Source organism: Nocardioides zeae, assembly GCF_030818655.1.
GTDB classification, from domain to species: domain Bacteria; phylum Actinomycetota; class Actinomycetes; order Propionibacteriales; family Nocardioidaceae; genus Nocardioides; species Nocardioides zeae_A.
In genome coordinates this window covers 2000706-2113247 of sequence record NZ_JAUTAN010000001.1, presented here as the reverse complement: position 1 = coordinate 2113247, position 112542 = coordinate 2000706, and the positions used below count along the sequence as shown (strand labels likewise).

The following is a 112542-nucleotide window of genomic DNA, read 5'->3' as shown; positions in this document are numbered from 1 at the left end:
CCGCGGCGGCAGCCTCGCGCTCGTGGGCCCCAACGGTGCGGGCAAGTCGACGCTGCTGCGCGTGCTCGCCGGGCTGGACGTGCCGCACGCGGGGGTCGTCGAGCTCGACGGGCGACCGCTGCGCGCCGTACCCGCCCGGGAGCGTGCCCGGCGGCTGGCCGTCGTCGCCCAGCACGAGCTGCCCCCGGCGGACCTGCAGGTGCGCGAGCTCGTCGCGCTCCGCCGGTTGCCGCACCGCTCGCCGTGGCGCTCCGACGACGGGGACGGGCACGCGGACGCGGCGCTCGAGCGCCTCGGGCTCGGTCACCTCGCCGGGCGGGCCGTCGACCACCTGTCGGGTGGCGAGCTGCGCCGGGTGCTCGTCGCGCGCGCCCTGGCCCAGGAGGCGGACGTGCTCCTCCTCGACGAGCCGACCAACCACCTCGACCTGCGCCACCAGCACGAGCTGCTCGCCGCGGTGCGCGACCTGGGGGTCACGGTGGTGGCCGCGATCCACGACCTCGACCTCGCCGGTCGCTACTTCGACGACGTGGCCGTCGTGGACGCCGGCACCGTGTCGGCGCCGGCTCCGGCCGCGGACGTCCTCACTCCCGCCCTGCTCGCCGACGTCTTCGGCGTGGCCGCCGTGCGGCTCCAGCACCCGGTCACGGGACGCTGGCACCTCGTCGTCGACCCCCAGGAGAGCCCACGATGACCGCACCTCAGGCCGGACCGACGACCGACCCGGTCCTGCTCGTCGGCATGTCGGCCCGCGAGGCCGCCGCACCGGACCGGATGGGGGCGATCGCCGCCGCGCTGGGAGCGGAGGTGGCGCACCTCCAGGTGGGCGACCCGTCGCTGTCGGCCGCGCTGACCCGGCTGGCGGACGCCGGCGCCACCCGGGTCGTGCTGCTCGGTGCGAGCCTCGGCACGCTGGCGCCGGCGAACTCCTGGCTGCGCCGCGTCGCCGCCCACTGGTGGCGCGAGCGGGGCGAGGCCGGCGAGCACCGCCCGGAGGTGGCGGTCGCGACGACGCTGGTGCGGGACGAGTCCGACCTCGAGCGCGGTCCGCTCGACGTCACCCGCCCGATCCACGGCAACGAGGCGGGCCTGACCTCCGACGCCTGGGAGGACGTGCCCACCCACCGCCACCACGTGCTCGTCTGCCGGGGACCGCGCTGCAGCGCGCGCGGCGCCGACCGGCTCGCCGAGGTGCTGTCGGGCCACCTCAAGCGCGAGGGCATCGGGGACGACACGGTCCTCGTCACGGGCACGGCGTGCCAGTTCCCCTGCAACCAGGCGCCGCTGGTGACGGTCCAGCCCGACGACGTCTGGTACGGCGCGGTCCAGCCCGACGACGTACCGGAGCTGGTCGCGGAGCACCTGCTCGCCGACCGTCCGGTGGACCGCCTGCGGCTGCCGCGGGTCAGGTCATCGACAGCGGCTGGGCCGTCGACTCCAGCACGCTGAGCCACAGGTCGCCGTCGGGGGAGACGTTGTGGGCGCGCTTCGTGACGGCCGGGATCGGCACGTTCACGAAGCGGTGGCGGCGGCGTCCGACGACCATGTCGGTGCGTCCCGACATGGCGGCGTGCACGGCGGTCTGGGCCAGCCGCGCGCAGTAGACGGCGTCGGCGGGGTCGGCCGGCACGGAGCGGATCGTGTAGCCGGGGTCGAAGTAGCGCAGGGTGACCACCTCGTCGCGCTCCGCGTAGTCGGCGCGGATGCGCTCGAGCACGTAGCGCGCCGGGTCGACGAGCACGGCGTTGCCCGAGGCGTCGGTCGCGCCGCCGGCCGCCTCGGCCAGCAGCTCCTGGGCGGCGCCCTCCGCGACCACGATGACGGCGTACCCGCGGTCCGCCACGCGGCGCCGCAGGTGCGCGAGCAGGCCGTTGGGGCCGTCCATCGCGAACGGCACCTCGGGGATGAGCACGAAGCTGGCCGTCTGGGCGGCGAGAGCCGAGTAGCAGGCGATGAAGCCGGCGTGGCGCCCCATCGTCTTGACGATGCTGACGCCGTTGACCGCCGCCTGCGCCTCGACCTTCGCGGCGGTGATCGACTCGGCCGCCTTGGCGAACGCGGTCTGGAAGCCGAAGCTCTGGCCGATGTGCGGGATGTCGTTGTCGATGGTCTTCGGCACGCCCACCACCGCGATCTCGAGCCCGCGGCGCTCGATCTCCTCGTGGATGACGTGGGCGCCGCGCATGGAGCCGTCGCCGCCGACCACGAAGAGGATGTCGATGTCGTGGCGCACGAGGGTGTCCACCATGACACCGGGGTCGCGGGCGCCGCGCGAGGAGCCGAGGACGGTGCCGCCGCGCTCGTGGATGTCGGCGACGGACTCGCGGGTGAACACGACCGGCTCGAGGCCGGACTCGGGGTCGAGGCCCGCGTAGCCGTTGCGGAAGCCGAGCACCTCGGGCACGCCGTAGTGGTCGTCGAGCGCCCGCACGACCGCCCGGATGACGTTGTTGAGCCCGGGGCAGAGACCGCCGCAGGTGACGATCGCGGCACGGGTCGTGCGCGGCGGGAAGAACAGCCGGGCGCGGGGACCGCCGGCCTCGAAGGTCGCGATCTCCTCCCACGGCACGTCGCGGCCCTGCACGAGCTCGACCGTGTCGTCCATGAGGATCCGGTCGCTCTCGGCCACGTAGTACTGGTTCGTCGCCCGGCCCTCGACGTACGAGGCGAGCGGGGAGTCGAACCTCGGCGCACCGAGGGTCTTGACCTGCAGGTCGGCGAGGGTCACCACGGGTCGTGACCCTATCGGGCGGCGAGCCTTCCGGCACGGTGGCCTAGGCTGCCCCCGACCTTCCGCCGACGGACCCAGGAACCCGGTGCGACTCCGGGGCGGTTCCGCCACTGTGAACGACGTCGCGACGTGCGGCGTCCAGCCAGACACTGACCGACGGCGGTCCGATCCGACGGGGCGAGAACCCCGAGGAGGAGCTCCGCCGTGCCGCGTATCGCGCTCGTCTCCACGTCCGACACCGACCTGCTCTCGGCCCGCGCCAGCGGCGTCGACTTCGTCGTCGCCAACCCCTCGCGCCCCGCCCACGAGGGCATGGGCGCCGAGCTGGCCGCCGCCGACCTCGTCGTGGCCCGCATCCTCGGCGGGCCCGACGACCTCTGCAGCGGCTTCCGCCGCGTCGTCGGCACCGGGGTGCCGACCGTCGTGCTGGGCGGCGAGCAGGTGCCCAACGCCGCGCTGATGGAGCGCTCGACGGTGCCCGTGGGCGTGGCGGCCGAGGCCCACCGCTACCTCGCCGAGGGCGGCCCCGAGAACCTCGCGCAGCTCCACGCGTTCCTCTCCGACACCGTGCTCCTCACGGGTGAGGGCTTCGAGCCGCCGGTCGTGCTGCCCGCCTGGGGCTGGGCGGAGCGCCCGCACGCGACCCCCACGCCGGACGGTCCGCGGGTCGGGATCCTCTACTACCGCGCCCACCACGCCTCGGGGAACACCGCCTTCGTGCACGACCTCGCCGACGCGGTCGACGCGGCGGGCGGGGTCGGCCTGCCGGTCTTCTCCTCGTCGCTGCGCACGGCCCCCGACGCGCTCTACGACGCGCTCGGCTCCCTCGACGCCCTCATCGTCACCGTCCTCGCGGCGGGCGGCTCCACGCCGGCCGGCGCGAGCGCGGGCGGGGCCGACGAGTCGTGGGACGTCGAGCGGATCGCCGCGCTCGACATCCCGGTGCTCCAGGCGCTCGCGCTCACGAGCAGCCGCGCCGAGTGGGAGGCGTCCGACGACGGCGTGACCCCGCTCGACTCCGCCACGCAGATCGCGATCCCGGAGTTCGACGGCCGCATCATCACGGCGCCGTTCTCGTTCAAGGAGGTCGACGAGGACGGGCTGCCGCGGTACGTCGCGGACGCCGAGCGCTGCCGCCGTGTCGCCGGCATCGCGACCGCCCACGCGCGTCTCGGCCGCACCGAGGCCGCCGAGAAGCGGTTGGTGCTCATGCTCTCGGCGTACCCGACCAAGCACTCCCGCATCGGCAACGCCGTCGGCCTCGACACCCCGGTGTCGGCCATCCGGCTGCTGCGCGCGCTCCGCGCCGAGGGCTACGACCTGGGTCCCGCGGACGGCGAGATCACCCGCCTGCTCGACCTGCCCGACGAGACGGCGGCGGGCGACGCGCTCATCCACGCCCTCATCGCGGCCGGCGGCCAGGACGAGGAGTGGCTGACCAACGCGGACCTGACGGACGCGCACGTGCGGATCACGCCGGAGCAGTACGCCGCGTGGACCGCCGACCTGACCCCGACGCTCCGCGAGGAGATCGAGCAGGCGTGGGGCCCGGCGCCCGGCAAGCTCTTCGTGAACGACGACGGCCACGTCGTGCTCGCCACCCTGCGCGCCGGCAACGTCGTGCTGATGATCCAGCCGCCCCGCGGGTTCGGGGAGAACCCGGTGGCGATCTACCACGACCCGGAGATGGCGCCGAGCCACCACTACCTGGCGGCGTACCGCTGGATCGCGGCCCCCCAGGCCGACGGCGGCTTCGGGGCGCACGCGGTCGTCCACCTCGGCAAGCACGGCTCGATGGAGTGGCTGCCCGGCAAGAACGCCGCGCTGTCCGCCGACTGCGCGACCGACGCGGTGGCGGGCGACCTGCCGCTGATCTACCCGTTCCTCGTCAACGACCCGGGCGAGGGCGCGCAGGCGAAGCGCCGTGCCCACGCGACGATCGTCGACCACCTCGTGCCGCCGATGGCCCGGGCCGAGGCGTACGGCGACATCGCGCGGCTCGAGCAGCTGCTTGACGAGTACGGCAACATCGCCGCGATGGACCCGGGCAAGCTGCCCGCGATCCGGGGCGAGATCTGGACCCTCATGCAAGCCGCCCAGATGCACCGCGACCTCGGGCTCGACGAGCGTCCCGAGGACGACGACTTCGACGACTTCCTGCTCCACGTCGACGGCTGGCTCTGCGAGGTCAAGGACGCCCAGATCCGCGACGGCCTCCACGTGCTCGGTGGTGCCCCCGAGGGCGAGGCGCGGGTGAACCTCGTGCTGGCGATCCTGCGGGCCACCCAGGTGTGGGGCGGCCAGGCGGGCGCCGTACCGGGTCTGCGGGCGGCCCTCGGCCTCCCGACGGGTGCCGGCAAGGAGCCGAGCACCGCGGAGGTGGACGCCGTCGAGACGCGCGCCCGGGCCCTCGTGCTCGGCCTGGAGGAGCGGGACTGGGACCCGGCCGCCGTGCCGGAGGTCGTCGGTGCGCTCGAGGGCGACGCCGACCCCGCGGTCGCCCAGGTGCTGACGTTCGCCGCGACCGAGGTCGTGCCGCGCCTGGCGCGCACGACGGACGAGCTGACGGCCGTGCTGCACGCCCTCGGCGGCGGCTACGTGCACGCGGGCCCGTCGGGCTCGCCGCTGCGCGGCCTCGTCAACGTGCTGCCGACCGGCCGCAACTTCTACACGGTCGACCCCCGCGCCGTACCGTCCCGGCTGGCCTACCAGACCGGCGCCGCGATGGCGGAGTCGCTGCTGGCCCGCCACCGCGAGGACACGGGGGAGTGGCCGGCCTCCGTCGGCCTCTCCGCGTGGGGCACCTCGGCGATGCGCACGAGCGGCGACGACGTGGCCGAGGTGCTCGCCCTCCTCGGCGTGCGCCCGACGTGGGACGAGATGTCGCGTCGCGTGAACGGCCTCGAGCCCGTGCCGCTCGACGAGCTGGGCCGGCCGCGCATCGACGTCACGCTGCGCATCTCCGGCTTCTTCCGCGACGCGTTCCCGCACGTCGTGGAGATGCTCGACGACGCGGTGCGCATGGTCGCCGAGCTCGACGAGCCCGCCGAGCTCAACTTCGTGCGGGCCCACGCCCAGGCCGACCTCGCGCGCCACGGCGACGAGCGGCGGGCCACGACCCGCATCTTCGGCTCGGCGCCCGGGGCGTACGGCGCCGGGGTGCTGCAGGCCATCGAGTCGGGCAACTGGCGCACCGACGACGACCTGGCGGAGGTCTACACGGCGTGGGGCGGCTTCGCCTACGGCCGCGACCTCGGCGGCGTCGCGGCGACCGAGGACATGCAGGAGAACTACAAGCGCATCGCGGTCGCGGCGAAGAACCTCGACACCCGCGAGCACGACATCGCGGACTCGGGCGACTACTTCGAGTACCACGGCGGCATGGTCGCCACCGTCCGTGCGCTGACCGGCACGGCACCGCGGGCCTACGTCGGCGACTCGACCTCGCCCGACGCCGTCCGCACCCGCTCGCTCGCGGAGGAGACGGCCCGCGTCTTCCGGGCCCGCGTCGTCAACCCGCGCTGGATCTCCGCGATGCAGCGCCACGGCTACAAGGGCGCCTTCGAGCTCGCGGCGACGGTCGACTACCTGTTCGGCTTCGACGCGACGGCCGGCGTGGTGCGCGACGACATGTACGAGTCGCTCGCCCGCGCCTACGTGCTCGACGAGGACGTGCAGGCCTTCCTCCGCCAGTCGAACCCGTGGGCGCTGCGCGGCATGGTCGAGCGGCTCTCCGAGGCGGCCGACCGGGGCATGTGGGCCGAGCCGGACCCCGAGGTCGTCGCGGCGATGCAGCAGGTCTACCTCGAGGTCGAGGGCGAGATCGAGGACCGGTGAGCCAGCCGTGAGCCCGCGCCGCCTCCACGTCGTCGGCCTCGGCTGCGGCGACCCCGCCCAGCTGACCGGCCAGGCCGTCGCGGCGCTGCGCGGGGCGGCCTACGGGCTCGCGCCCCGCAAGGACCGCGGGTCCGGTGACGACCCGCTCCTCGCCGTACGGCGTGCCCTCCTCGCCGAGGTCGCCCCCGGTCTGGAGGTGGTCGAGGTCGCCGACCCCGAGCGCGACCGGTCGGCGCGGGTCGTGGGTGACGCCGCGGCGTACCGGGGTGCGGTGGCGGACTGGCACGCGGCGCGGACGTCGGCCTACGAGCGTGTGCTGCTCGAGCGCCCCGGCGACGTCGCGCTGCTGGTGTGGGGGGACCCGGCGTTCTACGACTCGACGCTGCGGATCGTCGACGCGGTGCTGGCGCGGGGGGCCGTGGTGGCCGAGGTGGTCGTCGTGCCGGGCATCTCGAGCCTGCAGCTGCTCGCGGCTGCGCACCGGATCGTGCTCCACGAGGTGGGGCAGCCGATCACGGTCACCACGGGCCGCCGGCTGCGCGAGGCGGTCGACGCCGGCGCCGACAACGTGCTCGTCATGCTCAACGCCTCGCTGGAGCTGGACGGGCTCGAGGACTGGACGATCTGGTGGGCGGCCAACCTGTCCGCGCCCAGCGAGCGGCTGGTCGCGGGGCGTGTCGGCGACGTGCTCGACGAGGTGCTGGCGGCGCGGGAGGCGGCGAAGGCCGAGGCGGGGTGGATCATGGACGCCTACCTGCTGCGGGCGCCGGCGGGCTGAGGACGGAGGAGGAGCGGTGAGCGACGACGCGGAGCGGCTCGCCCGGCTCGTCGCTGCCGTCGACGCGGTGTACGCCGCCGATCCGCGCGCTGCGACGTGGCCGCCGCCGTGGGACGGCGGCCCTCCGGAAGACACCTACAGCCGGGTCACGCGTCCGGAGCGCTACCGCATCGTCGGCGCCCGGGTCGAGGCCTGGTGCCGGGTGCTCGTGGAGGCAGGGCTCGCGGTCCGGGAGACAGCGGTGGCGCCCTGGGGCTGGCGGCTCACGAACGGACCGGAGGACCTGACGCGGTTGCGGCCGGTCGTCGACGGCGCGGTGCCGCTCCTCCTGGACGTGGGCTCGACCGACGTGCCGGGTGACCACGTGCAGATCGGCGTCGGGGAGCCTGCCGTCGAGGTCGCGATGGTGCCGCCCTGCGGGTGCGATGCGTGCGACGACGGCTCGGAGGAGCTGCTCGACGCCGTCGACCTGCGGATCGGGTCGACGGTGGCGGGCGTGCTGGTGCACGAGTCCGGCCACGGGTGGTCGCGGACGGTGACGATCGGGGGGTGGTCCACGACCAACGCCGACCGTGCTGATGTCGAGCGGGCGGAGGCGGCACGCACGGGCCACCGGCCGTGGCGCACCGTCGCCGGGCCCGCGTGGTGGAGCTGATCCGGCCTGCTCGAGAAGGGGTCACGAACGACAGCGGATCCGGCCCCGGCGATGTCGTCCGTGCCCCTTGGTGAGATCCGCGGGCTCGGGGCGCAAGGCGTGGTCTCATCCTCGAGAAGTTCTGCGGAACAGACGCAGTCGTCAGCCTGCCGGGAGTGCATCCGTTCCACAGGACTCCAGCGGTAGGCCGGTCGCCCCCCTTCCGCGCGGCATGATGCCTGCCAGACGATCAGCAGGAGGTGCCGTGCGGACACGAGGGACGGATGAGGTCGAACGTCTCGGTGAGCTCACGACCCAGTGCGACGCGGCGTGCTTGACGGTCGTACCCGCGTCGATGGGTCTTCCAGCCCTGGCGGCGCACTGGAGGATCGACATCGACGCGCCGGTCGAGGTCACCCCTGACGGCCCCCCGTACGACCCGTCCGGCCGTTCCTTGCACGGCTATGTCTGGTTCATCCAGGTCGGGCACCAGATCCTCGTCGTCGAGGAGAACGGTTTCACGGGCGACCAGGACGAGCTCCTGGCGCGTCTCAGTGAGGAGTCGGGTGGCGCGCGCGTGGCATCGGCCTTCTGGAACGTCAACGCGGTGGTCAGGTTCGGGGCAGCCGAGGGAGGGCGCACGATCGTCCCGTCGGAGGAGGTGCGCTACGGCGAGCCCACGCCACCGGAGGCCGCGGAGCTCGACGACCTGCTGGCCCCGTTCCGCGCGTTGCCGGAGCCGCCAGAAGAGGGACCGTGGACCAACCCTGACGTCGGTCCCTCCTGGGAAGGCACCGCCGTGGCCATGCTCCTGCGATGGACCGGGATGACGTTGCCCGACGACCTCTTCGATCTCGAGGCGCACACGGTCTACCTCTGGTCCAGGTGAACACCGGGGTCGTGGAGAAGGGGTCACGGACGACGCCGCATCAGCCCCGGCGACTGTCGTCCGTGCCCCCTTTTCCGGACCCGCCCTCGCGCCACCTTCACAGCACCCCCCGACGCCTGTCTCAGCGAGCCTGAAGGATCACCCGGCACCGTCGAGGGCACCCGCCCCCGCCGACCGAGGAGCCCCGATGACGCCGTTCCCCGCCCCGCACGACCCCACGACGGGGACCACCCCCCACAGCGACCTCGTCGTCGTCGGCGGCGTCCCGGGCGCCGGCAAGTCGACCGTCATCGCGAGCGTCGCGCAGGCCCCGGGCGTCGCCGCGCTCGATCCCGATCACCTCCGCGCACCGGTCGCGCGGCGCTGGCCGGCGGTGCCGCCGCGGGCCTACCGCTGGGCGATCCACACCGTCCACACAGTCCTCGTCTGGGCGGCGGTGCTCACGGGTCCGCGCCTCCTCCGGCACTGGCCGGGCCGCGCGGCCCGGGTGCTGCTCGTCCACGAGACCGCGATCCGTCGCACCCGCCGCCGCCTGCTCCTCCGGGCGGCCGTACGGCGCGGCTGGCGCCCCACCCTGCTCCTCGTCGACGCCACCCGCGACGAGGCCATCGCCGGGCAGCAGGCCCGTGGACGCGTGGTGCACCCGCTGGCGTTCGACCGGCACTGGACGCGCTGGACCGACCTGCGGTCCACGCAGATCCTCCGCCAGCTGGACGGCGCCGAGGAGCCCTGGGACACCCGCCTCGCGCCGCGCGGCTTCGCGCTCCCGGTGCTCGTCGCCACCGTCGGCGTCGGGGCGCTCACCGCCCAGGCCGCCTGAGACGGTCGTGGCCCCAGCGCCACGGAAAACGGTGCGCTGGGGCCACGACCCGGATCGAGCAGGAGAGGTCAGCAGCACCGCCCCTGCGCGGAGTGCTCGCGCAGGTGGTCGCGGTGCCGCTCGAACTCGCGCCGCGACATCGGCGCGGTGCCGTCGGCGGCGCAGCCCGCGACGTACGCGTCCCAGCGGGACTCGCCGCTGAACTCCCGGAGGTACCAGCGCACCCCCGCCACCGCGCGGCGCAGCGCGCTCACGACCGCGTCCCCACGGTCGAGCGCTCGGCCTCCCACGCGGCGAGCTCCGCCTTCTCCTCCTTCGTCGCCACGAAGTCGGCGGGCGCGACGATCTCCGACGGCACGGCCGGCACCTCGGTGGTCGGCAGCGAGCCCGCGCGCACCGCCTTCACCCAGATGAGGATCGCGTTCGCCACGATGACGATGACCAGCAGCGCGAAGGTCGCCTGCAGCACACCGTTCGTCGTCGAGTTCCGGATGATGACGTCCATCTGGTCGGCGTTCGTCGCCGCGCCCCGGAGCTCCCCGGCGTCACGGGCGGTGCGGGTCGCGTCGGCCTGTGCGAAGTACCCGATCGCCGGGTTGTCCGAGAACACCTTCTGGTACGACGCGGTCATCGTCACCACGAGGTCCCAGGCCAGCGGGATGCCGGGCACCCAGACCCACTTGAGCCAGCCGTGCTTGAGGAAGAGGGTCACGCACAGGGTGAGCGCGATGGCCGCGAGGAGCTGGTTGGCGATGCCGAACAGCGGGAACAGCTGGTTGATGCCGCCGAGCGGGTCGGTGACGCCGACGTACAGCATGTAGCCCCAGCAGGCCACGACGGCGGCCGAGGCGCCCCAGGCGGCGGGCTTCCACGACGTGTCGCCGAACTTGGGCCAGACGTTGCCGATCGTGTCCTGCAGCATGAAGCGGCCCACGCGCGTGCCGGCGTCGACGGCGGTGAGGATGAAGAGGGCCTCGAACATGATCGCGAAGTGGTACCAGAAGGCCGCCAGGCCGCCGCCGAACGCGGTGTCGAAGATCTGCGAGATGCCGAAGGCGAGCGTCGGCGCGCCACCCGTGCGCGAGATCAGCTCCTCCTCGACGGAGGCCGCCGCCGCGTTGAGCGCGTCGGGCGTGATCGAGAAGCCGAGCGTCGCCACGAACTCCGAGGCCGACGCGGCGTCACCGCCGGTCGCGCCGACGGGGGAGTTCATCGCGAAGTAGAGGCCCGGGTCGATGACGCAGGCCGCGATGAGGGCGGAGATCGCCACGAACGACTCCATGAGCATGCCGCCGTAGCCGATCATCTTGACCTGCCGCTCCTTGGCGACGAGCTTCGGCGTCGTGCCCGACGAGATCAGCGCGTGGAACCCGGAGAGGGCACCGCACGCGATGGTGATGAAGAGGAACGGGAAGAGCTTGCCCGCGAACACCGGGCCCTCGCCGGACGACGCGAACGGCGTCACCGCGTCGGTCGACAGCACCGGGTTCGCCAGCACGAGGCCGACGGCGAGCAGCACGATCACGCCGACCTTCATGAAGGTCGACAGGTAGTCGCGCGGCGTCAGCAGCATCCACACCGGGAGGATGGAGGCGACGAAGCCGTAGCCGACGAGCAGCAGCGTCAGCGTCTCCTTGTCGAGCGTCAGCGCCTCGCCGAGGCCCCAGCTCTCGACGTACCCGCCGCCGATGATCGCGAGCAGCAGCAGCACGACGCCGATGGCCGTCGTCTCGAGCACCCGCCCGGGCCGCAGGTAGCGCAGGTAGAACCCCATGAAGAGCGCGATCGGGATGGTCAGGCCGATGGAGAAGACACCCCACGGCGACTCGGCGAGCGCGTTGACCACGACCAGCGACAGGACCGCCAGGATGATGATCATGATGGCGAAGACGGCGATGAGCGCCGCGGTGCCGCCCACGACGCCGATCTCCTCGCGGATCATCTGGCCGAGGCTCTTGCCGTCGCGCCGCATCGAGAAGAACAGCACGACCATGTCCTGCACGGCGCCGGCGAAGATGACGCCGACGATGATCCAGATGGTGCCGGGCAGGTAGCCCATCTGCGCGGCCAGCACGGGACCGACCAGCGGACCGGCGCCGGCGATCGCGGCGAAGTGGTGGCCGAAGAGCACGCGACGGTCGGTGACCTCGAAGTCGGCACCGTTCTCGAGCCGCTCCGCGGGCGTGGCCCGGCGGTCGTCGAGCTTCAGGACCTTGCGCCCGATGAACCGGGCGTAGAACCGGTAGGCGATGGCGTAGGAGGCCAGTGCGGCGAACAGGATCCAGAGCGCGGAGACCTCCTCGTCGCGGCTGAGGGCGAGCACCGTCCAGCAGGCGGCGCCGACGACGGCGACGAGCACCCAGACGGCGATGCTCGCGGGTGATGGTCGGGACGAGCGGGACGGAGGGGCGGCGGTCGACGTCGACATGGTCACTCCCGAGGGGCCGGTGAAGGGGACAGAGCACGCTACCCCGTCCCCGGCGCCGCGGGAGCGTCCCTAGGCTGGCGGCGTGGCTGCCCCTCTCGTCGTCGGTTTCGACCTCGACATGACCCTCATCGACACCGTGCCCGGCTTCGCCGCGACCCTGGAGGCCCTCGGGGCCGAGCTGGGCGTCGAGCTCCCGATCGCCGAGCTCACCGAGCGGCTCGGGCCGCCCCTCGACGCGATCCTCGGCCCCTACCTGCCCGCCGACCGGCTCGCCGAGGCCGGCGACCGCTTCCGCGCGCTCTACCCCGACCTGGCGGTCACGAGCGTCCCCGTGCTGCCCGGCGCGCACGAGGCGCTCGCCGCCGTGCGCCGCCACGGCGGCCGGAACCTCCTCGTCACCGGCAAGTACGCCCCCAACGCCCAGCGCCACGTCGACCACCTCGGTCTCGACGTCGACCACCTCGAGGGCTGGGTCTGGGGCGTGCTCAAGGGCCGGGCGCTGCGCGAGCACGGGGCGCAGGTGTACGTCGGCGACCACGTCCACGACGTCGAGGGCGCCCACGCGGCGGGCGTCACCAGCGTCTCCGTGCTGACCGGCGGGTGCGACGAGGCCGAGCTGCGGGCCGCCGGCACCGACGTGGTCCTGCCCGACCTCCGGGCGTTCCCCGCCTGGCTGGACGAGCACGTCCTCGGCCTCACCGGATAGGCTCGGGGGTGCGGCCGGGCTGGTGTGCCCGGCTGCTGTGCGTCCCGGGCAGTCCCGGGTGAACTCGAGAGGGGTGGACGACGGTGCCGACCGGCAAGGTGAAGTGGTACGACGCGGCGAAGGGCTTCGGGTTCCTGTCGACCGACGCCGGGCAGGACGTCCACGTCCGGGCCGAGGCGCTGCCGGCCGGTGTCACCACCCTCAAGGCCGGCACCCGCGTGGAGTTCGGCATCGCGCAGGGTCGCCGTGGCGACCAGGCGCTGCAGGTCCGGCTGCTCGACGCCCCGGCCTCGGTGTCCCGCAACGTCGCCCGTGCCGCCCGCAAGAAGCCCGACGAGATGACGACGATCGTCGAGGACCTCATCACGCTGCTCGACCGGGTCGGCGAGACCTACCGCCACGGCCGCCACCCCGACGCGCGCACCGCCGCGCCGACGGCGAAGCTGCTGCGCGCGCTCGCTGACGAGCTCGACCGCAGCGCCTGACCCGGCGCCCCCGCAGCCGTACGACGCGGCCTCAGCGCGCGTCGTACGGCTGCGTCGGCACGTCGGTCTCGTACGGCGCGGTCGGCGCCGGCCGCGGATCCGGAGTCGGACCCGGACCCGGGGCCGGCGGAGGCGTCGGAGCGGGTGCAGCGGCCGACGGACCGACCCGCTCCCGGCGGCGGCTCGACGCGTCGCGGGCGCGCGTGCCGAGCACGAAGACCGCCCAGGCGACGAGCACGGCCGCGGCGATCCAGAGCCCGAGGTTGCCGGGGTCGAGGGGCACGGCGATGCCCACGAAGCCGCCGATCACCCACGCGAACTGGAGCATCGTGTCGGACCGGGCGAGCGCGCTCGTGCGCACCCGCTCGTGCACGTCGTGCTGGATGGTGGAGTCCAGCGACAGCTTCGACAGCGACTGCGCGAGCCCCGCGGTGAGGCCGAGCAGCGAGAGCGTCAGCACGCCGTAGAAGAGCGCCGCCGTCGTCGCCATCGTGGCCGCCGCGACGAGCGCGAGCACCACGGTGATGGCCGGGTTCACCTTCTTGAGCATCGACGCGAGGGCGATCCCGAGGGTGTTGCCGAGACCGGCGGCGCCGACGACGAGCGCGAAGAGCACCTCGGTGCGCCACCCCTCGAAGGGGTTGGTGGTCAGCAGGAACGCCATGAACATGGTGAGGAAGCCGGACAACCAGCGGGGTCCACAGTTCGCACGGAGCGCGAACGCGACCGAGGCCGGCATCCGCAGCGCCGCGCGACGCCGGTTGCCGGGGTCCTTGGCCATGCTCTGCGCCGAGTCGTCGGTGCGCAGCGAAAGCCGGGTCTCGCCCGCGTCGGAGTCCACCCGCGCGGGCAGCAGGATGGCCAGCACCGTGGCGACGATGAACACGACGAAGGCGTAGCGCAGCGACCACTCGGCCCCGGCTAGCGAGGCGAGGCCCGCGAAGGGGGCCGACACGGCGGCGCCCACGACGCCCGCCAGCGACACCCGACCGTTCGACTTCACGAGCGTCAGGCCGGTCGGCACGAGCCGGGGGACCGCGGCGTTGCGGGCCACGCCGTAGGCCTTCGACGACACGAGCACACCCAGTGCCGCGGCGAAGAGCCACGTCGACTCGGTCGCCACGGCCCCGGCCAGCACCCAGCAGAGGAAGGCCCGGATCGCCATCGTGCCGCCGATCGCCCAGCGCCGACCGTGGCTGAACCGGTCGAGGAACGGTCCGATCAGCGGGGCGACGATCGCGAAGGGCAGCATGGTGAGCCCGAGGAACAGGGCCACCTGGCCGCGGGCCTCGCCGGTGGGCACCTGGAAGAACAGCGTGCCCGCGAGGGAGATGGCGACCGCGGCGTCGCCGGCGGCGTTGACGGCGTGCAGCTCGATGAGCCGGGAGAGCCCGCTGTCGCCCGCGCCCTCGGCGTGCGACGCGCGGCGCGCCTGGAGGAACGTGAAGCGGCCGAACCGGCCGGTGGCCCGGGCCACGACCGCCACGCCGTGACCGGTCGCCTTGGCGGTGCGGGCGGCGATCTCCGCCGGCCGCGTCGCCTCGCCCGGTCCCGCGGCCGCGGGGGGCGGCGGGAGCGGTCCCGGACCCGGCGGGGGGTCGGGCCGGGGGTCGGGCCGGGGGTCGGGCCGGGGGCCGGGCTCGTGACCGGGCGGGGAGCCGTGCTCGGGACCGGGCGGGGGCGGGTCGCCGTACGGCGTGCTCATGGCGGAGCCCTCCTCGTCAGGACCGTCGGGCCGCCGCGACGGGCAGCCGCGACGGGATGCGCGTCTTGGCGCTCCATCCTGCCACCTGCTCGGGTGGGGCGGACGGTCGTGACGCCCCGCCGGGACACGGGCGCGCGGGATGCGTCATGATCGGACCCGTGAGCACGACCGCACCCTCGCAGGCCCAGGAGCACGAGCCGTCCCACGACGCGTCGCACGAGCCCGCCCGTTCCCGGTCGGTGGACGGCGCGCTGGCGCGGGCCGTCGACGTCGCTCGCGCCGCGCTGCTCGAGCAGGTCCCGGCCTCGGACGTGGGGGACCACCTCGGCGCCGTCGCCGAGGGCGACCGCGTCGTCACCCACTCCTTCGGCTGCAGCCGGGCGGGCTACCGGGGCTGGCGCTGGTCCGTCACCATCGCCCGCGCCTCCCGCCAGCGCACCGCCACCGTGGACGAGGTCGTCCTCCTCCCGGGCGACGAGGCGATCGTGGCGCCGGCCTGGGTGCCGTGGCACGAGCGGGTCCGCCCGGGCGACCTCACCCCGGGCGTCCTCCTGCCGGTGGACGAGGACGACCCGCGTCTCGTTCCCACCTACGCCTTCGGCGACGACGTCGACGAGACGCTCGACGCCACCCTCGACGAGGACGACCGCGGCCAGGTGCGCCGCGTGGCGAAGGAGCTCGGCCTCGGCCGCGTGCGCACCCTGTCGGTGGAGGGGCGCGACCTCGCCGCCGAGCGCTGGTACGAGGGCGACGGCGGCCCGGAGGCCCCCATCGCGAAGGCCGCCCCCGACGCGTGCACGTCGTGCGGCTTCCTGGTCCGCCTGGCCGGTCCGCTGTCCACGATGTTCGGCGTCTGCGCCAACGGGAACGCCAACGACGACGGTCGTGTGGTCTCGCTCGACCACGGCTGCGGCGCCCACTCCGAGGTGCGGATCGCGCGGAAGAACCTCCCGGCCCCGCTGCCGGACCCGGTGGTCGACGAGCTGACGCTCGACGACCTCGAGCGCTTCTGACCCGGGCTCAGTCGCCGGTCGGCGCGGTCCCGGCCTCGGCGGGGTCCACGCCGTCGGTCGCGCCGCCGGCGTCCACCCGCGTGCGGCGCCGGCGCCGGCAGTACTCGAGGCCGAGCAGCCCGAGGCCCAGCCCGGTGAGGCACGTCCACAGCACCCAGACGTCGTCCGACTCGGCGAGCCGGGAGTAGAAGGGGAGCAGGGCCACGAAGGCCAGGCCCCACAGCGCGCAGCCGATCTGCACGGTCCACACGCCGTCGACGTCGAGAGGCTCGACGTCGGCCACGATGTAGGTGCGCCGCCCGATCGCGTGCTGGGCCGGCTGGTCGTCACGCAGTTCCACGCCCGCCAGGGTAGGACATGCCCGACCGCCGAGGAATAGTTGCCCAAGGTAATGAGTTAGGCTCAACGTCATGCCACCCACCATCCAACGCGTCGCGCGCACGGACGCGGGTCTCGCCGCCGAGCTCCGCGTCTCGGTGATGCGCCTGCGCCGCCGGCTCGCCAACGAGCGGGAGCCGGGCAACGACCTCGGCATCGGGGTCATGGCCGTGCTCGGCTGCCTGCTCCGCAACGGCGAGCTGAGCGTCGGCGAGCTGGCCGCCTTCGAGCGGGTGCAGCCGCCCTCGATGACCCGCGCGGTCCGCAAGCTCGAGGAGAAGGGCTACGTCGCCCGGCGCTCGCACGAGTCCGACGGCCGGCTCGTGCTCGTCTCGCTCACCGAGGAGGGGCGGGCGCTCGTGCTCGCCGACCGTCGGCGTCGCGACGAGTGGCTCGCGAGCCGGCTCCGCGCCCTCACCCCGGAGGAGCGCGCCACCCTGCGCGCCGCCGCCCCGATCCTCGACCGCCTGGCCGCCGAGGACTGACCACCGCCGCCACCCCCACCGACCTGCGAGGAGCCCCCACCGAGTGAGCCCCACCTTCCGTTCCCTGCGCAACCCGAACTACCGCCTGTACGCCGCCGGCGGCATCGTCTCCAACACCGGCACCTGGATGCAGCGGATCGCGCAGGACTGGTTGGTGCTCGCCGTGGCGGCGAACGGTGCCACGGCCCTCGGCATCACGACGGCGCTGCAGTTCCTGCCGATCCTGCTGCTCTCGCCGTACGCCGGCGTGGTCGCCGACCGCTTCCCCAAGCGGCGGCTGCTGCAGGTCACCCAGGTCATGATGGCCGCGCCGTCGCTCCTGCTCGGCCTGCTCGCGGTGACGGGGACGGTCGAGGTGTGGCACGTCTACGTGCTGGCCTTCGTCTTCGGCATCGGCACGGCCTTCGACGCCCCGGCCCGCCAGTCGTTCGTCAGCGAGATCGTGGACGAGGACGACCTCACCAACGCCGTCGGGCTCAACTCCGCCTCGTTCAACGCGGCGCGCCTCGTCGGTCCCGCGCTGGCCGGTGTGCTGATCGCGGCCCTGGGCGGGGGAGTGGAGGGCACCGGCTGGGTGATCCTCGTCAACGCCCTCACCTACCTGCCGGTGGTCGCGGTGCTCCAGCGCCTCGACGTCGCCGCGCTGCACAGCCCGGAGCGCACGCCACGCGGCCCGGGTGCCGTGCGGGAGGGGCTCCGCTACGTGCGTCGCCGGCCCGACCTCATGCTCGTGCTGGCCGTCGTGTTCTTCGCGGGCACCTTCGGGCTCAACTTCTCCATCACCTCGGCCCTCATGGTCACCGAGGTCTACGGCCGCGACTCGGCCGCCTACGGCATCGTCGGCTCGGCCGTCGCCGTCGGCTCGTTGTCGGGTGCCCTCCTGGCGGCCAGCCGCACGACGGTGCGACTGCGCCTGGTGGTCGGGGCCGCCCTCGTCTTCGGGACGACCGTGATCCTGTCGGGCCTGCTCCCGACGTACTGGACCTACGTGGTCTTCGCCCCCGTCGTCGGCCTCACCGCGCTGACGATGATCACGGCGGCCAACGCCCGCATGCAGATCGCCACCGACGCCCCGCTGCGCGGTCGCGTCATGGCCCTCTACATGATGATCTTCATGGGCGGCACGCCCCTGGGTGCGCCGGTCATCGGGTGGATCGGGAGCGAGTACGGCGCGCGCTGGACCCTCGTCGTCGGTGGGTCCGCCACCGTGCTCGGTGTGCTGCTCTCGTTGGCCCTGCTCGGGCACCTCCGGGGGGTGTGGGGACGCGTTTTGACCCCTCTCCGGCGACCCGGTAGCCTCGGTCCTCGTGTCTGGGACGACCAGGCCGTCCAGCGTGCCGTGAACTCAGCCGACACGCCCGACCGCGGGGGCGAATCCGCGAGGGGACGGTCCGGTGGCGCCGGGCGACGCACCATCACGCATCACCGTCGTGCCCGGCAGAGTGTCGGGCACTGAGAGCGAACAAGAGAGGGAACCACCAGGTGCCCACCATTCAGCAGTTGGTCCGCAAGGGCCGCCAGGACAAGGTGTCGAAGAACAAGACGCCTGCCCTGAAGGGATCGCCCCAGCGACGCGGTGTGTGCACCCGCGTCTACACCACGACCCCCAAGAAGCCGAACTCCGCGCTGCGCAAGGTCGCGCGTGTGCGTCTGAGCTCGCAGGTCGAGGTCACCGCCTACATCCCCGGTGAGGGTCACAACCTCCAGGAGCACTCGATCGTGCTCGTCCGTGGTGGTCGTGTGAAGGACCTCCCGGGTGTCCGCTACAAGGTCATCCGTGGTGCGCTCGACACCCAGGCCGTCAAGAACCGCAAGCAGGCGCGCAGCCGCTACGGCGCGAAGAAGGAGAAGGGCTGATGCCGCGCAAGGGTCCCGCCCCGAAGCGTCCGATCGACGTCGACCCGGTCTACGGGTCGCCCCTGGTCTCGCAGCTCGTGAGCAAGGTGCTCATCGACGGCAAGAAGCAGGTCGCCCAGCGCATCGTCTACAGCGCCCTCGAGGGTGCCCGTGAGAAGACCGGCACCGACCCGGTCGTCACGCTGAAGCGCGCGCTCGACAACGTGAAGCCCGCCATCGAGGTCAAGTCCCGCCGCGTCGGCGGTGCGACCTACCAGGTGCCGATCGAGGTCAAGCCCGGCCGCAGCACGACGCTGGCCCTGCGCTGGCTCGTGGGCTACGCCAAGGACCGTCGCGAGAAGACGATGTCCGAGCGCCTCATGAACGAGATCCTCGACGCGAGCAACGGCCTCGGTGCCGCTGTGAAGAAGCGCGAGGACACGCACAAGATGGCCGAGTCCAACAAGGCCTTCGCGCACTACCGCTGGTGATCGCGCGTCGGTGCCCCGGTCCGCCGGGGCGCCGGCGCCCACCAACGCCCTGCACCATCCAGCCCACACTTCGTTAGGAACTGACTTCAGTGGCTGTCGACATCACCACGGACCTCACCAAGGTCCGCAACATCGGCATCATGGCGCACATCGACGCCGGCAAGACCACCACCACCGAGCGGATCCTGTTCTACACCGGCATCAGCTACAAGATCGGTGAGGTCCACGACGGCGCCGCCACGATGGACTGGATGGAGCAGGAGCAGGAGCGCGGCATCACGATCACGTCGGCCGCGACGACCTGCTGGTGGAAGGACCACCAGATCAACATCATCGACACCCCGGGCCACGTCGACTTCACGGTCGAGGTCGAGCGCTCGCTGCGCGTCCTCGACGGTGCGGTCGCGGTGTTCGACGGCGTCGCCGGTGTCGAGCCCCAGTCCATGACGGTGTGGCGCCAGGCGAACAAGTACTCGGTGCCCCGCATGTGCTTCGTCAACAAGCTCGACCGCACGGGCGCGGACTTCTTCCGCTGCGTCGACATGATCGTCGAGCGCCTCAACTCCACCCCGCTGGTCCTGCAGATCCCGATCGGCGCGGAGTCGGACTTCCTCGGCGTCGTCGACCTCGTCGGGATGCGTGCGCTCACGTGGCGCGGCGAGACCACGATCGGTGAGGACTACACGGTCGAGGAGATCCCGGCCGAGCTGGCCGACCAGGCCGCCGAGTGGCGCGAGAAGCTGGTCGAGACGCTGGCCGAGGCCGACGACGAGATCATGGAGCGCTACCTCGAGGAGGGCGACGTCTTCAGCGTCGACGAGCTCGAGGTCGCGATCCGTCGCGCCACGCTCGCCGACAAGCTGAACCCGGTGCTCACGGGCACGGCGTTCAAGAACAAGGGCGTGCAGCCCCTGCTCGACGCGGTCATCAAGTACCTGCCGTCGCCGCTCGACATCGACGCCATCGAGGGCCACAAGCCCGGCGACGAGGAGACCGCGATCCTGCGCAAGCCGGCCGACAGCGAGCCGTTCGCCGGCCTGGCGTTCAAGATCGCGTCCGACCCGCACCTCGGCAAGCTGACCTTCGTCCGCGTCTACTCGGGCAAGCTCGAGGCCGGCGCGACCGTGATCAACTCGGTCAAGGGCCGCAAGGAGCGCATCGGCAAGGTCTACCAGATGCACGCCAACAAGCGTGAGGAGATCGCGTCGGTCGGCGCCGGCCAGATCGTGGCCGTCATGGGCCTCAAGGACACGACGACGGGCGAGACCCTGTCCGACCCGTCCAACCAGGTCGTCCTCGAGTCGATGACGTTCCCGGCCCCGGTGATCGAGGTCGCCATCGAGCCGAAGACGAAGAGCGACCAGGAGAAGCTCGGCGTCGCCATCCAGCGTCTGTCGGAGGAGGACCCCACCTTCACCGTCAAGACGGACGAGGAGACCGGCCAGACGATCATCGCCGGCATGGGCGAGCTCCACCTCGACGTGCTCGTCGACCGCATGAAGCGCGAGTTCCGCGTCGAGGCGACCGTCGGCAAGCCGCAGGTGGCCTACCGCGAGACCATCCGCCGCAAGGTCGCGAACCACAGCTACACCCACAAGAAGCAGACCGGTGGTTCGGGTCAGTTCGCGAAGGTCGTCATCTCGATCGAGCCCAACATCGACCCCGAGACGGGCACCGGTGCGGGCTACGAGTTCGCGAACAACGTCAGCGGCGGTCGCGTGCCCCGCGAGTACATCCCCTCGGTCGACCAGGGTGCGCAGGAGGCCATGCAGTTCGGCGTCCTGGCCGGCTACCCGATGGTCGACGTGAAGATGTCGCTCGAGGACGGCGCCTACCACGACGTCGACTCGTCCGAGCTCGCGTTCAAGATCGCCGGCATCCAGGCGTTCAAGGAGGCCGCGCGGCAGGCCAAGCCTGTCCTGCTCGAGCCCATGTTCGCCGTCGAGGTGACGACCCCGGACACGTTCCTGGGTACCGTCATCGGCGACATCAACTCGCGTCGTGGGCAGATCCAGACGCAGGAGGAGCGTCACGGCGACATGGTCGTGACGGCCCTCGTCCCGCTCTCCGAGATGTTCGGGTACGTTGGCGACCTGAGGTCCAAGACCTCCGGCCAGGCGTCGTACTCGATGGAGTTCGACTCGTACGCCGAGGTTCCCACGAACGTCGCCGACGAGATCATCAAGAAGGTCCGGGGCGAGTAAGTCCCAGCCCGGATCCTCGGCACACCGCAGCACCATCCACGAGTCAAGTAACAACCACACCAGGAGGAGCCCCCAGTGGCTAAGGCGAAGTTCGAGCGGACCAAGCCGCACGTCAACATCGGCACCATCGGTCACATCGACCACGGCAAGACGACGCTGACGGCGGCCATCACGAAGGTCCTGCACGACAAGTACCCGGACCTGAACCCCTTCACGCCGTTCGACGAGATCGACAAGGCTCCGGAGGAGCGTCAGCGCGGCATCACGATCTCGATCGCGCACGTCGAGTACCAGACCGAGGCGCGCCACTACGCGCACGTCGACTGCCCCGGTCACGCCGACTACATCAAGAACATGATCACGGGTGCGGCGCAGATGGACGGCGCGATCCTGGTCGTGGCGGCGACGGACGGTCCGATGCCCCAGACGCGTGAGCACGTGCTGCTCGCCCGCCAGGTCGGCGTGCCGGCCCTGGTCGTGGCGCTCAACAAGTGCGACATGGTCGACGACGAGGAGCTCATCGAGCTCGTCGAGATGGAGGTGCGCGAGCTCCTCTCCGAGTACGAGTTCCCGGGCGACGACATCCCCGTCGTGCGCGTGGCGGCCTTCCCGGCCCTCAACGGCGACGCCAAGTGGGGCGAGTCGGTCGCCGAGCTCATGTCGGCCGTCGACGAGGCCATCCCGACCCCCGAGCGTGACACGGACAAGCCGTTCCTCATGCCCGTCGAGGACGTCTTCACGATCACCGGTCGTGGCACCGTCATCACGGGTCGCATCGAGCGCGGCATCGTGAAGGTCGGCGAGGAGGTCGAGATCGTCGGCATCCGCGAGGGTTCGCAGAAGTCGACCGTCACGGGCGTCGAGATGTTCCGCAAGCTGCTCGACGAGGGCCAGGCGGGCGAGAACGTCGGTCTGCTCCTCCGCGGCACGAAGCGCGAGGACGTCGAGCGCGGCATGGTCGTGATCAAGCCGGGCACGACCACCCCGCACACGAACTTCGAGGCGTCGGTCTACATCCTCTCCAAGGAGGAGGGCGGCCGTCACACGCCGTTCTTCAACAACTACCGCCCGCAGTTCTACTTCCGCACCACGGACGTCACCGGCGTCGTCACGCTGCCCGAGGGCACCGAGATGGTCATGCCCGGCGACAACACCGAGATGGCCGTCGAGCTGATCCAGCCCATCGCCATGGACGAGGGTCTGCGGTTCGCGATCCGCGAGGGTGGCCGCACCGTCGGCGCCGGTCGCGTCACCAAGATCACCAAGTGATCCTGGCCGTCACCTGACGGCACCTGCACCACAGCGAGGCCCCGCTCCCACCAGGGAGCGGGGCCTTCGCCGTGCCGACCTCCGGAGGACCCGCATGACCGGCGCCGAGCCGCACCTGCCGCCCGCGCGGCCCCACCTCAAGACGACGCCCGACGGACGACGCCTGCGCGAGGTGCTCACCTACTCCCGCCGCGGCAGCCGCTTCACCCCCAGCCAGCAGGAGTCGTGGGACGCCCACCACGAGGCGTGGGTGATCCCCGACGAGGCCGTCGACGGCGACTTCCGGCTCGACGACTGGTTCGGTCGGGGCCCCGCCGAGCGTGACGGCCTCATCATCGAGATCGGGTCGGGCATCGGCGAGGCCACCGCTGCCCTCGCGGCCGCCCGCCCGACGTACGACGTGCTCGCCCTCGAGGTGTGGCGCCCGGGCGTCGCCCACAGCCTCGGCCTCGTCGCCGCGGCCGGTGCCGACAACGTGCGGTTCTGCAGCGTCGACGCCGTCTGGTTCCTCGAGCACGTCGTCGCCCCGGGTGCGCTGAACGAGGTCTGGACCTTCTTCCCCGACCCCTGGCCGAAGACCCGTCACCACAAGCGCCGGTTGGTGACCCCGCCGCACGCCGCTCTGGTGGCGTCCCGCCTCGTCCCCGGGGGCACGTGGCGCCTCGCGACCGACTGGGCGGAGTACGCCGAGCAGATGCAGGAGGTGCTCGACGCCGAGCCCGCCCTCGTCGGGGGTCGCGTGGAGCGCTGGGCGGACCGCCCGGTGACCAAGTTCGAGCGCAAGGGCCTCGCGGTCGGTCGCGATATCGTCGACCTCGCCTACGTCCGGCGTTAGGACCGGCGCCCCCTGGGGTAGGCAGGCGGCCATGGATGCTCTCGGTGTCGACGTCCCCCCGGACCTGCCGTCCGTGGCGCCCCCGGTGGTCTACCTGCCGGTCGTGCTCGACCCTGCGGGCGAGGTCGCGGACGTCAAGATGATGCGCCTCGACGACGGTCGTGTCGCCTTGCTGGGCTACTCCGCGCTGGACCGCTTCCAGCGTTGCTGGGGTGAGGCGCACCCGTGGGTGCTGTTCGACGCGCGTCACCTCGACGACCTCCGCGCCGCCAAGCCCTTCGACCTGCGGGTGCTGGACGTGGTCGTCCCCGAGCACCTCCGGGGCGACGCGGTGCGCCCGTGAGCGCCCTGCGGCTGGACGCCGGGGCGGGCGAGCTGGTCGCCGGCGGGCACGAGGCGTCGGCCGCGACGCTGGACGGGGCCGCAACCGGCGCGCCCGCCGCGATCGACGGCGGGTACGGCGCGGCGTACCTCCTCGAGATCGTGTCCGCGCTCAGCGTGACGGCGGGCACGGTGGCGCTCGTGAACGGTGCGGTCGCGCACCAGGTGCGCGCAGCGGCGGCATCGATCGACGACAGCGACGCGGCGATCGGCTCGGGGTTCCGCCAGCTCGAGGAGGGCTTCGAGTGATCGAGACCCGTGTCGACGGTTCGCCGGCGTCCGTGCGCGCCGCTGCGACGTGGTTGCGCGCCTCGCTCGGTCCGGTGCTGGTGCAGTCCGCGGACGAGCAGGCGTCCGCGCGGTCCGCGGCCTCCTCCAGCTGGGAGGGAGACGCGGCCGACGCCTACCAGGCCTTCACGAGCCCGGTCATCAGCGCGACGGACGCCCATGCGGAGCGGGTCGGCCGCGGGGCCGGTGCTCTCGATGCGTACGCCAGCCAGCTCCAGGCGCTGGCGAACACCATGGCCGACCTCCGCGACGAGGCCGCGGCCGGCGGGCTGTCGGTCGACGGCACGAGGATCATGCCTCCCACGGCGCCCGCCTACGGGCCCTACGTCCCCGGGTCGCCAGCGGAGGCGGAGGCCGAGGCGGCGGCCGACAGGGTGGCGCTCTACGACGAGCTGGTCGGCCGCACCGACGCAGCGTTCGTCGAGTTCGTCGGCTGGACCGACGGCCAGCTGCCCGCCGACGTCGCCGACGCCCAGGAGGACGACGGGCTCGAGGCGGTGTGGGGCGAGGTCCAAGGCCTGCTGCCCAACTTCGCCTCGGGAGCCGGTGCGGGCCTGGCTGGCGTCGCGCTGACGCGGCTCGGACAGGGCTACCGCGCCGAGGCGAGCGAGTTCCGGCGCCGCAGCAGGGTGTCGGGGGACCCGAGGGTCCGCGGGCAGGCGACGACCCCCGAGGGGCGTGCGCGGCTGGACGACCTCCTCGGGCGCGCTGGCACCCTGGGGCGGCTCGGGCGCATCTTCAGCGGGCCGGCAGGCATCGCCATCGACGTCGGGTTCGGCATCTACGAGGGCGCCACCACCGGGGACTGGGACCGCGCGGCGTGGACGACCGGCACCAGCATCGTCCTCGGCGCCGGTGCGGCTGTCGTCCTCTCGACCGTCGGCGCTCCGGTGGTGCTGACCGTCCTCGGTGCGGGGCTCATCGCCGCGGGCGGCAGCTGGGTGGCGGGCCAGATCCACGACAACTGGGACGACATCACGAGCTGGACGGGTGACCGCTGGGACGACGCGACGGGGTGGGCCGGCGACCGGGTCGACGACGTGAAGGACCTGGGCGGGGACGTCTGGGACGCGGTCACGCCGTGGTGAGCGACCACCTCCAGCCCCGATGGGCGCGCTGGGCCTGCCTGGTCATGGTGGTGGCGGCGGCTCTCGTGTTCGCTGTCTGGGCTCTGGTCGCGGACGGTCCGGCCCGGGTGGCCGCCGCGGCGACGGCCGTGGGCGCGGTCGGGGCCGCCGTGGTGGTGCAGCGCATGCTCGTGGCACGTCGGCAGCCGGTTCCGCCGGAGGGGGACCTGGCGCTGCGTGCCCCCGCGGGCCTCGTCGCCGCGGTGCTGCTCGCCTGGCTGGCGGTCCTCGTCGCCGCGATCGCGTGGGTCGTCGTCCTGGCCACCGACGTCGGCGAGGTGGGCTCGCTGGCGGGCACGGTGGCCATGGTGCTGGCTGCCCTCTGGAGCGTGCCGGACCTGCTCCGGCTCGTGACCGGCCGGCTGCACCGGTGGCGGCTCGACGCCGACGGGGGCGGGGTGCACTACCGCGGTCGCCGCACCGACGTGGCGCTGCCCTGGGGAGACGTGCGCCGCGTGCGGGTGAGCGACGAGAAACCGTTCGGGGTGCGGATCGAGGTGCGCGAGGGCTCCGACGTACTGGTGCCGGACGGCCCGCTGCCCGTCTGGTCGGCGGACCTGGCCCGAGCGCTCGAGACCCGGCGCGTCCGTGCCGGCCGCTCGCGCCGGACGTGAGCGCGGCGCGTCGGCGCGTCGGCCCGTCGTGTCCTCGTCCCGTCAAAAGTGGAAGGCGTCGCAAGGGTTCCCTCCGTCCTGGTCCCCGTGCCAGCCTCGTCGCAGTGACCTGCTCGGAGGTCACCCGCTGTCCATCTCGGGACGGTGCCGAACGACGGTCGCCCGGTGCGGCCGCAGGGAGGATCGAGGACACATGCGCACCACCACGCGCGCCACGCTGGCGGGCATCCTGGCGGCCACCGCCACCGGAGCCGCCGGAGCACTGGCCGCAGTCCCCGCGGGGGCTGCCACGACGACCGGCGCCGACGACGTCGCCCCGCTCTACCTGGCCGAGGGCGACGCGATCGCCGGCCGCTACATCGTCCTGCTGGAGGACGGCGCCTCGGCCGCCGGCGCCCAGCGGACGGCCACCGCGTCGGGCGGCGACGTCGTCGCGACGTACGACGAGCTCGGCGGGTACGTCGCGGACCTGACCGCGGCGGAGCTCGCGGCCGTGCGGACCGACCCGTCCGTGGCGCTCGTGCAGCAGGACGGCATCGTGACCACCGCCGATCTCGACGCGGCGGCGACGCAGACGGGAGCGACCTGGGGCCTGGACCGGATCGACCAGCCGGACCTGCCGCTGGACGGGAGCTACACCTACGACGCGACAGGTGCCGGGGTGACGGCGTACGTCATCGACACGGGCATCGACTCCGACCACCCGGAGCTGGGTGGTCGGGTGACCTCGGGCTTCACCTCGATCAACGACGGTCGGGGCACGGAGGACTGCCAGGGTCACGGCACGCACGTAGCGGGCACGGTCGGGGGCACGACGTACGGCGTGGCCAAGGACGTCGACCTGGTGGCGGTGCGGGTGCTGAACTGCCAGGGGTCGGGCTCGAACAGCGGTGTGATCGCGGGGATGGACTGGGTCGCGCAGAACGCCCCGGCGGGCAGCGTCGCCAACATGAGCCTCGGTGGTCCCGCCGACTCGGCGACCGACGAGGCCGTCACCCGGCTCGTCGACGCCGGCGTGACCACCGTCGTGGCCGCGGGCAACGAGTCCACCGACGCGTGCAGCAGCTCCCCGGCGGCGGCTCCGGAGGCCATCACGGTCGCCGCGAGCACGATCGACGACGAGCTCGCCTACTTCTCCAACGTCGGCAGCTGCGTCGACATCATCGCGCCCGGCGAGGACATCACCTCCTCCTGGACCGGGGGCGGCACGCGCACCATCAGCGGCACGTCGATGGCCTCCCCGCACGTCGCCGGCGCGGCGGCGCTCTACCTCGAGAGCAACCCGGGCGCGAGCCCGGCGAGCGTGACCAGCGGCCTGCTGGGCTCGGCCGCCTCGGGCAAGATCGCCGACCCCGCCGGATCGCCGAACCTGCTCCTGCAGGTGCCGTGACCCGGTGACCACCTGACGGCGCCCGGCGCCGTCCGACATCCGGCGCCGTCATCCTCCCTGTCCTCGTGACCGGGCGGGTGACGGCGCCGTTTCCGTCCGTCAAATGTCAACGCCCCGGCAGCGTTCCCGGCGCCCCCTCGCCTCGCTAGCCTCCTCGCACCGCGGTCAACGCAGTGACCGGCGGTGACTGTCCGTTCTCGGGACGGTCCAGCTCGCGCGCCCGCTCGAGGGCGCGTCTCGCAGAGGATCGAGGACCATTCATGCGCTCCATCACGCGCACGGGTCTCGCGGGTGCCGTCGTGGCGTCCGTCTGGCTCAGCACGGCGGCGCTCGTCGCCACCCCGTCGGCCACCGCGGCGGCCGACGACACCGCCCCGCTCTACACGGCGCAGGACGCCGTGGCGGGCCGCTACATCGTGTTCCTCGCCGACGGCGTCGCGGCGTCGCAGGCGGGCTCCCGGGCGCAGGCGGCCGGCGGTGAGGTCGTCGCGCGCTACGACGCCCTCGGCGGGTACGTCGCGGACCTGACCGCGGCGGAGCTCGCGGCCGTGCGGACCGACCCGTCGGTGGCGTTCGTGCAGCAGGACTCGGTGGTGACGACCTCGGAGGTCGAGGCCGCCGCGACGCAGACGGGAGCGACCTGGGGCCTGGACCGGATCGACCAGCCGGACCTGCCGCTGGACGGGAGCTACACCTACGACGCGACAGGTGCCGGGGTGACGGCGTACGTCATCGACACGGGCATCGACTCCGACCACCCGGAGCTGGGTGGTCGGGTGACCTCGGGCTTCACCTCGATCAACGACGGTCGGGGCACGGAGGACTGCCAGGGTCACGGCACGCACGTGGCGGGCACGGTCGGGGGCACGACGTACGGCGTGGCCAAGGACGTCGACCTGGTGGCGGTGCGGGTGCTGAACTGCCAGGGGTCGGGCTCGAACAGCGGTGTGATCGCGGGGATGGACTGGGTCGCGCAGAACGCCCCGGCGGGCAGCGTCGCCAACATGAGCCTGGGCGGCGGCGCGGACTCGGCGTCCGACGCGGCCGTGAACCGGATGGTCGCGGCGGGCGTGACCACGGTCGTCGCGGCGGGCAACGAGACCCAGAACGCCTGCAACGTCTCGCCGGCCCGCGCGGCCTCGGCGATCACCGTCGCGGCGAGCGACCGCTCCGACCGCATCGCCTCGTTCTCCAACTTCGGCACCTGCGTCGACATCTTCGCGCCCGGCGTCGACATCACCTCCTCCTGGACCGGGGGCGGCACGCGCACCATCAGCGGCACGTCGATGGCGTCCCCGCACGTCGCCGGCGCGGCGGCGCTCTACCTCGAGGACCACCCGGGCGCGAGCCCGGCCAGCGTGACCAGCGGTCTCCTGGACGCGGCGGTCGCGGGCAAGATCGCCGACCCCAAGGGCTCGCCCAACCTGCTCCTGCAGACCGGTGCCGGCGGTGGCGGCACCGACCCGGAGCCCGAGCCCGAGCCGCAGCCCGGTGGTGAGCTCGTGACCAACGGTGGCTTCGAGTCGGGCCCGTCGGGCTGGTCCGGCGACACCGACGTCGTCACCACCTCGGGCTCCGCCGCCGCGACCGGCAGCTGGAAGGCCTGGTTCGGCGGGTACGGCGCGACGTCGACCGAGTCGCTGACCCAGTCCGTCACGATCCCGTCGGGGCGCACCGCGACGCTGACCTTCAAGCTGCGGGTCACGACGCAGGAGGGCCGCACGCCGTACGACCACCTGCGCGTCTCCGTGGGCGGCACGCGGGTGGCCAGCTTCAGCAACGCCGACGCCTCCACGGGCTACGTCACGCGCAGCGTGACGCTGACCGGCGTCTCGGGCACGGTGCCGCTGACGTTCACGGGCACGGAGGACTCGTCGCTCGCCACCTCGTTCCTGGTGGACGACGTCTCGATCCGCTGAGCGACGCGCTCCTCGGAGGGGTCAGGCCCGCCTGCGCTGCAGCAACCGCAGCCGCAGGCGGGTCTCGCGCTGCAGGCGCTCGAGGTCGCGCTCCCGGCGCGCGGCGAGCACGCCGCACAGGAACGCCTCGGGCGGGGTCCCCGGCGGGGGCGGGGGAGCGACGTACGCGTGGAGCTGGTCGGCGAGCTGCAGCGCGAGCACGTGGCGGGAGCGCGGCTCGAGGGTGTGCGCCCGGGCGAGGAACTGCCGGGCGGCGAGCACGAGGTGCGGCGGGGGCGGGGCGATGTCCGCGGTCGCCGCCCACGGGGCGAGCGGCGGCGGCATGGGCGCCGGGAGCGCCAGGCGCAGGCTGGCGCGGTCGGAGATGACGTAGGTGCCGGCCGCCAGGTCGCCCAGGCGCTTGCCGCGGGGGTGCAGCAGCGCGGTGAGGAACGCGGGGGCCGCGACGAACCCGTAGAGCTCGACCACGCCGATCAGGGCCCGCGTGAAGGCGTGGTGGAAGACGATCGGCCCGCCGTCGTCCCGCACGACCCGCAGCCCGAGGGCGAGCTTGCCGACCGAACGACCGCGGGTCAGCGTCTCGATCGTCGCGGGGGTCACGATGATGGCCAGGATGAGCGACAGGATCGTGGCGGCCTCGAAGAGGGCCGGGTCCGTGGCGAGCGTCGCGAGCCCGAGCACCGTCGAGATCGCGACGTAGGCGACGCCCACGCAGGCCACGTCGATGAACCCGGCGAGCACGCGGGACCCGATGGTCGCCGGTAGCAGCTGCAGGGCCACCGCCTCGCCGGTCACGAGGTCGTCGTCGCCGAGGGCGGAGAGCGCGCCGGCGTCCCCGATGCGGCCCGACCGGGGCCACGGGCGCACGCCTGCCCGGCGCGGGGAGGTCGGGGGGCTCACGGACGGTGCGCTCATCGCCGCCCAGCATAGGGTGGGCGCCGTGGACCTGGACGCCTATGCCGTGATGCACGCGGGGGAGTGGCACCGCCTCGACCAGCTGTCGCGGGCCGGGCGGCTCTCGGGTGCCGAGGTCGACGAGCTCATGGAGCTCTACGACCGGGTCAGCACCCAGCTGAGCGTCGTGCGGGCGGCCGCGCCGGACGCCGAGGTCGTCGGCTTCCTCTCCACGCTGCTCGGTCGCTCCCGCAACCGTGCGGTCGGCACCCGCACGACCACCTGGCAGGCCGTCGCCGGCTTCTTCACCCACCGGTTCCCGGCCGCGCTCTACCGCCTGCGCTGGTGGTGGGGCGGCACCGTCGTCGCCAACGTCGTGCTGTTCCTCGTCTGCTTCCTGTGGCTGCTCGCGAACCCCGAGGTGGAGCAGTCGCTGCTCGACCCGGCGGAGGTGCAGCGGTACGTGGACGAGGACTTCGCCGCCTACTACAGCGAGCACGCCCCCACGAGCTTCGGCAGCCTGGTCTGGATCAACAACTCCTGGGTGGCCGCCCTCTGCCTGGCCCTCGGCGTGCTCGGCGTGCCCGTCGTGCTGCTGCTCGTCCTCAACGTCGCCAACGTCGCGCTCGCCGCGGCGCTCATGACGCGGTACGACGCGGGCACGGAGTTCTGGGGGCTGATCCTGCCCCACGGGCTGCTCGAGCTGACCGCGATCTTCGTCGCCGGCGGGGTGGGCCTGCGGCTCTTCTGGTCGTGGGTCGAACCGGGCGCGCGCACGCGGGGGCAGTCGATGGCGAGGGAGGGACGCACGGCGATGACGGTGGCCCTCGGGCTCGTCGTCGTCCTGTTCGTCTCCGGCGTGCTGGAGGCTGTCGTGACGCCGTCGCCGCTGCCCACGCCGATCCGGGTGGGCATCGGCGTGCTCGCGGAGCTGACGTTCCTGGCGTACGTCTTCGTGCTGGGCCGCCGGGCGGTGGCGCAGGGCCACGACGGGGACGTCGCGGAGAGCGTGGCCGGCGACCGGCTCGCCACCGCCGCCTGACGGCTCAGAGCTGCCCGCGGGCCTTGAGCGCGAGGTAGTGGTCGGCCAGCACGGGCGGCAGGCGCTCGGCGTCCGTGTCGAGCACGTCCGCCCCGAGGGCCCGCAGCAGGTCGGCCGTGGCCCGACGGCGCGCCGCGGTCTGCTCGGCCGCCACCGCGGCGTACACGGCGTCGACGTCCGAGCGGTCGGCCGCCAGCGCGTCCAGCGCGGGGTCGCGCACCGAGGCGACGACGACCCGGTGGTGGCGCGTCAGCGTCGGCAGCACGGGGAGCAGGCCCTCCTCGATGGAGGCGGGCTCGAGCGGGGTGAGGAGCACGACGAGGGCGCGGCGGCGGCCGAGCTCCTGCACGCCCCCGGCGAGCGTGCGCCAGTCGGCCTCGGCGATGACGGGCCCGAGGTCGGCCATGGCCTCGGACAGCGGGTGCACGACGCTGGTGCCGCCGCCCGTGCGGAGGCGGCGCCGCACGACGCGGTCACCCGCCAGGAAGTCGATGCGGTCGCCCGCGCGCGAGGCGAGGGCGGCGAGCAGCAGGGCGGCGTCCATGGCCGAGTCGAGGCGGGGCACGTCGTCCACGCGGCCGGCCGAGGTGCGCGACGTGTCGAGCACGACCACCACGCGACGGTCGCGCTCCGGCTGCCAGGTGCGGACCACGACGTTGCGGGTGCGGGCGCTGGCCCGCCAGTCGATGGAGCGCACGTCGTCCCCGCGCACGTACTCCCGCAGCGAGTCGAACTCGGTGCCCTGGCCGCGCACGCGCAGCGCGGACCGGCCGTCCAGCTCGCGGAGCCGGGCCAGCCGGCTGGGGAGGTGCTTGCGCGAGTCGAAAGCCGGCAGCGCGCGCACGGAGCCGGGCACGTCGACGGTGCGCTGGCGGACCCCCAGGCCGAGGGGACCGCGCACGCGCAGGGTCACCCCGGCGGCGCGGAGGTCACCGCGACGACGGGGGAGCAGCGGGGTCGCCGCACGGGCGCCCCCACCGGGGGCGATCCTCAGGTCGTGCCGGTTGCCGGAGGCGCCCGCGGTGGGCTGCCAGGCGTCCCGCAACGCCAGCCGCACGGCGCGGCTGCCGCGGTTGCGGACGAGGAGACGGCTGGTCGCCCCCGTGCCGAGGCGGATGCTGCCGACGGGGGAGCGCGTCACCTCGAGGTCGCGCAGGGACGGGGCGAGCGCCACGTCCAGGGCGACCACGACCGCGACCACCAGCGCCCAGGCCCAGGGCGTGACGGGGTCCGGCTGCAGCACCACGGGCACGATGCCCAGGGCGAGCAGGACGAGGACGCGTCCGGTGATCGTCACGCGGGCCTCAGCGGGGGACGGGCACGCTGGCGAGGGCCGTCGCCAGGACCTGGCCGACCTGCACGCCCTCGAGCTCGGCCTCGGGCCGCAGGGTCAGCCGGTGGGCGAGCGTCGCGTGGGCGAGCGCCTTGACGTCGTCGGGCGTCACGTAGTCGCGGCCCTGCAGCCACGCCCACGCCCGCGAGGTGCGCAGCAGGGCGGTGGCACCGCGCGGGCTGACGCCGAGGTCGAGCGACGGCGACTCCCGCGTCGCGCGGGCGATGTCGACGACGTAGCCGAGCACCTCGTCCCGCACCTGCACCGAGCGCACGGCCGCCTGGCCGGCCACGATGTCCGCGGGGCCCGCCACCGCGCTCACCCCGGCGCCGGCGACGTCGCGGGGGTCGAAGCCGCCCGCGTGCCGCCGCAGGACCTCGATCTCGGCGCCGCGGTCCGGCACCGGGAGCACCACCTTGAGGAGGAAGCGGTCGAGCTGCGCCTCGGGCAGCGGGTAGGTGCCCTCGTACTCCACCGGGTTCTGGGTGGCCGCGACGAGGAACGGGGCGGGGAGGCGGCGCGACACGCCGTCGACGGAGACCTGCCCCTCCTCCATCGCCTCGAGGAGCGCGGACTGCGTCTTCGGGGGCGTGCGGTTGATCTCGTCCGCGAGCAGCAGGTTGGTGAAGACCGGGCCCTCGCGGAAGACCAGCTCGCCGCCGCCGGACTCGATGACCATGGAGCCGGTGATGTCACCGGGCATGAGGTCCGGCGTGAACTGCACGCGCCGGGTGTCGACCTCGAGCGAGGCGGCGAGGGTGCGCACCAGGAGCGTCTTGGCGACACCGGGCACGCCCTCCATCAGCACGTGGCCCCCGCAGAGGAGGGCGACCAGGAGGCCGGAGACGGCCGCGTCCTGTCCGACCACGGTCTTGGCGACCTCGCGCCGCACGGCGGCGAGGCGCTCGCGGGCGTCACCGCCGGGCTTGCCGAGGGTGAAGGGCGGGGGCGGGGGCGTCTCGCTCATGCGCGACGTACCTCTCTCTCCAGGTCTCTGAGCTGGTGGGCGAACTGCAGGAGCTGCTGGTCGTCGGTGGGCACGGGGGCGGCGGGGTCGAGCAGGAGGCCGACGAGCTCGACGGGCCAGCCGGAGCGGCGGGCGACCTCGTGCACGACGGCGGCCGCCGGCGCGCCCCAGGTGGTGCCGACCTGCTGCGCGAGGCGCTCGCGGGTCGCGTCGCGCAGCGCCCGCGCGGCGTGCTGCCGGTCGCCGCTGCGGCGGTAGAGGCGACCACGGCTCTCGGTGGTCTCGATGGCGCGCACGACGACCGGCAGGGGCTCGGTCGCGAGCGGTCCGAACCGGCGTCCGCGCCACACCATGGCGGCGACGACGGTGAGGGCCGCGAGCCAGAGGGCGGGCACGACCCAGTCGGGGACGAAGGAGCCAAGCGAGGCGCCCTCGTCGCCGGAGATGTCGGCGGGGTCCGGCACGTACCAGACGAGGCGGTCCTGCGCGCCGAGCAGCCGCAGCGCCACGGCCGCGTTGTCGGCCTCGAGCACCTGGCCGTTGGTCAGCACCTCGTCGAGCCCGAGCAGCACCACGTCGCCGTCCACGGCCAGGAGCACGCCGTCGTCGGTGGGGAAGCAGCCCGCGACGTCCTCGAACGCGACGGCGGTGTCGACGTCGATCGCGAGGCCGTCGAGGTCGACCCCGGCGGCACCGTCGTCGCAGCTCGCGGCCACGCCGTCGGTGGCGCCGACCCGGCGACCGTCCTCGAAGCCGAACAGCTCGGGCACGCCGCGGCGCGGGTCGGCCACGACGAGCCGGGCGGCGCCGTGGCCGTTGGCGAGGTCCTCGGCGGCCTGGCGCCCGAGGGCCGCGGGGTCGCTGACGAAGAGGGTGGTGTCCTCGTCGACCCGGGCGTCGGCGAGCGCGTCGGCGTCACGCACGACCTCGACGTCCACGCCCTGGTCGGCCAGCACGCGGGCGACGGCGCGGGCACCGTCGGCGCCGGCCTCGCCGGGGTCGAGACGACCCTCGCCCGGCTCCTCCGTGCCGAGGAGCAGCCCGCCCACGAGCAGGACGACGAGCGCGAGCAGCACCAGGACGGTCGTCAGCCGGGGACGGCGCCGGCGGCGTCCGGTGGTCGCCCCGGCCGCGTCTCCCGAGGCCGGAGCTCCCGCCGGGGGTGCGGTCGGGCTCGTCGTGCTCACCGGACCGCCGCCAGCTCGTCGTCGAGCGCCAGCACGCCGCGCGCCCGGTCCGCGTCGGTCGGACGCTCGCCGTACATGACCTCGTCGAAGTGGTGCGCCACGGCCAGCACCTCGGCGCCCCGCCCCGGCAGCTCGACCGCCAGGGCGCGGGCCACCTCGCCGGCGGTGGCCCCGGGGACGTCCTCGATCACGCCGACCTCGATCTGGCGCAGCGCGAGCGCGCGGTAGCCGTCCACGACCGCCTCGGCGTGCCGGCCCTCGGCGAGGGCCTGCTCGGCCCGGCGGCGCAGGTCGGCCGCGGAGACGACCTCCTCCCCGAAGAGCGAGCGACGGGCGGCCGCCTCCGAGCGGGACCAGCGGGCGCGGCTGAGGAGCCACGCCAGCACGAGGACCAGCACGATGAGCACGACCCAGGAGGCGATCGACTGGGCGACGGCGAACCCGCTGGCGTCCGGGGTGCGCGTCGGGCCCGTGAAGCGCTCCGCCAGCCAGTCGCGGATGCGCTGGAGCAGGTCGCTCTCGCGGTACTCCGGACGCAGCAGCTCGTCGCGCAGCGCGTCGCGCGCCTCCTCCGGGGTCGGCTCCAGCGGCGGGTCCCACCGCGGCAGGTCGGTCATCGCGAGCCCTCGGCGCGGAGGGTCACGTCGTAGCCCTCCGTGCGGATGCGACGGTCGAGGTAGAGCACGGCGATCACCGCGGCCAGGTACGGCGCGGCGAGCGCGGGCGGCACGACGGCGGCCGCGACCAGTGCGACCGTGGCGACCACCTCGCCCGCGCCGCCGCCGGCACCGGGAGCCAGCTCACCGAGGAGGAAGAGGGGGACGGCGAGGAGCGTGGTGGCGACGCCCGCGACGATGCTCGCGAGGACGAGGACGCCCCAGGTGCGGAGGAACCCGCCGCGGCTGAGGCGGAACCCGCGACGGACGCCCGCGACGACCCCGGTCCGCTCCAGCGCGATGGCCGGGACCACGTAGACGGTCAGACGGACGGCGAACCACGAGGCGGCGACGAGGAGGAGCGGCACGCCCAGCAGGCAGAGGAGGAGGAAGAGGCCGACGTCCACGACCGCGCCGACTGCGACGGCGGCCGCGGCGGCGGCCGCGAGCAGGACGCCGAGCACCAGGGTGAGGCCGACGGAGGCGCCGAGCATCGCCCAGCGACGCCCACGTGTGCGCCGCCACGCCTCCTCGAGGCTGAGCAGGTGGCCGGTCGCGGCGGCGTGCACGACGTGCGCGACCACGCCGGTGAGCAGCACGGTGCCGATGAAGGACAGGGCACCGTTGGCCACGACGACCACGCCGGACTCCAGCAGGGCGGCGACCGAGGCGGAGGCGCCGTCGCCACGGGGGAGCCGACCGCCGAGGCCGTCGACGAGGGCCACCAGCGCGGTCGGGACCAGGAGGGCCAGTGCCGCGACCACGAGACCGGGTCCGACGGTGGGGCCGGGTGCGCGCCGCACGATGGTGAGCGCCGCGTCGAGCACGTCGCCGAGCCCGAGCGGACGCAGCGGGACGGGGCCGGGCTGCGGGTCGAGCACGGGGCCGCGGTCGGGCGCACCGGGCGCGGCCGGCGCGCCGGGGCCCAGCAGGTGGGCGAGCTCCGCGGCGTACGGCGAGGGTCGGCGCGACACGGGACCGGTGCTCCCCGGTGGGAGACCCGGTGCGGGACCCGGCGCGACGTCGGGCGCGTCCTGGGTCCCCGTCATCGTGCCCCCGTCGCTCGGTGCGGGCAGCGCCGTCTGGCCCTCCCCGTGGTCGTCCGGCATGCTACCGGGTGGCTCCGGGACGTCCCGCGCACGCGGGAACGGACCCGATTTGGCGTCGCCCGCAGGTGTCTGCCAAGATAGCCCGGTTGCTTCGACGGGTCGTCGGGCACGTGTGGCTCCACCTTGATCACTGAATCGCGTCTCCTGCCGGGCTGGCCCTGGCGTGCGTCCGGTGCTCGAGCGTGATGCCGCACCGCACCTGGGGACCCGATCAGCCCGACGAACCGGTCGGGCGCCGACAACGACATCGCAGGACCCCGGTCCTGTCGCGCCTGGCGCAGAGTTCTGCGCCAAGCCTGCGACACGCCCGACCGCGTGGGTCGGAGATGTCACGGTGAGCGACCGGCGGTGCGGCCCCACCCGGGGAGGCATCGTGACAGGACAGCACGCGGTGCCCCAGCGCGGGTACGAACGAGTAAGGACGAGAGAGACCTATGGCGGGACAGAAGATCCGCATCAGGCTCAAGGCCTACGACCACGAGGTCATCGACACCTCGGCGCGCAAGATCGTGGACACGGTCACCCGCACGGGCGCGAAGGTCGCCGGCCCGGTGCCGCTGCCGACGGAGAAGAACGTCTACTGCGTCATCCGTTCGCCCCACAAGTACAAGGACAGCCGCGAGCACTTCGAGATGCGCACGCACAAGCGCCTCATCGACATCATCGACCCGACCCCGAAGACGGTGGACTCGCTCATGCGACTCGACCTCCCCGCGGGTGTCGACATCGAGATCAAGCTCTGAGTTCGGGCAGGACGGAGACAACAGAGCCATGACCATCGAACGCAACGTCAAGGGCCTGCTGGGCACGAAGCTCGGCATGACCCAGACCTGGGACGAGAACAACCGCATCGTCCCCATCACGGTGATCGCCGCGTCGACGAACGTCGTCGCCGGCATCCGCACCCCCGACGTGGACGGCTACAACGCCATCCAGGTCGGCTTCGGCGAGATCGAGGGCCGCAAGGTCAACAAGCCGGAGGCCGGCCAGTTCGCGAAGGCGGGCGTCACGCCCCGTCGCCACGTCGTCGAGATCCGCACCGCCGACGCCACGACCTACTCGGTCGGCCAGGAGCTCAGCCCCGCCGATGTCTTCACCCCCGGTGACGAGATCGACGTGACGGGCACGAGCAAGGGCAAGGGCTTCGCGGGCACGATGAAGCGCCACGGCTTCTCGGGTGTGGGCGCCTCGCACGGTGCGCACCGCAACCACCGCAAGCCGGGCTCCATCGGCGCCTGCGCCACGCCGGGCCGTGTCTTCAAGGGCACGCGCATGTCGGGCCGCATGGGCGGCGCGACCGTCACCACGCAGAACATCACCGTCCACGCGGTGGACGCCGAGAAGGGCCTCGTGCTCCTGAAGGGTGCCGTTCCCGGCCCCAAGGGCAGCGTCGTCGTGCTCCGCTCGGCCGCCAAGAAGCAGGAGGCGAGCAAGTGAGCGACGTCAAGAAGGTCGCCGTCGACCTGCCCGCCGAGGTCTTCGGCGTCGCGGTCAACATCCCGCTGATCCACCAGGTCGTCGTGGCGCAGCAGGCCGCGGCCCGCCAGGGCACGCACGCCACCAAGACGCGGGCCGACGTCCGCGGTGGTGGCCGCAAGCCCTACAAGCAGAAGGGCACCGGCCGCGCCCGCCAGGGCTCGACCCGCGCGCCGCAGTTCGTCGGCGGTGGCACGGTCCACGGCCCGCAGCCGCGCAGCTACGACCAGCGCACGCCCAAGAAAATGAAGGCCGCGGCCCTCAAGGGCGCGCTGTCCGACCGGGCTGCCAACGGTCGCGTGCACGTGGTCGAGAGCCTCGTCACGGGCGAGACGCCCTCGACGAAGGCCGCCAAGACGGCGCTCGCGTCGCTCTCGGACCGTCGCCGCGTGCTCGTGGTGCTGGACCGCGACGAGACCGTCACCTGGCTCTCGCTGCGGAACCTGCCGGCCGTCCACGTGGTGGCGCAGGACCAGATCAACACCTACGACGTGCTCGTCTCCGACGACGTGGTCTTCACGTCCGCGGCCTACGACCAGCTCGTCGCCCGCCTCGCCGGTCAGAAGGAGGATGCCAAGTGAGCGCCCTGAACAAGGACCCGCGCGACATCCTGCTCGCGCCCGTGGTCTCCGAGAAGAGCTACGGCCTGCTCGACGCGAACAAGTACACGTTCCTCGTGCACCCGGACGCGAACAAGACCGAGATCAAGATCGCGGTGCAGAAGGTCTTCGGCGTCACGGTGACCTCGGTCAACACGCTGAACCGCGCGGGCAAGACGCGTCGCACGCGCAACGGCATCGGCAAGCGGAAGAGCACGAAGCGGGCCATCGTGAGCCTCGCGGAGGGTGACTCCATCGACATCTTCGGGGGCTCGGTCTCCTGACCGGGGCTGCCTAAGACAAGGACAGACACTATGGCTATCCGTAAGTACAAGCCGACCACGCCCGGTCGCCGCGGCTCGTCGGTCGCCGACTTCGTCGAGATCACCCGCACGACGCCGGAGAAGTCGCTGACGCGCCCGCTGCCCAAGAAGGGCGGCCGCAACAACCAGGGCCGGATCACCACCCGGCACCAGGGTGGCGGTCACAAGCGCGCCTACCGGCTGATCGACTTCCGTCGCTACGACAAGGACGGCGTGCCCGCCAAGGTCGCGCACATCGAGTACGACCCCAACCGCACCGCGCGCATCGCGCTGCTGCACTACGTCGACGGCGAGAAGCGCTACATCGTGGCGCCGAAGGGCCTGACGCAGGGCACGGTCGTGGAGTCGGGTCCCAACTCCGACATCAAGACCGGCAACAACCTGCCGCTGCGCAACATCCCGGTCGGCACGACGATCCACTGCATCGAGCTGCGTCCCGGCGGCGGCGCCAAGATCGCCCGCTCCGCGGGCAACTCGGCCCAGCTGGTCGCTCGTGAGGGCTCCCGCGCCACGCTGCGCCTGCCCTCCGGCGAGATGCGCTTCGTCGACGTGCGCTGCCGCGCCACGGTCGGCGAGGTCGGCAACGCCGAGCAGTCGAACATCAACTGGGGCAAGGCCGGCCGCATGCGCTGGAAGGGCCGTCGCCCCACCGTCCGCGGTGTCGTCATGAACCCGGTCGACCACCCGCACGGTGGTGGTGAGGGCAAGACGTCCGGTGGTCGCCACCCGGTCTCGCCCTGGGGCAAGCCCGAGGGCCGCACGCGCAAGCGCAAGGCCAGCGACGCCCAGATCATCCGTCGTCGCAAGTCCGGCAAGAAGCGCTGATAGGGAAGTAACGAGATGCCTCGCAGCCTGAAGAAGGGCCCCTTCGTCGACGGCCACCTCACCAAGAAGGTGGACGCCGAGAACGAGAAGGGCACCCACAACGTCATCAAGACGTGGTCGCGCCGCTCGATGATCGTGCCGGACATGATCGGTCACACGATCGCCGTGCACGACGGTCGCAAGCACGTCCCCGTGTTCGTCACCGACTCGATGGTCGGCCACAAGCTGGGCGAGTTCGCCCCGACCCGCACCTACCGCGGGCACGTCAAGGAAGACCGGAAGGGGCGTCGCCGATGAGCACCACCGAGCGTCAGCGCACGAGCGCCCGCCGGGAGTCCCTCCTCGGCGACCAGCCGGGTGCGTTCGCCAGCGCCCGCTTCGTCCGCATCACCCCGCTGAAGGCGCGCCGCGTCGTCGACATGGTGCGCGGTCTCCCCGTCGCCGAGGCGCAGGCCATCCTGGCCTTCGCCCCGCAGGCGGCCTCCGAGACCGTCGCCAAGGTGCTCGAGTCGGCCATCGCCAACGCCGAGACCACGGAGGGCCTCAAGGCCGCCGACCTGGTCATCTCGGTGGCGCAGGTCGACGAGGGCCCCACGATGAAGCGGTGGCGGCCGCGGGCCCAGGGTCGGGCCACGCGCATCAACAAGCGCACCAGCCACATCACCCTCGCCGTTCAGCCCGCCGACGTGGTGGCCGGCACGAAGAAGAAGGGACGGTCCGCCTGATGGGTCAGAAGATCAACCCGAACGGCTTCCGCCTCGGCGTCTCGACCGACCACCGGAGCCGTTGGTACGCCGACAAGCTCTACAAGTCGTACGTCGGCGAGGACGTCGCCATCCGCAAGCTGCTCAGCAAGGGCATGGAGCGGGCCGGCATCTCGAAGGTGGAGATCGAGCGCACGCGTGACCGCGTCCGCGTCGACATCCACACTGCGCGCCCGGGCATCGTCATCGGTCGCCGCGGCGCCGAGGCCGACCGCATCCGTGGCGAGCTCGAGAAGCTGACGGGCAAGCAGGTCCAGCTGAACATCCTCGAGGTCAAGAACCCCGAGATCGACGCGCAGCTGGTCGCCCAGGGTGTCGCCGAGCAGCTCTCCGGCCGCGTGCAGTTCCGTCGCGCCATGAAGAAGGCGATCCAGACCTCGATGCGCTCCGGTGCCAAGGGCATCCGGATCCAGTGCTCGGGCCGCCTCAACGGCGCCGAGATGTCGCGCACGGAGTTCTACCGCGAGGGCCGCGTGCCCCTGCACACGCTCCGCGCCGACATCGACTACGGCTTCTACGAGGCCCGCACGACCTTCGGCCGCATCGGCGTGAAGGTCTGGATCTACAAGGGCGAGGTCGCGGGCACCCGCGCCGAGCGCGAGGCGCAGGCTGCGGCCCGTGCCGGTGCGCCGGGTCGCGGTGGCCGTCCGGCTCGTGGCGGGGACCGTCCGAGCCGTGGCTCGCGCGGTGACCGTCCCACGCGTGCCGGCCGTGACGCCGGCGCCGCCGACGCTACGGCGACCGAGGCTCCGGCCCCGGCTGCCGCTGAGACCGCTGCCGCTCCGGCAGCCACGGAGGGCTGATCCCCATGCTGATGCCCCGTCGCGTCAAGCACCGCAAGCAGCACCACCCGAAGCGGACCGGTGCCGCCAAGGGCGGTACGTCGCTGAACTTCGGCGACTTCGGTATCCAGGCGATCGAGTCGCACTACGTGACCAACCGCCAGATCGAGTCGGCCCGTATCGCGATGACCCGTCACATCAAGCGTGGCGGCAAGGTCTGGATCAACATCTACCCGGACCGTCCCCTCACGAAGAAGCCGGCCGAGACCCGCATGGGTTCCGGCAAGGGCTCGCCCGAGTGGTGGGTGGCCAACGTCAAGGCTGGTCGTGTCATGTTCGAACTCTCCGGTGTCTCGGAGGACGTTGCCCGCGAGGCCATGCGCCGCGCGATCCACAAGCTCCCGATGAAGTGCCGCTTCATCTCCCGCGAGGCAGGTGAATTCTGATGTCGCAGAAGGTCAGCAAGGCTTTCGAGCTCGACGAGCTCGAGGGTGCGGATCTCGCGGAGAAGCTGCGTGAGGCCAAGGAGGAGCTGTTCAACCTCCGGTTCCAGGCGGCCACCGGCCAGCTCGAGAACAACAGCCGTCTCCGCACGGTGAAGAAGGACATCGCCCGGATCTACACGGTGCTCCGTGAGCGCGAGCTCGGGATCCGCACCGCGCCGGGCTCCGACGAGATCACGAAGGACGGCGCTGCATGAGCACCGAGACGAACCAGGACGTTCCCGCTCGGGGCGCGCGCAAGGTCCGCGAGGGCATCGTCGTCAGCGACAAGATGGACAAGACCGTCGTGGTCGAGGTCGAGGACCGCGTGAAGCACGCGCTCTACGGCAAGGTCATGCGGCGCACGAGCAAGCTCAAGGCTCACGACGAGCCCAACGAGTGCGGCACCGGCGACCGCGTCCTGATCATGGAGACCCGGCCGCTGTCCGCCACCAAGCGGTGGCGCGTGGTCGAGGTCCTCGAGAAGGCGAAGTGACCTCTCGCCTCACGGCGAGCCAGAAACCCCACTAGTTCGGCCAGGCTCCCCCTCCTCGTGAGGGGGAGAACCGGCACGACATCCAGGAGAGAAGATGATCCAGCAGGAGTCGCGACTCAAGGTCGCCGACAACACGGGTGCGAAGGAGATCCTCTGCATCCGCGTTCTCGGTGGCTCGGGTCGGCGCTACGCCGGAATCGGCGATGTCATCGTCGCCACCGTCAAGGACGCGATCCCCGGTGGCAACGTGAAGAAGGGTGACGTCGTCAAGGCGGTCGTCGTGCGCACCGTCAAGGAGCGCCGCCGTCCGGACGGTTCCTACATCCGTTTCGACGAGAACGCCGCCGTGATCCTCAAGAACGACGGCGAGCCGCGCGGCACGCGCATCTTCGGCCCCGTGGGCCGCGAGCTGCGCGAGAAGAAGTTCATGAAGATCATCTCGCTCGCGCCGGAGGTGCTCTGACATGGCGAAGCTCAAGATCAAGAAGGGCGACACCGTCAAGGTGATCGCGGGCAAGGACAAGGGAGCCCAGGGCAAGGTCATCAACGTCCTCCGCGAGGAGGACCGGGTGATCGTCGAGGGCGTCAACCGCGTCAAGAAGCACACGAAGGCCGCGCCCCAGGGTGGCGACGCCACCGGCGGGATCATCACCACCGAGGCCCCGATCCACATCTCGAACGTGATGCTGGTCGAGGGTGACGGCGTGACCCGCGCGGGCTTCAAGCGCGTCGAGGCGACCAAGCGTCGCGCCGACGGCTCGGAGTACGCCGCGGGCCGCAGCGTGCGCGTGTCGCGCAAGACCGGCGAGGAGATCTGACATGACCGAGACCACCGTCGCCGTCCCGACGCCGCGCCTGAAGACGCGGTACCGCGAGGAGATCCTGCCCGCGCTCAAGTCGGAGTTCGAGATCGCCAACGTCATGCAGGTCCCCGGTCTGACCAAGATCGTGGTCAACATGGGTGTCGGCGAGGCCGCTCGTGACTCGAAGCTGATCGAGGGCGCCATCCGCGACCTCACCGCGATCACGGGCCAGAAGCCGCAGGTCACGAAGGCCCGCAAGTCCATCGCGCAGTTCAAGCTGCGCGAGGGCATGCCGATCGGCGCGCACGTCACGCTGCGCGGCGACCGCATGTGGGAGTTCCTCGACCGGCTGCTGTCGCTCGCCCTCCCGCGCATCCGCGACTTCCGGGGCCTCTCGCCCAAGCAGTTCGACGGTCGTGGCAACTACACGTTCGGTCTGACCGAGCAGGTCATGTTCCACGAGATCGACCAGGACAAGGTCGACCGCTCGCGCGGCATGGACATCACCGTGGTGACCACCGCCACGAACGACGAGCAGGGTCGGGCGCTGCTGAAGCAGCTCGGCTTCCCCTTCAAGGAGAACTGACATGGCGAAGACGTCGCTGAAGGTCAAGGCCGCGCGCAAGCCGAAGTTCGCGGTCCGTGGTTACACCCGCTGCCAGCGCTGCGGTCGGCCCAAGGCGGTCTACCGCAAGTTCGGTCTGTGCCGCATCTGCCTGCGCGAGATGGCGCACCGGGGCGAGCTGCCCGGCGTGACCAAGTCGAGCTGGTGACCCAGCCCCTCCCGCACCAGCCGTTTCCGTTCCAGCACGAGTCGCTGTAGGTCCCACCGCCGTGACGGCGGTGGGAAACCACGGTGGAGAAAGGCCTTGTGGCCATGACGATGACTGACCCGATCGCAGACATGCTCACGCGTCTGCGCAACGCCAACCAGGCGTACCACGATGCTGTCGAGATGCCGTACAGCAAGCTGAAGGAGGGCGTCGCCGCCATCCTGAAGCAGGAGGGCTACGTGACCTCCTTCGAGGTGACCGACAACCTCGACCCGAAGACCGGTGAGCCGGCCGTCGGCAAGACGCTCCGCATCACGCTCAAGTACGGCCGCAACCGCGAGCGCTCGATCGCCGGTGTCCGGCGCATCAGCAAGCCCGGTCTGCGGGTGTACGCCAAGCACACCAACCTGCCGAAGGTCCTCGGTGGCCTGGGCGTCGCGATCATCTCGACGAGCCAGGGCCTCCTGACCGACCGTCAGGCCAACAAGAAGGGCGTGGGTGGGGAAGTCCTCGCCTACGTCTGGTGACGAGAGACCGAGAGAGGAGACACGAAGCATGTCGCGCATTGGCAAGCTCCCCATCCCGGTCCCGTCCGGAGTCGACGTCGCGATCGACGCGAGCGTGGTGACGGTCAAGGGCCCCAAGGGCACCCTGACCCACACGGTCCCCGCGCCGATCACCGTCGAGAAGGCCGACGGCACGCTGGAGGTGAAGCGCCCGAACGACGAGCGCGAGAGCCGCTCGCTGCACGGCCTCACCCGCACGCTGGTCGCCAACATGGTGACGGGCGTGACGGAGGGCTACGAGAAGAAGCTCGAGATCGTGGGCGTGGGTTACCGCGTGCTGTCGAAGGGCCCGACCCAGCTGGAGTTCCAGCTCGGCTACAGCCACTCGATCACGGTCAACGCCCCCGAGGGCATCACGTTCGCGGTCGAGGGCCCGACGAAGCTCGGTGTCCAGGGCATCGACAAGCAGCTCGTCGGTGAGACCGCGGCCAAGATCCGCAAGCTCCGCAAGCCCGAGCCCTACAAGGGCAAGGGCGTTCGCTACGCGGGCGAGCAGGTCCGCCGCAAGGTCGGAAAGGCAGGTAAGTGACGATGGCCATCTCCCTTGCCAACAACAAGCACACCGCGGCGCGCGTCAAGGCGCGCCTGCGTCGCCAGGTCCGTGGACGCAAGCGCGTCGCGGGCACGGCGGAGCGTCCTCGTCTGGTCGTGACCCGCAGCGCCAAGCACATCTCGGTGCAGGTCGTCGACGACGTGGTCGGCAAGACCCTCGTCTCCGCGTCGACCCTCGAGTCCGAGCTCCGCTCGCTCGACGGCGACAAGACGGCGAAGGCCAAGCGGGTCGGCGAGCTCGTCGCCGAGCGTGCGAAGTCGAACGGTGTCGACTCGGTCGTGTTCGACCGCGCCGGCAACAAGTACCACGGTCGCGTCGCGGCCCTCGCGGACGGTGCCCGCGAGGGTGGCCTGACCTTCTGATCGCGAAGACAAGCCAGAGAGAGAAGAGGAAAGTCTCATGAGCGGACCCCAGCGCGGACGCGCCGGCGGCGAGCGCCAGGGCGGTGACCGTCGCGGCCGCGACGATCGTCGTGGTGGCGGCGCCGACAAGACCGCCTACATCGAGCGCGTCGTCGCGATCAACCGTGTCGCCAAGGTCGTGAAGGGTGGTCGTCGCTTCAGCTTCACCGCCCTCGTGATCGTCGGTGACGGCGACGGCCTGGTCGGCGTCGGCTACGGCAAGGCCAAGGAGGTGCCCGCCGCCATCGCGAAGGGCGTCGAGGAGGCGAAGAAGAGCTTCTTCCGCGTCCCCCGTGTGCAGGGCACCATCCCTCACCCGGTCCAGGGCGAGAAGGCGGCTGGCGTCGTCTTCCTGCGCCCGGCGGCCCCCGGTACCGGTGTCATCGCCGGTGGCCCGGTGCGCGCGGTTCTCGAGTGCGCGGGCATCCACGACGTGCTGAGCAAGTCGCTCGGCTCGTCCAACCAGATCAACATCGTGCACGCCACGGTGGAGGCGCTCCGCCTCCTCGAGGAGCCCGAGTCGGTCGCCGCACGTCGCGGTCTCCCCGTCGAGGACGTCGCCCCGGCGGCGCTGCTCAAGGCCCGTGCCGAGGCGCCGGCCGCCGCGGGGGTGTCCGACTGATGGCGCACCTCAAGGTCGAGCAGAAGAAGTCGGGGATCGGCCGCAAGCAGAACCAGCGCGACACCCTGCGCTCGCTGGGTCTGAAGCGGATCGGCGACGTGGTCGTCAAGGAGGACCGTCCCGAGATCCGCGGGATGGTCAACGCGGTCCGTCACCTCGTGACCGTCGAGGAGGTCGACTGACATGACGCTGAAGATCCACAACCTGCGTCCCGCCAAGGGTGCCAAGACCGCGAAGACCCGTGTCGGTCGCGGTGAGGGCTCCAAGGGCAAGACCGCGGGCCGCGGTACCAAGGGCACCAAGGCTCGCTACCAGGTCCCGGTCGCCTTCGAGGGTGGCCAGATGCCGATCCACATGCGGCTCCCGAAGCTCAAGGGCTTCAAGAACCCGTTCAAGGTGGAGTTCCAGGTCGTCAACCTCGACCGCATCGGCGAGCTGTTCCCCGAGGGGGGCGAGGTGTCCAAGGACGCGCTCGTCGCCAAGGGTGCGGTGCGCAAGAACCAGCCCGTGAAGGTGCTGGGCACGGGGGACATCTCCGTGGCGGTCCAGGTCTCCGCCGACGCCGTCTCGGCGTCCGCCAAGGAGAAGATCGAGGCGGCCGGCGGCAGCGTCACCGTCGTCGGTGCGTGACCGCGACAGACTGATCGACGAGGGCGTCGTCGGGCGATCCAGCCCGACGGCGCCCTGTTGTATTTCCTGCCCAGAGTTCTTGAGGTGGCCAATTGTCTGGCTCACGGTTGACAGAAGTGCCGGTGTCTTCCGGTGTGCTGCCGGGTCATCTGTCACCGTGCTTCAGCTTCGAACGCGATTGGTACGGGCGCCGTGCGAGTAGTGGGTTTTGTCATCGGGCGCTCGCCCGCTTTCGCCGGTTGCCTAGCGATGGCCGGCGGCGCGAGGACCTGGTCGCGACGTTCTGGATTGTTGACTTGGCGACCACTCTATTGACGAGGTTCTCTGCCACTTCATAGGCTTGAGCGAGTTGGACCATCTCGGGGGTGGTCTCTATGAAGGGGGATCAGATATGCGACTGCTACGAGGTTTTGTCGGTCTGGTGTCGGCGTGTGTCTTGGCCGCTGCAAGCGCTGTACTGCTTGCTCCGGCCGCCAATGCTGAGAGCGGCTGGTCTTGGACGTACCAGGTGATGGTCAACCAGGAGACGTACCTGGCGTACAAAGGTGGAAGCAATGCAGCCAGCTTCGTAGCGGAAAATTCGGGCAACGCCGTGCGGATCACCCTCGTGGACCGCAAGGCGGACGGGCGGGGGTTGCGCACGTACTGGCGTTACAACAACACCACCGGCACCTGCGTAAACGAGAAGGGCAGTGGAAAGTCGCAGAGTTGCACTATCGCGGTACCGGACGGTGTCCAGCTCTACTACCAGCACTGCATGAAGAACGGTTCAACCAATGTTTCGTGCTCCCGGTCGGACTCGATCCTCGGTTGACGATGGGGTCGGATCTGCGCACGGCGGCGCAGCCGCGTGCGCAGATCCGACTCGGTGCGACTGATCGCTGCAACTCGGTGACGATCGACGGCATCCGGCGATTCCATTCGCCGCCCATCGCTGGACCGTCGCTGGTCCGGCGCTAGGCCCGCGGCGACCACGGCGATCAGTCCGGCGAGCTCTGTTCTAACGGGTCGCCGCGTTCGCGACTGGCCCACCCGGTCAGGCGGGTCTGGCCAACTCGTCGGTTGCTCGGGGTGGGCATCGGTATGGTGGGGAGTGAGCCGCCTGTGTGAGACGTGCGGTCATGGATTCCCCGACGGCCTCGGCGTGAGGCCGTGAGGCGAGGTACTCGCGGAAGCATGCGCGCCCTGGCCTGTTAGGCTCAGCCGCGCTCTCCTGAGGGGAGGCTTGCCAGCGGCCGTGTGCCGCCCCTGAAGAAAGAGGATCTCGTGCTCGGCGCCTTCGCCAACGCATTCCGTACGCCGGACCTTCGGCGCAAGCTGCTCTTCGTCCTGGGCGTCGTCGTGATCTTCCGCCTCGGCTCGCAGATCCCGTCGCCCGGAGTGCACGTCGACAACGTGCAGACCTGTCTCAACCGCGTCGAGGACGACGGGCTCTACACCCTGATCAACCTGTTCTCGGGTGGAGCGCTCCTGCAGCTCACGATCTTCGCGCTCGGGATCATGCCGTACATCACGGCGAGCATCATCCTGCAGCTGCTGGTGGTGGTGATCCCGCGGCTGGAGGCCCTCAAGAAGGAGGGCCAGTCCGGCCAGGCCAAGATCACGCAGTACACGCGGTACCTCACGCTGGCGCTCGCGGTCCTGCAGGCCACGGGCATCGTGGCCCTGGCGCGGAGCAAGCAGCTCCTGTCCGGCTGCACGGAGCCGCTGCTCCACAACGAGAACAGCAAGCTCACCTTCCTCGTCATGGTCGTGACCATGACCGCCGGCACCGCGGTCATCATGTGGCTCGGTGAGCTCATCACCGACCGTGGCATCGGCAACGGCATGTCGATCCTCATCTTCTGCCAGGTCGTCGCCACGTTCCCCGGCTCGCTGTGGGCCGTCCGCCAGTCGCAGGGCTGGGCGACCTTCGCCATCGTCATGGTGGTGGGTCTCGCCCTCGTCGCGGCGGTCATCTTCATCGAGCAGGCGCAGCGCCGCATCCCGGTGCAGTACGCGCGCCGCATGGTGGGGCGCCGCATGTTCGGCGGCAGCTCGACCTACATCCCGCTCAAGGTGAACCAGGCCGGCATCATCCCGGTCATCTTCGCCAGCTCGTTGCTCTACCTGCCGGCCATGGCCGCCCAGTTCAACCGGAGCTCCGACTCCGGTTGGGTCAACTGGATCAACGAGCACTTCGTCCGCGGAGACCACCCGCTCTACATGGCGATCTACTTCGCGCTCATCATCTTCTTCACGTACTTCTACGTCTCGATCACCTTCAACCCGAAGGAAGTCGCGGACAACATGAAGAAGTACGGCGGCTTCATCCCCGGGATCCGGGCGGGCAAGCCGACCGAGGACTACCTGTCCTACGTCCTGTCCCGCATCACGCTGCCGGGAGCCCTCTACCTCGGCCTCATCTCGCTCGTGCCGCTCATGGCCTTCGCCGCGATCGGGGCGAACCAGAACTTCCCGTTCGGCGGCACGTCCATCCTCATCATGGTGGGCGTCGCGCTCGACACGGTGAAGCAGATCGAGAGCCAGCTCCAGCAGCGCAACTACGAAGGATTCCTCCGCTGATGCGTCTCATCATCATGGGCCCCCCCGGGGCCGGCAAGGGCACCCAGGCCGCCGGGATCGCCGCCCGCTACCAGATCCCCGCGATCTCCACGGGCGACATCTTCCGGGCCAACGTCTCGCAGGGCACGCCGCTCGGCCTCGAGGCGAAGCGCTACATGGACGCCGGCGACTACGTGCCGGACTCGGTCACCAACAACATGGTGCGCGACCGCCTCGCCGAGGCCGACGCCACCGACGGGTTCCTGCTCGACGGCTACCCGCGCACCCTGGCCCAGGTGGACGAGCTCGACGGCATGCTCCAGGCGGCCGGCGTGGCCCTCGACGCGGTGCTCGTGCTGACGGTGGACGACGAGGAGCTCGTGCAGCGCCTCGTGCGTCGCGCGCAGACCGACGGCCGCACCGACGACACCGAGGACGTCATCCGGCACCGGCAGGACGTCTACAACGAGCAGACGGCGCCGCTCATCAAGGTCTACGCCGACCGCGGTCTCCTCCGCACGGTCGACGGCATGGGCGAGGTCGACGACGTGGCGAAGCGCATCGCCGCCGAGCTCGACGACGTCCGCGCCTGACCTGCCGGTCCTGACGTCGTGGGTCTGCTGCGCCGCGGCGCGGAGCTGAAGACGCCCGAGCAGCTCGACCTCATGCGTCGGGCCGGCCTCGTGGTCGGCCTGACGCTCGAGCTGCTCGCCGAACGCGTCGCGCCCGGCATGACGACCCGCGACCTCGACCGCATCGCCGAGGACCACATCCGCGGCCACGGTGCGACGCCGTCGTTCCTGGGCTACCACGGGTTCCCCGGCACGCTCTGCGTGTCGGTGAACGACGAGGTGGTGCACGGGATCCCGGGGGAGCGGGTGCTCCGCGAGGGTGACGTCGTGTCCATCGACTGCGGTGCCATCGTCGAGGGCTACCACGGCGATGCGGCGGTCACGGTGGCCCTCGGCGACGTGCCGGCCGCCGTCTCGGAGCTCCTGCGGGTGACCGAGGGCGCGCTGTGGGCCGGGATCGCGGCGTACCGGCTGGGCGGCCGCGTCGGCGACATCTCCCACGCGGTCGAGTCCCACGTGCGGGGTCGGAGCTCCTTCGGCATCGTGGAGGACTTCACGGGCCACGGCATCGGTACGGCGCTGCACCAGCCCCCGGACGTGCCGAACCTCGGTCGGCCCGGGCGCGGTCTCCGCATCACGGAGGGCCTCGTGCTGGCCATCGAGCCCATGGTGACCCTGGGGGACCAGGCCAACGACACCCTCGACGACGACTGGACGGTCGTGACGCGCGACCACCAGGTCGCGGCGCACTTCGAGCACACCGTGACGGCGACCCCGGACGGTCTCTGGGTGCTGACCGCGGTGGACGGCGGTCAGGCGGCGCTGGCCGATGCCGGGGTTGCCTACGGCGGGAGGTAGCGTGTCGCCGCTCGGGGGCGCGACGCCCTCCGGGCGTTCCGCTCCCTCAGCAAAGGCGTGACCCCGTGATCCTCAAGACCTTCGGGTGGTCGTTCGCGATCACCGTCCTCGGCCTCGCCGGGGCGTTCCTCTACGGCTGGAAGGACGGCGCGTCGGCGGCCCTGGCCGCCATGACGGTGGCCGCGATCCTCATCGTGCTCGAGGTGTCGCTGTCGTTCGACAACGCCGTGGTGAACGCCAAGGTGCTGAGCCGGATGTCGCCGTTCTGGCAGAAGATGTTCCTCACCGTCGGCATCCTCATCGCCGTCTTCGGCATGCGGCTGGTGTTCCCGTTCATCGTCGTGTGGGCCTCGGCCGGGCTCGATCCCGTGCACGCCTGGGACCTGGCGATGCAGGGCAACGACGTGCCCGAGGGCCAGGAGACCTACGCCCACATCCTCCACGACGCCCACCCGATCATCGCGGCCTTCGGCGGCATGTTCCTGATGATGATCTTCCTCGACTTCTTCATCGACGACGAGAAGGAGCACCACTGGCTCGGCCCGGTCGAGCGGCCGTTCCAGCGGCTCAGCGCCGTCGGTGGCGTCTCCGTGGCGATCGCCCTGGGCTCCCTGGTGCTCGTGGCCGAGCTGTTCCGCAACATCGCGCCCGACAAGCTCCCCGACGACAAGTTCGGCTCGGTGCTGCTCGCGGGCATCCTCGGTCTGCTGACCTACCTGGTCGTCGGCGGTCTCGGCGAGGCCTTCGAGGGCTCGTCGGGGCTGGCGGACGACGAGGACATGGGCCCGCAGCGCGAGGTGGGCACCGGTCAGGTGGTGCTGGCGACCGGCAAGGCGGCCTTCTTCATGTTCCTCTACCTCGAGGTGCTCGACGCCAGCTTCTCGTTCGACGGTGTCATCGGCGCCTTCGCCATCACGACCGACCCGATCGTCATCGCGATCGGTCTCGGCGTGGGCGCGCTCTACGTCCGGTCGATCACGGTCTACCTGGTGCGCAAGGGCACGCTGTCGGAGTACCGCTACCTCGAGCACGGCGCCCACTGGGCGATCGGCGCGCTGGCGATCCTGCTCTTCGTCACCATGGGTGTCGAGATCCCCGAGGTCGTCACCGGGCTCGTCGGCGTCGTCATCATCCTCTCCGCCGTCGGCTGGAGCGTGCGCGAGAACCGGCTGCACCCGGAGGAGAAGCACGACGTCCTCGTCTGAGTGCTTCGTCGCCCCCACTAGGCTCGAGGTCGGACCTGATGGACGACGAAGGGGGCGACGAGCACGATGGGGATCACGCTGCAGAAGGGCGGCAACGTCTCGCTGGCCAAGGCCGCGGGCGCGCCGCTGACGAAGCTGAGCATCGGCCTGGGCTGGGACGTGCGGTCGACGACGGGCGCGGACTTCGACCTGGACGCCTCGGCGCTGCTGCTCGGCGGGTCGGGCACGGTGCTGAGCGACCAGCACTTCGTCTTCTACAACAACCTGACCTCCCCGGACGGCTCGGTGCACCACACCGGCGACAACCTGACCGGTGAGGGTGACGGTGACGACGAGGTCATCGAGGTCGACCTGACGCTCGTGCCCGCGCAGGTGCAGCGCATCGTCTTCCCGGTCTCCATCCACGACGCGCACGCGCGGGGCCAGAGCTTCGGGCAGGTGACCAACGCCTTCATCCGCGTCGTCGACGCCGTGCGCGGCAACGAGGTCGCGCGCTTCGACCTCACCGAGGACGCGAGCACCGAGACCGCCATGGTGTTCGGGGAGCTCTACCTCCGTGACGGCGACTGGAAGTTCCGGGCCATCGGGCAGGGCTACGCCTCCGGCCTGCTCGGCATCGTGCAGGACTTCGGGGTGAACGCGAGCTGACGCCCGTCCGCCGACCCGGGGGACCGGCTCCTACGATGGGTGCATGAGCTCCTCGCGTCCCGACCGCCGCCGCCGGCGCGGGGACGGTGGAGGGCTGGAGCGTGCGCTCGACGTCCGTGGCCAGCTGCAGGAGCAGTTCTTCCGGGTCGACCAGCTCCAGCGTGACGTGGGGGAGACGGTCGCCTCCTACGCCGGGCTCCTGCCCGACCGCGCCCGCTCGACCGGCGTCGTGCCGTCCTGGCGGCACCTCGACGAGCGTGCCCAGGCGGCGGTCCTCGACTACCTCGGCCTCCTCGACCGGCACGACCCCGTCGAGGACCTCGACCCCTACCAGGTGGCTGCCGCGGCGGCCGACTTCGAACGGGGCGTGCCGACGCTGCGGTCGCTGGCCGACGACATGGAGCGCTTCACCTCGTCGTACGGCGCGGAGCTCGGCCGCGTCGGCGAGGTGCGCGCCCGGGTCGCGCGGCGCTTGGAGGAGGCCCAGCAGGCGGTCGCCGCCGCCGAGGCGGCGTGGCGCGAGATGACCGCCGCCGGCGGGTCGTTCCCCGCCGCCGACGAGGCCGTCGTGCGGGCCCGGGTGGCCGGGCGCAAGCTCGCCGAGGTGGGCGACCGTCTCGGCCCCGCCGACGTGGACGAGCCCGCGGCGGTCGTCGAGCGGCTGGCGGAGGAGGCCCGTGAACTGGCCCGCGAGCTGCCCCGTCGTGCCGCCGCCGTGGGCAACCGCATCCCGTCGCTCGCCACCCGGATCGACGCGGTGGTGACGCGCTCGGAGCGCACCTCGGAGTACATGTCCGGGCTGCGGCGTGAGTTCTCCTACGAGAGCTGGAAGGACATCGCGGACGCCGAGGGACAGCTGAAGGACCATCTGGAGGAGGCGCGCGGCGCGCTCGACCGGCTCCGCCGGCTGCACGCGGCCGGCGACCAGCCCGGTGCCCTGGCCGCGCTCCAGGAGGTCGAGACGGCGGTGGAGGCCGCTTCCGACCTCGTCGACGCACCTCGTCGACGGCTCGAGCGGCTGCGCGACGTCAAGCGCGACCCGGGGGCGCTGTTCGACCGGGCGCGGTTCGTGCTGCGGGACACCCGTCTGCTGCTGCGCTCCGGTCCGCCCCAACCCTGGGGTGGACGCCTCGACGCCTTCGCCCGGGAGCTCATCGCCCTCGAGGGGCTGCTCGAGACCACGCACCCGGACTACTGGGCGCTGCTGACGAGGATCGACCGGCTGCACGAGGGAGTCGACCGCCTCGTGGCCGACTTCCGGGCGAGCCGCGCGGGCACTGCCGGCTGACCACTCGTCCCCGGGCCGCAGCTGCTGCAGACCGTCAGACGTGCGGCTTGATCGCCGGCAGGAGGTCGCGGAAGGTGCGACCCGTCGCCGTCGCTCCGATGGCGGTCATCGCCCAGCCGGCGCCGTCACGGCTCACCTTCGCCATGATCTGCGCGGTGTGCGTGCCCGAGCCGGTGAGGTCGTAGCGGGCCAGCTCCTCGCCGTTGGTCTCGTCCACGAGGCGGCAGAACGCGTTCTGGATCTGGGTGAAGTCCTGACCGGTGAACGAGTTGACGACGAAGACCATGGTCGCGACCTGCGCCGGCAGCTGCCCGAGCTCGACGACGATGGACTCGTCGTCGCCGTCCCCCGCGCCCGTGCGGTTGTCGCCGGTGTGCACGACGGAGCCGTCCTTGCTCCGCAGCTGCTGGAACCAGACCTGGTCGACGACGGCGCCACGCGCGTCGTACAGCACCGCGGTGGCGTCGAGGTCGATCTCGGCCTGCTTGGTGCGGAAGAAGCCCTTCTTCGCGACCGCATCCCACCCGAGCCCCATCCGCACGCGCGTGAGGCTGCCGCCGCCGCGCTTCTCGAGGGAGACCGTCTGACCCTTCTGCAACGAGATCGTCATGGGCCCGAGCGTAGAGAGCGCGCCCTGACGCCTCCGATGGTCATCCGTGCGTCATCACGCGTTTCCGCGCCACCCGTATCCTGCCCTGCACGCTGCGGGGAAGCGTTTCCTCCTGCGCTCAAGGGAGGGCACGTGCGCCACTTCGACCACCTCGACCCGAGCCAGCGGGAAGGGTTGTTCAGCGTCGAGCCGGAGGAGTTCGACCGCTCGGGCGACCGCGACCTGCTCGCGGTCGCGCTCGGCGCGACGCTCTACACGCCGGCGACCCGCCCCGCCATCGACGTCGACCTGCGCAAGGCGCGGGAGCGCGGGGTCGCCTGCTCGGTGCTGTGCCTCGAGGACGCCATCGCCGACGCGGACGTCGCGTTCGCCGAGAAGAACCTCGTCCACCAGCTGACGGCGTCGATCGAGTCCGGCGCACCGCGTCCCCTCGTGTTCGTGCGGGTGCGCGAGCCGGAGCAGGTGGAGCGGGTCGTCGACGGCCTCGGCGACCTGGCCCGCCACCTCGACGGCTTCGTGGTGCCCAAGTTCACCGCGGCCTCGGCGCCGTACCTGGACGCGATCGTCGCCGCCTCCGCACGGCTCGACCACCGCCTGTGGGTCATGCCCGTCATCGAGTCGCCCGAGGTCTTCCGCCTCGAGACGCGCCTCGAGGCGCTGCTGGCGGCCCGCGACCTCCTGCACCGCCACGAGGCGCCGGTCCTCGCGGTGCGGATCGGGGCGACCGACCTGTCCTCGATGCTGGGCCTGCGCCGGCCGGCGGACATCACGGTGTACGACGTCGCGCCCATCGCCTCGGTGATCGGTGACATCGTCAACGTGATGGGCCGCCGCGACGGCACGGGGTTCGTCGTCACGGGGCCCGTCTGGGAGCACTTCGAGAACGGCGAGCGCATGTTCAAGCCCCAGCTCCGCGAGACGCCGTTCACGGCTCCCGCCGAGCAGGTGCTCCGCCGGCGGCTGATCCGGCGGGGCCTCGACGGGCTCATCCGCGAGGTCGCGCTCGACCACGCCAACGGGCTGCTCGGCAAGACCGTCATCCACCCGACCCACGTCGCGGCCGTGCACGCGCTGAGCGTCGTGACCCGCGAGGACCACACCGACGCGCTCGACATCGTCCGGGCGCGGCGGGGCGGCGGCGTGGCCGCGTCGCAGTACGGCAACAAGATGAACGAGGCGGCCCCCCACCTCGCCTGGGCGGAGGCGACGCTCCTGCGTGCCCGCGCGTTCGGCGTCGCGGCGGAGGACGTCACCTTCGTCGACCTGCTCGAGGCAGGGCTGTGCCTGTGAGCGGCTGGAACGGTGCCTGGGTCGCGGAGCGGCTCGGCATCGAGCTCGAGGACGCCCCGGGGCGGGCGCCGCTGGCGCTCGCCGACCTCGTCGGGCTCGCGCTCCGGGTGAACCCGAAGCGTCCGCACCTGCTCGTCTCGACCGTGCTGGCCAAGCACGTGCCGACGGATCCGCGCCTGGTGCAGGCGGCCGGCCACCTGCTGGGGCTCCGCGTCGCCGAGCACCTCGGTCGCCTCGGGGCGGAGGGCAGCGCCGACGTGGCCGACCGGCTGCGGGCGGCGCTGGCCGTCGGCGCGGAGGGGCACGTGGCCGACCTCGACGGTCTCGTCGCCGCGACCGACGCCGCCCTGGCCGAGGTCGAGACCGGCGACGGGGTCGTCCTGGGCTATGCCGAGACCGCGACCGCCCTCGGTCACCTCGTGGGCCGGGCCCTGCGGCTCCCGTCGGTGCACTCGACGCGCCGCGCCGTACCGGGGGTGTCGAGCGTCCTCGGGTTCGAGGAGTCCCACTCCCACGCCACGACGCACCTCGTGCTGGCGGAGGACCCCGCGCTGCTGGCGACGCCCGGCCCCGCCGTGCTCGTCGACGACGAGCTCAGCACCGGCCGCACCGCCCTGGCCACGATCCGCGCGCTGCACGCGCACGCGCCGCGGGCGGAGTACGTCGTGGCCGCGCTCGTCGACGCCCGCCGCGAGGCCGACCGCCGCCACATCGCGGAGGTCGCCGACGAGCTGGGCACGCGGATCTCGGTCGTGGCCCTGGCGGAAGGCGAGGTGCGGGTCCCGGAGGCCGCCGCCGCCCCGGAGCCGGAGGAGGACGTCGCGGTCCGTGCCCACGGGTCGGGCGAGCTCGTGCCCGGCGCCGACCCGGGCGACGCGTGGCCGGTCGGGGTGCGGACGTCGGGCCGCCACGGGTTCGCGCCGTCCGACGAGGGCCCCCTCGCCGACGCGGCCGCCGCGGTGGCCGCCCGCGTCGCGGAGCGCCTCGACGCCGCGGGCGTGGACGCCGCCGGCGACGTGCTGGTGCTCGGCACCGAGGAGCTGATGTACGCGCCGCTCGCCGTGGCCGCCGCGCTGCGGCAGGCCGGACGCGCGACGTACTTCTCCACGACGACGCGCAGCCCCGTCCAGGTGCGGGACGTGCCGGGGTACGCCGTGCGCTCCGGCGTGCGCTTCCTCGCGCACGACCGCGACGCGGACGGGTACGGCGAGGCCGACCGCTTCGCCTACAACGTGGCCGCCCGGGACTGGGCGGCGATCGTCGTCGTGCTCGACCGCCCGACGGCGACCGCGCCGCTGACCGCCCCCGCCGGGATGCTCGCCGCGCTGGCACCCCACGCCCCGCACGTGCTGCCGGTGGTGCTGCCGGTCGACCCGCCCGGCGCCCGTCCGCTGCGCGGTCCGGCCTTCGGCTCCTACGCCCCGGACGAGGTGGCCTGGCTGCTGCAGGACCTCTCCCACGTGCGGCTCGAGGGCGACCGTGAGGAGCGCGAGCGGCGCATCCAGTCGGGGGAGGCGCACTACGCGGAGTCGCTGCCGACGGAGTACCGGCCGGACGCGGCGTACCGGGAGCTCTACGACGAGCAGGTCGTCGCCGTGGCGGACCGCGTCGCGGCGGCCGTGGTGACCGTGAGCGAGCTCGCGCGCCGCGAGCGGGGCCGTGACGACCTCGTGCTCGTGTCCCTGGCCCGGGCCGGCACCCCGATCGGCATCCTCATGCGCCGCTGGGCGGCGCGACAGGGCTGGGACTGGCCGCACCACGCCGTCTCGATCGTGCGCGACCGGGGCATCGACCTCGTGGCGCTGCGCTGGATCGCCGACCGCTACGACCCGGCCCGCGTGCTCGTCGTCGACGGCTGGACGGGCAAGGGCGCCATCGCGCGCGAGCTCGTGGCCGCGATCGAGGGCGCGGGCGGCGCCAACGACGTGCTGCGCCTCGGCGAGCCCGGGGCGGGCGTCGGCGCCGGCTTCTCCGCCGACCTCGCGGTGCTCGCGGACCCGGGGGAGTGCGTGCCCCTGCACGGCACCCGCGACGACTTCCTCATCCCGTCGGCCTGCCTCAACAGCACCGTCTCGGGACTCGTCTCCCGCACGGTGCTCAACGACGAGCTGATCGGCCCGCACGAGCTGCACGGCGCCAAGTTCTACGCCGAGCTGGCCGACGAGGACGTCTCCGCGGCGTACCTGGACGCCGTCAGCGCCCGCTTCGACGACGTCGAGGCGGAGGCGGTGGCCGACGCCGCGCGGCTGCAGCGCACGGACCGCACGCCGACGTGGTCCGGGTGGGCGTCCGCCGAGAAGCTGCAGGTCGAGCTCGGGCTCCCCAGCGTCAACCTGGTGAAGCCCGGCGTGGGGGAGACGACCCGGGTGCTGCTGCGCCGCGTGCCGTGGCGGGTCGTGGTGGCCCCCGGACGGGAGCAGGACCTGCGGCACGTGCGGCTGCTGGCGGCGGACCGCGGCGTACCGGTGGTGGAGGACCCGTCGCTGCCCTACAGCTGCGTCGGGATCATCCGACCGACCGAGCAGGACGGCTCGTGAGCGCCCCGCTGCTGGTCGCCTCCGACCTCGACCGGACGCTCATCTACTCGGCCGCCGCGATGCGGTTGGGGCGCGCGGTGGCCGACCCGGTCTGCGTCGAGATCTACGCCGACGCGCCGACGAGCTTCATCGACCCCGCCGCGCTCGCGGCGCTGGCCGAGCTCTCCGCGACCGTGCCGTTCGTGCCGGTGACGACGCGGACGCAGGAGCAGTACGGCCGGATCGTGCTGCCCGGGGTGCGGGTCGAGCACGCCGTCACCACGAACGGTGCGGTCGTGCTGGTCGACGGCCGCCCCTGCGGCGACTGGGACGCCGAGGTGCGCCGTCGCTGCGCCGACGGTGCGTCCTTCGCCGAGGCGCTGCGCGTGCTCGCGCGGGTCTGGGACCAGCCGTGGGTCCGGAAGGTGCGCGACGCGGAGGAGCGGTTCTGCTACGCCGTGGTCGAGCCGGCGGAGACACCGGCGGGCTGGTACGACGAGGTGCACGGCGCCGCTCGGTCCCTCGGGTGGGTCGTGTCGGTCCAGGGCCGCAAGGTCTACGTGATCCCGCCGGGCCTCACCAAGGAGGCGGCCGTCGCCGAGGTCGCCCGCCGGGTCGGCGCCGGTGCGGTGGCCGCGGCGGGTGACTCGTGGCTCGACGCGGGCATGCTGGCAGCAGCCGACCACGCCGTGCGCCCGGCGCACGGGGAGCTCGACGACCAGGGCTGGACGACCCCGGACCTCGTGGTGACGGCGTCCGCGGGCGGACGCGCCGCCGCGGAGATCGTGGCGACCTTCGACGGGTGGGCACGTGCCCGCGCCCACGGCGGTCCGGCGTGGACTAGCGTGTCGTCCGACACCGCCCCCTGAGCCGCGTCGAGGCAGTTGCACCTGTCCCGCGCCGGTTCGTCGGGGCTCCGGCGCTCAGAGGGGACTGGTCACGTTGACGGCTGGAGCAGGTGGTCCGACCCTGCGGCTCGGGGTCGGGGGTGAGTTCCGCTCCTTCGCACCCGGGACCGTCGTGACGATCGGGCGCGACCAGGCCTCCAGCCTCGTGCTCGCGCACGGCGACATCTCGCGCCACCACTGCGAGCTCCACCACGACGGTGCCTCGTGGTGGTTGACGGACCTCGGCAGCACCAACGGCACGCTCGTCGACGGTCAGCGCATCGCGTCCATCCCGCTGGCGCCCGGCGAGCCGCTCCCCGTGATGGTGGGCGGCAACCGGGGCGTGGCCGTGCAGGTGCAGGTGGCGCCGGTCCCCGGCGCCGCGCCCCGGCCCGGTGGACCCGCGGGGCCGCCGCCGATGACGGCGCCCATGACGGCGCGGCCGGCGCCGCCCACGGGACCTCCGGTCGCGCAGCGGCCGGGTGGGCCGGGTGGGCCGGGTGGGCCGCCGGGTCCAGCGGGTCCGGCGGGTCCGGCGGGCCCGCCCCGGCCCGGCCTCGACCTGCCGCCCCCGGCCGACCGCACCATGGCCGCGAACGCGCCCGCGCCCGGCGGCGCGCGCGCCGCCCGCACGGCCCCCGGTCAGCTGGCTCACGGCCAGCCCCTGCTCCCGCGTGGTCCCCGGAGGGGGCAGCCGCTGGTGATCGGCCGCAACCACGCCTGCGACATCGTCATCGACGACCCGCTGGTGTCGCGGCGCCACGTCCAGGTCGAGGTCGCCCCCGCCGGCATCGTGCTCCGCGACCTCGGCGCCTTCAACGGCACCTTCGTCAACGGTCGGCGCCTCGAGGGCGGCGTGCTGCTGCACCCCGGTGACGAGGTCATCCTCGGCAACCAGACCTTCACCTTCACCGGCGACAACCTCCTCGCCCGCAACTCGACCTCCGACCGCACGCTCGTCGTCGAGAACCTCACGACGGTGGTCAAGGGCGGTCGGCGTCTCCTCGACAACGTCTCGATCGAGCTCGGCCCCGCGTCGCTGACCGCGGTCATCGGGCCCTCGGGCTCGGGCAAGTCGACGACGCTCGGTGCGCTGACGGGCACGCGCCCCGCGACGTACGGCAACGTCATCTGGCAGGGCCACGACCTCTACACCCACTACGACCAGCTGCGCCACCAGATCGGGCTGGTGCCGCAGCAGGACATCCAGCACCCGCAGCTGACGGTGCGGCAGGGCCTCGGGTACGCGGCGCGACTCCGGCTGCCGCCCGACACGACGAAGGAGGAGCGGGCCCAGCGGGTCGACCACGTGGTGGCGCAGATGCAGCTGCAGCGGCAGGTCGACAACCGGATCGGCACCCAGCTCTCCGGCGGGCAGAAGAAGCGCGTCTCCATCGCCACCGAGCTGCTGACCGCGCCCCCGCTGCTCTTCCTCGACGAGCCCACCTCGGGCCTCGACCCGGGCCTGGACCGCGACGTCATGCACCTGCTGCGCGGGCTCGCCGACGAGGGACGCGTCGTCGTCGTGGTGACGCACTCCGTCCTCGCGCTCGACGTGTGCGACAACGTGCTGGTCCTCGCGCCCGGAGGCCGGGTGGCCTACTTCGGCCCGCCGAGCGGGGTGCTGCCGCACTTCGGCTGCTCCGACTACCCGCAGGTGTTCGACCTCCTCGACGAGCCGGACCTCTGGCGCCGCATCCCGCCGCCGCCCGGCGGGCGGGCCGGGACGGGCGCGATGCCGGCGCTCGCCAACGCCCCGCTGCCGGCCCCGCCGCGCCAGTCGTTCGCGCGGCAGTTCGCGACCCTGGTCAAGCGCACGCTGTCCGTCATCGCGTCCGACAAGATGCTGCTCGCGATGCTGCTGCTGACGCCGCCCATCATCGGCGCGCTGAGCCGGCTCGCGGTGGGGGACGGCGGCTTCGGCCTCGACGCCACGGCGGACGCCGACCGCGGGGTCTACGACCCGGCGGAGGTGACGCAACGCCTGACGGTCCTCATCGTGGCGGCCGCGCTTATCGGCGCGGTGATGACCATCTGGGCGCTGGTCAACGAGAAGGCGGTGTTCCAACGGGAGTACGCCGTCGGGCTCTCACCCGGCACGTACCTCCTGAGCAAGGTGAGCGTCTACGGCGTCCTCTGCTTCGGCCAGGGCGTGATCACGGCCTTCGTCGGGACCGTGGGGCTGCCCGGCCCGGACGACGGGGGCGTCGTCGGGCTGGGTTGGTTCGAGATCGCGATCGCCGTCGGCATGACGTGCGCGTCCGTGGCGATCCTCGGCCTCGCCATCTCCGGGCTCCTGTCGAGCTCGGAGCAGGGCATGCCGGCCGTGATCGGTGTCGTCATGACGCAGCTGGTCTTCTCGGGCGCGATCATCGCGGTCAACGGCCGCGCGATCCTCGAGCAGCTGTCGTGGCTCGCGCCCGCGCGGTGGGGGTACGCCGCGGCGGCGTCCACCGTCGACCTCAACCGCGCGAAGGAGACGACCGAGGGCACCCTGCTCGACGGCGAGCAGCGCGACACGCTCTGGGCCGGCGACGTCGACCAGTGGGTGCTCGACCTGTTCGTCCTGGGCGGCCTGACGGCCGTCTTCGTCCTCCTCGGCTACCTGAGCGTGCGTCGCAGCGCGAAGTCGGGCGGCTGAGGCCTGCACCACCCCGTTGTCGTCCGGAGGATCGGGAACGACGGGGACGACTCGTGCGTTGTCCTAGGCACGAGCCCCTATGAAGGAGTGACTCCCCATGCAGAGCAACAACCCGGTGTTCAGGCGATCGGCCGAGTTCAACGGGTCGGCCGCCAACGCCCACGGTCAGCAGACGTACGCCGGCGGCGCCGGCTACGGCTACGACCAGGGGCAGTACGGCAACGGTGACCCGTCGACGTGGGACATGTCCCGCGCCACGGGCCCTGGTTCGACGCCCACGCGCCGCATGACCATCGACTCGGTCGTGCAGAGCGCCGCGATCACGCTCGGCGTGGTCATCCTCAGCGCCCTCGCGACCTGGATCGTGATCGGTGACGTGGCGACCGACGTCGGCGCGTCCCGCGCGATGATGCTCGCCTTCGTCGGCAGCATCGCGGCCTTCGGCCTGTCGCTGGTCAACTCGTTCAAGCGCGTGGTCAGCCCCGCACTCGTGCTCGTCTTCGCCGTCGCCGAGGGCGTCGCGATGGGCGCGATCAGCAAGGTGTTCGACAGCTTCGCGGGTGGCGGCGTCGTCACCGGCGCGGTGATCGGCACGTTCGCGGCCTTCGCGGGCACGCTGGCGGCCTACAAGGTCCTCAACATCCAGGTCGGCGACAAGTTCCGGAAGTTCGTCGTCGCGGCGATGTTCGGCATGCTCGGCCTCGGCCTGATGGAGCTGCTGCTCTCCGCCTTCGGTGCGGAGCTCGGCCTGTTCGGCTTCGGTGGCCTCGGCATCCTGTTCGCCGTCGCCGGCCTCGTGCTCGGTGTCTTCATGCTGATCCTCGACTTCGACTACGTCGAGCAGGGCATCCGCTTCGGCATCGACGAGCGCGAGTCGTGGCGTGCGGCGTTCGCCATGACGGTGAGCCTGGTCTGGATCTACACGAACCTGCTCCGCCTCCTGGCGATCTTCAGCCAGGACTGACCCACCGCAGCACCACGACGGCGTCGACCCCCTCGGGGTCGGCGCCGTCGGCGCGTCCTGGTGGGGTGCGTCGAGTTGGGTCGTACGGCGCGGCAGATGCGTCGAGTTGGGTCGTACGGCGCGGCAGATGCGTCGAGTTGTCATGTATGCCGCGGCGGGTGTGTCGAGTTGGGATGTACGGCGCGGTGGGCGCGCCGAGTTGTCATGTATGCCGCGGCGGGTGTGTCGAGTTGGGATGTACGGCGCGGTCGGCGCGTCGAGTTGTCATGTACGCCGCGGCGGAACGGGCACCGAGCAGGGCCCCGGTTGTCGGCCCCCCAGCCTGCGACGCTCGCAAGAAAACGCGGACGCCTCCCCGCAGTGGAGAAGGAAAACGCGGATTGCCGGGCCCGTCCCGTCCGCGTTTTCTTTGTCCGGCCCGTCGGCTGCGCGCATTCTCCTCGCCCGGGGGCCGACCGCCCGCCCGGCCCGGATGGCGCACAACTCCCAACTCGACGCGCGCACCGCGGCGTACAAGACAACTCGGCGCGTACGCCGCGGCATACGAGCCAACTCGACGCATATGCCGCGGCGTACGACCCAACTCGACGCGTATGCCGTGCCGCACGACCCACCTCGACGCGTACGCCGCGGCGTACAAGACAACTCGGCGCGTACGCCGCGCCGTACGACCCAACTCGACGCGTACGCCGCGCCGTACGACCCAACTCGACGCGTATGCCGCGCCGCACGACCCAACTCGACGCGTACGCCGCGGCGTACGACCCAACTCGGCGCGCGAAACCTAGGCGCCCGCGGCCGGCCCCTCGACGGAGACGGGGTCGTGCTCGCGGTCGTCGGGGCCGTCGGTCGGGCCGTCGGCGCGGCGGCGGCGGTGGCGCAGCTCTACCCAGCGCCCGCGGGTGCCGCGGCGGTTGCCCGCGACCTCCGTGCCGCCCAGCTCGGTGCCGGGCGTGCGGACGGCCTCGATCGCGGCCTGCGCGATCGGCAGCACGCGCTCGCCGCGGAAGGCCTCGGGCAGGCGCTCGTCGTCCGGCTCCTGGCCCAGGCTGGCGAGCAGCGAGGGCAGCATGAGCGCCGCCATCTGCTGGTAGCCGTCCGCCGACGGGTGGAACTGGTCGGGGCCGAACAGCAGCGCCGGGGCGGCGGCGAACTCCGGCCCGAGCACGGAGCCCAGCGAGACGGAGCGCCCCTCCTCCTCGACGGTCGCGATCGTCTGGGCGGCCGCGAGCCGGCGCGACCAGGAGCGGGCGATCTGCTTGAGCGGCGGGGGGATCGGCTTGATGGTGCCGAGGTCGGGACAGGTGCCGACCACGACCTCGCAGCCGGCGGCCCGGAAGCGGCGCACGGCCTCCGCGAGGTGCTGCACCGAGTCGGACGGCTTGGCCATGTGGGTCACGTCGTTGCCGCCGATCACGATGACCGCGACGTCCGGCTCGATGGGCAGCGCCCGGTCGACCTGGGGCGCGAGCCCGCTCGACTGCGCGCCGACCACGGCCAGCTTGCGCAGGTAGACCCGCCGGTCGGCGTGCTGCGCCAGGCCCGAGGCCAGGAGTGCGCCCGGCGTCTGCTCGACCCGCTCCACGCCGTACCCCGCCGCGAGCGAGTCGCCCAGCAGCACCACCTTGAAGGCCGGTCCGGGGCGTCCGCGGCCATACCAGCCGGTCGCGTCGGGAGGGGGGTCCTGCCGTGGTTCCCCGATGGTCTTGCGCGCGATCGTCGCCTCGGCGCGCAGGAGTCCGTAGAGCCCCGCGCCCACCACGGAGAGCCCACCGCCCCCGTAGGCAGCGGCGGCCGCGAGCTTCCTGGCTGCTGCTGCTTTCCCCACCCCGCCACTCTACGGACCCGGCGACAGTAGATTGCACCCATGGAGTTCGTGACCTCTGTCCTCGACCTCGTGGGCGACACCCCGTTGGTGCAGCTCTCCCGGGTGCTGGACCGCCCGCCGGCGGTCCCCGGCGAGGGCCCGGTGGTGCTCGCGAAGGTGGAGTACCTCAACCCCGGCGGGTCCGTGAAGGACCGCATCGCGACCCGCATGATCGACGCCGCCGAGGCGTCGGGGGAGCTGCAGCCCGGCGGCACGATCGTCGAGCCCACGTCGGGCAACACCGGCGTCGGGCTCGCGATGGTCGCCCAGCAGCGCGGCTACAAGTGCGTCTTCGTCTGCCCCGACAAGGTCAGCGAGGACAAGCGCAACGTGCTCCGGGCGTACGGCGCGGAGGTGGTCGTCTGCCCCACCGCGGTCGCGCCGGAGCACCCGGACTCCTACTACAACGTCTCCGACCGCCTGTCCTCGCAGCCGGGCGCCTGGAAGCCGAACCAGTACGCCAACCAGCACAACCCGCGCTCGCACTACGAGACGACCGGTCCCGAGATCTGGCGGCAGACCGAGGGCCGCATCACGCACTTCGTGACCGGGATGGGCACCGGCGGCACGATCAGCGGCGTCGGCCGCTACCTCAAGGAGCGCTCCGCCGAACGTGGGGGCCGGGACGTCCAGGTCATCGGCGCCGACCCGGCCGGCTCGGTCTACTCGGGCGGCACGGGCCGGCCGTACCTGGTCGAGGGCGTGGGCGAGGACTTCTGGCCCGAGACCTACGACCGCTCCGTCGCCGACCGCGTCATCGAGGTCTCCGACGCCGACTCGTTCGCGTTCACCCGTCGCATGGCCCGCGAGGAGGCGCTGCTCGTCGGCGGCTCCAGCGGCATGGCCGCCTTCGCGGCCGCCCAGGTGGCGGCCGAGCTCGAGGGCACGCCGGAGGGCCGCGACGCCGTCATCGTCGTGCTGCTACCGGACTCGGGTCGTGGGTACCTCACGAAGGTGTTCAACGACGAGTGGCTCGGCCAGTACGGCTTCCTCGCCCCCAGCTCCGACCGGACGGTGGGGGACGTGCTGCGCGGCAAGAGCGGACAGCTGCCCGACCTGGTGCACACGCACCCCAGCGAGACGATCGCCGAGGCGGTCCACATCCTGCAGGAGTACGGCGTGAGCCAGATGCCCGTCGTGCGCGCCGAGCCGCCCGTGGTGGCGGCCGAGGTGGCCGGCTCGGTCTCCGAGCGCGACCTGCTCGACGCCCTCTTCACGGGGCGTGCGCGCCTCACCGACCGCGTGGAGGACCACATGTCGCCCGCCCTCCCCACCATCGGCTCGTCCGCCGCTGCGAGCGACGCCGTCACCCTGCTCGAGGGGGCCGACGCCCTGCTCGTCCACGAGGACGGCAAGCCCGTCGGCGTCGTGACCCGGCAGGACCTCCTCGCGCAGCTGGCGGGCGCCTGATGCGCGGCCCGCTCCGGCTCGCGCTCGTCAACGACTACGAGGTCGTCGTCGCCGGCCTGACGCGCATGCTCGCGCCGTACGCCGCGCAGGTGCGCGTCGTCGAGATCGCCGCCAACATCCCGGTGAGCGACCACGCCGACCTCGTCCTCTTCGACACGTTCGCGCAGTCGATGGACAACGTGCGGGTCGAGGACGTGGCGCCGGCCGGGACCCCCGTCGTGGCCTACACCTGGGAGAGCGAGCCCGACGTGTGGCAGCGTGCGCTCGACTGGGGCGCCGTGGCGTGCCTGTCGAAGACGCTCTCCGCCGCCCGGCTGGTGGCGGCCCTCGAGGACATCCACCGCGGCGGCACCCCCGACATCGGCCACACGGCGGCTCCCTCGGTCGACAACGGCGCCGGGGTCGAGGGCGCGCGCGACTGGCCCGGCCGGGCGGACGGCCTCACCGAGCGCGAGTCCGAGGTGATGGCCTTGCTCGCGGTGGGTCACAGCAACCAGGAGATCGCCGAGCTGCTCCACGTGAGCATCAACTCGGTGAAGACCTACCTCCGGCACGCCTACCGCAAGGCGGAGGTCAACCGTCGTAGCCAGGCGGTGCTCTGGGCGCTCGACAAGGGCTTCTCGCCCGACGTGCTGCACCGGCGCGTGCGCGGCCGGTGATCGACCTCGGCGTCTCCGGTCAGGTCCTCGCCCTGCTGGTCGTCGCCGGGTTCGTCGCCGGGTACGTCGACGCGGTGGTCGGCGGCGGTGGGCTCGTGCAGCTGCCCAGCCTGCTCCTCGCGCTCCCGGGCGCGACGCCCGTGCAGGTGCTGGCGACCAACAAGCTGGCCTCCGCGCTCGGGGTGACGGTCAGCGCGGCGACGTACTACCGGCGGGTGCGGCCCGACCCGGCGACGTTCGGGCCGCTCATGCTGATGGCGTTCCTGGGGTCGATGGGGGGCGCGGCCGTCGCGTCCTTCATCCCGAAGGAGGCCTTCCAGCCGATCATCCTGGTGGTGCTCGTCGGGGTGGGCGCCTACGTGCTGTTCCGGCCCGACCTGGGCTCGGAGACGCGGCTGCGGTGGGAGCGGCGGGGCCACCTCGTCGCGGCGGTCGTCACGGGGCTGCTCGTGGGTTTCTACGACGGGGCGCTCGGGCCGGGCACCGGCTCGTTCTTCGTGCTGGCCCTCGTCGGACTCGTCGGCTACGACTTCCTCACCGCGTCGGCCAACGCCCGCCTCGCGAACTGGGCGACCAACGTCGCGGCGCTCGTCGTCTTCATCCCCCAGGGCGCGGTGCTGTGGGGGGTCGGCCTGGCCGTCGGTGTCGCCAACATCGTCGGCGCCTACCTCGGTGCACGCACCGCGGTGAGCAAGGGCGCCGGGTTCGTGCGCGTCTTCTTCGTCGCTATCGTGAGCGCGTTCGTCGTGCGCATCGGCGGCGAGGTGCTGGGGTTCTGGGGGTGAGTGCTGGCGCCGTGCCCTAGGGTCTCGGCGTGGGCATCGTGGGGGGTCTCGACCGCTTCCAGCGGCGTTTCCCGCCCGTCTCCATGCCCCTGGCGACGATCTACAAGTACGGCGACGACCAGGGCGCCTACCTCGCGGCGATCATCTCGTTCTACGCGTTCATCGGCATCTTCCCGCTCCTGCTCCTGGCGACGTCGATCCTCGGCTTCGTGCTGCAGGACCAGCCCGACCTGCGGGCGGAGGTGCTCAACTCGGCGCTCAGCAACTTCCCGATCGTCGGGGACCAGCTCGGCCGGCCCGAGGGCATCCAGGGCTCGGTCTCGGCCATCGTGTTCGGTTCGATCGCCGCGCTCTACGGCTCCATGGGTCTCGGCCTCGCGCTGCAGAACGCGATGAACATCGCCTGGGCCGTGCCGCGCAACAGCCGTCCCAACCCGTTCCTCCTCCGCTTCAAGAGCCTCGTGCTGCTGGCCGCCGGCGGCATCTCGGTGCTGGCCGTGACGGCGGTGTCCGTCATCGGCAACAACACCGAGGTGTTCGGCGCTCTCGGCGGCGTCGGTCGGCTGCTCATCAGCGTGGCGACCATCCTGGCCACCGGCCTCGTGCTCAGCGTGCTCTTCCGCCTGTCCGCGGCGCGCAGCCACAGCCTCCTCGCCGCCCTCCCGGGGGCCCTGTTCGCGGCGGCGACCTGGCACGGGCTGCAGTACGCCGGCGCCGCCTACGTCACCCACGTGCTGGGCCGCACGTCGTCGATGAACCAGACCTTCGGGCTGGTCCTCGGGCTCATGGGCCTCATCTACGTTGCCTCCATCGTCGTCGTGCTCGCGATCGAGGTGAACGTGGTGCTGGCCCGTCGCCTCTACCCCCGTGCGCTCCTCACCCCGTTCACCGACGACGTCGACCTCACCGACGCCGACAAGCGCGCCTACACCGCCTACGCGCGGGCGCAGCGCCACAAGGGGTTCGAGGAGGTCACCGTCACCTTCAAGCCGGTCGAGCGGGACAACGCCGACACGGTCGCGATGACGACCCTGCGGACCGACGACGGGACGCAGGAGGAGCGGTGACCCGCTACCTCGTGCCGGCCACCGACGGCGCGGCCGAGATCGAGGTGCGGCGCTCGCGGTTCCTCGCGACCGTGCGGCGCGTCGAGGACGAGGCCGCGGCGCGGGCCGTCGTCGACGAGCTGCGCCGTCGGCACCACGACGCGCGGCACCACTGCTCCGCGTTCGCCCTCGGTCCGTGGGGAGCACCGGGCGCGGTGCAGCGCTCGAGCGACGACGGCGAGCCGTCGGGCACCGCGGGTGCCCCCATCCTCGAGGTGCTGCGCGGCCGCGAGGTGGCCGACGTCGTGGTCGTCGTCACCCGGTGGTTCGGCGGCGTCCTGCTGGGCGCCGGGGGGCTGGTGCGCGCCTACGGCGACGCGACACGGGCGGGCCTCGACGGCGTCGGCCTCCGCGCCCGGGCCCGGGTGGCGGAGGTGGCGCTCGACGTCGCCCACGCCGACGCGGGCCGGGTCGAGAGCGAGCTGCGCGCGCGGGGCGTCGGGGTGCGCGACGCCGAGTACGGCGCGGGGGTGACGCTGCACCTCGCCGTACCGCCCGCGGAGGTCGCCGCGCTCGTGGCCACGGTCGCGGCCCTCACGGGTGGGACGGCGCAGCCGGTCGTCGTCGGGGAGACCTGGGCCGACGCCTGAGGCCGGTCGGGCCTCGGGGTCAGGCGTCGACGTCGCCGTCGACGTACACCCAGCGGCCGGCGCGGCGCGCGAACCGGCTGCGCTCGCGGAGCACGCCCGGCTGCCCGGTCGCGTCGACGAAGCGCGCCGCGAACACGACGACGCCGGTCGTGTCCTCCGGACCGCCGGCCTCGGTGGCCTCGACGGTCAGCCCCGTCCAGGTGAGGCCGGGGTCGGGGGTGGTGTCGGCGGGGCGGGTGCGGGGGTGCCAGGTGCGGAACAGGTGGTCGGCGCCGACCCGGCCCCCGACCGCGTAAGCCGCGTAGCGCGACCGCATCAGCTCCTCGGCCGTGGCCGCGGGGGCGGCGCCGCGGTGGAGGCGGCCGCAGCACGCGTCGTACGTCGCGGGGAGGCCGCAGGGACAGGGGCGCTCGAGCTGCACGGGCCGACGGTAGCGGGGGTGGTCCTGGGCTGTAACGCGGTGTCCGGGTCACTATGGAAGGGGTCGACCACGTGCACAGTGACCCGGACACCGCGTTACACGGGGAGGGGGCGGGTGTCGACCGTCACCTCGCGGTGGTGGTCCGGCCCTGGTGCGGGGGAATATCGTTGCCCACGGCAACGGTTGTCGAGAGCAACCAACTGTGGCGTGACGAAGGGCAGGACCAGGACGTGGTGGCGGAGCAGCAGCGGAGGACGGTTCGTGGGCACTGGGCGGTGACGTTCACGGTGCTGACGGTGGCGGTCTCCTCGTTCACGCTGCTGCAGTCGATGGTGGTGCCGGTGCTCGGCCTCATCGCCGACGAGATGGACACCGACATGTCGACGGCGACCTGGGTGCTGACGGCCTACCTGCTCTCGGCGTCCATCTGCACGCCGCTGCTCGGCCGGGTCGGCGACGTGGTCGGCAAGCAGAAGATGCTCGTCGTCACGATGCTGGCCCTGACGCTGGGCTCGCTCGTGGCCGCGCTCGCCGGCAACATCTGGGTGCTGATCCTGGCCCGCGTGCTGCAGGGTGCGGGCGGCGGCGTGCTGCCGCTGGCCTTCGGCATCATCCGCGACGAGTTCCCCGAGCGGCACCGCGCCAGCGCCCTCAGCATCATCGCGGCGCTCGCCTCCGTCGGGTTCGCGGTCGGCATCGTCGTCGCGGGGCCGATCGTGGAGGGGCTCAGCTACCACTGGCTGTTCTGGTTCCCGATGATCGCGACCGGGCTCGCCGCCGTCGCCACCGCGCTCTTCGTGCCCGAGTCGCCGGTCGCGGAGCGCTCGCGCCTGCCGCTGGCGCCGGCCGTGCTCCTCGCCGCCTGGCTCGTGGCCCTCCTGCTCGGCATCAGCCGCGGCAACGAGTGGGGCTGGTCCTCGCCGCTCGTGCTCTCGCTGCTCGCCGGCGCAGTCGTACTGGCCGTCGGCTGGGTCGCCGTCGAGAACCGCGCCCGCGTGCCGATGATCGACATGCAGATGATGCGGCGCCGCGGCATCTGGACGACCAACCTCGTCGGCGGCTTCGTCGGCTTCGGGATGTTCTCCAGCTTCGGCTTCCTGCCCCAGTTCCTGCAGACGCCGGAGGCGGCGGGCTACGGCTTCGGCGCGAGCATCTCCGAGTCCGGGCAAATCCTGGTGCCGTCGGCCATCGCCAGCTTCCTCGTCGGCTTCGTCACGGCGCCGCTCGTCAAGCGCCTCGGCGCCCGCGTCGTCATCGTCAGCGGCACGCTCATGACCGGCGTCGCCTTCGCCGCCATCGCGCTCTGGCACGACGCGGTCTGGCAGATCGTCGCGGCCACGAGCCTCCAGGGCGTCGGCAACGGGCTCGTGTTCGGCTCGCTGGCGGGCGTCGTGATCGCCTCCGTGCCGGCCTCCCAGACGGGCGTCGCCTCGGGCATGAACGCCAACATCCGCACGATCGGCGGCTCCATCGGCTCGGCCGTCATGGCCGGTGTCGTCACCGCCCACGTCGGCCTCGGCGGGCTGCCCGCGGAGGGCGGCTACGTCCTGGGCTTCGCCCTCATCGCCGGCGGCATGGTGCTCGCCGCCGTCGCAGCCTGCGCGATCCCGGACACCCGTGGTCCGGCGTCGCCGACGCCGCGCACGGTGCTGGCGCCGCGGCGTACCGTCGCGCCCTCCCGGGTGCTTGCCCCCGGGTCTAGCGTGTGACCGTGACCCGACCGACCTCCGCCCCGCCCACCGCCGCCACCCTCGGGGAGCTGCGGGCGACCGACTACCAGCCGCGCTCGGTGAAGGCGGAGATCCGCGCGAACCTGCTCGCGCTGCTGGCGGCGGGGGAGAACCCGTGGCCGGGACTGCACGGCCTCGACGACACCGTGCTGCCGCAGCTGGAGCGGGCCCTCATCGCCGGGCACGACATCGTGCTCCTCGGCGAGCGCGGGCAGGGCAAGACCCGCCTGCTCCGCACGCTGGTCGGGCTGCTCGACGAGTGGACCCCGGTCATCACCGGCTCCGAGCTCGGGGAGGACCCCCTGGCGCCCGTCACCGCGGCCTCCGCCCGCCTCGTCGAGACCCACGGCGACGCGCTGCCGATCACCTGGGTGCACCGGAGCGAGCGGTACGCCGAGAAGCTCGCCACCCCCGACACCTCGGTCGCCGACCTGATCGGTGACGTCGACCCGATGAAGGTCGCCGAGGGCCGCCTGCTGGGCGACCCCGAGACGATCCACTACGGCCTCATCCCGCGTAGCCACCGCGGCATCGTCGCGATCAACGAGCTGCCCGACCTCGCCGAGCGCATCCAGGTCGCGATGCTCAACGTGATGGAGGAGCGCGACGTCCAGATCCGGGGCTACGTGGTGCGCCTCGACCTCGACGTGCTCGTCGTCGCCTCCGCCAACCCGGAGGACTACACCAACCGCGGCCGCATCATCACGCCGCTCAAGGACCGCTTCGGCGCCGAGATCCGCACGCACTACCCGACCGAGCTCGACGACGAGATCGCCGTGGTGCGCCAGGAGGCGGAGCTGGTCGCGGAGGTACCGGGCTACCTGCTCGAGGTGCTCGCCCGCTTCACCCGCGCCCTGCGCGAGTCGTCGTCGGTCGACCAGCGCTCGGGCGTCTCGGCCCGCTTCGCGATCGCCGGCGCCGAGACCATCGCCGCCGCGGCGCTCCACCGCGCCACGCGGCAGGGCGAGGACGAGGCGGTGGCCCGGGTCGTCGACCTCGAGACCGCGGTCGACGTGCTCGGCGGCAAGGTCGAGTTCGAGTCGGGCGAGGAGGGCCGCGAGCGCGCCGTGCTCGAGCACCTGCTCCGCACCTCCACCGCCGAGACCGTGCGGCGCCACCTCCGCGGGCTCGACCTCGCCTCGCTCGTCGCGGCGCTCGAGGAGGGCGGCTCGGTGACGACCGGCGAGCAGGTCAGCGCGGCCGAGCTGCTCGACGGCCTCCCGGCGCTGCCGCCGGACCAGGGCGGCGAGGGCGACCTGTACGACGCGATCGCGGCCCGCTTGGGCGCGACGACGACCGGCACGCGGGCGGCGGCGGTCGAGCTGGCGCTCGAGGGTCTCTTCCTCGCCCGCAAGGTCGGCAAGGACAGCGCGACCGGCGTCACGACGTACGGCATCGACTGATGGCCCGCGGATCCCGGTACCAGCGCTACGAGGGCGGGGATCCGCTGGCCCCGCCCGTCGACCTGGCCGAGGCGCTCGACGCGATCGGCGAGGACGTGATGGCGGGCTACTCGCCGGAGCGCGCCATGCGGGAGTACCTGCGCCGCGGTGACGCCGACCGCCGGGGCCTCGACGACCTGGCCCGGCGCATCGCCGAGCGCCGCCGCGAGCTGCTCGACCGCCACGACCTCGACGGCACGCTCCGCGAGGTGCAGGAGCTGCTCGAGCAGGCCGTGCTCGCCGAGCGCGGACAGCTGGCCCGCGACGTCGACATGGACGACGGCGACCGCGCCCTGCGCGAGCTGCAGCTCGACAACCTGCCCCCGTCGCCGGCGGCGGCGGTCAGCGAGCTGTCGTCCTACGAGTGGGCGTCCTCGGAGGCCCGGGAGACGTTCGAGCAGATCAAGGACCTGCTCGGCCGGGAGCTGCTCGAGCAGCGCTTCGCGGGCATGAAGCAGGCGTTCGAGGGGGCGACCGAGGAGGACCGGGCGGCCATCGCCGCCATGCTGGCCGACCTGAACGAGCTGCTCGAGAAGCACGCCCGCGGCGAGGACACCCCCGAGGACTTCGCCGCGTTCATGGCGAAGCACGGCGACTTCTTCCCGGAGGGGCCGCGCGACGTCGACGAGCTCATCGACGCGCTCGCGCAGCGGGCGGCCGCGGCGCAGCGGATGATGAACTCGATGACGCCGGAGCAGCGGGCGGAGCTCATGGAGCTCTCCCAGCAGGCCTTCGGCTCCCCGGCGCTCATGGACCAGCTGGCGCGGCTCGACGGCAACCTCCAGGGCCTGCGGCCGGGGGAGGACTGGTCGGGCTCGGAGCAGTTCGGCGACGGCGAGGGGCTCGGGCTCGGTGACGGCACCGGCGTGCTCCAGGACATCGCCGAGCTCGACGCGCTGGCCGAGCAGCTGCAGCAGTCCTACAACGGCGCGCGTCTCGACGACATCGACCTCGACGCCCTGACCCGCCAGCTCGGGGACGAGGCGGCGGTCGACGCCCGCACGCTGTCGGAGATCGAGCGCGCGCTCCGCTCGTCGGGCTACCTGCAGCGCGGCTCCGACGGCCAGCTGCGCCTGTCCCCGAAGGCGATGCGCCAGCTCGGTCGCGCCCTGCTCCGCGACGCCGCCGAGCGGCTGTCGGGCCGGCAGGGCGCGCGCGAGCTGCAGGCGGGCGGCGGCTCCGCCGACGCCACCGGCGGCACGCGGGAGTGGGCCTTCGGCGACACCGAGCCGTGGGACCTGCCCCGCACGGTCCTCAACGCCGTACGCCGCGAGGTCGCCTCGGGCGGCCGTGCCCCGGGCGCGCGGGGCGTGCGCCTGGAGATCGCCGACGTCGAGGTCGTCGAGTCGGAGCAGCGCACGCAGGCGGCGGTGGCCCTGCTCGTGGACACGTCGTTCTCGATGGCGATGGACGGCCGGTGGGTGCCGATGAAGCGGACGGCGCTCGCCCTGCACCAGCTGATCTCGACGCGCTTCCGCGGCGACCGCCTCGAGCTCATCGGGTTCGGCCGCCTGGCGGAGACGCTCGCCATCGAGGAGCTGACCGGGCTCGACGCGATCTGGCAGAAGGGCACGAACCTCCACCACGGGCTGCTGCTCGCGCAGCGGCACTTCCGCCGCCACCCGGGGATGCAGCCGGTGCTGCTCGTCGTCACCGACGGCGAGCCCACGGCCCACCTCGAGTCGAGCGGCGACGTGTGGTTCGAGTACCCGCCGCACCCCGTCACCCTCGCCCGCACGGTGAGCGAGCTGGACGGGACCACCCGCATGGGTGCGCAGACGACGTTCTTCCGGCTGGGGGAGGACCCCGGGCTGGCCCGGTTCCTCGACGCCCTGGCGAAGCGTGCGGGCGGACGGGTCATCGCTCCCGAGCTCGACGACCTGGGTGCCGCCGTCGTGGGGTCCTACCTCGGCGACCGTGCGTCACGCTCGCCGTACGGCGGGTCGGGGTCCGGCGGCGCCGGCGAGACCTTCGGGCGTTGGGGCGGCGGCTGGGGCCGCGGCGGCTGGGTGGGGTAGTTCCCCACCCCTCCCGGGTCGTGGTGTGAGGCCTGCGGAATGTGGTGGCCTCACACCACGACCGAGGTGACCGGGGGGACCGGGGGGAAGGCGGCCAGCACCCCCGCCAGCTCCTCGACCCCGTCGACGATCCGCGGGCCGGGGCGGGCCCAGTGCGCGTCGGCGTCGACGGCGTGCACGAGCGCCCCGGCGGGCAGGAGCCCGGCCGCCACGAGCCCGTCCGCCTGCGCCTGTGCGCCCGCGCGGTCGTAGCCGCACGGCGCCACCACGACGACGTCCGGCCGCGCCGCGTGGACGTCCTCCCACCGCACCCGGACGGACGTCGAGCCCGCGGTGCCCAGCACGCACGCGCCGCCGGCCAGCTCGACCATCTCGGGGATCCAGTGGCCGGGCGCGAAGGGCGGGTCGGTCCACTCGAGCACGACCACGCGGGGCCGGGGACCGGGCCGGGTCGCGACAGTGGCCGCCACCGCCGCGAGCCGGGCCTCGAGCCCCGCGACGAGCGCGTCGGCCTCGGCGACGCGGCCCACCGCCGTACCGACGGAGCGGACGGAGTCGAGCACCTCCGCCACGGTGTGGGGGTCACAGGTCAGCACGTCGGCGCGGCAGCCGAGGTGGGCCAGCGCGTCGTCGACGACGCTGACGTCGACGGCGCAGACGGCGCACAGGTCCTGGGTCACCACGAGGTCGGCGTCGAGGTCGGCCAGCGCCCCGGCGTCGAGCCGGTAGAGGTCCTCGCCCCGGGCGAGCGCGGCCGCGACGTACGCGTCGATCTCCGCCGGCGCCAGCCCCGACGGCATCGCGGACGTCGACACGATCCGCCGTGAGCGCGCCTCGGCGGGGTGGTCGCACTCGAACGTCACTCCGACCACCTCGTCGCCCGCGCCGAGCGCGAAGAGGATCTCGGTGGTCGACGGGAGCAGGGAGACGATGCGCACGGGCCCGACGGTAGCCTCGCCCGCATGGTCGATCCCCACCTCTGGCTCGAGGACGTCACCGGCGACGAGGCCCTGGGGTGGGTGGAGGAACGGAACGCCGAGGCGGAGGCCGCCATCGGCGCCGTCGACGGCTTCGCCGCCACCGAGCAGGCGATCCTCGAGGTGCTCGACGCCGACGACCGCATCCCGCTGGTGAGCCGGGCGGGGGACTTCGTCTACAACTTCTGGCGCGACGCGACCAACGAGCGCGGCCTGTGGCGACGCACCACGATGGAGTCCTACCGCACCGCTGCCCCGGACTGGGACGTGCTGCTCGACGTCGACGCCCTCAGTGCCGCCGACGGCACGCTGTGGGTGTGGCACGGCGCGCAGGTGCTGCGCACCGGCCCGCTGGCGTTCCGCCGTGCGCTGGTCTCGCTCTCGCCCGGCGGCTCCGACGCCGACCTGACGCGCGAGTTCGACCTCGAGACGCGCACGTTCGTGGCGCCCGAGGACGGCGGCTTCCTGCGGCCCGAGGGCAAGGGCGGCATGGCCTGGGTCGACGAGGACACTGCCCTCGTCGCCACCGACACGGGCCCCGGCTCGCTGACGACGTCGGGGTACGCCCGCATCGCCCGCCGCTGGCGGCGCGGCACCCCGCTGGCCGAGGCCGAGGTGCTCTTCGAGGCGGGTCCGGACGACATGGCCGTGGGGGTGGGGTACGACGCCACGCCCGGCCACGAGCGCGGCTACGTCTTCCGGATGATGGGCTTCTACACCTCGGAGACCCTGCTGCTCGACGACGCCCGCACCGGCACGGAGCTGCACCGCATCGCGGTTCCCGACTCCGCCGAGCCGGCCGTGTGGCGCGACCACCTGCTCGTCCACCTCCGCGACGACTGGGCGCCGGGGGGCGACGGCACCGCGACGTACCCCGCCGGGTCGCTGCTCGTCACCGACCTCGCGGCGTACGACGCGGGCGAGCCCCGCTTCACGCCCCTCTTCACGCCGACCGCCAGCACGTCGCTGGCCGGGTGGACCCGCACGCGGCACCGTGTGGTGCTGGTGACGCTCGAGGACGTCGTGCAGCACGTCGAGGTGCTGACCCCGCCGTCCGGGCCCGGGGACGACTGGGAGCGGCACCCGCTGACCGGGCTGCCGCCGTACACGACCGTCGGGGTGCGGGCGGTCGACGCCACCGACGACGGCCCCGAGGGCGACCTCGCGTGGCTGGACGTCTCGGGGTACCTCACGTCGCCGAGCCTCGCCCTCGTCGACCTCCGCGCCGCGGGCGCGCCCGGGCAGCCCACCGTGCTCAAGGAGAGCCCGGCGCGGTTCGATGCCGCCACCCACGAGGTGACGCAGCGGTTCGCGATCTCCGACGACGGCACGCAGGTCCCCTACTTCGTGGTGTCGCCGCGCGGCCAGGACGGGCCGGTCCCGACGCTCCTCTACGGCTACGGCGGGTTCGAGATCTCCCTGACGCCGTCCTACTCGGGCAGCATCGGGCGGGCCTGGCTCGCCCGTGGCAACGCGTACGTCGTGGCGAACATCCGCGGCGGCGGCGAGTACGGCCCCGCCTGGCACCAGGCCGCGCTCCGCGAGAAGCGCCACCGCGCCTACGAGGACTTCGCCGCGGTCGCCCGCGCGCTCGTCACGGGCGGCACGACGACGGTCGGGCAGCTCGGGATCATGGGCGGGTCCAACGGCGGGCTGCTTGTGGGCAACATGCTCGTGCGCTACCCCGATATCCTGGGCGCCGTCGTGTGCACGGTGCCGCTGCTCGACATGCTGCGCTACCCGCAGCTGCTGGCGGGCGCGTCGTGGATCGCGGAGTACGGCGACCCCGACGACCCCGCGGACCGGCCGTTCGTCGAGGAGATCTCGGCCTACCACCGGGTGGCCGAGGACGTGACCTACCCGCCGGTGCTGCTGACCACCTCGACGCGGGACGACCGCGTGCACCCCGGCCACGCCCGCAAGATGGCCGCCCGACTCCGCGAGGTGGGCGCCGACGTCACGTACTGGGAGAACGTCGAGGGCGGCCACGGCGGCGCGTCCACCAACGCGCAGGCGGCGCACAAGGCGGCGCTGGAGTGGACGTTCCTCGCGACGCGGCTGGAGGGGTGAGGCCGGGAGGGGCTCAGACCAGCTCGCGCAGCTCGGTGAGGCTGCGCGCGGTGGCGGCCCGCCACTCCTCGAGCTCGTCCTCACCGGCGTCGGCCCACAGCTCGTAGACCTCCGAGGACTCCTCCGACAGGGCGCGCTCGCCCTGCTGCACGAGCCACCGCAGCCGGTCGGGCGTGAGCGCCGCGCGGAAGTCGTCGAGGTCGAGGTCGGCGACCTCCTCGGAGGGGTCGCGGGCCTCGAGCGCGATCAACGCGAGCTCGATGAGCGCCCCCGCGAACTCGCCGCCGTCCGTCGTCAGGTGGCCGTCGTCGAACGCCCACTCGACCGCGTCGAACGAGAACGTGCCGTCCTCGATCTCGCCGAGCAGGTCGGCCGCCCCGTCGTTGTCGAAGGGGCCGGTTCCCCAGGTGCCCATGCGCGGAACTCTGGCACAGGCGCGGGGAGCTCGGGAAGTCAGTCCGCGGCGAAGCCGGGCAGGGACTCCGACAGGATCGCGCGGAAGGGCGCCGTGGCGCCCAGCTGGCTCAGCACGCCGACCCCGGCGAGCCAGGTGCGGTGGATGAGCAGGTACGACGGGGGCAGGTTCAGCCGCAGCCCCACGGCGGCGACGGGATCGCGGGGGTCGCTGAGCCGGTCGTACTGCTCCCGCATCCACTCCCGGGTGAACGTGAACTCCTCGACGAGCGTGGGCTCGACGAACGGGCCGAGGAAGGTCAGGAGGAGCTGGGGGTCGATCCGCACCTTGTCGCGGATGAACCCCTCGGCCCGCAACCCGGCCTCGAGGCCGTCGAGGTCGGACTGCCCGGCCACGCGCAGCAGCCGGCCCATCGCCTCCGGGAGCCCGCCCTCGGGCAGCCGCGCGACGGCACCGAAGTCGAGCACGCCGAGCCGCCCGGGCTCGCCGTCGGGCCCGGGGATCGTGCGGAAATTGCCGGGGTGCGGGTCGGCGTGGAGCATCCCGGTGCGCTCCGGCCCGTCGAAGAGGAACCGCACGAGCAGCTGGCCGTAGTGGTCCCGCTCCTCGGGCGTGCCCGACGCGATGACGGTCGCGAGCGAGCCGGTGCTCTCGAGCCACTCCAAGACCAGCACCTTCTCGGTGCCGGCGACCACGCCGGGGACGACGTACCGCTCGTCGTCCCGGTACGCCGCAGCGAACGCCCGCTGCGCCTCGGCCTCGAGCCGGTAGTCGAGCTCCTCGGCCATGCGGTCCTGCAGCTCCGTCACGAGCGCCCGCACGTCGATGCCGGGGAGGATCGGCGCGAGGGTGCGGGCCAGCCGGCCGAGCTGCCGCAGGTCGGACGCGATGGCGTCGCCGGCGCCGGGGTACTGCACCTTCACCGCGACGTCCCGCTCCGTCGTCGGGTCGGCGGGGTCGTCGCGCCAGCGCCCGCGGTGGACCTGGCCGATCGAGGCGGCGGCCGTCGGGCCGCCGTCGAAGCTGACGAGGTGCTCGCGCCAGGCGATGCCGGCGCCGCCGAGCTCCTCGTCGAGCACGCGGCGGACCTCCGCCGTCGGCATCGGGGGAGCGGCGTCCTGAAGGCGGGTGAGCTCGGCCCGGTAGCCGGCCATCGACTCCTCGGGCAGGGCCGCCTCCAGCACGGAGAGCATCTGCCCGAACTTCATGGCCCCGCCCTTGAGCTGGCCCAGGGTGCGGAACACCTGCTCGGCCGTGCGCTGCTGCACCTCGGCGCTCACCTGCTCGGCGGTGCGGCCGCCGAGCCGCTTGCCGAGGCCCAGGGCGCTCCGCCCCGCGTACCCGAGCGGGAGGGCGGCGAGCCGAGCCGTGCGGGCCGCCGTGCGGCGGGGGAGACCTCGGGGGTCGCGGGGCTTCTCGTCCACTCCTCCATGGTGGACCACGGCACCGAACCGCGGGGCCGACGCGAGGTCCCGGGCGGGTGAGAAGGGGGGTGAGAAGTCTCGCGGATCGCGCGCTGGACGCCTCTTGCGCCTACCGTTGCCCCGATGCACGCGCCACGAGGAGGAGAACGACGATGAGGATGTGGGGAATCACCCGGCCCCGCGTTCCCGATGCCTTCACGCTCGGCAACGCCTCCTGCGGCGCGCTCGCCCTGCTCACGCTGGTCTGCGCCGGCTACGCCGAGGACGTCTGGGCGGGCCTCTCCACGCTCCAGCTGGTGTCGCTGCTGCTCGTGCTCGGCACCGTCTTCGACTCCCTGGACGGCGCCACCGCGCGCCTGGTCGGCGGATCGTCGCTCGGCGGCCAGCTCGACTCGCTGAGCGACGGCATCACCTTCGGGCTCGTGCCCGCGGCCCTGCTGGTGACGATCGCCCTCGCCGGCGGCGGGAACGACCTGGAGGTCGCGGTCGCCGTGGCCGGCTTCCTCGTCTACCTCTCCGGGGCGCTGCTGCGCCTGGCGGACTTCTGCGCGGTGCGGGACGAGGACACGGACTTCGTCGGGCTGCCCTCGCCCTTGGCGGCGCTGCTCGCCGTCTCCGCGGCGTACACGACCGTCGATCCGCTCCTGCTCGGCCTCGTGCTGCTGCTGGTCGGCGCCCTCATGGTGTGCCGCCTGCGCTTCCCGCACCAGGGGCGCGACATGCTGCCCCTGGCGATCGGTGGCTGGGTGCTCGCCGCGCTGGCCGCGCTCGACGCCGTGCAGCCGACGCTCGTCGTGGCCGCGACGTGGGTGCTGGTGCTGCTCGTCCTCCCCGTGCTGGCCGCCCGCTCGCGCGGCCGCGCGGACGGCGAGGAGGACATCGACGTCGACCGCGAGGAGCGCCGTCGGCTCCGCTTGCGGCTGGCCCAGCAGCAGCGCTGAGGCCGCCGCCTGGGAGACTGAGCCGCATGGCTCTCGCACCCGCCCGCGGCACACCCTGGTGGATCGGCCTGTCCTGGCTGCCGCCGCTCGTCCTGCGGGGGCTGCCCCGCGTCGGCGCGCTCGCGCTGGCCACGGGCATGACCGCCTTCTTCCGCGACCCCGAGCGCGCGGCGGAGGGCCCGGGTCTCCTGGCCCCGGCCGACGGGCTCGTGCGCCAGGTCGAGCTGCGGGACGGCCGGTGGTTCGTCTCGACCTACCTGGCGCTCTACAACGTCCACGTCACCCGCATGCCGTGCGACGCGACCGTGGTGACGCAGACCCACGTCGAGGGGCCGCACAAGCTGGCCTTCGCCGACGACGCGCACGTGAACGAGCGCATGGAGTGGACCCTCGCCACGCCCCACGGGGAGCTGGGGATGGTGCAGTTCTCCGGTGCCGCCGCGCGGCGCATCGTGCCCTACGTCGGGGCGGGTGCGGAGGTGTCCCGGGGTGACCGCATCGGGCTGATCCGCTTCGGGTCGCGCGTCGACCTGCTCCTGCCACCAGGGGTGGAGCCGGCCGTCGCCGAGGGCATCCGCGTGCGGGCCGGCGAGACCGTCATCGCGCGCTGACCGTCCGGCCCCGAGGCGACCGACCCGGTGCGCCCGGTGAAGGTCCGGGCCGGCCCGGGGCGCTCAACTGAGGAAAACGCGGACCGACTGCCGGGGACGCCCGGCGTGTCGCTCCGCAACGTCCGCGTTCTCCTCACGGTCCGGGGGCCGCGGGCCCGAGGCCCCCGGTCCCGTCCGGGGGCGGCCTCAGACCTGCGGGAACCGCACGCCCGTGTTGGCGTGGCAGCGGTAGCCGTGCGGGTTCTTCGCGAGGTACTGCTGGTGCACTGGCTCGGCGTAGAAGTAGTCACCGGCCGGCTTGATCTCCGTCGTGACGTCCCCGAGGCGCTGGCGGCGCAGCTCCGCGGCGTACACGTCGGTGAGCTCGCGCGCGGTCGTCTCCTGCTCCGGCGTGGTGTAGTAGATCGCCGAGCGGTACTGCGTGCCCACGTCGTTGCCCTGCCGCATGCCCTGCGTCGGGTCGTGGACCTCGAAGAAGGTCTTCACGAGGTCGGCGAACGAGGTGCGCGTCGGGTCGAAGACGATCCGGACGGCCTCGGTGTGGCCGGTGCGACCCGAGCACACCTCCTCGTAGGACGGGTGCGGTGTGTAGCCGCCGGCGTAGCCGACGGAGGTCGACCAGACGCCGTCCTTCTGCCAGTAGATCTCCTCGGCGCCCCAGAAGCACCCGAGGCCGAACACGGCGACCTCGAGTCCGTCGGGCACGTCGTCGGTCACGACCGGGGTGCCGAGCACGACGTGCTCACCGAGCGTGAACCAGGGCTCGTCCCGGCCCGCGAGGGCCTTGTCGGGCGTGGGGAGCGTGGTCTTGGTGCTGGATCCGAACAACAACGGGTCCTCCCGGGGTCTCGACGGCGTCGTTCCATGATGCCCAACACCGCGAGGCCCCCGGACCTTCCCGTCGTAGGCTCGGTCGGGTGAGCAGCGAGCAGAGCGGCAAGCACGGCTTCGAGACCCGCGCCATCCACGCGGGCTACGAGCCCGACCCGACGACCGGCGCGGTGATCCCGCCCATCTACGCGACGTCGACCTACAAGCAGGACGGCGTGGGAGGGATGCGGAACGGCTACGAGTACAGCCGCTCCGGCAACCCCACCCGCACCGCGCTGGAGGCCAACCTCGCCGCGCTCGAGGAGGGGGAGCGCGGGTTCGCCTTCGCGTCGGGCCTGGCGGCGGAGGACACGCTGCTGCGGGCCCTCGCCCGGCCCGGCGACCACGTCGTCATCCCCGACGACGCGTACGGCGGGACGTACCGGCTCGTCGACAAGGTGGCCCGCCCCTGGGGCCTCGAGCACACGCCGGCGCCGGTCTCCGACGTCGACGCCGTCCGCGCGGCGATCCGGCCGGGCGCCACGAAGCTCGTGTGGGTCGAGACGCCCACGAACCCGCTGCTGTCCATCGGCGACATCGAGGCCCTCGCGGGCGTGGCTCACGAGGCGGGCGCGCTCCTCGTCGTCGACAACACCTTCGCCTCGTCCTACCTGCAGCAGCCCCTGACCCTGGGCGCCGACGTCGTCGTGCACTCGACGACGAAGTACGCCGGCGGGCACTCCGACGTCGTCGGCGGCGCCCTCGTCGTGCGCGACCTCGAGGTCGCCGAGCAGGTGGCCTTCTTCCAGAACTCCATCGGCGGCGTGGCCGGCCCGTTCGACTCGTGGCTGGTGCTGCGCGGGCTCCGCACCCTCGCGCTGCGGATGGAGCGGCACTGCGACAACGCCGAGCTCGTCGCCGCGCACCTCGCGGCCCACCCGGCCGTGGCCGAGGTGATCTACCCCGGGCTGGAGTCCCACCCCGGCCACGCCGTGGCCGCGCGCCAGATGAAGCGCTTCGGCGGCATCGTCTCGTTCCGGGTCGCCGCCGGCGAGCAGGCGGCCCTCGACCTCTGCGCGGCCACCGAGCTGTTCACCCTCGGCGAGTCGCTCGGCGGCGTCGAGTCGCTCATCGAGCACCCGGGCCGCATGACGCACGCGTCGGTCGCGGGCACCGAGCTCGAGGTGCCCGGTGACCTCGTGCGTCTCTCCGTCGGCATCGAGACCGGCGCCGACCTCGTCGCCGACCTCGACCAGGCCCTGGAGCGGGTCGCCGGGTGAGCCTGGCGGTCTGCGTCGACCTCGGCTCCACCTTCACCAAGGCCCTGCTCGTCGCGCTGGTCGACGGCGACGCCGGGCCGGCCGGCACGGTGCTCGCGAGCGCGAGCCACCCGACCACGCTGCCCGACGCGTCGGGCAGCGGCGACCTGCTGGACGGGTACGACGCGTGCCTGGCCGCCCTCGGCACGCAGCACGCGTTCGACCCGGCGGCGGACGACGTCGTGGTGCTCGCCTGCTCCTCGGCCGGCGGCGGGCTCCGGATCGGCGTGCTCGGCAACGAGGCACTGGTGACCGCCGAGGCGGGCCGTCGGGTGGCCCTGTCGAGCGGCGGCCGGGTGGTCGCCGTCCATGCGCTCGCCCAGGACGGCACCGACGCCCGGGCGCTCGCCGTGGCCCGTCCCGACGTCGTGCTGCTCACCGGTGGCACCGACGGGGGCAACCCGACGCCCCTCGTCGAGGGGGCACGGTTGCTCGCCGCCCTGGCCCGCGACGGGTGGGACGGCGCGGTCGTCGTGGCCGGCAACGCGGATGCGGCACCCGAGGCGGCCGCGGTGCTCGACGCCGCCGGCCTCGCGCACCGCACGGCCGACAACGTCGTGCCGCGCATCGGGGTGCTGGCGCCCGCGTCCCGCCCGGTCGCGGGTGCGCGAGCTCTTCCTCGCCCACGTCATCGGCGGTCGCCGGTTGAGCCGCCGTCCCGAGCTGACCCGGCTGCTGCGCGGTGCCACCCCCGACCTCGTGCTCGACGGGGTGGCCCTGCTGGCCGACGTCGAGGGGGACGTCGTGGTGGTCGACGTGGGCGGCGCGACGACGGACGTCTACTCGGCGACCGAGGTCGACCCGGAGCACGCGAGCCGCGAGGTCGTCGCCCGCACCCGGCTCAACCGCACGGTCGAGGGCGACCTCGGCATGCGGTGGTCCGCACCGTCGACCGTCACGGCGGCCGACGACGCCGGCGTCGCGGGGGACGCGGCGTTGGTCGCAGCGGCGCAGCGCCGTGCGGACCACCCCGGACTGCTCCCGGAGACCCCCGAGGACGAGGCCACCGACCTGCGGATCGCGGAGGTGGCCGTGCGCACGGCGGTACGCCGCCACGCCGGGCGCTTCGTCGACCGCGACCGCACCGACGGCGGGGGCACCGACCTGCGGGAGACGGCGCTCCTCGTCGGCTCCGGCGGGGTGCTGCGGCACGCCGGCGCCGACCGGTCCCGCGCCGTGCTCCGTGCGGCCACCGGGGAGGCCGGGGCCGGGCCCGGCGGGTGGCTCGTGCCCGCCGCGCCGCGGCTGGGCCTGGACGCCTCCTCCGTGCTCGCCGCCGTCGGGCTGCTCACCGGGGGCCACCCGGAGGTAGCACGTTGCCTGGTCCGTTCCCTCGCGGACGGGCTGGCAACGTAACGTGGCGCGGGTGGACGGGGACAGGACCGCCGAGCAGGCCGACGAGGGGCGGGCGCCGATCGGCGACCCCGTGACGAAGGAGCCCGACGACGGCGAGGTGGGCGAGCTGCGGCGTCGTCTCGCCGCGCTGCTCGCCCGGCGCAGCCGCGACGAGGAGCAGCACGAGGAGGCGCTGCGGCGCGACCTCCGTGCCCAGCTGACCGCGCAGTGGGCGGCCGCCCGGGCCGAGCGTCGGCCGGTGGGCGCGGCGCCCCTCCCGATCGCGGCGGGGGAGTCCAACCTCGCGCGCGCCGAGGTGCCCTGGGGTCTCGACCTCGCGGCCGCCTGGGCGTGGCGCTTCCTCGTCATCGTGGCCGCGACGGTGGTGCTGGTCTACGCCTTCTGGCAGGTCCGCGTCGTCACCCTCCCGCTGCTCATCGCCCTCCTCGTGACCTCGCTCGGGCACCCCGTCGTGCGGTGGGGCCGGCGGATCCGGGTCCCCGCCAGCCTCTCGGCGATCGTCGTGGTCGTCGGCGGCCTGGGCTTCATCGCGCTCCTCATCACCTTCGTGAGCCAGCAGGTGATCGACGGCATGACCGACCTCGCCGACAAGGTGGTCATGGGGCTCGGCGAGGTGCGCACGTGGCTGAAGGACGGGCCGCTCAACGCGTCGGACTCGCAGATCGACGGCTACATCACGCAGGCGCAGCAGTACCTCACCGAGTCCGGCGACAGCCAGCAGCTCGTGCGCCAGGTGACCGAGGTCGGCACGACGCTCACCCACATCGCGGCCGGGTTCTTCATCGTGCTGTTCGCGTCGTTCTTCTTCCTCGCCGACGGCGCGCGCATCTGGTCGTGGTGCGTGCGGCTGGCGCCCCGGGGGGCGCGCGAGCAGATCGACAGCTCGGGACGGGTCGCCTGGGTGTCGTTGACGCAGTTCATGCGGGCCACCGTGATCGTCGCCCTGGTCGACGCGATCGGCATCATGATCGTGGCGGTGGTCCTCGACGTGCCGTTGGTCGCCGCGATCGGCGTGCTCGTCTTCATCGGGGCCTTCGTGCCGATGATCGGCGCGACCATCGCCGGGTCGGTGGCGGTGCTCGTCGCGCTCGTCGACCAGGGACCGTGGGTCGCCCTCCTCATGCTCGGTGGCGTCATCCTCGTGCAGCAGATCGAGGGGCACATCCTCCAGCCGTTCCTCATGGGCCGCTTCGTCTCCGTGCACCCGCTCGGCGTCATCGTCGCGATCGGCATCGGCGTGCTCGTCGCGGGCATCGCGGGCGCCCTCATCGCCGTACCGCTGGCCGCGGCCGTCAACGCCGTCGTGCTCCACCTCGCCGACGAGACCGCGCCGCCACCGCCGAGCGGTGAGGACGACATGGGGGAGGAGCTCGGCGAGGATCCCGGCGTGGTGGGTGACTTCGACGCCGTGGGCGGTCGTCCGGAATGATCGCCGGGTGAGCATCCCCACCGTCACGCTGGCCGACGTCGAGGCCGCCCACGCGGTGCTGGCCGACGTCGTCACCCGCACCCCGCTGGAGGAGTCGCGGTGGCTCGCCGACCTCGTCGGCGGCCCGGTCTGGCTCAAGGCCGAGAACCTGCAACGCACCGGTTCCTTCAAGATCCGCGGTGCCTACCTGCGGATGGCGCGGCTGACGCCCGAGGAGCGTGCCGCCGGTGTCGTGGCGGCCTCGGCCGGCAACCACGCCCAGGGCGTGGCGCTCGCGGCGCGGATGCTGGGGATCTCCGCGCGGGTCTACATGCCCGAGGGCGCCCCGATCCCCAAGGAGCGGGCGACGCGGGGGTACGGCGCGGAGGTGGTCTTCGCCGGCCGCTACGTCGACGACGCGCTCGTCGCGGCCCGCGAGCACGCGGAGCGCACCGGGGCCGTGCTCATCCATCCCTTCGACCACGTGGACGTCGTCACGGGCCAGGGCACCTGCGGCCTCGAGATCGTCGAGCAGCTGCCCGAGGCGGCGACCGTGCTCGTGCCGACGGGCGGCGGCGGTCTCGTCGCGGGCATCGCGGTCGCCGTGAAGGGCCGGCGTCCCGACGTGCGCGTCGTCGGCGTGCAGGCCGAGGGGGCCGCCGCCTTCCCGACGTCGCTCGCCCGCGGCGTGCCGACGCCCGCGGGGGCGATGACCACGATGGCCGACGGCATCGCGGTGGGCTGCCCGGGCGAGGTGCCGTTCGCGGTCGTGCAGACGTCGGTGGACGACGTCGTCACCGTGAGCGAGGAGGGCATCTCCCGCGCGCTCGTCGGTCTGCTCGAGCGCGCCAAGCTCGTGGTGGAGCCGGCCGGCGCGGTCGCCGTGGCGGCCCTGCTCGAGCACCCGGGGCGCTTCGCGACCCCGGCGGTCGCCGTGCTGTCGGGCGGGAACATCGACCCGTTGCTCATGGGCCGCGTGATCCGGCACGGCATGGCCGCGGCGGGGCGGTACCTGTTCCTGCGCGTCACCCTCAGCGACAGCCCCGGCGGCCTGGCCGGGCTGCTGGCCGAGCTGGCGGCCGCGGGGGCCAACGTGCTCGAGGTGGCCCACGAGCGCACCTCGCCGACGCTGGGCGTCGACGAGGTGCAGGTGCGCGTGCAGCTGGAGACGCGGGGCCCCGCACACGCGGAGGCCCTGCTCACCAGGCTGGGCGAGCAGGGCCTCCGGGTGTCCCAGCCCTGGTAGGGCCGGGACGGGACGTGCGGGTCAGCCCGTGTAGGGCGTCGCGTCGAGGATGACGACCTTGAGGGTCTTGCCGTTGGGCGCCTCGTAGCTGACCTCGTCGCCCTTCTTGGCGCCGAGGATCGCGCCGCCGAGCGGCGACTGCGGCGAGTAGACCTTGAGGCCCTCGGGCTCGATCTCCCGGGCGCCGAGCAGGAACTCCTCGGCCTCGTCGTCGTCGTCGCCGACGAACTTGTAGGTGACCTTCATGCCGGGCTCGACGATGCCGTCGTCGGCCGGGGTCTCGCCGACCTGGGCCTTCGCCAGCATGTCCTCGAGCTGGCGGATGCGCCCCTCGAGCTTGCCCTGCTCCTCGCGTGCCGCGTGGTAGCCGCCGTTCTCCTTGAGGTCCCCCTCGTCGCGAGCAGCGGAGATGCGCTCGACGATCTCCTGACGCGCGGGGCCCTTCAGGTGCTCCAGCTCGGCCACCAGCTTCTCGTGGGCATCGGCGGTCAGCCAGATGACATCGGTGTCGCTGGACTGCGTCATAACCTCTCCTAGCAGCACGGCCGGGAGGGCTCTCGCCGACCCGGCCGATCCGTGTAGTGCGAAGCCCCGCCGGGTGTCGGTGCGCCGCCCCTCGGGGTGGCGCCCCGCGGCGGGGCAGATCAGAACGCCCAGTGTAACCACGACCCGGTGACGACCGGGGTGTCGCCGCGTGCCGCGGCGGTCAGCGGGGGCGGTTCTGGCTGGGGGTGGTGCACCCGACCAGCTCGACCGAGGTCGCCTGCGAGATGGTGCGGAACTCGGTGGTGATCTGGCCGCCGTCGGCGTCGCCCGCGTCGGTCGGCACCTGGAGCACCATGTCGCCGACCGCCTCGTGGTTCGCCGCGAGCGCCCGCGCGCGGCAGGTGGCGACCTCGTCGTCGCCGATGGCCACGTCGAAGGTGATCCGCACGGTCGTGCTGTCGACGACCTCCCAGCGCAGCAGCTGCGACGAGACGGCGGGGGAGCCGTGGAACCAGGCCGTCCAGAGCAGCCATCCGCCCCCCACGAGGGTCACGACGAGGGCGAGTGCGATGACGGGTCCACGCCGGGACGGACGCTTCTTCCCGTACCTCTCGGCCAGGGCGGGGGCGCTCGTGCTCACCCCTCCATGGTGCCACCCGGCCCGCCACTAGGATCCTCCGCATGCCCAACCGCGCCGGTCTGCGCCTGATGCACGTGCACGCCCACCCCGACGACGAGTCCAGCAAGGGGGCCGCCTCGACGGCTCGCTACGTCGCGGAGGGGGTCGACGTGCACGTGGTGACGTGCACGGGCGGTGAGCGGGGATCGGTGCTCAACCCGCGGATGGACCGGCCGGAGGTGCTGGAGAACATCACGGAGATCCGCCGCGCGGAGATGGACGCGGCCCGCGAGATCCTGGGCATCACGCAGCACTGGCTCGGCTTCGTCGACTCGGGCTGGCCGGAGGGCGACCCGAAGCCGCCGCTGCCCGAGGGCTGCTTCGGCCTGGTCCCGCTCGACGAGGCCGTCGAGCGGCTCGTGCGCCTCATCCGGTCGGTGCGTCCCCACGTGGTGACGACGTACGACGAGCGCGGGGGCTACCCGCACCCCGACCACGTGCGGTGCCACGAGGTGTCGGTCGCGGCCTTCGCGGCGGCCGGCGACCCCGAGCGGTTCCCGGACGCCGGTCCGGCGTGGCAGCCCGCGAAGCTCTACTACCACCACACGTTCAACCGGCCGCGCACCCAGGCCCTCAACGACGCGATGGTCGCCGCGGGCCTGGAGTCGCCCTACGCCGAGCGCCTCGCGAGCTGGACCCCCGAGCCCGCATGGGACGCCCGGATCACGACGCGGGTGGAGTGCGCGGCGTACTTCGGGGTGCGGGACCAGGCGCTCCTGGCGCACGCCACCCAGATCGACCCCGACGGCGCGTGGTTCGCGGTGCCGCTCGACATCGCCCGGGAGACGTGGCCGACGGAGGACTACGAGCTCGTCGTCTCCCACGTCACGACCGAGCTGCCCGAGGACGACCTCTTCGCCGGGATCCCGACGCCGGTGGCATGATGGGTCGGTGCTGCTGACCGCCCTCGTCCACGACGTCACCCACCTGCTCGCCGAGATCCCGGCCGACGTGCTGGGCCTGGCCGCGGACCGGGAGGAGGGCCCCGAGCCCGAGGACGTGAAGGCCGGTTGGACCGGGTTCGCCGTCTTCGTCGGCCTCATCGTGGCCGTCGTCCTGCTGCTCGTCAGCATGGCGCGCCACATCCGCAAGGTGCGGGGCCAGGCGGACGAGGAGGCCGAGGACGCGCTCTGGGCGCAGGAGCAGCGCGACCTCGCCGACCGCGAGGACTGAGCCCGGCGCCTGCCGACGCCTGCGGGCGGGTGCGCGTCGAGCCCACGGTGCCGAGCCGGGGTGTCGCTCAGGTGCCCAGCGCCAGCGACGCGACGACGCCGGACGGCGTCCCGAGGCCCAGCACCCGCACCCCGGCGGTCGGCTCCGCGCCGCGCACGTCGAGCCGGGCCAGGTCCTCGAGACCGGCCGCGCCGACCTTCACGACGGCCTCCTTGCGGGTCCACAGCCGCAGGAACGCCGCGCGGGCTGCTCCCCGGGCGGGAGGGCTGCGAGCTCGGCGGCCTCGCCCGGCGTCAGCACGTCGGGCAGCGGTGCGACGGCCGTGACGGTCTCGACGTCGATCCCGCAGGGCCGGTGGGCGGCTGCGGCGGCGACCCAGCCGCGGGCGTGGGACAGCGACACGTGGAGGCCGTCCTCGCCGGCGACGGCGGGCCGGCCGTGGGTGTCGTCGCCGCACCCGGGGCAGCGCTGCTCGAGCACGAGGTCCCCGGCCCCCACGGCACGCCCGCCGTCGGCGAGCAGCGCGGCCGCCACGCGGCGTACCAGCACGTGGGCCGCGACGTGGTCGTCACGGTCCTCGGGCCGGCGGAGCCGGTCCACCCGGGTGCGCTCGTACGGCGCGAGCAGCGCGCGCGCCCGCTCCGCCCCGCCCACCGCGGCGAGCACGTCGGGGGTGGCGGCCACGGCGGCGCGGACGCCGGGGGCGACGAGCAGCGGCTCCCCGGTGGCCGGCCGGGTCACCCTCAGTCCCCGCGGAGCTCGCGCTTGAGCAGCTTGCCGGAGGCGTTGCGGGGGAGCGCCTCGACGAAGCGGACGTGCTTCGGCGTCTTGAAGCCGGCCAGGCGCTCCCGTGCGTGCGCCACGAGGCCGGCCTCGTCGATCTCGGCGCCGGGGCGGGGCACGACGACGGCGGTCACGGCCTCGATCCAGCGGTCGTCCGGGGTGCCGATGACGGCCACCTCGGCCACGTCGGGATGGGTGTAGAGCGCGTCCTCCACCTCGCGCGACGCGACGAGCACCCCGCCGGTGTTGATGACGTCCTTGATGCGGTCGACCACGGTGATGTAACCCTCCGCGTCGATCCGCACGAGGTCGCCGGAGTGGAACCAGCCGTCGCGGAAGGCCTCGGCCGTCGCCTCCGGGTTGTCCCAGTAGCCGACGCAGAGCTGCGGGGAGCGATAGACGACCTCACCCTGGCCGCCTGGATCCACGGGCCGGCCCTCCTCGTCGAGAACCGCCAGCTCGACGAGGAGCACCGGGCGGCCGCACGAGTCGGGACGGTCGGCGTGCTCCTCGGGGCGGAGGACCGTCGCCAGGGGACCGATCTCCGACTGGCCGAAGCAGTTGTAGAAGCCGAGGCCGGGCAGTCGCTCCTGGAGGCGCTGCAGCACCGGGACCGGCATGATCGAGGCGCCGTAGAACGCCTTGCGCAGCGACGAGAGGTCGCGACGCTCGAGGTCGGGGTGGCCGGCCAGCGGCACCCACACCGTGGGCGCGAGGAACAGCGTGCCGAGCCGGCGCTCCTCGACGAGGCGCAGCAGCACGGGCACGTCGGGGGCCTCGACCAGGTGGTTGGTCGCCCCCACCGCCAGGTAGGGCAGCAGGAACACGTGCATCTGGGCCGAGTGGTAGAGCGGCATCGGGTGCAGCGGGTCGTCGTCCGCCGTCAGGTCGAGCGCGGTGATGGCGGAGAGGTACTCCGCCACGAGCGCGCGGTGCGTCATCATCGCGCCCTTGGGACGCGAGGTGGTGCCCGAGGTGTAGAGCAGCTGCACCAGCTCGTCGTCCGCGACCGGCTCCTCGCCCTCGGGCAGCACGGGCCCCTCGCCGGCGTCCCGGGCCAGCTCGAGCAGGTTCCCGGGCGCATCGCGCAGGGGTACGACGTGGGCGACGTCCACGCCGTGGTCGGCCACGACCGCGTCGTACGCCGGCCGCAGTGCCGGGTCGACGAGCACCGCGCTCGCGCCCGACTGGTCGAGGAGGTAGCGCAGCTCCTCGCCCGTCAGCGCGAAGTTGATCGGCACGTGCACGAGGCCCGCGCGGGCGCAGGCCAGGTAGCCGACGAGGTAGGCGTCGGAGTTCTTCCCGTACGCCGCGACCCGGTCCCCGCGACGCAACCCGAGGCCGCGCAGGGCGCGGGCCGCGCCGGTCACGGCGGCGTCCAGCTCGGCGTAGCTCCACGTGGTCGGGTCGTCGGCGCCGACGACGAGCGCCGTACGCCGCGGGTGTCGCGCGGCGCCGCGGTGGAGGACGGCGTCGACGGTGTGCGCGCGGGTGAGGTCGGTCACCCGGCCATCATGCCCGTTCGGCGAGGTGGACGGGCAGGTGGATCGGCGCCGTTTGGGTGACGCCGGTCGTGGTTATCCTCGGCGCCGGGCCCGCGCCGGGCCCGTTGGACGACTCGCTCTGGTCTCGGGAGGGTGCACGTGCGCAGGACGATGCAGGGACGACGGCTGCGGGCCGCGGCGGCGGTGGCGGCGGCGCTGGTGCTGACGCTCGGTGCGTGCGGGGACGACGGCGACGACGACGCCCGGGTGGAGGACCCGCCGTCGTCCGCGTCGTCGACGGACCCCGGTGACGAGGACCCGGGTGGCGACGAGACCGACGAGGAGGCCGAGGAGCCGGCCGAGGATCTGCCGGCCGTGGATCCCGGTAGCGGCTTCACCGCCGGGGACGTGTGCCGCGGCGAGGCGACCCTGGAGGGCACGCAGCCCTTCCCGGACGACCCCGCGCAGATCTCCGCCCTGCTGCTGCTCGAGACCCTGCCGTTCCCCGACGCGACCACGGACGAGCCCTACGTGCCCGTCACGACCTCCTTCGACTGGAGCGTGCCGGGTGCCACGGACCTCACGAACGTGAACGCCATCGTCTGCATGTCGGTCGTGCCGGACTCGATCGCGGTCCGCAAGAAGTGCGACGAGCCGGTCTACCCCGACCTGCAGCCCGACGCCTGGGAGGTCTGGTCGTCGGACTACGTCGTCTCGGTCGTGGACCCGACGACGGCCGAGGTGCTCGTCGAGGGCGAGCCGTTCTCGTCGGCCGACTTCCTGCCGGTGGACGACGTGGGGTGCGAGGTGACCGCTCCGGTCGGCGGCTCCGACGCGGCCTACGGCTACTCCTCCGACCTGCCCACCATCCGCTACTGGGGCGCGAAGGTGGACGAGACGGTGCAGCAGCTCTACTGATGCACACCTGATCCGCGACGAGGCGGACTCCGCCGGTTTACCCGCCCGGCGGGGCGGATACAACCCTCGCGGCGCCTGACGGGGGGCGCCGCATTCTCCGGGAAGGGCGAGACGTCATGGGAAACGTCACGACGTTGGACGAGGCATCCATCCAGCGCATCCGCAACCTGCTCCTCACCATGAGCCAGCAGGGTCAGGCCGAGCTGATGAACGTCGGGGCGCTGCCGAGCATCAGCTTCGGCGGCTCTCCGGCCGCGGCCCGCGTGGCGACGCAGCGCACGGGCGCCGTCTCCACGCAGGGCACCGCGATCCAGCGCGACCTCGGCCAGATCGAGGGGCTCATCGAGGCCTTCGACCAGGCGGCCGCCGAGCTGCGGCTCACGGACGAGTACGCCGAGGCGACCGTGCGTGCCGTGGCCGCGGCGGTCGCGGGTGCCGGCGGCAGCCTGCGGGCGATGCTGGCATGAGCGGGCCGGGCTACTGGGAGAGCCGCCTCGTCGAGGCGCTCTCCGGCGTCGACGACGTCGCTGTCGACAACGACCCGGTCGTCTGGCAGACCGGGTCCCAGGGCGCGACGACGGTGGGCCAGGGCCTCGAGGAGGCGCTGGCCGAGGTGCTCGCCGACGACGCGCTCGGTGAGAACACCCGGCAGGCCATGGCTGCGTCCGTGACGGCGATGCGGGAGGCGCTGGACTACCGGTCGGGCCGGTTGGCCATCGGTGAGGGCGCGGCGACCGCCGCCGCCGGCTCGCTCTCGACCGCGCGGACGCAGTTCGCCGCGGTGGCGGGAGTACCGGCCGCCCCCACGCCCGAGACGCCCCTGCCGCTCGCCACGCCCGAGGAGCGCACCTCGATCGAGCAGGCGAACCAGCAGGCGGCCAACCAGCACGCTGCGGCCGTCGCGGCCCGCGAGGAGCAGTGCCGCCAGATCTACCAGAACCTCCAGACCGGCCTGGACACCGCGGCGGACGACTACGCGAAGATCAACGCGCAGTCGCCGGCCGGTCCGGGCAACCAGGGCGGCGGCAACGGCCCCGTCGGCCCCGGGATCAACCGTCCGACGCGCCCCGGGGGCGACGACCGCGGCGAGGTCGAGCTCGTCGGTTGGGAGCCGCGCGACCCCGACCGCCCTGACCGCCCCGACCGACCCGACCACGACCCCGACGGCGTCCGGCCCACGCCGGTCCACCCCACGAACCCTGTGCTCCCGGTGGGTCCCGGCACCTTCACGCCCGGCGTCCCGGGTGAGAACGGTCTGCTCGAGGCGCGTCCGGGGGTCCCGCCGGCCTTCGGCGGCGGTGCCTCGCCGGGCGTCGTCGGTGCCGGGGGCGGCGGCGGAGGCCTCGCGGGCAGCGCCGTCGCGGGCGGCGTGGCCGCTGGTGCCGGTCTCTCGGCGGCGATGCGTGCGGGCGGTGGCGGGCTGCTGGGCAGCGGCTCTGCCGCAGGCTCGAGCCGACCTTTCGTGGCCGGCGGCGGTCAGGGCGGTGCCGCCCGCGGCGGTGGCGCCACGGCCGGCCGCGGCATGGCCGGTGCGGGAGCCAACACCCGTGGCGGTGCCGGTGCCGGTGGCCGGGGCGGCGCCGGTGGTCGTGGTGGGCGTGGTGGCCCGGGCGGCGCCGGCGGCCGCGGGGCGACCGGTGGCGGCTCGACGGCCGGCCGCGGTGCCGGGCGCCGTCGTGACCGCGACGAGGACGACCCGCGTTCGTTCCTCGGCCGTGAGGACGAGTGGCTCGACGACGACCACACCGGACCCGCCGTCATCGACTGACGATCGCCGGCCGTCCGGCGCCGTACGCACGACGCCCGCCCCGCTGCAGCAGCGGGGCGGGCGTTGTCGTGGGCGCGGGTGGCTCAGCCGGCGAGCAGCTGCCGCGCCATGACGACGCGCTGCACCTGGTTGGTGCCCTCGTAGATCTGGGTGATCTTGGCGTCGCGCATCATGCGCTCGACCGGGAAGTCGCTCGTGTAGCCGTAGCCGCCGAGCAGCTGCACCGCGTCCGTCGTCACCTTCATCGCCACGTCGGAGGCGAAGCACTTCGCGGCGGCCCCGAAGAACGGGAGGTCGGCGTCGCCCCGCTCCGACTTGGCGGCCGCGACGTACACCATCTGGCGGGCCGCCTCGAGCTCCATGGCCATGTCGGCGAGCATGAACTGGATGCCCTGGAAGTCGGCGATGTGCTTGCCGAACTGGCTCCGCTCCTTGACGTACCCCACGGCGAAGTCGAGCGCGCCCTGGGCGAGGCCGACGGCCTGGGCGCCGATGGTCACGCGGGTGTGGTCGAGCGTGCGGAGCGCGAGCTGGAGACCGGTGCCCGGCTCGCCGATCATCCGGTCGCCGGGGATGCGCACGTGGTCGAAGAGCAGCTCGCGGGTGGGGGAGCCCTTGATGCCGAGCTTCTTCTCCTTCTCGCCGAAGGTGAAGCCCGCGTCCGACTTCTCCACGACGAACGCGGAGATGCCCTTGCCCCGGGGAGCATCGGGATCCGTCACGGCCAGCACCGTGTAGAACTCCGAGACGCCGGCGTTGGTGATCCACGACTTCTGCCCGGAGAGGACGAAGTCGTCGCCGTCCGCCGTCGCCCGGGTCCGCATCGACGCCGTGTCGGAGCCGGCGTCGCGCTCGGAGAGGCCGTAGGAGAAGAAGCCCTCGCCGCGGGCGAGCGGCGGGAGGTACTTCTGCTTCAGCTCCTCCGAGCCGCCCAGGACGAGCGGCATCGAGCCCAGCTTGTTGACGGCCGGGATGAGGGAGGACGAGACGCAGGCGCGGGCGACCTCCTCGATGACGATGCAGGTCGCGAGGGCGTCGGCCCCGACCCCGTCGTACTGCTCGGCCACGTGGGGTGCGTGGAAGTCCGCGGCGACGAGCGCGTCGTGGGCCTCCTGGGGGTAGCGCGCCTCTTCGTCGACGGCCGCGGCATGGGGGGCCACCTTGGCCGCGACGACCGTGCGGACCGCGTCGCGCAGCGCCTCGTGGTCCTCGTTGATCCGGAACAGGTCGAACGTGCTCATGCTCGACCCCTCACTTGTCGTAGGTGTAGAAGCCGCGGCCGGTCTTGCGACCCAGCAGCCCGGCCTCGACCATCCGCGCGAGGAGCGGCGGCGGGGCGTAGAGCTGTTCCTTGAACTCCTCGTAGAGCGACTCCGCGACCGCCTTGGTGGTGTCGAGCCCGATGAGGTCGGCCAGGGCGAGCGGCCCCTGGGGGTGGGCGGCGCCGAGCACGAGGCCGCGGTCGATGTCCTCCGCCGTGGCGAAGCCGGACTCGAACATGCGGATGGCCGACAGGATGAACGGGATGAGGAGCGCGTTGACGACGAAGCCGGCGCGGTCCTGGCAGTCGATGGGCTCCTTGCCGAGCCCCTCGACGAAGGTGCGGGAGCGCGCGACGGTCTCGCGGTCGGTGAGCAGGCTGGGCACGATCTCGACGAGCTTCAGCACCGGCACCGGGTTGAAGAAGTGGATGCCGAGCACGTGGGTGGGGCGCGAGGTGACGACCGCCAGCTTCATGATCGGGATCGACGAGGTGTTGGAGGCCAGGATCGCGTCGGGTGACGTCACGATCGCGTCGAGCTGGCGGAAGAGAGCGGTCTTGGCGGCCTCGTCCTCGACGATGGCCTCGACCACGAGGTCGCGGTCGGCGAGCTCCTCCATGACGGTGACGACGCGGATCCGCGCCAGCACGTCGGCGGCGCTGGGGATCTTGCCCTTGGCCTCGGCGCGCTGCAGCGACGCCTCCAGCCGGTCGCGCCCGGCGGTGGCGCGGGCCTCGTCCGACTCGACGACGACGACGTCGTGCCCGCTGCGGGCGGCGACCTCGGCGATGCCCGCGCCCATGAGCCCGCAGCCCACGACGCCGACGTTGGTGGCACTGGTGTGGTTCACCCTGGTCCTCCTCTAGATGCGGTACTGAGTACCGTACAGGCGGACCGGCGTTCGCACGACGTCGGGAGGAGGCGCCGGGTCGCCGGGACGGACCGGAGGTCAGGGGTGCCTAGGATGCGGAGCATGGCGACGAGCGAGAACGGACGGCCGCGGCCGACGGTGCGCGAGCGCCTCCAGCAGGCGGCCTTCGAGCTCTTCGACGAGCAGGGGTACGACGGCACGACCGTCGACGCCATCGCCGAGCGGGCCGGCGTCGGGCGCACCACCTTCTTCCGGGCGTTCCGCTCGAAGGAGGAGGTGATCTTCCCCCACCACGACGAGCTGCTGGAGCAGGTGCGCGGGCGGCTCGACGCCGCCTCCGAGCGGCACAGCCTGGTCGCCGTCTTCGAGGCCTCGCGCCTCGTGCTCAAGCACTACCTGAACGAGGGCGAGCTGGCCCAGCGTCGTTACGACCTCACCCGCTCCGTGCCCAGCCTGCGCGAGCGTGAGATCGCCGGGATGCAGCAGTACCAGCGGGCGTTCCGCGAGTACATCCGCACCTGGATGGGGGACGAGCTGCGGGCCGAGCTCATGGCGGGCAGCGTCATCACGGCCCACAACGTCGTGCTCCGCCGCTGGCTGCGCGGGCTCGCCGAGGACCCGGTGGCCGAGTTCGACGCCGCCATGACCAAGGTCGTCGAGCTGTTCGGCGACCGGCGCGAGGGCCTGGGTGGGGGACCGGGTGGGGGAGCCGGCGGGGGAGCAGGCGCGGGTGGTGCCACCGTCGTGGTCGTGACCCACGCCGGCGACGACCCCGCCAGCGTCGCCGGCGCCGTCGAGGCCGCCCTGCGCTCCGACCAGGCGCACCGCGCTCCCTGAGCAGGCGTTGCGCCGGCCCCTGAATCTGGTGATCAGGGCCGGCCGGGATGCGTGGGCAGGTCCGGCTCGGGTCGCTCCGTGCTCGCCCCGGTCGCCCCGGTCGCGCCCGTCGCCGCCGGCGAGGTCCGGCGCCGACGGAGGTGCCGCACGCCCCACGTCAGGGGCACGCCCACGAGGGCGAGCAGCAGCAGCCACGGGAGCAGCAGGCCGACGGCGACGGCGACGGCCCCCAGTGCGCCGGTCAGACCGTCCCAGCCGTCCGTGAGCCCGCCGAGGAAGCCGCCGCGCCCCTCGTCGGTCTCCTCGTCGGCGACCGCCTCGTCGGTCCGCTCCACGTAGACGGTGATGGTGGAGTAGGACGTCGCGTCCTGCAGGTAGTCGAGCTGGGAGGTCAGGCTGTCGAGCGCGGCCTGGCGCGACGTCAGCTCGCTCTCGATCGCCACCAGCTCGGTGAGGTCCTCCGCCTCGGCCAGCAGCGCCTCGATGCGGGTCAGGCTCTGCTCCTGCGCGCGGATGCGGGCCTCGGTGTCGACGATCTCCGTGCCGACGTCCTCCAGCGACCGCGTGCTCGACGCGGTCGCGGCCACCTCCTCGACGGCGGTCATCGTGTCGTCGAAGGCGGCGCTGGGCACCTGGAGCTCGAGGCGGCTGCCGTCCATCACCCCGTCGCGGTCGGTCGTGGTCTCCTCCCCGGCCACGCGGCCACCGGCCTCGTCGGCCAGTCGCTGGACGTCGCGGCGGGTCTCGGCGACGTCGTCGGCGACCAGGTCGATCGTGCCCGTCGCGATCACCGCCGCGGGCTCGGGTGCGGTGGTGGCCGCCGGTGGCGCTCCCTCGGCCGAGCTGCCCCCGCCCCCGCCGCCGACGTCGGCGCCCTCGGCGCCCTCGGACGGGGCCGCCGGTGGCGCCGCGGCGCCGTCCGACCGGTCCTCGAGACGCTCCGAGCTGGCGGACCCGTCGTTGCCGTGGGTGGCGCTGTCGCCACCGTCGCTGCTGCTGCAGGCGGTCAGGGCGACCGTCGTGGTGAGGGCGAGGGCGAGGAGGGTCCCGGTGCGGTTCATGCCGCTTCGACGCGGGACGGCGCCCGACGGTTCCGGGCGGCTGCGCAACCACTTCCGCGATGTGGGACGGCCGCGGCTACCGCACAAAGTCACCTAAGTTGCTCGACATTACGCGACGATGGGGATCGGGCCCCCGTCGTACCTGACGAGAAGGAGCAACCATGTCCCTCCCCACCACGTCCGCCGCCCCGGCGGACGCCACGCGCGCCCCGGAGTGGGGGCCGACGCCCACCACGTCCGCCGGCTGGATCGAGCGGGCCCACGCGGTGGCCAACCGCCTCTCCCTCGACGCCGTCGACCGCGACCGTCGCGGTGCGGTCCCGCACGACGAGGTGCGGCTGCTCAAGCAGTCCGGTCTCGTGACCCTCCTCGCGCCCGCCGCCCACGGCGGCGCCGGCGAGAGCTGGACGACGGCGCTGCAGGTGGTGCGCGCGGTCTCCGCGGGCGACGGCTCGATCGGGCAGCTGCTCGGCTACCACTACCTCTGGGCGTGGGCCGCCCGCCTCGTGGGCACCCCCGAGCAGATCGCCGCGGTGGAGCAGGCCGCCGGCGAGCAGGAGTGGTTCTTCGGGGGTGCGGTCAACCCGCGCGACGAGGACCTCGTGATCCGGCTCGTCGACGGTCCGGACGGCCAGCAGCTGTCGTTCAACGGCCGCAAGTCGTTCTCGACCGGCGGCCGGGTCTCCGACGTGACCGTGCTGGAGGGCGTCATCGAGGGCACCGACCAGCACGTCTTCGCGATCGTGCCCACCGACCAGCCGGGCCTGCGCTTCGCGGGCGACTGGGACAACCTCGGGCAGCGGCTCACGGAATCGGGCTCGGTGGAGATCGACGACGTGCGGGTGGACTGGGCCTCGGCCGCGGGGTACGTCGCGACGGAGACCGGTCACGAGTTCGTGCCTCGGGTCTACAACACGCTCAACGTGCCCATCATCCAGGTCGTCTTCACCAACCTCTACCTCGGCATCGCCCAGGGCGCGCTGCGCACGGCCGCGACGTACACCCGCGGGACGACGCGCGCCTGGCCCTACGCCGCGGACGTGAAGGAGCGGGCGGTCGACGAGTTCCACGTGCAGGAGACCTACGGCGACCTGACCGCCAAGCTCTGGGCGGCGGAGGCCCTCGCGGACCGCGCGGCGGAGCTGCTCGAGCGGATCAACGACCACGCCGACACGGTGACGCCGGAGGAGCGCGGCGAGGCGGCCGTGGTCATCGCGGCCTCGAAGCAGGTGGCGATCGACGTCGGCCTCGAGATCGGCACGAAGGTCTTCGAGGTCACCGGCGCCCGGGCCAGCGCGAACCACGTCGGCCTCGACATCTTCTGGCGCAACGTCCGCACGCACTCGCTGCACGACCCGGTCGCCCACAAGCGCGCCGAGGTCGGCCGCTACGTGCTGCTGGACGAGCTGCCCGAGCCGACCTGGTACACGTGAGGAGCGCGCCATGACCCTCGATCGCACCCGGCGCTCGCCGGGACTGGAGGAGCTGCGCGCCCGGTTCGCGCCCGTCCTCGCCACCATCGCCGCCGGCGCCCTCGAGCGTGAGCTCGACCGCCGCCTGCCCGTCGACGAGGTCGAGCTGCTCAAGCAGTCCGGCTTCGGGGCGGTCCGGGTGCCCCGGGAGCACGGGGGTGCCGGGGCCTCGCTGGCCGACCTGACCCAGCTCTGGATCGATCTCGCCGCGGCCGACAACAACCTCGCCCAGGTGCTCCGCGGTCACTTCGCCTTCGCCGAGGACCGGCTCTGGCACCACGCCCGGCAGGGCGGGCAGGAGCTCTGGTTCGACCGGTTCGTCCGCGGCCAGGTCGCCGGCAACGCCTGGTCGGAGGTGGGCGCCACGGCCATCGACACCCAGGGCACGGTGCTCCGCCCGGCGGGTGACGGCCAGTTCCGCCTCGACGGCACGAAGTACTACACGACCGGCACGATCTTCGCGGAGTGGGCGGACGTCTACGTGCGGCGCGGGGACGAGGTCGGCGGGTTCGCCATCGCGGTCGTCGACACCGACCAGGCCGGCGTCTCGGTGCACGACGACTGGAACGGCTTCGGCCAGGTCGGCACGGGCTCCGGCACGGCGGTCTTCGTCGACGCCCGGGTCGCCGCCGCCGACGTGCTGCCCTTCGAGGAGCGGTTCCCCTACCAGACCGCGCTCTACCAGCTGAACCTGCTGGCGACGCTCGCCGGCATCGGCCGGGCAGCGCTGACCGACGTGGTGCGGCACGTCCGCGGCCGGGAGCGCACCTACTCCCACGCGAACGCCCCCCGCGTCCGCGACGACGCGCAGGTGCTGGCGCGGGTCGGCGAGATCGCCTCGGCGGTGTACGCCGCGGAGGCCGTCACGCTGCGGGTGGCGGACGCGCTCGACGAGGCCCACGGGGCGGCGACGCTCGGGGCGGCCGAGGCGGCGGCGCGCGCCGAGGTCGCCGAGCTGGAGTCGTCCGCTGCCCAGGTCGTGGTCACCGACCTGGTGCTGCGGGCCACGTCGGACCTCTTCGACGCCCTCGGTGCCTCGGGGACCGCGCAGGACAAGGGGCTCGACCGGCACTGGCGCAACGCGCGCACGGTCGCGTCCCACAACCCGCGCATCCTCAAGGCCCGCGTCGTGGGGGATGCCGAGGTCAACGGCACCCCGCCGCCCTACGCCTGGGCGATCGGTCGCACCGAGCGCGACCGGGCCGACTGGTCGCCGCGGGCCGTGCCCGTCGCGGAGGTGGTCGGATGAGGTCAGCACCGTCCGACGAGCGGGACGCCCGTCCACATCGCGGACCCGGCGTGGTCCGCCCAAAGTCAACTATTACGGTCGAGTTCATCGACCACGAACGTGAGGAGGTCTCATGACCGACGTCCACGCGGAGGCCGTGCGCCGTGCGCACGCCGAGCCGCTGAAGTTCGCCTACTGGGTGCCCAACGTCTCGGGCGGCCTCGTGGTGAGCAAGGTCGAGCAGCGCACCGACTGGTCCTACGACTACAACAAGACCCTCGCCCGGCTGGCCGAGGACAACGGGTTCGAGTACGCGCTGAGCCAGGTGCGCTACATCGCGTCGTACGGCGCGGCGTACCAGCACGAGTCGACGAGCTTCAGCCTCGCCCTGGCGCTGGCCACCGAGCGGCTGAAGGTCATCGCGGCCGTGCACCCGGGGCTCTGGCAGCCCGGCGTGCTGGCGAAGTGGCTGACGACCGCCGACCACCTCACGGGGGGCCGGATCGCCACCAACGTGGTGTCGGGCTGGTTCAAGGACGAGTTCACGAAGCTGGGCGAGCCGTGGCTCGAGCACGGGGAGCGCTACCGGCGCAGCGAGGAGTTCATCCGCTACCTGCGCGAGATCTGGACGAGCGAGCACGCGGAGCTCCGGGGCGACTTCTACCGGCTGCACGACTTCGACCTCAAGCCGAAGCCGCTCGACCTGCCCGGCCGGCCGCACCCGGAGATCTTCCAGGGCGGCAACTCGACGGCGGCGCGCGGCCAGGCCGGCCGCGTCTCGGACTGGTACTTCGCCAACGGCAACACGCCCGAGGGCATCGCGGAGCAGGTGCGCGACGTGTCCGAGGTCGCCCACGTCCACGGCCGCACCGTGAAGTTCGGCGTCAACGGGTTCCTCGTGGCCCGCGACACCGAGGCCGAGGCCCGCGACGTGCTGCGCGAGATCGTCGACAAGGCGGACCGCGAGGCGGTCGAGGGCTTCGGCGAGGCCGTCAAGCAGGCCGGCCGCTCGACCGGCGACGGCAAGGGCATGTGGCAGGACTCGGAGTTCGCCGACCTGGTGCAGTACAACGACGGGTTCCGCACGGGTCTCGTCGGCACGCCGGAGCAGGTCGCCGAGCGGATCCTCACCTACAAGCGGCAGGGCGCCAACCTGCTCCTCCTGGGCTTCCTGCACTACCACGAGGACGTCCAGTACTTCGGCGAGCGCATCCTGCCGCTCGTCCGGGAGCTCGAGGCCGCCGAGCTGGAGCGGGTGGGCTGACCCGTGACCGCCGCCGGCACCGCACCGGTCTCCACCCTCCCCGTGGGGCACCGACCGCCCGTCCTCGACGCCGACCAGGCGGTCGAGGTGGCGGCCGAGCTCGCGTCGTACCTGGCCGCGGGGGCGGCCGAGCGCGACGCGGAGCGGGTGCTCCCGGCCGAGCCGCTCGACCGCCTCGCGGCGAGCGGGCTGCAGGGGATCACGGTCCCGACCGCCTTCGGCGGTCCGGGGCTCGGTGCGGTGGCGGCGGCGGAGGTCACCCGGTTGCTGGCGACGGGCGACCCCAACGTGGCGCAGATCCCGCACAGCCACTTCGTCTACGTCAACGCGCTGCGGCACGCCGCGACCGACGCGCAGCGCGCGTTCTTCTTCGACGAGGTGCTGGCGGGCCGCCGCTTCGGCAACGCGCAGTCCGAGGTCGGCACCCGCCACGTGCGGGAGTTCCGCACGGCGCTGACCGCGGTCCCCGACGCCGACGGCGGGGGATGGCGCCTCGACGGGGAGAAGGGCTACGCCACCGGCGCCCTCTTCGCCGACTGGATCCCCGTCCTCGCCCACCGGGGGGCGGGCGAGGACGGGGAGGCCGGGCCGCTCCACGTCGCGTGGGTCGAGCGCGAGGCCGCGGGCGTCAGCGTCGTCGACGACTGGGACGGCCTCGGCCAGCGCACGACCGCGTCGGGCACCGTGCGCCTGGAGGGCGTGCGCGTCCCCGACGCCCACGTGACCCCCTGGCACCTCACCTTCGACGGACCCCAGGTGTACGGCGCGTTCGCGCAGCTCCTGCACGCCGCCATCGACGCCGGGATCGCGCGCGCCGCGATCGCGGACGCGGCGGCGTTCGTCACCACCAAGAGCCGGCCCTACCCCGACGCCGGGGTCGAGCGGGCCGCCGAGGACCCGCTCGTCGTCCACGCGTTCGGTGAGGTGGAGCTCGCCGTGCGGTCGGCGGAGGCGCTGCTGCGCGAGGCGGCCGCCGCGGTCGAGGCCGCGGAGGCCGACCTCACCGCGGCCTCGGCGGGCGAGGCGAGCCTCGCGGTGGCGGCCGCCCGGGCGTCGTCGACGGCCGCGTCGCTCGAGGCCGGCACGCGGCTGTTCGAGGTGGCCGGGACCCGGTCGGCGCTGGCGCGGCTCAACCTCGACCGCCACTGGCGCAACGCGCGCACGCACACCCTGCACGACCCGGCCGCGTGGAAGGTCCAGCACCTGGGCCGCCACGCCGTCGACGGAACCCTGCCCCCGAACCACGGCCAGATCTGAGGAAGCACCATGTCGTTGAAGTTCCACTGGTTCCTGCCCACCAACGGCGGCGACGGACGTCACGTCGTCGGCGGCGGCCACGGCGCCGACGTGGTCGGCGGGGGCCGGCCTGCCTCGGTGGCCTACCTGGGCCAGGTCGCACGGAGCGCGGAGCAGCTCGGCTTCGAGGCCGCGCTGACGCCGACCGGCGCCTGGTGCGAGGACGCGTGGATCACGACCGCGATGCTCGCGCCCGTGACCGAGCGGCTGAAGTTCCTCGTCGCCTTCCGCCCCGGGCTGACCTCGCCCACGCTGGCGGCGCAGATGGCCGCGACCTACCAGAACCTCACCGGCGGGCGCCTCCTGCTCAACGTCGTGACCGGCGGCGAGAGCGGCGAGCAGCGGGCCTACGGCGACTTCCTCGACAAGGACGGGCGCTACGCCCGGGGCGGGGAGTTCCTCGAGGTCGTGCGTCGCCTCTGGGCGGGGGAGACGGTGACCTACCAGGGCAAGCACCTGCGGGTCGAGGGGGCGACCCTCGCCTCGGTCCCCGAGGTGACCCCGGACATCTACTTCGGCGGGTCCTCGCCCGCCGCGGGCGAGGTCGCGGCGGAGCACGCCGACGTCTACCTCACCTGGGGCGAGCCGCCCGCCGCGGTCGCCGAGAAGATCCGCTGGATCCGCGAGCTCGCCGACCGCCGTGGCCGCGAGGTCCGGTTCGGCATCCGGCTCCACGTGATCCCGCGCGACACCGCCGAGGAGGCCTGGGCCGAGGCCGACCGCCTGCTCGCGGGCATCGACGAGGAGACCATCGCGCGGGTGCAGGCGGGCCTGCGCCGCAGCGAGTCGGTCGGCCAGCAGCGCATGCTCGACCTCAACCGCGGCACGAAGGACGGCCTCGAGATCTCGCCGAACCTCTGGGCGGGCGTGGGCCTCGTGAGGGGCGGCGCCGGCACGGCGCTCGTGGGCTCCTACGAGGAGATCGCGGACCGGATCGAGGAGTACCGCTCGGTGGGCATCGACGAGTTCGTGCTCTCGGCCTACCCCCACCTCGAGGGCGCCTACTGGTTCGGCGAGGGCGTGCTGCCCGTGCTGGAGCGGCGGGGCCTCTGGACCAACCCGCTGGGCGCCCGCCCCGTGCTGTCGTCGGTGCCGTTCGGGGCGCCGTCCCCGGCGCCGTCCCCGGCGCCGTCCCCGACCGCGGACCGGACGCGTGAGGTGTCGGCCCAGTGAGCCTCACGCCCCTCCTCGCCCCGTTCGCCACCAACCAGGACCTCGACCCCGCACGCCTGCGCCAGGCGTTCGGGGTGTTCCCCAGCGGTGTCGTCGCCGTCGCCGCCGAGGTCGACGGCGAGCTCGTCGGCCTCGCCGCCAGCTCGTTCACCTCGGTGAGCCTCGACCCGCCGCTGGTGTCGTTCTCCATCGCCAACGGCTCCAAGACCTGGCCCGACCTGCGCCGTGCCCGGCACCTCGGCGTCACGATCCTGGCCGAGCACCACGGTGCCGTGTGCCGGCAGCTGGCCGGCCCGGTCGCGTCGCGCTTCGACGGGGTGGACGTCACGGTGACCGAGGCGGGTGCGGTGACGCTGGCCGACGGCCTGGCCAGCTTCGACTGCACGATCTACAACGAGGTCGTCGCCGGCGACCACACGATCGTGCTGCTGCGCCTGCACGCCGTCGAGCACGTCGACCCGACCCTGGAGCCCGGGGACGCCGCCGTGCCGGGTCCGCTCGTGTTCCACCGGAGCGGGTTCAGCGCGCTCGTCTGAGCCCACCGCGGAGGCTCCGGCCAGGCTCCCGTCCGGCTCTGGCAGGCTGGTCGGCATGACGGCCGACGCTCGCAGCACGCACGTGGTGGTGGTCGGCGGGGGCGTCGCGGGGCTGGCCGCGGCGTACCGGCTCTGCGGGGCCGGCCACCGCGTGACCGTGCTCGAGGCGGACGACCGGGTCGGGGGCAAGCTGCGCACCGCGGAGGTCGCCGGCACGACCGTCGACGTCGGCGCGGAGGCCATGCTCAACCGCCGCCCGGAGGGGGTCGCGCTGGCGCGGGCCGTCGGCCTCGAGGTCGTCCACCCGGCGCTCGCGTCCTCCCGCATCTGGAGCCGGGGCGAGCTCCGCCCCCTGCCGCGCAGCCTCATGGGCGTGCCGAGCGACCTCGAGGAGCTCCGGGCCTCCGGCCTGCTGGACGACGCCGACCTGGCCCGCGTCGCCGCGGAGCCGAGCCTGCCCGCCGAGGCCGTCGAGACGGGGGAGGACATCACCATCGGTGACCTCGTCGACCGCCGGTTTGGTCCCGCGGTCACCGACCTGCTCGTGGAGCCGCTGCTCGGCGGGGTCTACGCCGGGCACGCCCGCCGCATCTCCGCTCGGGCCGCGATGCCGCAGCTGCTGACCATGGCCGCCCGGGGCTCGATCCTGGAGCAGGCGGCCGCGCTGCCGCGCACCTACGACGCGCCCGTCTTCGCCGGCATCCCGGGCGGCATGGGACGGCTGCCGGCCGCGCTCGCCGCCGCCGTGGTCACCGGCGGGGGAGCGGTGCGCACGAGCACGCGGGCGACCGGGCTGCGGAGGGAGGGCGACGGCTTCGTCGTGACGCTCGCCTCCGGCACCGGTGCGGAGGACCTCCGTGCGGACGCCGTGGTGGTGGCGACCCCGGCCGCACCGTCGGCGGACCTGCTCGCGGGGGTCGCGCCCGCGGCGGCTGCGGGCCTCCGGTCGTTCACGGCGGCCTCCGTCGCCGTCGTGACGTTCGCCTTCCGCAGCGAGGACGTCGCCGCGTCCCGCGCCGAGGGGTCCGGCTTCCTCGTGCCGCCCGTGGAGGGCCGGCGCATCAAGGCGTCGACCTTCTCGTGGGCCAAGTGGGACTGGGTCGCCGCGGCCGGAGCCGAGGCAGGCCTGCGGTTCCTGCGCACGTCGATCGGGCGCGCGGGCGACACGGACGCCGCGCGTCCCGACGCCGAGCTCGTGGCCGGCTCGCTCGCCGAGCTCGCCGCGGCCGTCGGGCTCGACGCGGAGCCCGTGGCCCACCACGTGCAGCGCTGGCCGGACGGGCTGCCCCAGTACGCGCTCGGCCACACCGACCGGGTACGACGCGTGCGCACCGCCGTCGCGCGCGTCCCGGGCCTCGCGGTGGCGGGCGCGTCGTACGACGGGGTGGGCATCCCCGCGGTGGTGGCCTCCGCGGACCTCGCCGTCGCCGCGCTGGGCCTCGGCGGGGCCTGAGCCCCGGGGCCCGGCCCGCGGACCGCCGGCGGGACGGCTGCGCGACAATGGGGGCATGAGCACCGAGCCCACGGAGACCACCACGGAGACCGCGGCCGCCGCGACGTCGGCCGACCCGCAGGAGCACGTCAAGACGAACGCGGCCAAGCTGCGCGAGATCAACGAGATGTCGCGCTACACCATGTGGTCGGTGTTCCGCCTCGCGCGCGTGCTCGGCCCCGACGCGAAGCGCCGACGCGAGGCCAAGGAGGTCGAGAAGCTCTTCGCGAGCCTCGCCGGTGACGACGTCGTGGTGCGCGGCGTGTACGACGTCAGCGGCCTGCGGGCCGACGCCGACCTCATGGTGTGGTGGCACGCGGAGACCTCGGAGCAGCTCCAGGACGCCTACAACCGCTTCCGCCGCACGGCCTTCGGCACCCGCCTCGAGCCCGTCTGGTCGCAGCTGGCCCTGCACCGCCCGGCGGAGTTCAACCGCAGCCACGTCCCGGCCTTCCTCGCCGACGAGTCGGTCAAGAAGCACGTGTGCGTGTACCCGTTCGTGCGGTCCTACGAGTGGTACCTGCTGCCCGACGAGGAGCGCCGCGCCCTGCTCGTCGAGCACGGCAAGATGGCGCGTCCCTACCCCGACGTGCGCGCCAACACGGTGAGCTCGTTCGCGCTGGGTGACTACGAGTGGCTGCTCGCCTTCGAGGCCGACGACCTCGGGCGCATCGTCGACCTCATGCGCGACCTGCGGGCCTCCGGCGCGCGCCGTCACGTGCGGGAGGAGATCCCGTTCTACACGGGCGCGCTGACCCCCGTGCGCGAGCTGGTCGAGCGCCTGCCCTGAGGCCGGCCTGACCCTGCGCGGGGTCGGCCCCGGTCCAGCTCGGAAAGGGGCACGGACGACAGCCCGGATCGCTCCGGAGGTGTCGTCCGTGCCCCTTTCCGCGCGTCGGGACCCGGACCGGTGCGTCCAGCATGTGGTCGCCGCGCCCGTCGCAAGTCGAGCCCTCTGGTAGGAATTGGTCCGTGCTCACGCTGTGTCGCTGTTGTCGTCGCCCTCGCTGACCGACCACACCCCTGTCGCCCCGGACCCCGTGTCCGTGCCGGGCGACGACACAGCCTCCAGGACCAGCCATGACCTCGTACAGCTCCGCCCCCTCGACCGCGCCCTCCGCCGACGGCGTCCCGCCCGGCCTCGCGCTCCTGCCCCTGCTGCAGACCCTCCGCGAGATCGCCGCGGACCCCGAGCTCCACCAGCTCGTCGACCTGCACCACCCCGAGCGCCAGTCACTCGAGCTGCGCTCGACGCCCGACCTGCAGGTCTGGCTGCTCACCTGGCCACCGGGCTTCAGCACCGGGTGGCACGACCACGGCGAGTCGCGCGGCGCCTACGCCACGCTGCGCGGACGGCTCACCGAGAACACGTGGGCGCTGGGGGACCCGACGGCCTGGTACGTCGGCCGCGGCGAGTCCCGCGCCTACACGACCGGCCACGTGCACGAGGTGCGCAACGAGACCACGACGACGGCGCTCTCCGTGCACGCCTACGCGCCGCGGCTGAGCACGATGACGCGGTACGTCGCGGCCCGCGGCCGCCTCGAGGTCGTCGGCGTCGAGCAGGCGGGGGTGCAGCTGTGAGCGCGGCGGCGATCGAGACCTGGCACGCGACGGCCCGCCCCGCTCGCCCGCTGCGGCTCGTCGAGCCGGTCGGCAGCCGCTTCGAGGAGGTGTGGTTCGACGGGGTCGACGACATGCTCGCGGACGCCCGCGCCCGCCTCCAGCGGCTGAGCCCGCGGGCGGCGTACCAGGCGGTGCTGTGGGGGCGCGCCCTGCTCGTCGACGTGCGGCCCGCCGCCCAGCGGCGGGAGCAGGGCGACCTCGATCCCCGCCTCGGGGCGCTCGTCCTCGAGCGCGTCGACCTGGAGTGGCGCCTCGACCCGCGCAGCCCGAGCCGGATCGAGGCCGCGTCGTACGAGCTCCCCGTCGTCGTCGTCGACGCCGAGGGCACGACGTCGTCGCTGGCGGCGGACACGCTGCAGCGCCTCGGGCTGACCGCCGCCACCGACGTGGTCGGCGGGTTCGCGGCCTGGCGCCGTCAGGGGATGCCGGTGACGGCCCCCGTCGCGGCCGCCGTCAGCCCTGGGGGCGCGGCTCGAGCGTGAGGGCGATCGAGTTGATGCAGTAGCGGTCGCCGGTGGGGGTGCCGTACCCGTCCGGGAAGACGTGCCCGAGGTGGGAGCCGCAGTTCGCGCAGCGCACCTCGACCCGCTTCATGCCGTGCGAGTTGTCCTCGATGTACTCGATCGTGTCGGTGACGGGCTGGTAGAACGACGGCCACCCGCAGCCCGAGTGGAACTTCGTCTCGGACTCGAACAGCGTCGCGTCGCAGGCCTTGCAGTGGTAGACGCCGACCGTCTCGGTGTCCGTGTACTCACCCGTGAAGGCACGCTCCGTGCCCGCCTGGCGCAGCACCGCGTACTCCGCCGGGGAGAGCTGCGCCTTCCACTCCGCGTCGGACTTCTCGACCTTGTGACCCATGGGTCCCACGGTACTGCCGCGGTCCATGCGCCCGGGGTCCGACCGGACCGCGACCCGGTGCGGCTCACCCGTCCGCGGAGGGCGCGACGAGGCGGTGCACGACCTGGGTGCCGGCGATGCCGCGGAGCTCGACCTCCCGGCTGCCCTCCGCGTCGAGGAGCGTGGCGCGCTCGTCGTCGTCGAGAGCGGCGGCGACGGCGTCGCTGACGAGCACCTCGCCCCCGTCGGCGAGGGAGGCGACGCGCGCGGCGTACGCGACGTTGCGGCCGAAGAGGTCGTTGTCGCGGTGCAGCACCGAGCCGCGGTGGATCCCGATCCGCACGCGCACGCGCGGCTCGGATCGCCAGCCGGCCAGCGCGTGCTGCACCTCCAGCGCGGCCCCGACGGCGTCGGTGGCCGGACCGAAGGCGACCATGAAGCCGTCGCCCTGCGTCTTCACGACCTGGCCCGTGTGGGCCTCGACGGCGCGGCGCACCAGCGCGTCGTGGCGGGCCAGGAGCCGCACCCACGCCCGGTCGCCGAGACGGTCGTTGAGGGTCGTCGACCCCTCGATGTCGGAGAAGAGGATCGAGACCCGACCGTCGTGGGCCGCGAGCCGCACCAGGTCGGGCCGCTCGACCTGCGCCCAGCCCGCGAGCTCCTCGATGGAGGACCGGAGGGCACCGCCCACGCCACGGTCGCGCACCAGCTCGACGGTCTCCCAGACCGCACGCACGGCCTCGCGGGGGCGGGGCAGCCGCAGGCGCGACGTCGGCGGCAGGGCAGCAGCGTCCTGCAGCGCAGCGACCTCGGCGTCGAGGCGGCGCACCCGGCGGCGGCTGACGGTCAGCAGCACGCCGAACGTGACCGCGGCGGCCAGCGACGCGACCTGCAGCACGACGAGCAGCACGATGGACCAGGTCGGCACGGGCGCATCGTGCCAGACGGGCTCCGAGGGCGGAGCGGTTACGGTGAGCCATGGCCAAGACGCCCGCCGCGCACGTCGTCGTAGGGGACCGGGAGGTCCGCGTCTCGAGCCCGGACCGGGTGGTCTTCGAGGCCACGGAGCGCACGCCCGAGGTCACGAAGCTGCAGGTGTGCGAGTACTTCGCCGCGGTCGGCGACGTGTTCATGCATGCCAACGGGCAGCGTCCGGTCGCTCTCGAGCGGTGGCCCGACGGGTGGCGGGAGGGGATGACCCTGACGGTCGGGCCCGGGGGCCAGCAGCAGGGCGACGGCTTCTACTCCAAGCGGCTGCCCAAGGGTGCGCCCGACTGGATCGAGACGTGCCGCGTCACGACGCCCAACGGCCGTCCCATCGACGAGCTGTGCCTCACCGAGCCGGCCGCGGCGGTCTGGGCCGCGCACATGGGGACGCTGACGTTCCACCCCTGGGCCGTGCGCGCGTCCGACGTCGAGCACCCGGACGAGCTCCGCGTCGACCTGGACCCCCAGGAGGGCGCGACCTTCGCCGACGCGCGGCGCGTGGCCGCGGCGACGCGGGAGCTGCTCGAGGAGCGGGGCCTGCGGCCCTTCGTCAAGACGAGCGGCAACCGGGGTGTCCACGTGTACGTGCGGATCGAGCCCCGCTACGGGTTCGAGGAGGTCCGGCACGCGGCCATCGGGCTCGGCCGCGAGCTGGAGCGTCGCGACGTCGGGGCCACGACGAGCTGGTGGAAGGAGGAGCGTCCGGCGGGCTCGGTCTTCCTGGACTTCAACCAGAACCTCCGCGACCGGACGGTCGCCGGTGCGTGGTCGTTGCGGCCGCGGCCGGGGGCGCCCGTCAGCACGCCGGTGACGTGGGAGCAGCTGGCCGAGCTCGACGACTCGCGGGAGCTCCACCTCTTCTCCGTGCCCGAGCGGATCGCGGACGGCGACCCCTGGGCGGGGATCGACGACGAGGCGTTCCCGCTCGAGCCGCTGCTCGAGCTGTGGGAGACCCTCCCCGGAGGGGAGCTGAGCTTCCCGCCGGACCACCCGAAGATGCCCGGCGAGCCGCCGCGGGTGCAGCCCAGCAAGAAGGTGGCCGAGCACTGGGACGAGGCGGGCAACCGGCGACCGGGCTGAGTCGGCCCCCTCCACCCACATCCCCTCGGGACGTCATGCGGAGCGGTGGCCTCGGCCGCCGGGGCGCATGACGTCCCGGAGGGGGTCAGAGCCCGGTGACGCCCTCGCCGGCGCCGTCGGCCTGCTCGGCGAACGTCTCGTGCTCGAGCAGGTGCAGCACGGGTACGTCGAGGTGGCGCCGCGCCCGCGACGTCCAGTCGACGCCGAAGAACTCCGCGACCGCGTGCGAGCTGGTGAGCACGATGACCTCGCTGGCGTCGACGGTCGACACCGTCGAGAGCAGGGCGCCGATCGGGTCGTCGGCGACCACGGCCCCCTGGGCCTTCGCGCCGGTGGCCCGCAGCTGGGCGAGCGTCTGCGCGAGACCCTCGTGGGCCTCCTCCTCGCTCTGCTCGTGGAGGTCCTCGAAGTCGATGCTCGCCAGGGCGTAGCTGGGGGACCCGACCAGGTCGCCCGACCCGAGCGTGCCGACGGCTGTCGCCATGCGCTCGGCGGCGTCGTCGACGGGCAGCAGCACGTCGTAGACCACCTCCTCGCCGAGCTCCACGTGGAGCGAGGTGACCTGGCGGGCGTCGAGCTCGGTCAGCGGCTGCTCGACGAGCAGCACGACGTGGTAGGTCATGGCGTCTCCTGGGGTGCGTCGGTTGCAGGGTCGGTCCGGGGGTCGGTCCGGGGGGTCAGCACGGTCGTCAGGTCGTAGCCCACGGGCTCGTCGAGCTGCTCGTAGCCGCACGACGTGGGCTCGCGGTCGGGACGCCACCGCTTGAACTGCGCGGTGTGGCGGAACCGGCGCCCCTCCATGTGGTCGTAGCCGACCTCGAGCACGCGCTCGGGCCGCAGCGGCACGAAGGAGAGGTCCTTGCCGGCGCTCCAGCGCGACTGGGTGCCCGGCACCCGGTCCGGGTTGGCCACCGCCCACTCCTCCCAGCCACCCCAGGGGTGCTCGCCGAGCGGGCAGACGAGCGGGGCGAGCTCCTCGATGAGCTCGGCCCGGCGGGCGGCGGTGAACGAGGCGGAGACGCCGATGTGCTGCAGGGAGCCGTCCGCGTCGTACAGCCCCAGGAGCAGCGACCCG

Annotated in this window: 117 protein-coding genes, 3 pseudogenes and 1 riboswitch (2 of these 121 running past the window's edge); of the genes and pseudogenes, 90 read left to right on the top strand and 30 right to left on the bottom strand. The window is 73.2% G+C overall.

Annotation, left to right across the window (positions count from 1 at the left end; all coding sequences use genetic code 11):
- A protein-coding gene (locus QE405_RS10070) for an ABC transporter ATP-binding protein (RefSeq protein WP_307200282.1) crosses the window boundary here: on the top strand, positions 1-694 show its 3' portion. It extends 86 nt beyond the left edge of the window; 694 of the gene's 780 nt are visible here — the last part of the coding sequence; its start codon lies off the left edge, out of view; it ends in the stop codon at positions 692-694.
- Positions 691-1449, top strand: a complete 759-nt coding sequence (locus QE405_RS10065; protein ID WP_307200279.1) for a (2Fe-2S) ferredoxin domain-containing protein — start codon at positions 691-693, stop codon at positions 1447-1449. The genes QE405_RS10070 and QE405_RS10065 overlap by 4 nt, the downstream gene beginning before the upstream one ends.
- Here QE405_RS10065 and QE405_RS10060 read toward each other — a convergent pair.
- Entirely contained in the window at positions 1406-2731 is a 1326-nt protein-coding gene (locus tag QE405_RS10060; protein ID WP_307200277.1) for an ATP-dependent 6-phosphofructokinase, read from the bottom strand. The genes QE405_RS10065 and QE405_RS10060 overlap by 44 nt on opposite strands.
- A 52-nt stretch (positions 2732-2783) precedes the next feature.
- Positions 2784-2903: riboswitch (cobalamin riboswitch) on the top strand.
- A gap of 32 nt (positions 2904-2935) precedes the next feature.
- On the opposite strand from QE405_RS10060, the gene cobN reads away from it, so the two are divergent.
- From cobN to QE405_RS10035, 5 genes are all read left to right on the top strand, one after another.
- The gene (gene cobN, locus QE405_RS10055; RefSeq protein WP_307200275.1) at positions 2936-6568 is read left to right on the top strand and encodes a cobaltochelatase subunit CobN; all 3633 of its coding nucleotides are present in this window, start codon (positions 2936-2938) and stop codon (positions 6566-6568) included.
- A 7-nt stretch (positions 6569-6575) separates the two neighbouring features.
- Positions 6576-7346, top strand: a complete 771-nt coding sequence (gene cobF, locus QE405_RS10050; RefSeq protein ID WP_307200273.1) for a precorrin-6A synthase (deacetylating) — start codon at positions 6576-6578, stop codon at positions 7344-7346.
- 16 nt (positions 7347-7362) lie between these two features.
- Entirely contained in the window at positions 7363-8001 is a 639-nt protein-coding gene (locus tag QE405_RS10045) for a DUF6226 family protein (RefSeq protein ID WP_307200272.1), read from the top strand.
- A gap of 334 nt (positions 8002-8335) precedes the next feature.
- Positions 8336-8869: a DUF6461 domain-containing protein gene (locus QE405_RS10040; protein ID WP_307200270.1), complete on the top strand. Its 534-nt coding sequence runs from the start codon at positions 8336-8338 to the stop codon at positions 8867-8869.
- Positions 8870-9056: 187 nt separating this feature from the next.
- Positions 9057-9689 carry an AAA family ATPase gene (locus QE405_RS10035; RefSeq protein ID WP_307200268.1) on the top strand — a complete coding sequence of 211 codons (633 nt, stop codon included), beginning with the start codon at positions 9057-9059 and terminating at the stop codon, positions 9687-9689.
- 68 nt (positions 9690-9757) lie between these two features.
- Here QE405_RS10035 and QE405_RS10030 read toward each other — a convergent pair whose 3' ends face one another.
- A complete protein-coding gene (locus tag QE405_RS10030) occupies positions 9758-9943 on the bottom strand; it encodes a YbdD/YjiX family protein (RefSeq protein WP_307200266.1) in 186 nt (61 codons plus the stop codon).
- Complete coding sequence (locus QE405_RS10025; protein WP_307200264.1) at positions 9940-12117, bottom strand: carbon starvation CstA family protein; 2178 nt, start codon at positions 12115-12117, stop codon at positions 9940-9942. The genes QE405_RS10030 and QE405_RS10025 overlap by 4 nt, the downstream gene beginning before the upstream one ends.
- Positions 12118-12199: 82 nt before the next feature.
- Between QE405_RS10025 and QE405_RS10020 the strand changes: the two genes are divergently transcribed.
- Positions 12200-12823: an HAD family hydrolase gene (locus tag QE405_RS10020; RefSeq protein ID WP_307200262.1), complete on the top strand. Its 624-nt coding sequence runs from the start codon at positions 12200-12202 to the stop codon at positions 12821-12823.
- 83 nt (positions 12824-12906) lie between these two features.
- Complete coding sequence (locus QE405_RS10015; protein WP_307200261.1) at positions 12907-13308, top strand: cold-shock protein; 402 nt, start codon at positions 12907-12909, stop codon at positions 13306-13308.
- Positions 13309-13339: 31 nt separating this feature from the next.
- On the opposite strand, the gene QE405_RS10010 is transcribed toward QE405_RS10015, so the two are convergent.
- A complete protein-coding gene (locus tag QE405_RS10010; protein ID WP_307200259.1) occupies positions 13340-15013 on the bottom strand; it encodes an MFS transporter in 1674 nt (557 codons plus the stop codon).
- Between the two features lie 158 nt (positions 15014-15171).
- On the opposite strand from QE405_RS10010, the gene QE405_RS10005 reads away from it, so the two are divergent.
- Positions 15172-16026, top strand: coding sequence for a DUF3027 domain-containing protein (locus QE405_RS10005; RefSeq protein WP_373459457.1), 855 nt, complete (start codon positions 15172-15174; stop codon positions 16024-16026).
- Positions 16027-16033: 7 nt separating this feature from the next.
- Here the strand turns inward: QE405_RS10005 and QE405_RS10000 are convergent, their stop codons facing one another.
- Positions 16034-16366, bottom strand: coding sequence for a DUF2530 domain-containing protein (locus tag QE405_RS10000; RefSeq protein ID WP_307200256.1), 333 nt, complete (start codon positions 16364-16366; stop codon positions 16034-16036).
- Positions 16367-16436: 70 nt separating this feature from the next.
- Here QE405_RS10000 and QE405_RS09995 point away from each other — a divergent pair, with 70 nt between their 5' ends.
- The 13 genes from QE405_RS09995 (at position 16437) to QE405_RS09935 (ending at position 29243) form a co-directional block, all read left to right on the top strand.
- Positions 16437-16889, top strand: coding sequence for a MarR family transcriptional regulator (locus QE405_RS09995; RefSeq protein WP_307200254.1), 453 nt, complete (start codon positions 16437-16439; stop codon positions 16887-16889).
- Between the two features lie 43 nt (positions 16890-16932).
- Entirely contained in the window at positions 16933-18345 is a 1413-nt protein-coding gene (locus tag QE405_RS09990; protein ID WP_307200252.1) for an MFS transporter, read from the top strand.
- A 26-nt stretch (positions 18346-18371) separates the two neighbouring features.
- Entirely contained in the window at positions 18372-18746 is a 375-nt protein-coding gene (gene rpsL, locus QE405_RS09985; protein ID WP_163773153.1) for a 30S ribosomal protein S12, read from the top strand.
- Positions 18746-19216, top strand: coding sequence for a 30S ribosomal protein S7 (rpsG, locus tag QE405_RS09980; protein WP_163773154.1), 471 nt, complete (start codon positions 18746-18748; stop codon positions 19214-19216). Before rpsL ends, rpsG begins: the two co-directional genes overlap by 1 nt.
- 140 nt (positions 19217-19356) lie before the next feature.
- On the top strand, positions 19357-21420 hold the full coding sequence (gene fusA / locus QE405_RS09975) for an elongation factor G (protein WP_373459488.1): 2064 nt from the start codon (positions 19357-19359) through the stop codon (positions 21418-21420).
- Between the two features lie 75 nt (positions 21421-21495).
- Positions 21496-22689, top strand: coding sequence for an elongation factor Tu (tuf, locus tag QE405_RS09970; protein WP_307200246.1), 1194 nt, complete (start codon positions 21496-21498; stop codon positions 22687-22689).
- A 94-nt stretch (positions 22690-22783) separates the two neighbouring features.
- Positions 22784-23524, top strand: a complete 741-nt coding sequence (trmB, locus tag QE405_RS09965; protein WP_307200244.1) for a tRNA (guanine(46)-N(7))-methyltransferase TrmB — start codon at positions 22784-22786, stop codon at positions 23522-23524.
- A gap of 31 nt (positions 23525-23555) precedes the next feature.
- Complete coding sequence (locus tag QE405_RS09960) at positions 23556-23867, top strand: SAV_915 family protein (RefSeq protein ID WP_307200242.1); 312 nt, start codon at positions 23556-23558, stop codon at positions 23865-23867.
- Positions 23864-24154 (top strand): hypothetical protein, encoded by a 291-nt coding sequence (locus QE405_RS09955; protein ID WP_307200240.1) that lies wholly within the window; start codon positions 23864-23866, stop codon positions 24152-24154. The genes QE405_RS09960 and QE405_RS09955 overlap by 4 nt, the downstream gene beginning before the upstream one ends.
- Positions 24151-25281, top strand: a complete 1131-nt coding sequence (locus tag QE405_RS09950) for a hypothetical protein (RefSeq protein ID WP_307200238.1) — start codon at positions 24151-24153, stop codon at positions 25279-25281. Before QE405_RS09955 ends, QE405_RS09950 begins: the two co-directional genes overlap by 4 nt.
- On the top strand, positions 25278-25934 hold the full coding sequence (locus QE405_RS09945) for a hypothetical protein (protein WP_307200236.1): 657 nt from the start codon (positions 25278-25280) through the stop codon (positions 25932-25934). The genes QE405_RS09950 and QE405_RS09945 overlap by 4 nt, the downstream gene beginning before the upstream one ends.
- 193 nt (positions 25935-26127) lie before the next feature.
- Positions 26128-27324, top strand: a complete 1197-nt coding sequence (locus QE405_RS09940) for a S8 family peptidase (protein WP_307200235.1) — start codon at positions 26128-26130, stop codon at positions 27322-27324.
- Positions 27325-27584: 260 nt separating this feature from the next.
- Complete coding sequence (locus QE405_RS09935; RefSeq protein WP_307200233.1) at positions 27585-29243, top strand: S8 family serine peptidase; 1659 nt, start codon at positions 27585-27587, stop codon at positions 29241-29243.
- A 21-nt stretch (positions 29244-29264) separates the two neighbouring features.
- Here the strand turns inward: QE405_RS09935 and QE405_RS09930 are convergent, their stop codons facing one another.
- Positions 29265-30158: an RDD family protein gene (locus QE405_RS09930; protein WP_307200230.1), complete on the bottom strand. Its 894-nt coding sequence runs from the start codon at positions 30156-30158 to the stop codon at positions 29265-29267.
- Positions 30159-30183: 25 nt separating this feature from the next.
- On the opposite strand from QE405_RS09930, the gene QE405_RS09925 reads away from it, so the two are divergent.
- Positions 30184-31179, top strand: a complete 996-nt coding sequence (locus QE405_RS09925) for a stage II sporulation protein M (RefSeq protein ID WP_307200228.1) — start codon at positions 30184-30186, stop codon at positions 31177-31179.
- Between the two features lie 4 nt (positions 31180-31183).
- On the opposite strand, the gene QE405_RS09920 is transcribed toward QE405_RS09925, so the two are convergent.
- From QE405_RS09920 to QE405_RS09900, 5 genes are read right to left on the bottom strand one after another with little or no spacing between them, the layout of a single operon-like run.
- Complete coding sequence (locus QE405_RS09920; RefSeq protein WP_307200226.1) at positions 31184-32476, bottom strand: DUF58 domain-containing protein; 1293 nt, start codon at positions 32474-32476, stop codon at positions 31184-31186.
- 7 nt (positions 32477-32483) lie between these two features.
- Positions 32484-33479, bottom strand: a complete 996-nt coding sequence (locus tag QE405_RS09915) for an AAA family ATPase (protein ID WP_307200224.1) — start codon at positions 33477-33479, stop codon at positions 32484-32486.
- A complete protein-coding gene (locus QE405_RS09910; RefSeq protein ID WP_307200222.1) occupies positions 33476-34666 on the bottom strand; it encodes a DUF4350 domain-containing protein in 1191 nt (396 codons plus the stop codon). The genes QE405_RS09915 and QE405_RS09910 overlap by 4 nt, the downstream gene beginning before the upstream one ends.
- The gene (locus QE405_RS09905) at positions 34663-35283 is read right to left on the bottom strand and encodes a DUF4129 domain-containing protein (RefSeq protein WP_307200220.1); all 621 of its coding nucleotides are present in this window, start codon (positions 35281-35283) and stop codon (positions 34663-34665) included. Before QE405_RS09905 ends, QE405_RS09910 begins: the two co-directional genes overlap by 4 nt.
- Entirely contained in the window at positions 35280-36431 is a 1152-nt protein-coding gene (locus QE405_RS09900) for a hypothetical protein (protein ID WP_307200218.1), read from the bottom strand. Before QE405_RS09900 ends, QE405_RS09905 begins: the two co-directional genes overlap by 4 nt.
- A 434-nt stretch (positions 36432-36865) precedes the next feature.
- Here QE405_RS09900 and rpsJ point away from each other — a divergent pair, with 434 nt between their 5' ends.
- The 28 genes and pseudogenes from rpsJ (at position 36866) to QE405_RS09760 (ending at position 53641) form a co-directional block, all read left to right on the top strand.
- Complete coding sequence (gene rpsJ / locus QE405_RS09895) at positions 36866-37174, top strand: 30S ribosomal protein S10 (protein WP_008360994.1); 309 nt, start codon at positions 36866-36868, stop codon at positions 37172-37174.
- A gap of 28 nt (positions 37175-37202) precedes the next feature.
- A complete protein-coding gene (gene rplC / locus QE405_RS09890; RefSeq protein WP_163772371.1) occupies positions 37203-37868 on the top strand; it encodes a 50S ribosomal protein L3 in 666 nt (221 codons plus the stop codon).
- Positions 37865-38452, top strand: a pseudogene (gene rplD, locus QE405_RS09885) (50S ribosomal protein L4); the annotation flags it as partial. The gene rplC and the pseudogene rplD, both read left to right, overlap by 4 nt.
- 32 nt (positions 38453-38484) lie before the next feature.
- Entirely contained in the window at positions 38485-38790 is a 306-nt protein-coding gene (rplW, locus tag QE405_RS09880) for a 50S ribosomal protein L23 (protein ID WP_163772373.1), read from the top strand.
- Between the two features lie 30 nt (positions 38791-38820).
- Positions 38821-39654, top strand: a complete 834-nt coding sequence (gene rplB / locus QE405_RS09875; RefSeq protein WP_163772374.1) for a 50S ribosomal protein L2 — start codon at positions 38821-38823, stop codon at positions 39652-39654.
- Between the two features lie 15 nt (positions 39655-39669).
- Positions 39670-39951, top strand: a complete 282-nt coding sequence (gene rpsS, locus QE405_RS09870) for a 30S ribosomal protein S19 (protein WP_028472775.1) — start codon at positions 39670-39672, stop codon at positions 39949-39951.
- A complete protein-coding gene (rplV, locus tag QE405_RS09865; RefSeq protein ID WP_307200212.1) occupies positions 39948-40379 on the top strand; it encodes a 50S ribosomal protein L22 in 432 nt (143 codons plus the stop codon). The genes rpsS and rplV overlap by 4 nt, the downstream gene beginning before the upstream one ends.
- Positions 40379-41221, top strand: a complete 843-nt coding sequence (gene rpsC, locus QE405_RS09860) for a 30S ribosomal protein S3 (RefSeq protein ID WP_307200210.1) — start codon at positions 40379-40381, stop codon at positions 41219-41221. Before rplV ends, rpsC begins: the two co-directional genes overlap by 1 nt.
- Positions 41222-41226: 5 nt before the next feature.
- Positions 41227-41646: a 50S ribosomal protein L16 gene (gene rplP, locus QE405_RS09855; RefSeq protein ID WP_307200208.1), complete on the top strand. Its 420-nt coding sequence runs from the start codon at positions 41227-41229 to the stop codon at positions 41644-41646.
- Positions 41646-41900 carry a 50S ribosomal protein L29 gene (rpmC, locus tag QE405_RS09850; protein ID WP_163772378.1) on the top strand — a complete coding sequence of 85 codons (255 nt, stop codon included), beginning with the start codon at positions 41646-41648 and terminating at the stop codon, positions 41898-41900. Before rplP ends, rpmC begins: the two co-directional genes overlap by 1 nt.
- A complete protein-coding gene (gene rpsQ / locus QE405_RS09845; RefSeq protein WP_163772379.1) occupies positions 41897-42178 on the top strand; it encodes a 30S ribosomal protein S17 in 282 nt (93 codons plus the stop codon). Before rpmC ends, rpsQ begins: the two co-directional genes overlap by 4 nt.
- Before the next feature lie 94 nt (positions 42179-42272).
- A complete protein-coding gene (gene rplN, locus QE405_RS09840; protein WP_011757324.1) occupies positions 42273-42641 on the top strand; it encodes a 50S ribosomal protein L14 in 369 nt (122 codons plus the stop codon).
- Position 42642: 1 nt separating this feature from the next.
- Positions 42643-42996 (top strand): 50S ribosomal protein L24, encoded by a 354-nt coding sequence (gene rplX, locus QE405_RS09835; RefSeq protein WP_307200193.1) that lies wholly within the window; start codon positions 42643-42645, stop codon positions 42994-42996.
- A 1-nt stretch (position 42997) separates the two neighbouring features.
- Positions 42998-43567, top strand: a complete 570-nt coding sequence (gene rplE / locus QE405_RS09830) for a 50S ribosomal protein L5 (RefSeq protein ID WP_307200191.1) — start codon at positions 42998-43000, stop codon at positions 43565-43567.
- A 1-nt stretch (position 43568) separates the two neighbouring features.
- Entirely contained in the window at positions 43569-43754 is a 186-nt protein-coding gene (locus tag QE405_RS09825) for a type Z 30S ribosomal protein S14 (protein ID WP_010831721.1), read from the top strand.
- Between the two features lie 104 nt (positions 43755-43858).
- Positions 43859-44281, top strand: coding sequence for a 30S ribosomal protein S8 (gene rpsH / locus QE405_RS09820; protein WP_163772382.1), 423 nt, complete (start codon positions 43859-43861; stop codon positions 44279-44281).
- Positions 44282-44309: 28 nt separating this feature from the next.
- On the top strand, positions 44310-44849 hold the full coding sequence (gene rplF / locus QE405_RS09815) for a 50S ribosomal protein L6 (protein WP_307200183.1): 540 nt from the start codon (positions 44310-44312) through the stop codon (positions 44847-44849).
- 2 nt (positions 44850-44851) lie between these two features.
- Complete coding sequence (gene rplR / locus QE405_RS09810) at positions 44852-45235, top strand: 50S ribosomal protein L18 (protein ID WP_307200182.1); 384 nt, start codon at positions 44852-44854, stop codon at positions 45233-45235.
- 37 nt (positions 45236-45272) lie between these two features.
- The gene (gene rpsE, locus QE405_RS09805) at positions 45273-45896 is read left to right on the top strand and encodes a 30S ribosomal protein S5 (protein WP_307200180.1); all 624 of its coding nucleotides are present in this window, start codon (positions 45273-45275) and stop codon (positions 45894-45896) included.
- The gene (gene rpmD, locus QE405_RS09800; protein ID WP_163772386.1) at positions 45896-46078 is read left to right on the top strand and encodes a 50S ribosomal protein L30; all 183 of its coding nucleotides are present in this window, start codon (positions 45896-45898) and stop codon (positions 46076-46078) included. Before rpsE ends, rpmD begins: the two co-directional genes overlap by 1 nt.
- Position 46079: 1 nt before the next feature.
- Positions 46080-46526: a 50S ribosomal protein L15 gene (rplO, locus tag QE405_RS09795; protein ID WP_163772387.1), complete on the top strand. Its 447-nt coding sequence runs from the start codon at positions 46080-46082 to the stop codon at positions 46524-46526.
- A gap of 340 nt (positions 46527-46866) precedes the next feature.
- A complete protein-coding gene (locus QE405_RS09790) occupies positions 46867-47340 on the top strand; it encodes a hypothetical protein (protein WP_307200176.1) in 474 nt (157 codons plus the stop codon).
- Between the two features lie 452 nt (positions 47341-47792).
- Positions 47793-49091 (top strand): preprotein translocase subunit SecY, encoded by a 1299-nt coding sequence (secY, locus tag QE405_RS09785; RefSeq protein WP_307200174.1) that lies wholly within the window; start codon positions 47793-47795, stop codon positions 49089-49091.
- Positions 49091-49663 carry an adenylate kinase gene (locus QE405_RS09780; protein ID WP_307200172.1) on the top strand — a complete coding sequence of 191 codons (573 nt, stop codon included), beginning with the start codon at positions 49091-49093 and terminating at the stop codon, positions 49661-49663. Before secY ends, QE405_RS09780 begins: the two co-directional genes overlap by 1 nt.
- An 18-nt stretch (positions 49664-49681) precedes the next feature.
- Complete coding sequence (map, locus tag QE405_RS09775; protein WP_307200170.1) at positions 49682-50500, top strand: type I methionyl aminopeptidase; 819 nt, start codon at positions 49682-49684, stop codon at positions 50498-50500.
- Positions 50501-50565: 65 nt separating this feature from the next.
- A complete protein-coding gene (locus QE405_RS09770; RefSeq protein WP_307200168.1) occupies positions 50566-51705 on the top strand; it encodes a DUF475 domain-containing protein in 1140 nt (379 codons plus the stop codon).
- A 66-nt stretch (positions 51706-51771) separates the two neighbouring features.
- Entirely contained in the window at positions 51772-52353 is a 582-nt protein-coding gene (locus QE405_RS09765; RefSeq protein WP_307200166.1) for a TerD family protein, read from the top strand.
- A 43-nt stretch (positions 52354-52396) separates the two neighbouring features.
- Complete coding sequence (locus QE405_RS09760; RefSeq protein ID WP_307200164.1) at positions 52397-53641, top strand: hypothetical protein; 1245 nt, start codon at positions 52397-52399, stop codon at positions 53639-53641.
- A gap of 34 nt (positions 53642-53675) precedes the next feature.
- On the opposite strand, the gene QE405_RS09755 is transcribed toward QE405_RS09760, so the two are convergent.
- Positions 53676-54251, bottom strand: coding sequence for a TerD family protein (locus QE405_RS09755; protein WP_307200161.1), 576 nt, complete (start codon positions 54249-54251; stop codon positions 53676-53678).
- Between the two features lie 132 nt (positions 54252-54383).
- Here QE405_RS09755 and QE405_RS09750 point away from each other — a divergent pair, with 132 nt between their 5' ends.
- From QE405_RS09750 to QE405_RS09730, 5 genes are all read left to right on the top strand, one after another.
- Positions 54384-55541, top strand: coding sequence for an HpcH/HpaI aldolase/citrate lyase family protein (locus QE405_RS09750; protein WP_307200159.1), 1158 nt, complete (start codon positions 54384-54386; stop codon positions 55539-55541).
- Positions 55538-58078 carry a phosphoribosyltransferase gene (locus tag QE405_RS09745; RefSeq protein ID WP_307200156.1) on the top strand — a complete coding sequence of 847 codons (2541 nt, stop codon included), beginning with the start codon at positions 55538-55540 and terminating at the stop codon, positions 58076-58078. The genes QE405_RS09750 and QE405_RS09745 overlap by 4 nt, the downstream gene beginning before the upstream one ends.
- Positions 58075-58926, top strand: a complete 852-nt coding sequence (locus tag QE405_RS09740) for an HAD family hydrolase (RefSeq protein WP_307200155.1) — start codon at positions 58075-58077, stop codon at positions 58924-58926. Before QE405_RS09745 ends, QE405_RS09740 begins: the two co-directional genes overlap by 4 nt.
- Before the next feature lie 73 nt (positions 58927-58999).
- Positions 59000-61585, top strand: coding sequence for an FHA domain-containing protein (locus tag QE405_RS09735; protein ID WP_307200152.1), 2586 nt, complete (start codon positions 59000-59002; stop codon positions 61583-61585).
- Positions 61586-61682: 97 nt separating this feature from the next.
- Positions 61683-62549, top strand: coding sequence for a Bax inhibitor-1/YccA family protein (locus QE405_RS09730; RefSeq protein ID WP_307200151.1), 867 nt, complete (start codon positions 61683-61685; stop codon positions 62547-62549).
- 784 nt (positions 62550-63333) lie between these two features.
- Here the strand turns inward: QE405_RS09730 and QE405_RS09725 are convergent.
- Positions 63334-64377 carry an SGNH/GDSL hydrolase family protein gene (locus tag QE405_RS09725; protein WP_307200149.1) on the bottom strand — a complete coding sequence of 348 codons (1044 nt, stop codon included), beginning with the start codon at positions 64375-64377 and terminating at the stop codon, positions 63334-63336.
- 39 nt (positions 64378-64416) lie between these two features.
- Here QE405_RS09725 and QE405_RS09720 point away from each other — a divergent pair, with 39 nt between their 5' ends.
- From QE405_RS09720 to QE405_RS09700, 5 genes are read left to right on the top strand one after another with little or no spacing between them, the layout of a single operon-like run.
- Positions 64417-65826 carry a cystathionine beta-synthase gene (locus tag QE405_RS09720; RefSeq protein ID WP_307200147.1) on the top strand — a complete coding sequence of 470 codons (1410 nt, stop codon included), beginning with the start codon at positions 64417-64419 and terminating at the stop codon, positions 65824-65826.
- Complete coding sequence (locus QE405_RS09715; RefSeq protein WP_307200145.1) at positions 65826-66485, top strand: response regulator transcription factor; 660 nt, start codon at positions 65826-65828, stop codon at positions 66483-66485. Before QE405_RS09720 ends, QE405_RS09715 begins: the two co-directional genes overlap by 1 nt.
- Positions 66482-67270, top strand: coding sequence for a TSUP family transporter (locus QE405_RS09710; RefSeq protein WP_307200143.1), 789 nt, complete (start codon positions 66482-66484; stop codon positions 67268-67270). Before QE405_RS09715 ends, QE405_RS09710 begins: the two co-directional genes overlap by 4 nt.
- Positions 67271-67299: 29 nt before the next feature.
- Complete coding sequence (locus QE405_RS09705) at positions 67300-68337, top strand: YihY/virulence factor BrkB family protein (RefSeq protein WP_307200141.1); 1038 nt, start codon at positions 67300-67302, stop codon at positions 68335-68337.
- A complete protein-coding gene (locus QE405_RS09700; protein ID WP_307200139.1) occupies positions 68334-68966 on the top strand; it encodes an IMPACT family protein in 633 nt (210 codons plus the stop codon). The genes QE405_RS09705 and QE405_RS09700 overlap by 4 nt, the downstream gene beginning before the upstream one ends.
- A 19-nt stretch (positions 68967-68985) precedes the next feature.
- Here the strand turns inward: QE405_RS09700 and QE405_RS09695 are convergent, their stop codons facing one another.
- A complete protein-coding gene (locus tag QE405_RS09695; RefSeq protein ID WP_307200137.1) occupies positions 68986-69387 on the bottom strand; it encodes a YchJ family protein in 402 nt (133 codons plus the stop codon).
- A 230-nt stretch (positions 69388-69617) separates the two neighbouring features.
- Between QE405_RS09695 and QE405_RS09690 the strand changes: the two genes are divergently transcribed.
- From QE405_RS09690 to QE405_RS09680, 3 genes are read left to right on the top strand one after another with little or no spacing between them, the layout of a single operon-like run.
- The gene (locus tag QE405_RS09690; protein ID WP_307200135.1) at positions 69618-71096 is read left to right on the top strand and encodes an MFS transporter; all 1479 of its coding nucleotides are present in this window, start codon (positions 69618-69620) and stop codon (positions 71094-71096) included.
- A gap of 2 nt (positions 71097-71098) precedes the next feature.
- Complete coding sequence (locus QE405_RS09685; protein ID WP_307200133.1) at positions 71099-72520, top strand: sigma 54-interacting transcriptional regulator; 1422 nt, start codon at positions 71099-71101, stop codon at positions 72518-72520.
- Entirely contained in the window at positions 72520-74577 is a 2058-nt protein-coding gene (locus QE405_RS09680; protein WP_307200131.1) for a vWA domain-containing protein, read from the top strand. The genes QE405_RS09685 and QE405_RS09680 overlap by 1 nt, the downstream gene beginning before the upstream one ends.
- Before the next feature lie 50 nt (positions 74578-74627).
- Here QE405_RS09680 and QE405_RS09675 read toward each other — a convergent pair whose 3' ends face one another.
- A complete protein-coding gene (locus QE405_RS09675; protein ID WP_307200129.1) occupies positions 74628-75515 on the bottom strand; it encodes an ABC transporter substrate-binding protein in 888 nt (295 codons plus the stop codon).
- A gap of 24 nt (positions 75516-75539) precedes the next feature.
- Here QE405_RS09675 and QE405_RS09670 point away from each other — a divergent pair, with 24 nt between their 5' ends.
- Entirely contained in the window at positions 75540-77624 is a 2085-nt protein-coding gene (locus QE405_RS09670) for a prolyl oligopeptidase family serine peptidase (RefSeq protein ID WP_307200127.1), read from the top strand.
- 13 nt (positions 77625-77637) lie between these two features.
- Here the strand turns inward: QE405_RS09670 and QE405_RS09665 are convergent, their stop codons facing one another.
- Both QE405_RS09665 and QE405_RS09660 read right to left on the bottom strand, forming a co-directional pair.
- Positions 77638-78039: a DUF4259 domain-containing protein gene (locus QE405_RS09665; protein ID WP_307200125.1), complete on the bottom strand. Its 402-nt coding sequence runs from the start codon at positions 78037-78039 to the stop codon at positions 77638-77640.
- Between the two features lie 38 nt (positions 78040-78077).
- Positions 78078-79463 carry an ABC1 kinase family protein gene (locus tag QE405_RS09660; protein ID WP_307200123.1) on the bottom strand — a complete coding sequence of 462 codons (1386 nt, stop codon included), beginning with the start codon at positions 79461-79463 and terminating at the stop codon, positions 78078-78080.
- Positions 79464-79615: 152 nt separating this feature from the next.
- Between QE405_RS09660 and QE405_RS09655 the strand changes: the two genes are divergently transcribed.
- Positions 79616-80404 carry a CDP-alcohol phosphatidyltransferase family protein gene (locus QE405_RS09655; protein WP_307200121.1) on the top strand — a complete coding sequence of 263 codons (789 nt, stop codon included), beginning with the start codon at positions 79616-79618 and terminating at the stop codon, positions 80402-80404.
- 26 nt (positions 80405-80430) lie between these two features.
- Positions 80431-81015 carry a phosphatidylserine decarboxylase gene (locus QE405_RS09650; RefSeq protein ID WP_307200119.1) on the top strand — a complete coding sequence of 195 codons (585 nt, stop codon included), beginning with the start codon at positions 80431-80433 and terminating at the stop codon, positions 81013-81015.
- A gap of 186 nt (positions 81016-81201) precedes the next feature.
- On the opposite strand, the gene msrA is transcribed toward QE405_RS09650, so the two are convergent.
- Entirely contained in the window at positions 81202-81843 is a 642-nt protein-coding gene (gene msrA / locus QE405_RS09645; protein ID WP_373459456.1) for a peptide-methionine (S)-S-oxide reductase MsrA, read from the bottom strand.
- An 89-nt stretch (positions 81844-81932) separates the two neighbouring features.
- On the opposite strand from msrA, the gene QE405_RS09640 reads away from it, so the two are divergent.
- From QE405_RS09640 to ilvA, 5 genes and pseudogenes are all read left to right on the top strand, one after another.
- Positions 81933-83105 (top strand): cystathionine gamma-synthase, encoded by a 1173-nt coding sequence (locus QE405_RS09640; protein ID WP_307200115.1) that lies wholly within the window; start codon positions 81933-81935, stop codon positions 83103-83105.
- Positions 83102-83671, top strand: a pseudogene (locus QE405_RS09635) (glutamate mutase L); the annotation flags it as partial. The gene QE405_RS09640 and the pseudogene QE405_RS09635, both read left to right, overlap by 4 nt.
- A gap of 76 nt (positions 83672-83747) precedes the next feature.
- Positions 83748-84500, top strand: a complete 753-nt coding sequence (locus tag QE405_RS09630; protein WP_307200113.1) for a glutamate mutase L — start codon at positions 83748-83750, stop codon at positions 84498-84500.
- A 10-nt stretch (positions 84501-84510) separates the two neighbouring features.
- Entirely contained in the window at positions 84511-85929 is a 1419-nt protein-coding gene (locus tag QE405_RS09625) for an AI-2E family transporter (protein WP_307200112.1), read from the top strand.
- Between the two features lie 7 nt (positions 85930-85936).
- Entirely contained in the window at positions 85937-87154 is a 1218-nt protein-coding gene (gene ilvA / locus QE405_RS09620; protein WP_307200109.1) for a threonine ammonia-lyase, read from the top strand.
- 21 nt (positions 87155-87175) lie between these two features.
- On the opposite strand, the gene greA is transcribed toward ilvA, so the two are convergent.
- Together greA and QE405_RS09610 are read right to left on the bottom strand one after the other, a co-directional pair.
- Entirely contained in the window at positions 87176-87679 is a 504-nt protein-coding gene (gene greA, locus QE405_RS09615; RefSeq protein WP_307200107.1) for a transcription elongation factor GreA, read from the bottom strand.
- 181 nt (positions 87680-87860) lie between these two features.
- Positions 87861-88280: a DUF4307 domain-containing protein gene (locus QE405_RS09610; RefSeq protein ID WP_307200105.1), complete on the bottom strand. Its 420-nt coding sequence runs from the start codon at positions 88278-88280 to the stop codon at positions 87861-87863.
- 41 nt (positions 88281-88321) lie between these two features.
- On the opposite strand from QE405_RS09610, the gene mca reads away from it, so the two are divergent.
- Together mca and QE405_RS09600 are read left to right on the top strand one after the other, a co-directional pair.
- A complete protein-coding gene (mca, locus tag QE405_RS09605) occupies positions 88322-89203 on the top strand; it encodes a mycothiol conjugate amidase Mca (RefSeq protein WP_307200104.1) in 882 nt (293 codons plus the stop codon).
- Between the two features lie 7 nt (positions 89204-89210).
- On the top strand, positions 89211-89492 hold the full coding sequence (locus QE405_RS09600) for a hypothetical protein (RefSeq protein ID WP_307200102.1): 282 nt from the start codon (positions 89211-89213) through the stop codon (positions 89490-89492).
- Between the two features lie 67 nt (positions 89493-89559).
- On the opposite strand, the gene QE405_RS09595 is transcribed toward QE405_RS09600, so the two are convergent.
- Genes QE405_RS09595 through QE405_RS09585 form a run of 3 tightly spaced genes read right to left on the bottom strand, consistent with a single transcriptional unit; the run spans position 89560 to position 91780 of the window.
- A complete protein-coding gene (locus tag QE405_RS09595) occupies positions 89560-89694 on the bottom strand; it encodes a hypothetical protein (protein WP_307200100.1) in 135 nt (44 codons plus the stop codon).
- Positions 89691-90233: a 4'-phosphopantetheinyl transferase family protein gene (locus QE405_RS09590; RefSeq protein ID WP_307200097.1), complete on the bottom strand. Its 543-nt coding sequence runs from the start codon at positions 90231-90233 to the stop codon at positions 89691-89693. The genes QE405_RS09595 and QE405_RS09590 overlap by 4 nt, the downstream gene beginning before the upstream one ends.
- A 2-nt stretch (positions 90234-90235) precedes the next feature.
- Positions 90236-91780 (bottom strand): acyl-CoA synthetase, encoded by a 1545-nt coding sequence (locus tag QE405_RS09585; protein WP_307200095.1) that lies wholly within the window; start codon positions 91778-91780, stop codon positions 90236-90238.
- A gap of 138 nt (positions 91781-91918) precedes the next feature.
- On the opposite strand from QE405_RS09585, the gene QE405_RS09580 reads away from it, so the two are divergent.
- The 3 genes from QE405_RS09580 to QE405_RS09570 all read left to right on the top strand — a co-directional run bounded on the left by QE405_RS09580 (position 91919) and on the right by QE405_RS09570 (position 94445).
- Positions 91919-92677, top strand: coding sequence for a hypothetical protein (locus QE405_RS09580; RefSeq protein ID WP_307200094.1), 759 nt, complete (start codon positions 91919-91921; stop codon positions 92675-92677).
- A 116-nt stretch (positions 92678-92793) separates the two neighbouring features.
- A complete protein-coding gene (locus QE405_RS09575) occupies positions 92794-93144 on the top strand; it encodes a hypothetical protein (RefSeq protein ID WP_307200092.1) in 351 nt (116 codons plus the stop codon).
- On the top strand, positions 93141-94445 hold the full coding sequence (locus QE405_RS09570) for a hypothetical protein (protein ID WP_307200090.1): 1305 nt from the start codon (positions 93141-93143) through the stop codon (positions 94443-94445). Before QE405_RS09575 ends, QE405_RS09570 begins: the two co-directional genes overlap by 4 nt.
- An 83-nt stretch (positions 94446-94528) precedes the next feature.
- Here the strand turns inward: QE405_RS09570 and QE405_RS09565 are convergent, their stop codons facing one another.
- Both QE405_RS09565 and QE405_RS09560 read right to left on the bottom strand, forming a co-directional pair.
- Entirely contained in the window at positions 94529-95686 is a 1158-nt protein-coding gene (locus QE405_RS09565; RefSeq protein WP_307200088.1) for an acyl-CoA dehydrogenase family protein, read from the bottom strand.
- Between the two features lie 10 nt (positions 95687-95696).
- Positions 95697-96557, bottom strand: a complete 861-nt coding sequence (locus QE405_RS09560; RefSeq protein ID WP_307200086.1) for a 3-hydroxybutyryl-CoA dehydrogenase — start codon at positions 96555-96557, stop codon at positions 95697-95699.
- Between the two features lie 123 nt (positions 96558-96680).
- Between QE405_RS09560 and QE405_RS09555 the strand changes: the two genes are divergently transcribed.
- The gene (locus QE405_RS09555; protein WP_307200085.1) at positions 96681-97415 is read left to right on the top strand and encodes a TetR/AcrR family transcriptional regulator; all 735 of its coding nucleotides are present in this window, start codon (positions 96681-96683) and stop codon (positions 97413-97415) included.
- A gap of 32 nt (positions 97416-97447) precedes the next feature.
- On the opposite strand, the gene QE405_RS09550 is transcribed toward QE405_RS09555, so the two are convergent.
- Complete coding sequence (locus QE405_RS09550) at positions 97448-98476, bottom strand: DUF4349 domain-containing protein (RefSeq protein ID WP_307200083.1); 1029 nt, start codon at positions 98474-98476, stop codon at positions 97448-97450.
- 161 nt (positions 98477-98637) lie between these two features.
- On the opposite strand from QE405_RS09550, the gene QE405_RS09545 reads away from it, so the two are divergent.
- The 10 genes and pseudogenes from QE405_RS09545 (at position 98638) to QE405_RS09500 (ending at position 109045) form a co-directional block, all read left to right on the top strand.
- Entirely contained in the window at positions 98638-99909 is a 1272-nt protein-coding gene (locus QE405_RS09545) for an acyl-CoA dehydrogenase family protein (protein WP_307200082.1), read from the top strand.
- A gap of 10 nt (positions 99910-99919) precedes the next feature.
- Positions 99920-101197: an acyl-CoA dehydrogenase family protein gene (locus QE405_RS09540; protein ID WP_307200080.1), complete on the top strand. Its 1278-nt coding sequence runs from the start codon at positions 99920-99922 to the stop codon at positions 101195-101197.
- A 112-nt stretch (positions 101198-101309) separates the two neighbouring features.
- Positions 101310-102440, top strand: a complete 1131-nt coding sequence (gene sfnG, locus QE405_RS09535) for a dimethylsulfone monooxygenase SfnG (protein WP_307200078.1) — start codon at positions 101310-101312, stop codon at positions 102438-102440.
- Positions 102441-102443: 3 nt separating this feature from the next.
- Entirely contained in the window at positions 102444-103697 is a 1254-nt protein-coding gene (locus QE405_RS09530) for an SfnB family sulfur acquisition oxidoreductase (protein WP_307200076.1), read from the top strand.
- A gap of 9 nt (positions 103698-103706) precedes the next feature.
- The gene (locus QE405_RS09525; protein WP_307200074.1) at positions 103707-104909 is read left to right on the top strand and encodes an LLM class flavin-dependent oxidoreductase; all 1203 of its coding nucleotides are present in this window, start codon (positions 103707-103709) and stop codon (positions 104907-104909) included.
- On the top strand, positions 104906-105445 hold the full coding sequence (locus tag QE405_RS09520; protein WP_307200072.1) for a flavin reductase family protein: 540 nt from the start codon (positions 104906-104908) through the stop codon (positions 105443-105445). Before QE405_RS09525 ends, QE405_RS09520 begins: the two co-directional genes overlap by 4 nt.
- Positions 105446-105470: 25 nt before the next feature.
- Positions 105471-106898 (top strand): annotated as a pseudogene (gene hemG, locus QE405_RS09515) (protoporphyrinogen oxidase); the annotation flags it as partial.
- Between the two features lie 55 nt (positions 106899-106953).
- Positions 106954-107727, top strand: coding sequence for a hydrogen peroxide-dependent heme synthase (hemQ, locus tag QE405_RS09510; RefSeq protein WP_373459455.1), 774 nt, complete (start codon positions 106954-106956; stop codon positions 107725-107727).
- Between the two features lie 290 nt (positions 107728-108017).
- Positions 108018-108521 (top strand): cysteine dioxygenase, encoded by a 504-nt coding sequence (locus QE405_RS09505; RefSeq protein ID WP_307200070.1) that lies wholly within the window; start codon positions 108018-108020, stop codon positions 108519-108521.
- Entirely contained in the window at positions 108518-109045 is a 528-nt protein-coding gene (locus QE405_RS09500) for a rhodanese-like domain-containing protein (protein ID WP_307200069.1), read from the top strand. The genes QE405_RS09505 and QE405_RS09500 overlap by 4 nt, the downstream gene beginning before the upstream one ends.
- Here QE405_RS09500 and msrB read toward each other — a convergent pair.
- Positions 109017-109421 (bottom strand): peptide-methionine (R)-S-oxide reductase MsrB, encoded by a 405-nt coding sequence (gene msrB, locus QE405_RS09495; protein WP_307200067.1) that lies wholly within the window; start codon positions 109419-109421, stop codon positions 109017-109019. The genes QE405_RS09500 and msrB overlap by 29 nt on opposite strands.
- A 64-nt stretch (positions 109422-109485) precedes the next feature.
- Complete coding sequence (locus QE405_RS09490) at positions 109486-110328, bottom strand: adenylate/guanylate cyclase domain-containing protein (protein ID WP_307200065.1); 843 nt, start codon at positions 110326-110328, stop codon at positions 109486-109488.
- Between the two features lie 50 nt (positions 110329-110378).
- Here QE405_RS09490 and QE405_RS09485 point away from each other — a divergent pair, with 50 nt between their 5' ends.
- Complete coding sequence (locus QE405_RS09485) at positions 110379-111467, top strand: DNA polymerase domain-containing protein (protein ID WP_307200063.1); 1089 nt, start codon at positions 110379-110381, stop codon at positions 111465-111467.
- Positions 111468-111552: 85 nt separating this feature from the next.
- Here QE405_RS09485 and QE405_RS09480 read toward each other — a convergent pair whose 3' ends face one another.
- Complete coding sequence (locus QE405_RS09480) at positions 111553-112089, bottom strand: hypothetical protein (protein ID WP_307200062.1); 537 nt, start codon at positions 112087-112089, stop codon at positions 111553-111555.
- Positions 112086-112542, bottom strand: the final stretch of a protein-coding gene (locus tag QE405_RS09475) for an ATP-dependent DNA ligase (RefSeq protein WP_307200060.1). 749 nt of this gene lie beyond the right edge of the window; the window shows 457 of its 1206 coding nt (coding positions 750-1206); its start codon lies beyond the right edge, outside the window; the stop codon is at positions 112086-112088. The genes QE405_RS09480 and QE405_RS09475 overlap by 4 nt, the downstream gene beginning before the upstream one ends.

Coding starts and splice junctions, on each gene's coding strand:
- QE405_RS10065 (WP_307200279.1), top strand. CDS start 691: ATGACCGCACCTCAGGCCGGACCGACGACCGACCCGGTCCTGCTCGTC.
- QE405_RS10040 (WP_307200270.1), top strand. CDS start 8,336: ATGGGTCTTCCAGCCCTGGCGGCGCACTGGAGGATCGACATCGACGCG.
- QE405_RS10035 (WP_307200268.1), top strand. CDS start 9,057: ATGACGCCGTTCCCCGCCCCGCACGACCCCACGACGGGGACCACCCCC.
- QE405_RS10025 (WP_307200264.1), bottom strand. CDS start 12,117: ATGTCGACGTCGACCGCCGCCCCTCCGTCCCGCTCGTCCCGACCATCA.
- QE405_RS10010 (WP_307200259.1), bottom strand. CDS start 15,013: ATGAGCACGCCGTACGGCGACCCGCCCCCGCCCGGTCCCGAGCACGGC.
- QE405_RS09995 (WP_307200254.1), top strand. CDS start 16,437: ATGCCACCCACCATCCAACGCGTCGCGCGCACGGACGCGGGTCTCGCC.
- rpsG (WP_163773154.1), top strand. CDS start 18,746: ATGCCGCGCAAGGGTCCCGCCCCGAAGCGTCCGATCGACGTCGACCCG.
- fusA (WP_373459488.1), top strand. CDS start 19,357: ATGGCGCACATCGACGCCGGCAAGACCACCACCACCGAGCGGATCCTG.
- trmB (WP_307200244.1), top strand. CDS start 22,784: ATGACCGGCGCCGAGCCGCACCTGCCGCCCGCGCGGCCCCACCTCAAG.
- QE405_RS09960 (WP_307200242.1), top strand. CDS start 23,556: ATGGATGCTCTCGGTGTCGACGTCCCCCCGGACCTGCCGTCCGTGGCG.
- QE405_RS09940 (WP_307200235.1), top strand. CDS start 26,128: ATGCGCACCACCACGCGCGCCACGCTGGCGGGCATCCTGGCGGCCACC.
- QE405_RS09935 (WP_307200233.1), top strand. CDS start 27,585: ATGCGCTCCATCACGCGCACGGGTCTCGCGGGTGCCGTCGTGGCGTCC.
- QE405_RS09930 (WP_307200230.1), bottom strand. CDS start 30,158: ATGAGCGCACCGTCCGTGAGCCCCCCGACCTCCCCGCGCCGGGCAGGC.
- QE405_RS09915 (WP_307200224.1), bottom strand. CDS start 33,479: ATGAGCGAGACGCCCCCGCCCCCGCCCTTCACCCTCGGCAAGCCCGGC.
- QE405_RS09905 (WP_307200220.1), bottom strand. CDS start 35,283: ATGACCGACCTGCCGCGGTGGGACCCGCCGCTGGAGCCGACCCCGGAG.
- QE405_RS09900 (WP_307200218.1), bottom strand. CDS start 36,431: ATGCCGGACGACCACGGGGAGGGCCAGACGGCGCTGCCCGCACCGAGC.
- rpsJ (WP_008360994.1), top strand. CDS start 36,866: ATGGCGGGACAGAAGATCCGCATCAGGCTCAAGGCCTACGACCACGAG.
- rplC (WP_163772371.1), top strand. CDS start 37,203: ATGACCATCGAACGCAACGTCAAGGGCCTGCTGGGCACGAAGCTCGGC.
- rplB (WP_163772374.1), top strand. CDS start 38,821: ATGGCTATCCGTAAGTACAAGCCGACCACGCCCGGTCGCCGCGGCTCG.
- rpsS (WP_028472775.1), top strand. CDS start 39,670: ATGCCTCGCAGCCTGAAGAAGGGCCCCTTCGTCGACGGCCACCTCACC.
- rplV (WP_307200212.1), top strand. CDS start 39,948: ATGAGCACCACCGAGCGTCAGCGCACGAGCGCCCGCCGGGAGTCCCTC.
- rpsC (WP_307200210.1), top strand. CDS start 40,379: ATGGGTCAGAAGATCAACCCGAACGGCTTCCGCCTCGGCGTCTCGACC.
- rplP (WP_307200208.1), top strand. CDS start 41,227: ATGCTGATGCCCCGTCGCGTCAAGCACCGCAAGCAGCACCACCCGAAG.
- rpmC (WP_163772378.1), top strand. CDS start 41,646: ATGTCGCAGAAGGTCAGCAAGGCTTTCGAGCTCGACGAGCTCGAGGGT.
- rpsQ (WP_163772379.1), top strand. CDS start 41,897: ATGAGCACCGAGACGAACCAGGACGTTCCCGCTCGGGGCGCGCGCAAG.
- rplN (WP_011757324.1), top strand. CDS start 42,273: ATGATCCAGCAGGAGTCGCGACTCAAGGTCGCCGACAACACGGGTGCG.
- rplX (WP_307200193.1), top strand. CDS start 42,643: ATGGCGAAGCTCAAGATCAAGAAGGGCGACACCGTCAAGGTGATCGCG.
- rplE (WP_307200191.1), top strand. CDS start 42,998: ATGACCGAGACCACCGTCGCCGTCCCGACGCCGCGCCTGAAGACGCGG.
- QE405_RS09825 (WP_010831721.1), top strand. CDS start 43,569: ATGGCGAAGACGTCGCTGAAGGTCAAGGCCGCGCGCAAGCCGAAGTTC.
- rpsH (WP_163772382.1), top strand. CDS start 43,859: ATGACGATGACTGACCCGATCGCAGACATGCTCACGCGTCTGCGCAAC.
- rplF (WP_307200183.1), top strand. CDS start 44,310: ATGTCGCGCATTGGCAAGCTCCCCATCCCGGTCCCGTCCGGAGTCGAC.
- rplR (WP_307200182.1), top strand. CDS start 44,852: ATGGCCATCTCCCTTGCCAACAACAAGCACACCGCGGCGCGCGTCAAG.
- rpsE (WP_307200180.1), top strand. CDS start 45,273: ATGAGCGGACCCCAGCGCGGACGCGCCGGCGGCGAGCGCCAGGGCGGT.
- rpmD (WP_163772386.1), top strand. CDS start 45,896: ATGGCGCACCTCAAGGTCGAGCAGAAGAAGTCGGGGATCGGCCGCAAG.
- rplO (WP_163772387.1), top strand. CDS start 46,080: ATGACGCTGAAGATCCACAACCTGCGTCCCGCCAAGGGTGCCAAGACC.
- QE405_RS09780 (WP_307200172.1), top strand. CDS start 49,091: ATGCGTCTCATCATCATGGGCCCCCCCGGGGCCGGCAAGGGCACCCAG.
- QE405_RS09765 (WP_307200166.1), top strand. CDS start 51,772: ATGGGGATCACGCTGCAGAAGGGCGGCAACGTCTCGCTGGCCAAGGCC.
- QE405_RS09760 (WP_307200164.1), top strand. CDS start 52,397: ATGAGCTCCTCGCGTCCCGACCGCCGCCGCCGGCGCGGGGACGGTGGA.
- QE405_RS09755 (WP_307200161.1), bottom strand. CDS start 54,251: ATGACGATCTCGTTGCAGAAGGGTCAGACGGTCTCCCTCGAGAAGCGC.
- QE405_RS09730 (WP_307200151.1), top strand. CDS start 61,683: ATGCAGAGCAACAACCCGGTGTTCAGGCGATCGGCCGAGTTCAACGGG.
- QE405_RS09720 (WP_307200147.1), top strand. CDS start 64,417: ATGGAGTTCGTGACCTCTGTCCTCGACCTCGTGGGCGACACCCCGTTG.
- QE405_RS09715 (WP_307200145.1), top strand. CDS start 65,826: ATGCGCGGCCCGCTCCGGCTCGCGCTCGTCAACGACTACGAGGTCGTC.
- QE405_RS09680 (WP_307200131.1), top strand. CDS start 72,520: ATGGCCCGCGGATCCCGGTACCAGCGCTACGAGGGCGGGGATCCGCTG.
- QE405_RS09670 (WP_307200127.1), top strand. CDS start 75,540: ATGGTCGATCCCCACCTCTGGCTCGAGGACGTCACCGGCGACGAGGCC.
- QE405_RS09665 (WP_307200125.1), bottom strand. CDS start 78,039: ATGGGCACCTGGGGAACCGGCCCCTTCGACAACGACGGGGCGGCCGAC.
- QE405_RS09655 (WP_307200121.1), top strand. CDS start 79,616: ATGAGGATGTGGGGAATCACCCGGCCCCGCGTTCCCGATGCCTTCACG.
- QE405_RS09650 (WP_307200119.1), top strand. CDS start 80,431: ATGGCTCTCGCACCCGCCCGCGGCACACCCTGGTGGATCGGCCTGTCC.
- greA (WP_307200107.1), bottom strand. CDS start 87,679: ATGACGCAGTCCAGCGACACCGATGTCATCTGGCTGACCGCCGATGCC.
- mca (WP_307200104.1), top strand. CDS start 88,322: ATGCCCAACCGCGCCGGTCTGCGCCTGATGCACGTGCACGCCCACCCC.
- QE405_RS09575 (WP_307200092.1), top strand. CDS start 92,794: ATGGGAAACGTCACGACGTTGGACGAGGCATCCATCCAGCGCATCCGC.
- QE405_RS09570 (WP_307200090.1), top strand. CDS start 93,141: ATGAGCGGGCCGGGCTACTGGGAGAGCCGCCTCGTCGAGGCGCTCTCC.
- QE405_RS09565 (WP_307200088.1), bottom strand. CDS start 95,686: ATGAGCACGTTCGACCTGTTCCGGATCAACGAGGACCACGAGGCGCTG.
- QE405_RS09555 (WP_307200085.1), top strand. CDS start 96,681: ATGGCGACGAGCGAGAACGGACGGCCGCGGCCGACGGTGCGCGAGCGC.
- QE405_RS09550 (WP_307200083.1), bottom strand. CDS start 98,476: ATGAACCGCACCGGGACCCTCCTCGCCCTCGCCCTCACCACGACGGTC.
- QE405_RS09545 (WP_307200082.1), top strand. CDS start 98,638: ATGTCCCTCCCCACCACGTCCGCCGCCCCGGCGGACGCCACGCGCGCC.
- QE405_RS09540 (WP_307200080.1), top strand. CDS start 99,920: ATGACCCTCGATCGCACCCGGCGCTCGCCGGGACTGGAGGAGCTGCGC.
- sfnG (WP_307200078.1), top strand. CDS start 101,310: ATGACCGACGTCCACGCGGAGGCCGTGCGCCGTGCGCACGCCGAGCCG.
- QE405_RS09525 (WP_307200074.1), top strand. CDS start 103,707: ATGTCGTTGAAGTTCCACTGGTTCCTGCCCACCAACGGCGGCGACGGA.
- hemQ (WP_373459455.1), top strand. CDS start 106,954: ATGAGCACCGAGCCCACGGAGACCACCACGGAGACCGCGGCCGCCGCG.
- QE405_RS09505 (WP_307200070.1), top strand. CDS start 108,018: ATGACCTCGTACAGCTCCGCCCCCTCGACCGCGCCCTCCGCCGACGGC.
- msrB (WP_307200067.1), bottom strand. CDS start 109,421: ATGGGTCACAAGGTCGAGAAGTCCGACGCGGAGTGGAAGGCGCAGCTC.
- QE405_RS09485 (WP_307200063.1), top strand. CDS start 110,379: ATGGCCAAGACGCCCGCCGCGCACGTCGTCGTAGGGGACCGGGAGGTC.
- QE405_RS09480 (WP_307200062.1), bottom strand. CDS start 112,089: ATGACCTACCACGTCGTGCTGCTCGTCGAGCAGCCGCTGACCGAGCTC.